Here is a 105,407-nt window from a genome sequence, read left to right on the forward strand (position 1 = left end):
CGCGGCTGTTCGACCCGGTCCTCTGACATCTTGCCGTAACGCAGTTACTGCGCTTCACTCCCGTAGGAGCGCGCTTGCGCGCGACATCTTTCGCCTCGACGTCGCAGGGCCTTTGGCGGTTTCGCGGAGAGCTATCGCGCGCAAGCGCGCTCCTACATCGACCTCAGGAGATCCCCGCGTATGCTCCGCACCCTCGCCTTCCTTACTGCCGCCGTCCTGGCCGGTACCGCCAGCGCCGCGCCCGCGCAATTCGCCGAACGCTCGGTCGATGTGCACGGCAAGACCTACCGCTACCAGGTCTTCATTCCCGCCGATATCAAGACGCACCCGGCCGTGGTGCTCTTCCTGCACGGTAGCGGCGAGCGCGGCAACGACAACCAGAAACAGATGAGCCAGGGCCTGCCGCCGTGGCTCAAGGAACACATGGATTTCCCCGCGGTCGTGGTGATTCCCCAGGCACCGGATGACACCGAGTGGACCGATCCGGCTGACGCGAACATGGCCCTGGCCGCCCTCGAGCAGAGTGTGAAGGAGTTCGCCGGCGACCGTAAGCGCCTGTACCTGACCGGCCTGTCGATGGGCGGCTATGGCTCGTGGCAGCTGGCCGTCGACCACCCGGACATGTTCGCCGCCGCGGCGATCATTTGCGGCGGCATCACCGCCCTGCCAGACCCGGAAGGCCGCAACCTGTTCGTCCACGGCGCGCCCAAGGGCAGCGATCCGTTCGAATGGGCCGCGCAAAAGATCGGCAAGACGCCTGTGTGGATCTTCCACGGCGGCGACGACGACGTCGTGCCTACCGAACAGTCGCGGAAGATGAACGCAGCGCTGGTCAAGCGCGGCGCCGAAGTGAAGTACAGCGAATTCCCCGGCGTAAACCACGGCTCATGGATGAAGGCCTACGCCACGCCCGATCTGTGGACCTGGATGTTCCAGCACCACCGGTGAGGCGAATCGCGCGCAAGCGCGCTCCTACAAAAAGCACGCAGATCCTATGTAGGAGCGCGCTTGCGCGCGATGCCCCCACGACCGCTACCCCTGTAGGAGCGCGCTTGCGCGCGATGCTCCTAAGGATTGCGCAGGTGCCCGATCAGATCCTTAAATCCACCAGAAAACACAGCCCAGCCAATGCTCGTGCCCACCAGCGCACCCAGCATTTCGAACAGCACGCGCAAACCCATCGAATCCGGGTCATGCACCGCGGCCAGTTTCACCCGCAGCAACAGCGGCGACTGGATCGGCACGAAGTTGAAGTAGAACGAATTCCAGATGTCCTCGCCACCGACGAGGACGAACGCCGCGATCACGGTGATCGTGAGTTCGATACCAAGGTTCCAGCCGTTCGCCTTCGCGGCCAGGTGCACCAGCAGGTAAAGCACGATGCCGGCCAGCAGCGCGATGCCACCGACCTGCAAGGCACCGTCGATGCCGTAACCCATCCAGCTGCGATCAAAAGGCATGGTGCCGACTCGTGGGGATCAGGCGGGCATTATGCCCGCGCGTCGGCGGTTTCGCTGCGTAGCGGACGGCCATGGCGCACATACAGCACAAAGGACAGTGCTGCGGCCGCCAACGTCGTGGCACTGGCCACCAGGAAAATCGCGGGGTAATCGTAAAGTCCCGCGACCCAGCCCCCTACCGGGCCGGTAAGGCCAAGGGCCACGTCAAGGAAGACCGAGTACGCGCCGAGCGCCGCACCGCGGTTGTGGTTGCTGACGCGGCTCACCGCCTCGACACCCAACGCCGGGAAGACCAGGGCGAAGCCTGAGCCGGTCAGCGCCGCACCAGCGAGCGCCGCGTGCGGGGTCGTGCCGTACCACATCAGCAGAAGGCCCAGGCATTCGACCACCAGCGAAATGATCGCCACCCGGTAACCACCGAACGTGTTGATCGCGTTGGCAAAGACCAGGCGAATGCCGATGAAGCAGCCACCGAACACGGAAAGCGACAACGCGGCGTCCTGCCAGCCGCGGCTGGCGTAGTACAAGGCCACGAACGTGGACAGCGCGCCGAAGCCGATGGACCCGAGGGCCAGGCCGGCGCCATAGGCATACACGCGCGATAGCACGCTCTTGAACGGCAGGCGTTCACCGTGAGTAGGAGGCACGTGGGCCTTCAGCAACGCGAGCGGCAACGCCATCGCGCCCAGCGCGAAGCCAACGACGCCAAGCGAGATCAGGCCGAACTTTTGCGACAGCGCGACGCCGAGCGGCGCACCCAGCGCAATGCCGCCGTAGGTCGCGATGCCATTCCACGAAATCACCCGTGCCGTGTGCTCGCCGCCGATACCGGCGATACCCCAGGTGATTGCCCCAGTGCCAATCCAGCTTTCAGCAAAGCCGAGGCCGAGGCGACTCATGAGGATCAGGGCCAGCGAGAGCACCGGCATGCCGGGCGCGAGACCACCGAGGGCCAGGAAGAGACCGGCGAGCGCCAGCACGATCAAGCCCGCGGTCACGGCCCGTTTCGGCCCCATCGCATCGGCCATGCGCCCCGCATAGGGCCGGCTCAACAAGGTCGCAATGTATTGCGTGCTAACCGCCAGGCCGGCAATGACCGTGGAATAGCCCAGATCGTTGTGCACGTAACCCGGCAGCACCGCCAGCGGAATGCCGATGCTCAAGTAGCAAAGGAAGGTGAAAACGACCGCGGAAAGGATCCGGGCGGTGACGGCGAAGCGCCGTCCGCGATGGGGGACAAGAGAGGGTAAGGGCATGGCGACTTCATTATAGAGGCTTATGCTGCGCTGCGACATCGCGCCGCATGAAGCCTTTTTCATCAACGCCCCAACCCCTGTAGGAGCGCGCTTGCGCGCGATCGGGCGTGCCGCGAGCACCCATCGCGCGCAAACGCGCTCCTACCGTTACGTCAGGACAACGGGTACCCCGGTTTGCTGGGACTCGCGCAGGGCGACCGCGATGCGGGTGGCTTCGACCGCATCGTCCATGGTCAGGTCGAAAGGGGTGTCGTCGAGTACCGCATCCACGAAATGCCGGGCCTGGGTCACGAAGGCGGGGGCGAAGCGTTCGTAGAACGAGGGAAGGACGGTGTTGCGCACGCCGGCGGCGTCCGCGATTTCCACGCGATCGGCGCGCGGGTTGCGGCCAATGCTTACCTTGCCGGCGGTGCCGGTAATGTCGGTGTGCGTGTCGTGGCCGTGGGCCTGCGTGCGTGAGGCATAGAACATCGCCATCTGGCCGCCTTCGAACTCGACGATGGCGATGCCGTTGTCGACATCCTTGATCGCATCGAGCGGGGGGTACATCGCAACGGTACCCGTGGCGTAGACCTTCTTTGCCTTCGGGCGGCCGAGCAACCAGCGGGCGAGGTCCACATCGTGCACGCTGCAATCGAGGAAGATGCCGCCGCTGGTCGGCGCAAACTTAAGGAACGCGCCGGTTGGATCGGCGAGGTCGGTAGTTTGCGAGTACACCAGGAACGGCCTGCCGATGCCGCCCGCCTCGATATGCATGAACGCATGCCGATAGCTTTCATCGAAGCGGCGGACGAAACCGACCATCGCCCGCTTCGACGATTGCGCCGCATGCGCGGCGGCACGGCGGCAGTCTTCGAGCTCGAGCGAGAGTGGCTTCTCGCAGAACACATGTTTACCAGCATCCAGCGCCTGCTCGATCTGCGCGGCGTGCAGCGAGGTCGGCGTGACCAACACCACCGCGTCGATACCCGGATCGGCCAGCATCTGCTCATAGGTTTCATGGAGGGTCGGCACACCCAGCGTATCGCGCGCCCACGCGCGCTCGCTTTCCACCGGGCTGCACACCGCCACGAGTTTCGCCCGCGGCACGGCCCGGGCGAGATTTTCAGCGTACCGCTGGCCTAGCCGGCCGAGGCCGGCCAGGCCGATACGAAGTTGGGTCATGACTTGCGACTCCGTCAGATGTTCACTGCCACGGCCTGCCCTTCGCGCCACGAACGTGCGGCGGCCTCAGCCAGTTCCAGCGCCTTGATGCCGTCGGCGATCGTGGTGCGCACGGGCGAACCCGACGACAACGCATCGAAGAAGTGGGCGATCTCGGCGGCGTACGCCTCGCGGTAGCGCTCCAGGAAGAAGTGCTCAGGCAGGTCGTGGGCGATGTTCGCCGCGGTATGCGATACCACCTGGGTCGGCGCGACGTTGCCCGCCTGGAGCATGCCCTTGCTGCCAAGCACTTCAAAACGCTGGTCGTAGCCATAAGCGGCGCGACGCGAGGTGTTGATCTGGCAGAGCTTGCCGCTCTTCGTGCGGATGGTGACCGCGGTCGTATCGATATCGCCGGCGCCTTCGATCGCTGGATCGGTCAGGCAGCTGCCCGCGGCATGCACGCTCACGGCTTCATCGGCGAGGATCCAGCGGAAGATGTCGAAATCGTGGATCAGCATGTCCTTGAACACACCGCCCGAGCTCTTGATGTAGTTAACCGGCGGGGCACCCGGATCACGGCTGGTGACGATGAGCACTTCCGGCGTACCCACTTCCCCCTCATCAAGGCGTTTTTTCAGCGATGAGAACGTCGGATCGAAGCGACGCTGGAACGCGATCATGCAGACCACGCCCGCCTTCTCAACGGCAGCCTGGCAGGAACGCGCGCGCTCCACGTCCAGATCCACCGGCTTCTCGCAGAAGATCGCCTTGCCTGCCGCAGCGGCACGGTGGATGAGGTCGGCATGGGTATCCGTGCTGGAACCGATGACGACGGCGCCCACCGCCGGATCATTCAGTGCCTCGTCGACGCTGGCGACCTTCGCACCGTGCTTGTCCGCCAGCTCCCGGGCCGAGGGCTCGTGCACATCGACCACGTAACGCAGGCGCGCCTGCGGATGGCGGGCGACATTGGCTGCGTGGATCTTGCCGATGCGACCGGCACCAAAGACAGCGACTTCAATCATCGTATTCTCCTCGGGGAAGCGTTTCTTCGACGGTTAGTTCAAGTTTGTAAGCGAGCGCGACAAACAGCGCCTGGCACAGACACATGGTGCTGGTGAGGCCGCGGAAGGCGAATGCACTGCCCTCCTTCACCTTCAGCAGCACATCGGAGTGCCGTGCTAGCGGCCCCAGGTCGCTTTCGGTGATCGCCAGCACCTTGGCCTGGTGTTGCTGCGCGTAACGCATGGCGTAAAGCGTTTCCTTGCCGAACGGCGGGAAACTGATCGCAATGAGCGCGTCGCCCTTGCCGATGCTGCGCAGCTGCTCGCGGAACATGCCGCCCAGACCGCTCACCAGGTGCACGCGTTTCTGCGTGTGCTGCAAGGCGTAAGCGATGTAGGTGGCGATCGCGAACGAGCGGCGCACGCCGATCACGTAGATGTTTTCGGCTCCCGCGAGCGCGTCCACTGCTTTCTGAAAGCGCGTTTCGTCAATCTCCGCGGCAAGTTCATCCAGGCCCATGCGGCTGGCATCGATGAAGCGCGAGGCGATCTCCACGGCCGGTACGACACCGGTGCGGTTCTCGATAACGGTGCGGATGCGCTGCTTATAGCTGCGCGAGGGTGAGGCCTGGGCGGTGAACGCATCGCGGAACACGGCCTGCATCTCGCTGAAGCCGGTATAGCCAAAGCGCTGGGCGAAACGGACCACCGCCGACGCATGCACGCCAGCGCCCTCGGCAATCTCACCGACGCGCTGGACCATGATCGAACTGCGATGTTCCTCAAGGTACCGGGCGACCCCCTGCAACTGGCGCGGGAGCGCCTCGAATTCCTCGGCGATGCGGTTCATCAGGGCATCGGCTTCGCTGCGTTTAGCCATCGGTGGCTCCAGGAGGGGTCCGCCGGCATTGAAGCACCCGTGGAACATATTTTCCATTTATTTCGATGTTGCAATGCAAGTTGCAACACTGGAACAGCCGGTCCATGCTCGGTCCGCTTTCGGCAAAACAGCGGCTGTAAGGCCGTTATCGCTCCGACCGTCACCCATCCCGACCGGCAAGGCCGGTCACAAGTGGAGGCAATATGCGATTCAAACCGTTCCAGGCCACGTTGGCCGCCGCCCTCGCCCTTGGCCTCGGGCTGGCCGCTCCCGCCTCCCGGGCGGCCCCCGGCGACCGCTACGTTCTCGTTACCCACGCCGCCGATTCCGACTCCTGGTGGAACACCATCAAGAACTCGATCAAGCAAGCCGGCGATGACTTCGGCGTCGCCGTCGATTACCGCGGCTCGGGCAACGGCGACCTCGCCGAAATGGCCCGCCAGCTCGAATCGGCCGCCGCCCGCAACTACAAGGGCGTCGCGTTCGACATCGCCAACTTCGATCAGTTGAAAGGCCCGGCGGCGAAAATTTCTGCGAAGGGCATCCCCATCGTCACGATCAACTCGGGTACGCCCGAGGAGAGCACGAAGATCGGCGCGATCATGCACGTCGGCCAGGGCGAGTACGACGCGGGCAAGGCAGCTGGTGACCGGGCCAAGGCCGCGGGGATCAAGAGCTTCGTCTGCGTTAATCACTACGCCACCAACAACGCCTCGTTCGAGCGCTGCCAGGGCTATGCCGACGCGATCGGCGTGAAGGACTGGCGTTCCAGCTCCATGATCGATACCGGCATGGATCCGACCGTGGTCTCGGCCAAGCTCACCGCCTACCTGCGCGCGCATCCGAAGACCCAGGCCATCCTGGCGCTCGGTCCGAACGCCGCCGAGCCAGCCATCAAAGTCGTCGAAGACCTGCACCTGAAAGGCGCGATCAACTTCGGCACCTTCGACCTGTCGCCCGCGATCATCGCTGGCATCAAGTCCGGGACCATCCAGTACGCGATCGACCAACAGCCTTATCTGCAGGGCTACATGGGCATCGCCGCGCTGGTCATCGCGCACGACAAGAACACCAAGGACCCGGCGACGATCATTGCCGCCCTGAAGGCCAACCCGAAGTTCCAGGCACGCCTGAAGGAGTACGACCTCAAGCCCATCTACACCGCCAACGGCGTGAGCTCGGGCCCGGCCTTCGTCACGAAGGATAACGTCGCCACCGTCGAGAAGTACGCCGGCCAGTACCGCTGACCGTCGGGAGCAACCATGAGCGCCATCAACGAGAGCGTCACTCACATGATCCAGCGTCAGCGCACGAATGCGCAGGAAGCAGCAAAACCCACGGATGAACGCGTACGGAAGATTTCCCCGTGGCGCGTACTGCTCGATCGGCCCGAACTGGGCTCCATCGCCGGCACCGTGCTGGTCTTTGTCTTCTTCGCCATCACCGCCGGCGACTCGGGCATGTTCGCCCTCGATGGCGTCATCAACTGGGCGAAGGTCGCGGGCTACCTGGGCATCCTTGCCGTCGGTGCCTGCCTGCTGATGATCGCCGGCGAATTCGATCTTTCCATCGGCTCCATGATCGGCTTCGCCGGCGTCGTCGTCGCTATTCCCCCCATGTACCTGGGCTGGCCCTTGTGGGCCTCGGTGATCGCGGCCTTCCTCGTCTGCATGGCGCTGGGCTGGCTTAACGGCTACCTGGTCATGCGCACGAAGCTGCCGTCCTTCATCGTCACCCTGGCCTTCATGTTCATCCTGCGCGGGCTTACCCTCGTGCTCTCCACCACGTTCGCGAACAGCACCATCGTGAGCGGCGTAGGCAGCAAGTTCGACGAGTCACCGCTGGTCTCGGGCCTGTTCTCCGGCACGACCTTCCACGGCCTGTTCAGCTTCCTCGCCTCGCACGGGATCATCGAATCGTTCCCGAACGGCGAACCCGTCGTCGGTGGTATCCCCAAGGTGCTGCTGTGGTGGATTGGGCTTGCCGTGGTCGCCGGCTTCGTCCTCGCCCGCACCCGCTTCGGCAACTGGATCTACACCGTGGGCGGCGACGCCAACGCGGCGAAGAACGTTGGCGTGCCGGTGCGCCGCGTGAAGATCTCCCTGTTCGTCTTCACCGCGTTCTGCGCCTGCCTGTTCGGCGTGCTCCAGGTCGCCGAATTCGGCTCCGCCGCTTCCGATCGCGGCTTGCAGAAGGAATTCGAAGCGATCATCGCCGTGGTCATCGGCGGCACCCTGCTCACCGGCGGCTTCGGCTCGGTGATCGGTGCGTGCTTCGGCGCCATCATCTTTGGCGTCGTGCAGATCGGCATCTCCTACACCAACATCGATTCGGATTGGTACCGCGTTTTCCTCGGCGGCATGCTGCTGATCGCGGTGCTTTTCAACCATTACATCCGCAGCCGCGCTGCGAGCACGAAGTGAGGGGCGCCCCCATGGCCGACGATTACATCCTCGAACTCGACGACGTCAGCAAGTTCTTCGGCACGGTGATCGCCCTGCAGGGGGTCACGCTGAAGCTGAAGCGCGGCGAGGTTCACTGCCTGCTCGGCGATAACGGTGCGGGCAAGTCCACCCTGATCAAGACCCTGGCCGGCGTACACCAGCCGAGCAGCGGCGATTACCGCGTCGACGGACAGTCGGTGCGCTTCAAGTCCCCGCGCGAAGCGCTCGATCGCGGCATCGCCACGGTCTACCAGGATCTCGCCCTGGTGCCACTCATGAGCGTGGCGCGCAATTTCTTCGCCGGCCGCGAGCCACGCCGCCGTGTGCTCGGCGTGTTGAACGTGCTGGACATGAAGTATGCGAACGAAACGGCACGCGACAAGCTGGCCGAAATGGGCATCCATGTTCGCGACGCCAGCCAGCCGGTCGGCACGATGTCCGGTGGCGAACGCCAGTGCCTGGCGATCGCCCGCGCCATCCATTTCGGCGCCAAGGTGCTGATCCTCGATGAGCCCACCGCGGCGCTCGGCGTGAAGCAAAGCTGCAACGTGTTGAAGCTGATACACAAGGCCCGCGAACGCGGTATCTCCGTCATCTTCATCACCCATAACGTGCACCACGCTTACCCGATCGCGGACAGCTTCACGCTGCTCAACCGCGGCCAATCCATGGGCACCTTCGCCAAGACCGATATCACGAAGGAAGAAGTGCTCGACATGATGGCCGGCGGCACCGAGATCCAGAGCCTGGTCGATGAACTGGAAGGCCGCGCGGCCTGAAGAACCTATATACCTATGCGTAGTCCTCTCCCCCGCGACACCTCCCGCCCCATCGACGTCGCCTGCCTCGGCCGGCTCGCGGTGGATCTTTATGCGCAGCAGATCGGTGCGCGGCTCGAAGACGTCACCAGCTTCGCCAAGTACCTCGGTGGCTCATCGGCCAATGTCGCCTTCGGCACGGCGCGGCTCGGCCTGCGCTCCGCCATGCTCTCGCGCGTGGGCGCCGACCAGATGGGTACCTTCCTGCTCGAAACGCTGGCCAACGAGGGCTGCGACGTCAGCCAGGTGAAGGCCGACCCGGAACGGCTCACCGCGCTCGCCATCCTCGGGATCAAGGACAGCACCCGCTTCCCGCTGCTGTTCTATCGCGAGAACTGCGCGGACATGGCGTTGCAACCAGGCGATATCGATGAGAGTTTCATCACCCGCTGCCGTGCGCTTGCGATCACTGGCACGCACCTGTCGCAGCCTGGCGTCCTCGCCGCGAGCCAGCGCGCCCTTGAACTCGCACGCAAACACGATGTGCGCACGGTGCTCGATATCGATTACCGCCCGGTGCTGTGGGGCCTGACCGGCCGCGGCGAAGGTGAACAGCGTTTTGTCGCCGCCGAGCACGTGACCAAGGATCTCCAGGCCATCCTGCCCGCCTTCGATCTCATCGTCGGCACGGAAGAAGAATTCCACATCGCGGGTGGCAGTGAAGACCTGCTCACGGCGCTGCGCGCCGTCCGCGCGGTCTCTGCGGCCACACTGATCGTGAAGCGCGGCCCCTTAGGCTGCTCGGTCGTCGAAGGACCCATCCCGGCCGCCATCGACGATGCACCGACCTACCGTGGCGCGCGTGTCGAGGTGCTCAATGTGCTCGGCGCCGGCGATGCCTTCCTTTCCGGCTTCCTCGCAGGCTGGCTAGGCGGTGAAACGGTCGAGCGGGCGTGCGCATGGGCGAATGCGAGTGGTGCCATCGTCGTCTCCCGCCACGCCTGCGCACCGGCGATGCCCAGCCGGGCGGAACTTGACACCTTCCTTTCTCGAGAAGGTGGCATCGCGCGGCCCGATCTCGATGCAGAACTCTCGCACCTGCATCGCACCACCGTGCCGCGCAAGGCATGGAACGAGCTTTACGTGTTTGCGTTCGACCACCGCACGCCGTTCTTTGAACTGGCGCGCGAAGCCGGTGCGGATGAATCACACCTGCCGAAACTGAAGACCCTGCTCGTTGAGGCTGTCGCCGCCACCGAGAAGGCCAACAACCTCAAGGGTCATATCGGCCTGCTCATCGATGATCGCTACGGCCAGGATGCGTTGAATGCGGCAACCGGTCGCGGTTGGTGGATCGGCCGCCCGGTAGAAGTGCCAGGCTCTAACCCGCTTGAGTTTGAGCGCGGCCGCTCGATCGGCAGCCAACTGGTGAGCTGGCCACGCGAACACGTGATCAAGTGCCTCGTGCAGTTCGATCCGGATGCCGAGCCGCTGCACCGCGTGGAACAGGAGACCCAGTTGCTCGCGCTATACGACGCCGCGAAACTGAGTGGCCACGAGCTGCTGCTCGAAGTGATCCCGCCCGGCTGCACCAGCCACGCGCAGCGTGATGAACGCGTGCTGCGTTCGATGAAACGCATCTACAACCTGGGTATCCGGCCTGACTGGTGGAAGCTCTGCCCCCCGCGCCACGAGGCGTGGGCGGCGATCGATGCGTTGATCGCCGAGCGCGATCCGTTCTGCCGCGGCGTGCTGCTGCTTGGCCTCAACGCGCCGGCGGAATCCCTCGCCGCCGGGTTCGCGGAAGCGGCCAGTAGCAGCACGTGCCGTGGTTTCGCGGTCGGCCGCACGTTATTTAGCGAACCGGCGAAGGCCTGGCTGGCCGGACAGATCGACGATGCCGCACTGATCGCACAGGCGCGCACCGCGTTTGAAGCCATGATCCGCGCGTGGCGGCAGGGTGCGCGCCACGATACCCCGAACCCGATCACGGAAGGCGCGACCGCATGAGCGAGACCATCCGTCTCACCACCGCCCAGGCGCTGGTGCGTTACCTTCAGGCTTTGTACGCCCGCGACGCCGATGCGGAAGAGGCCGAACCGCTTTTCGGCGGCGTGTTCGCCATCTTCGGCCATGGCAACGTGGCCGGCATCGGTGAAGCGCTGTACGAAGTGCGCGATAGCTTCCCGACCTTCCGCGCGCATAACGAGCAGGCGATGGCGCACGCCGCCATCGCTTACGCGAAAGCCAGCATGCGCCGCCGGATGATGGCCGTGACCACCTCGATCGGCCCCGGTGCCACCAACCTGGTGACCGCCGCCGCGCTCGCCCACGTCAATCGCCTGCCGGTCCTGCTCCTGCCGGGCGACATCTTCGTTTCCCGCGCGCCCGACCCGGTGCTGCAGCAGCTGGAGGACTTCAGCGATGGCACGGTCTCGGTCAACGACTGTTTCCGCCCGGTGTCGCGTTACTTCGACCGGATCATGCGCCCCGAGCAACTGCTCACCGCCCTGCCGCGGGCCGTACGCGCACTCACCGATCCCGCCCTGTGCGGCCCGGTCACGCTCGCGTTACCGCAGGATGTGCAGACCGAGGCATACGACTTCCCCTTGTCGTTCTTCGAACCGCGCGAAATCGTGTTCCGCGCGCCGCAGCCCACCGACGATGAACTGATGGTCGCTCTCGATGCGATCGAAGCGTCGGAGCGCCCGGTGATCATCGCAGGTGGCGGTGCGCTGTATGCCAAGGCGACCCCGGAACTACTGGCCTTTGCCGACAAGCACGGTGTACCCGTGTGCGAGACCCAGGCGGGCAAGGGCGCGATGCCCTGGAATCACCCGCTCCAGCTCGGTCCTGCGGGCGTGTGCGGGTCCACCGCTGCGAACGCCTTGCTTCGCGAGGCAGATCTGATCATCGCCGTGGGCACTCGCCTGCAGGATTTTACGACCGGATCAAATGCGCTGTTCCGGCACGTCCCTATCCTCTCGGTCAACGTCAACAGCTTTGACGCGCTCAAGGGCGATGGCCTGGAAGTGATCGGCGATGCCGCCCAGGTGCTCGATGACCTGAGTTTCGGCCTGGAAGACTGGGCGGCTCCGGAAAGCTGGACGCAACGCGCCAACGATGCCGCTCTCGGCTGGGTGGATATCGTGTCGCAGATCACCAGCCAGCGTGCACCGCCGCCGGGCCGCCTGCCCTACGACGGCGAAGTGATCGGTGCCGTGCAGCGTTCATCCGCCACCTCGGCCATGAGCGACATCGTCGTGTGCGCCGCGGGCACGCTGCCGGCCGAACTGGAAAAACTGTGGCGCACCGAGACACCGGGCGGCTACCACATGGAGTACGGCTACTCCTGCATGGGCTATGAGATCGCTGGCGGCCTCGGGGTAAAGATGGCCGAGCCCGACCGCGAGGTCATCGTCATGGTCGGCGACGGCAGCTACCTCATGATGAACTCGGAGATCGCCACGTCGGTGATGCTCGACGCCAAACTGATCATCGTGCTGCTCGATAACCGCGGCTATGGCTGCATCAATCGACTGCAGCAGGCCACCGGTGGCGCGCCGTTCAACAATATGTTCGACAACTGCCTGCAGGGCCCGCACGGCGCACCGCCCATCGATTTCGCCGCGCACGCCCGTTCGCTGGGAGCGATCGCCGAACACGTCGCGGATATCGCTGGCCTCGAAGCCGCACTACAACGTGCCCGCGCCGCGGATCGCACCTACCTCATCAGCATCGATACCGATCACACGCGCACCACCGACGAGGGCGGCGTATGGTGGGAAGTGGCGGTGCCGGAAGTCTCCACGCGGGATGCCGTGCGCGATGCGCGCAGCGGCTACGAAACCGCCACCGTGGGCCGCAAGGCCAGGAACACGCCAGCATGAAGAACGATCCCATTCGCATCGGCATCAACCCGATCTCGTGGAGTAACGACGACCTGCCTTCGCTAGGTGGCGAAACGCCTTTGTCCACCGCGCTCAGCGAAGGCAAAGCCATCGGCTACGAGGGCTTCGAACTCGGTAACAAGTTCCCGAAGGAGCCCACCGCACTGCGTGAACTCATGGCTGGCTACGGCCTCGATGTCGTGAGTGGCTGGTACTCGGGACGCGCCGCGGTACGGCCAGCGAAAGAAGAAATGGTTGCCGTCGGCAAGCATCTGAACCTGCTGGCCGAGAATGGCTGCAAGGTCATGGTGTACGGCGAAGTCGCCAACGCCATTCAGGGTGAGCCGCAGCCGCTGCACAAGCGCCCGCGCTTTCGCACGGCCGAGGAGTGGAAGCGCTACGGCGAAAACCTCACCGAGTTCGCGAAATTCACGCTCTCCCACGGGGTGCGCCTGGCCTACCACCATCACATGGGTGCCTATGTCGAATCGGCAGACGATGTCGACCAGCTCATGGCCCACACCGGTGACGATGTCGGCCTGCTGTTCGACAGCGGTCACACCTACTTCGGCGGCGGCGATCCGGTCGCTGTCCTTGAGAAGCACATTGGGCGCATCTGCCACGTGCATTGCAAGGATGTACGCCCCGGCGTCATCCGGCTCGCTCGCAATCGCCACTGGACCTTCCTCGAGTCGGTCCTCAACGGTGCGTTCACCGTGCCGGGCGATGGTGTCACCGACTTCGCTGGCATCGTTGACCGGCTGAAGGCGCACGGCTACCAGGGTTGGCTCGTCGTCGAGGCCGAGCAGGATCCGACCGTCGCGCCGAGCTACGCCTATGCCGAGAAGGGCTACCAGACCTTGCGCACGCTGCTCGACCGGCAGCCGGTGAAGGAGGTCGCATGAGCCTGCTCGTCAAATCGGCCGCCCAGGGCGAAACCATCGTCACGGTGACCCCGGAATCCGCGCACTGGAAACACGTGGGCTTCGACGCCCGGCGAGTGAACGCGGGCGAGACGCTGGCACTCACGTTGCCCGCCGATCGTGAAGGTTGCCTGGTCGTCCTCACCGGTAACGTCGACGTACGCATCGGCGAGCACGCGTTCGCCAACCTCGGCGGCCGCGCCAGCGTGTTCGAGGATCGCTCACCGCACGCCATTTACGCACCGCCCTCCTCCGTGTTCACTATCACCGCGAACAGCGATGCCGAGCTGGCCCTTGCCAGTGCCCCGGCCACAGGCCGCTTCGACGTGCGCCTGATCGAACCGCAGACGATGAAGCGTTCCGTGCGCGGCACCGGCGCGAACACCCGTTATGTCTGCGACATCCTCCCGGAAACCGAACAGGCCGAATCCCTGCTGGTGGTGGAAGTGCTCACCCCGGCCGGCCACTCCTCGAGCTACCCGCCGCACAAGCACGATACCGACAACCTGCCGGAAGAAAGCGTGCTCGAGGAAACCTACTACCACCGCATCGACCCGCCGCAGGGCTTCGCCTTCCAGCGCGTGTATACCGACGCGCGCGATATCGATGAATCGATGGCCGTGGGCAACCACGACGTGGTGATGGTGCCACGCGGTTACCACCCTGTCGTCATGCCGCACGGCTACCGCGGTTACTACCTCAATGTCATGGCCGGCCCACGCCGCGAATGGCATTTCCGCAATGACCCCGCCCACGAATGGATGATCGCGCGCTAAGCCGCGCGACCGGAGACGTACGAACCATGTCCGCCCAGCCTGAAAGCAGCACCCTGTATCGCATTGGCCACTTCATCGCCGGTGCAACCCATGCCGGTTCACCTGCGGGTACCGCGCCTGTCTACAACCCCGCCAGCGGTCGCGTCGCCGCCGAAGTCGATCTCGCGTCCGCGCAGGATATCGACACCGCCGTCCAGGCCGCGCACGCCGCCTTCCGCGCGTGGTCCGAGACACCGCCACTGAAGCGTGCACGCGTGATGTTTCGCTTCAAGGAGCTGATCGAACGCGACCTCGACAAGCTCGCGCGTGTCATCGTCGCCGAACACGGCAAGGTGCTTTCCGACGCGAAGGGCGAAATCATCCGCGGCCTCGAAGTCGTCGAGTACGCCTGCGGCATTCCTGAACTGCTCAAGGGTGAGTACACCGAACAGATCGCCAACGGCATCGATGCATGGACCATGCGTCAGGCCATCGGCGTGTGCGCAGGTATCACCCCATTCAACTTCCCCGCCATGGTGCCCATGTGGATGTTCCCCATGGCAATCGCCTGCGGCAATACCTTCGTGCTGAAGCCGTCCGAGCGCGATCCGTCGCTCGCCGTCGAACTCGCGATCCTTTTGAAGGAAGCCGGCCTCCCTGACGGCGTCTTCAACGTGGTGCACGGTGACAAAACCGCCGTGGATGCCTTGCTCGATCACCCGCTGGTGCAGGCCGTCAGCTTCGTCGGGTCCACACCCATCGCGGAGTACATCTATGCGCGCGGCACCGCCAAGGGCAAGCGCGTGCAAGCCTTGGGTGGGGCAAAGAATCATATGATTGTCATGCCCGATGCCGACCTCGACCGAACCACGGATGCGCTCATGGGCGCCGGCTACGGCGCCGCGGGTGAACGCTGCATGGCCATTTCCGTCGTCGTAGCGGTGGGCGATGCCACCGCCGATGCGCTCGTCGCCAGGCTCAAGCCGCGCGTGGAAGCGCTGCGTATCGGCCATGGCCTCGACGAGGGCGTGGAGATGGGCCCGGTGGTCACGGCAATCCATCGGGATCGCATCACCGGCTACATCGACGATGGTGAAGCGGCGGGTGCGGAGCTTGTCGTCGATGGCCGCGGCCACCAGGTGCCCGGCTGCGAGCAAGGCTTTTTTGTCGGTGGCACGCTGTTCGATCGAGTGACACCGACGATGCGAATCTACAAGGAGGAGATTTTTGGACCGGTGCTTTGTGTGGTGCGCGTCGCAGATTTCGCTACGGCGCTCAAACTTATCGATGAGCACGAATTTGGCAACGGCACGGCCATCTTCACGCGGGATGGACAGGTCGCACGCGAATTTGCGCACCGGGTGCAAGTCGGCATGATCGGCATCAACGTACCTATTCCCGTACCGATGGCGTTCCACAGTTTCGGTGGTTGGAAGAAAAGTCTCATGGGTGATCACCATGCGCACGGCCCGGAATCCGTGCGTTTTTACACCCGACAGAAGGCCGTTACACAGCGCTGGCTGAACCACGGTGAAAGCGCTGGCGCAGAATTCGCGATGCCCACGCATTAGTATGACAAAACGTATATATTGCGTCGGTTGTGTGCACTGAAAATGTTGTGCGCTGCAACTGAGATAAACAATAAGCAAGTACGAAAAAGCGTAATTTTTAGTTTTTGTTTTTTTAGTTTCAGGGAGAAAGGTTCATGCTTACGAATCTGATCAAACGGCCTCTCGCGGCCGTGATGCTGGCGGGCCTCGCGTTCGCCGGCGTCGCTCACGCCGACGATGTAACCACCAGCAAGTATCTCTTCGGCGACTGGGGTGGCGAGCGCACCCGTCTCGCCGACAAGGGCATCACGTTCGATCTTGGCTACGGTTTCGAAGCTGCGCACAACTACTCAGGCGGCGATCGCAACCTCACGCGCTACACCGACCAGTGGAAGCTCGGCACCGCGTTCGACCTGCAGAAGCTATGGGGTTGGGATGGCGCCAAGTTCACCATCATGGTCACCGACCGTAATGGCCGCAACCTCGGTGCCGACGCAAACATCGGCAACAACCAGCTGATCCAGGAAGTCTACGGCCGCGGCCAGACCTGGCACCTCACCATCTTTGCTCTCGAGCAAAAGTTCTTCGATGGCAGGCTCACGTGGAAGCTCGGCCGCCTTCCGGTCGGTGAAGACACCAACCAGTTCACGTGCGACTTCATGAACCTCTCGTTCTGCGGCGCACAGCCCGGCAACATCGTCGGCGATTACTGGGCGAACTGGCCGACCAGCCAGTGGGCCACCGTGGTCAAGTTCGCCACCACCAGCGATACCTGGGTGCAGTTGGCCGCGTATCAGATGAATCCCAAGTACGTCGATGATTCGTATTCACGGCGTAACGGCCTGAAACCCGGCTTCCCGAGCGGCACCACGGGTGCTCTCATCCCGCTGGAGTTCGGCTGGAAGCCCACGGTGAACGGCCTGCCGGGTTCGTACCGCGCTGGCGTCTGGTACAACACCTCGAAGGGTGATGACCTGTACCTCAACGCGGATCACCAGCCCCTCGCGGAGTTCGGCGGCACGCCGCTGCAGCACTCCTCACGCCAGGGCGCATGGATCACCTTCATGCAGCAGGTCACCGGCGAAGCCGGCGGCAAGGGCACCACGGTGTTCCTGAACATCACCGCGGCCGACCACGCCACCTCGGCGACGAACAACCAGATCGCGCTGGGCATGGAGTACAAGGGCATCTTCGATCGCCCGAACGACTTCGTCGGCGCAGCTCTCGCTGCCACGCACGCCAACGGGCTGTCGGCGCGCAACCAACGCCTGCTCAACGAACTGAACCCGGATAACCCGGGCATCGTGAACACGGGCCACGAAACGGTAGCTGAAGTGTTCTACAGCTGGTCGCCGATCCCGTCGATCGCCATTCGCCCGAACCTTCAGTACATCAAGGATCCGGGTGGCAGCAAGGATCGCGACGATGCGTTCATCCTCGGTCTGAAGACAAGCTTCGCGTTCTAAGCACTTCCTGTGGGAGCGCGCTTGCGCGCGATGGGTGCTTGCCGCAACCCCATCGCGCGCAAGCGCGCTCCTACAGTCAACCATCGTTTTCGGCGGTGGCGGTCAGGACGAAGGTGTCATCGCCTTCGTCCACGATGAGGCGCATCACGATCGGCCGGCAGCACACCTGGCAATCCTCGATGTAGGTCTGGCTGCCGCCCGAGGTATCCACGGCCACCTCGATGGTTTCCCCGCAGTACGGGCAAGCGATATCAGTGAATTCGTACATGGCGCTATGCTAGCGCGGTACGTTCCACGAGATACCCCCCATGATCGAACTGATCGGCTTTGACGGCGACGATACCCTCTGGCATAGCCAGGAGTTTTACGACAAGGCCCAGGATGCCTTCGAGGCCATCCTGGGCAAGTACATCGACCTGGATAGCGGCGGCCTGCGCGATAGCCTGCTGGCTACCGAACGCGGCAACATCGCCCTTTTCGGTTACGGCGCCAAGGGCATGACCCTGTCGATGATCGAATCCGCGATCGAGCTGACCGACGGCCGTATCGAAGCCCGGGACATCCACCGCATCGTGCGCCTGGGCAAGGAAGTACTAGCCCACCCCGTGGAGCTCCTCCCGGGCATCCGCGATGCCGTGGAGCGCGTGGCGACCAGCCACCGTGTGGTCCTGATTACCAAGGGCGACCTGTTCCACCAGGAATACAAGGTGGCTCGCTGCGGCCTGGCCGATGTCTTCCACCGGATTGAGATCGTCTCGGAGAAGGATCCGGCGGCCTATGAGCGCCTGTTCCGCGAGTTCGATATCACCCCCGCCCGCTTCGCCATGGTGGGCAACTCGCTGAAATCCGACATCGCGCCGGTCATCGAGCTGGGCGGCTGGGGCGTCTATATGCCTTATCACAGCACCTGGGCCCACGAGGTAGTGGCTGGGTTCAACATGACCGATCGGGTCATCGAAGTGCACGGGGCAGAAGGCATCCCGGCGGCGATCGAGCGGATGGACCTCGCGGCCTGAAACCGTTAGTCCACGTTTTTTTCGCGCGCCACCACCCACGCTGTTCCCGTCAACACGAAAGGAGCCACGGTGGACCACAGGATCAACCTCGGCTGGCGCGTGGTGAAGACGACCGCCAAAGGCTTCAGCGACGATGAGCTGATGACCCGCGCGGCGGCGCTCGCCTTCTATTCCGCACTGTCCTTCGCCCCGTTGCTGGTCCTGCTGCTTTGGGTGGTAGCCTCGCTCCGCCCCGAATGGCAGGCCCAGCTGATCAACAGCCTGAATGGCCTGGTCGGCCCACGCGCCTCCGGCGCCGTCGAACTGGTCATCGAAAACGCGAAACAACGGCCGAGCGTGGGCAGCATGGCCGGCCTGATTGGCCTGGGGGTAACCCTGGTAGGCGCCTCCGCCGTGTTCGCCCAGCTCCAGGGGGCATTGAACCGGGTGTGGAGCCTTCAGCCACGTCCCGGCAACACCAGCCACGCCATCCTGGGGTGGCTGCGCGCGCGCGTTCACGCGCTGGGGCTCCTGCTCTCCCTCGCCTTCCTGCTGGTCATCTCGTTCTCGGCCAGTGCGATGATCGCTGTGTTCGTCCGCGGCGGTACCGTCGGCTGGCACGTTCTGGAAATGGTGATCTCGTTCGGCGTCTTCATCCTGATCTTCGGCGCCATCTACAAGGTGCTGCCCGACGCGATCATCGCGTGGCGCGATGCGCTCATCGGCGCATCGCTGACCGCCCTGCTGTTCGCGATCGGCAAGTACGCCATTGGCATCTATCTCGAGCGCAGTAATGTCGGCGGCCCTTATGGGCCGGCGGGCGGCGTGGTGGTGCTCCTGGTCTGGGTGTATTACTCCGCGCTGATCCTGCTGCTGGGCGCCGAACTGACCGAGGCGGTGGCCGAAGAGCGCGGCACGCCGATTAAACCGCGGCCATACGCCATGTCGACCCGGCCGACGAATACGCTCCCTGTTGACCCCTCCATCACGACAGCGGCGGTATCCCTGAAATCCGTCGAATCGCCGTTACCAAAGGAGGATCCGTCATGAAGAAGCCTCTCATTGCGTTGGCCACGCTGGCTCTGGCGCTGGGCGCCGCTGCGCCCGCCATGGCCCGGCACCAGGTCTGCGAGGATGTCCAGACCAAGCACATCAATTCGAAGGATGACAATCGCCTGATCGGCACCGGTGTCGGCGCCGTCGCGGGCGGCTTGATCGGTCACCAGGTGGGCGGTGGCAAGGGTAAGACCCTGGCGACCGTGGGCGGTGCCGTGGCCGGTGGCGTCGTGGGTAACCAGGTGCAGAAGAGCCACCAGAACAAGAATGCGACCTATACGACGGAGCGGCAGTGTCGGTGGGTTGAGGACTGAGGGGATCGCGCGCAAGCGCGCTCCTACAAGTTAGGTAGGGCGCGCTGAGGGCATCCCGCGCAAGCGCGGGTCTCCGTGGAGCCGGCGGCTTGGAGGTCCGGGGTTGCCACACCCAGGGAGGTGTAAGGCCGGGGCGGGTTGGCCGGTCTGTGTGGGAAGGGTGCCGTTGGGCGCCCTTTCCTGCTTCCGGAGGTCTTATGCGCCGCACTGATCCTGATCGCCGTCGGTTCCTGGGGGTGTTCGCTGCCGCCGCGGCGGCATCGATCTCCCTTCCGTTCATCCTCAAGGGCACCCGGCCGGCCATGGCCGCCGACGCGCCCAAGCCCATCCAGCCTGGCAATGTGACCCTGGATTGCTTCGCGCCCGACAAGAAGCCGCTGGGAACCTGCGTCGAGGCAAAGGTGATTCTTACCGATGACCAGTGGAAGGCGAAGCTGGATTCGCGCTCGTACTATGTCACCCGCCACGAAGGCACCGAGCCGCCGTACACCGGGCCTGGCTGGAATCGCCACGACAACGGGCTGTACCGCTGCATCGGCTGCGACACCGCGTTGTTCGATTCGGCGACCAAGTTCGATTCAGGCACCGGCTGGCCGAGCTTCTGGCAACCGCTCTCGAAGCGGAACATCGCGCAGAAGGATGACAGGAGCCTGATGGAAGATCGTACGGAGGTGAGCTGCGCCCGTTGCGGCGCGCACCTGGGGCACGTCTTCGACGACGGCCCGGATCCGACCGGGTTGCGTTACTGCATGAATGCGGTGGCGATGCACTTCGTGCCGGTCCCCGGCGTGCACATCAACCTCTCCTAAAGCCATAGTGGTAGGAGCGCGCTTGCACGCGATGGGTGCTTGCCGCAACCCCATCGCCCGCAAGCGCGCTCCTACAAGGTTTAGTGCATGGCCTCGATCGGCGTCAGCTTGAATTCCTTCGGCGGGGTTTCACCCTTGAGGTAACGCACGAAGTAATCCCAGCGGCGGCGCGTCATGTACTGCGTAGCGGCGCCATAACCGTGGTGGGCGTTGGGGATCAGGACCAGGTCGAAATCCTTGTTGGCCTTGATCAGCGCATCGACCACCAGCAGGGTTTCATACGGCGGCACGTTATCGTCCGAGGTGCCGTGCGCCATCATCAGATGGCCCTTCAGGCCATCGACCCATTTCTGGTTCGCCTGGTCGTCGTAGTTGCTCTTGCCATCCTTGTCGGTGACCAGCAGGCCCTGCCACTTCTCCGCCCAGTCGTCTTCGTAGTTGCGGTTATCGTGGTTGCCCGATTCCGAGATACCGACCTTGAAGGTATCGGCGTAACGGAACATCGCTGTCGCCGTGGCATTGCCGCCACCGGAGTGGCCCCAGATGCCGACGCGATCGCCATCGAGCCACGCGTTCTGCTTCACCAGTTGCTTCACCGCCGCGACCTGGTCGGGCAGCGTGTTGTCGCCGATGTTCTGGAAGTAGGCATCGTGGAACGCCTTCGAGCGCAGCGGCGTGCCCATGCCATCGACCGCCACCACGACGAAGCCGAGTTCGGCCAGGGCCTGGTTATCGCCGTGCGATGGCACGAAGCTGCGCGTACGCACCGAACCCACCTGCGGGCCCGGGTAGATGTAGACGACCAGCGGGTACTTCTTTGCCGGATCGAACCTGGACGGCTTGAACATCTGGCCGTAGAGATCGGTCTTGCCATCGCGCGCCTTCACGGTGAACGAGGTCGGCGCGACCCAGCCAGCCGCCTTCAGGCGCGAGATATCGGCCTTGGCGATTTCCTTCACCACCGCGCCGGTATCGCTGCGGCGAACCACGGCCGTGGGTGGCGTATCGATCGTGCTGTACGAATCGAAGAAGTACGTGCCGTCCTTCGACATCGATACGGTGTGGTCAAGCTTCTCCGGGGTCAGCAGGGTGAGGTTCGAACCATCGAAATTCACCTTGTAGAACGACTGGTAGTAGGGATCCACGCCCTTCTCATGGCCGACGCCACGGAACCAGATCGTCTTGGTCTTCGGGTCGACATGGAGGACCTGGGTCACGTTCCAGTCACCCTTGGTGATCTGGTTGACGAGCTTGCCGGTCTTCAGGCTGTACAGGTACAGGTGGCCCCAGTTGCTGCGCTCGGAGAACCAGATGATCTGGTCGGTCTCGGGCACGTACTGCCAGTTCGCGTTCTCGAACCCACCTTCGAAATAGGTCTTGGCCTTTTCGTCGAACACGGTGCGCACATCACCGGTTTCCGGATTGGCGATGCGCACCCACTCCTGGGTGTGGTCGCGCGCGGTCGAAACGAAGGCGATGCTCTTGCCATCCGCCGACCAGCGCACGTCATCCCACACGCCCGGGCTGCACGAGACATCGTCGCAAACCGTCGAGCGGTGCTGGTCCGGTTGTATCTTGAAGCGGACCATCTTCTTGCTCGGCACGTCGATCACGACGCGCTCGATCATGGTCACGTCCTTGTCGCCCGGCAGCGGGTACTTCCACGTATCCACCTTGGGGTGGCCCACGTTGACGCTGACCAGGGTCATCTCGCCGGTCTTGCGCTGGTCCTGCTGGAACGTCGCGATCTTCGACGAATCCGGCGACCAGACGAGGATGGCTTCATCGGTGTGCTTCCAGCCCGCGTTATCGGTCGCGTAGCCGTAGTCCTTGATGCCATTCGTGGTCAGCTGCGTCTCGGCGCCGGTGGCGACATCACGCACCCACAGGTTCCAGTCGCGCACGAAGGCTGCCGACTTGCCATCCGGCGACTTCAGGCCCGGCTCTTCGCCATACGGCTTGCCATTCGGGTCCTTCTTCACCGCGGCAAGCTCGCACTTGCCCATGGCCTTGTCGCATACGTAGTGCTTGCCGCCCGAGGTGATGTCCAGGCCATCGTCCGGACGCACCACGAAATCGGTGACCGGCAGCTTGGCGGGATCGACCTTCTTGCCGGTGGATGCGGAAAGGGCCTTGGCGACCTGGTCGCGATCAAACGCGCGGGTGGCCTGACCGGTGCTGGCGTCCACGGTGATGAACTGGTCGCCATCCTTGTCGTGGTCGCGATACCAGAAATGAGTATCGTCGAGCCACTTCACGCGCTGGACGGAGTGGTCCACCAGCGGGCTGGTGTTGTTCGCCAGCATCGAGTCGGCGCGGCGGTAGTCGTCGACACTGGCGGACTGGGCGGAAGCGGCCCCGGCCAGGCCGAGGAGGATGGCACCGGCGAGCGCCGGGTAAGGCTTATACATGGGTAACCCCTTGGCGGAACGTGTCGGCGCGGAGGGCGCCGCGAACCGGACGAGGCTATCCCCCGGCATCGCGCCGGGCGTATGCCAGAGGTCATGGTCAGCCCTGGCGACCCGGTGTCACCTCCCCGTGCACCCGGAACCGGCGGCCCTGGCGCTCGGTCAGGGCCAGGCCCACCCGATCCGGCAATAGCTTGAAAAGCCCCTTGATGAAGCGGTTTACCCGCCCGTTGATGTAGACGGGCGTACCCGCGTCCACGGCGTCGACGCCCTGGCGGGCCACGGTCGCCGCATCCATCCACATGAATCCCGGCATCTTTGAGACCAGCGAGCGGGCGCCATTGACGTCATGGAATTCCGAATAGGTAAAACCGGGGCACAGGGCGGTGACATGCACACCGGTGCCCTTGGTTTCGAGCGCCAGCGACTGCGAGAACTTGATCAGATAGGCCTTGGAAGCGGCGTACAGAGTGTGTCCGGCCGAGCCGGGCACGTGGCCGGCCAGTGAAGCGACATTGATGATCCGGCCATAGCCTCGTGCCTTCATCCCGGGCAGCAACCGCCAGACCAGCTCGGTAGGCGCGGTCATGAGCACCTGGATAAAGGCTGCGTGCGCGGCCCAGGGCTGTTCGTCGAGGTAGCCGGTGAGGCCGTAGCCGGCATTGTTCACCAGCAGGTCGATGTGCAGGCCCTGCTCGTCCAGCGCGCCTACCAACGCTTCCGCCGCATCGGGCCTGGCGAGATCCAGCGGTGCGACGACCGCCTCGATGGCATGGCGCTCGCGCAATTCGGTCGCGAGGGCTTCTAGACGGTCAGCGCGTCTCGCGGTTAACACCAGGTCGAAGCCACGGCGTGCGAGCTCCCGCGCAAAAGCTTCACCGATCCCGGCGGATGCCCCGGTGACCAGGGCGCGACGATTGGATGCCATGGGTGCTATCTCCTTGCAACGAAACGTGACGACGCAGTATGCATGCCGCGAGCATGAACGAACGGTTTTTGTCATCGAGCGCCCGACGTTACGTTCACGAAATGCACTCGCCTGCAAACGCGATGCTGGCCCTCCCCACCAAGGAGCTGCGCCATGACTGCAACGACCGAACACGACATCAAGATCCTCAACAACCTGATCGAGACGACGATCGATAGCGCTGAGGGCTACGGTGAGGCCGCCAAGGATGCGAGCAGCACGCGCTATGCCGCCGCCTTCCAGCAGCGCGCGTCGGAGCGCCGCCAGGTCGCGCAGCGCCTGCAGCAGCAGGTCCGTTCGCTGGGCGGCAACCCCGAGGACGATGGCACGGTGCTCGCGAAAGCGCACCGCATGTTCGTCGAGCTGCGCGCCAAGATGAGTTCGAAGGATGACACCGCGATTGTTGACGAAGTCGAACGTGGCGAAGACCACATCAAGGCAAAGTACGAGGATGCGTTGAAGGATACCGACGTCACTGCGGGCACCCGTTCGCTGATCAACGAGTCGTATGTATCGGTGAAGAGCGGGCACGACCAGATGCGCGATCTGAAGCATGCGCTGCATGGCACGAACTGATCGTTACGTGATGAGATAAACAAAGGCCCCGGTCTCACGACCGGGGCCTTCCGCTTTTTGTAGGAGCGCGCTTGCGCGCGATCGATGATGCGGCGGGCCCCCATCGCGCGCAAGCGCGCTCCTACAGGCGGCCGGTTACTTTGCGGTGTCGTCTTCGCTCATCAGGCTGTTGATCTTGTCCTTGTGCGACTCATAGAACGCGACGTTCTTCTGGTTCACCTTGGATTGGTCGACGTATTGCGCCATCTGCGGATTGTTCTTCGCTTCCGAGGCGATCGCGGCGTTGGTCATGGCCAGGTTCGCGAGCATGAAGTCACGCGGGGTGAAGCCGTGCTTCTGGATCAGCGGCCCGATACGCGGATCGGAATCGGTGACCGTCTTGGCCAGATCATCGAGCGAGTGAATCTTCGAGAAATCGGTCTGTGCTTCCTTGGGCTTGATGCCCTGCTTCTTCGCATCCTGCGAGACGGCAACGAGGCGATTGAACACATCATCACTGAGGTTGTAGTTCTGGATCGCGGCGCGATCGGATGCCGGGATCTGCGAGGCCGGGTTGGCCGCGGGTGCTGGCTGGGCCGGTGCGGCCTGCTGGGCAAAGGCGCCAGGGGCGATCGAGGCGGTGGCCAGCAGCGCGGTAAGGATGTAACGAGACTTCACGGGCATCTCCTTGGGGTCGGTCCGTGGCTGGACGGTGCGCCAGCATAAAGGGCCAAATGTTAGCTATGTGTCTGCGTGGTCACGTTTTCTTCAGGAACCCGGGGCACGTTCCAGCCCATGAGGTTATAGAAGTGGTAACGCCACACGCCCACGTATTCGTGCAGCGCGAAATCCGCGAAGAACAGGTTTTCGGTGCCCGGAAGCCAGTCGTAACGGGCACGCACGTAATCGCCGCGCACCGCTTCGCCGCGGATGCCAAAGTGCGCGAAGTACAGCACCGCGCGCTTCAGGTGGACCGCGGATGAGACCAGCACGACCTTGTCAGCGTGGTAAGCATCGAGCAGCGGCTTGCTGTTTTGCGCATTCTGGAACGTATTCATGCTGCGCGATTCGAGGATCATGTCGCCGCGCGGCACGCCAAGGCGATCCAGCGTGATCGCGTACGTATCCGCTTCGGCGTGACCGTTATGGGCCGCATCGCCGCCACTGACTTCGAGCTTGCAATCGGCTTGCGTCGCCTTGCATGCGCGGTAGAGCTCCACGGAGCGCAGGATCCGTCCGTTGGCATACAAGCTCGGCTCTACGCCACCGTTACTGCTGCGCACCGTACCGGCGCCAAGCAGGATGATCACGTTGCGCTGTCCCCAGCCCGAGACATCCGGCGCGAAGCCCGATTGCAGGTTATCCAGCAGCAAGCCTGCCACCGGCCCACAGCCCACGCCAAACAGCCAGGCGCAAGCGAGGACGGCGAAGGTGCCGGCCGAACGCCGGCGACGGCGCCAGCCGAACAGCACGGCCAGGAGAAGGAGAATGAGGAACAGGCTTAGGATCATGGGGCCGGAGCGTATCAGACCCCGATGAAAACGACGCTACCGGATCGAAAGCGCACGCTCGAGGCAGGTCACCAGCGCATCCCCGGCAAACGGCTTGCCCAGGTAACAGAACGCGCCCGCTGCCATGACGCTATCGCGTACCGTCTCGTCCTGGAAGCCGGAGACGAAAACAATCGGGTAGGTGCGCCCGCGTGCAAGCAAACGGCGCTGCAGGTCAGTCCCATCCATGCCCGGCATGTGCACATCGGTGACAAGGCAATCCACGCCCTCATCGCTACCTGGGCGGAGAAAATCTTCGGCGGAGGCGAACCCCCGTGCGTCGTGTCCCAGCGAACGGACGAGACTCACGGTGGCCTGGCGCACCGCGTCGTCGTCGTCAACGATCGCCACAATCCTGTTCGCGGCCAAACCTGTGATCCTCGTCACGCGCCTGAGCGGTGTGGACCTACAGTGCGCTCCAACCCCCGGGTTGGGAATCATACGGAGGTTTACGGTGGGCCCGCCGTTCAGGCCTGGTCGCCCAGCGCCTCGGCATGGCGCACCAGGTCGGCCAGCGAACGCACGCCCATCTTGCGCATCACGTTACCGCGGTGGATTTTCACGGTGATCTCGGAAAGCCCGAGCAGCGCACCCACCTGCTTATTCATCAGGCCGGCCGTCACGTGGCGCATCACCTCGCGCTCGCGCGGCGTGAGCGAGGCATACGAGGTGCGCACGGCGGACAGGGCATCGGCATCGCGGCGGCTGGCCGCGTCGCGATCGATCGCCATGGATACGGCATCGAGCATGTCCTGGTCACGGAAGGGCTTCGCCAGGAAATCGAGGGCACCGGCCTTCATCGCCCGCACCGACATCGGGATATCGCCGTGGCCGGTCATGAAGACGATCGGAAGGCGGTTATCCATGCCCGAAAGCTGCGCCTGGAAATCCAGCCCGCTGACCCCAGGCAGGCGCACATCCAGCACCAGGCAGCCCGGCGCCTCGGCGTTATCGCGGGCCAGGAAATCCGCCGCGCTGCCAAAGGTGGCCACGCTCAGGCCGACCGAGCGAAACAGCGAGCCCAATGCCTCGCGCACGGCCTGGTCGTCATCGACGACACAGACGATCGGCGCCTGGACAACGGCGGGCATCGGACGATTCATGCACGGGCCTCCTCGACCACCGTGACCGGCAGCGTGAAATGGAAGGTCGCTCCCCCCTCAGGGCGATTGGTCGCCCAGAGGCGCCCGCCGTGAGATTCCACGGTCGAGCGGCAGATGGCAAGCCCCATGCCCATGCCACCGCCCCGGCTCGTCACAAACGCATCGAAGAGACTGGCGGCGATATCGTCGGGAATGCCCGTCCCCGTGTCCTCCACTTCGACCAGCAGGCTACCGCACGCCCCTTGCCGCGACCGCAGGGTCAGCTCCCTGCGTCCCGGCACGCTGCCCATCGCGCGGATCGCATTGCCCATCAGGTTCATCACCACTTGCTGCAACTGGACGCGGTCGCCGCGCGGCAGCGGCGCTTCACGTTCCATATCGATGGTCAGGCCGACCCGATGGCGAGCCATCTCGCCATCAAGCAGCCGTGCGCACTCGTCGGCGAGCGCACGCAGGTCAAAGCGCACGTGTTGACGCGGCTCCTTGCTGGCGAGGCTGCGCACGCGGTTGACGACTTCGCTCGCGCGACGTGCATCACGCACAAGGCGCTCGATGCCATCGCAGGCCTCGGCAAAATCCGGCTGGTCGCGGCGCAGCCAACGTAAGGCTGCCTCGCCCTGCGTGACGATGGCGGCGAGCGGCTGGTTCACTTCGTGCGCGATCGTCGCGCTCATTTCGCCCAGCGCGGTAACGCGCGCGGCCTGCGCCAGTTCGGCCTGCATTGCCATCAATGCGTGCTCGGCGCGCTTGCGGTCGGTGATATCGACGACGCTCACGAGTACCCGGTCGTAGCGTGATGCGCCTAGCGGCATGCTGATCGCGAAGAGGACGTTGAGCCGCTCGCCCTTCAGGTTCACCAGGTGGGTCTCGCCCTCTGCCGTGCCCGAGCCCTCGAACACGGTCAACAGCACCTGAGCGAAGGTGCGATCGCTACCGGGGAGGAAGCGATCGAGCGGTCCGAGCAGGTCTTCGCGGCGCTGCGCACCGAGCAGGCGTACCGTGGCTGCATTCACATCGGTAACCATGGTCAGCGAACACGCGTCACGGACGAAGGCAGGGTGCCTTGCCAGGTAAGCGGCCAGGTCGACCACGCCCTGCTGGCGCAGCACGGCGATGCGCTCCATGACCAGCGTGTAATCCTCTTCCCAGAATGAGAAGCGCGCGCTTTCGAAGATGGCGCGATAGCGGCGCTCGCTTTCGGCCAATGCCGCATCGGCCGCCCTGCGTGCCGTGATATCGGTGCCGGCTTCGAGGATCAGCTGCGCGCGGCCAGCGGCATCGCGCAGCAGGGCACAGCGCGCCTCGACGAGCACGATACGGCCATCCCGATGTTGCTGGATCAGTTCGCCTTCCCAGCGGCCTTCGGAAAACAACTGGGCATCCATGTCGGCACGGTAGCCAGCGAAAGCGGTTGCCAGCAACTCGCTGGCGCGGCGGCCAACCGCCTCGCGGGCGGTCCAGCCATACAGCGCCTCGGCACCACCGTTCCACTCCACGATCACGTCATCGGTGTCGCGCACGTAGATCGAATCGTGGGTGAGGTTGATCAGGCTGGCCTGGCGGATGATCGTAGCCATGCGTTCGCGGGCACGCAGCGAGAGGACCCCGGTGACGACGATCGCGGCCAGGCTGACGACACAACGCAATAGCGCGGCATCGGGTTCCGGCCAGCCGTGACCACGCAGGTACGATGCAAGGGTGAGCAGGCTGCAACCGGCGACGGCACCCAGGATGGCGGCACGGCTGCCGGTAGCGGCGACAAGCAGGACCACCACCAGGTAAACGACGGCGACCGCGCCCTGCAGGGCGGTGAAGGTATCCACGATGAATACGGCCACGGCAAGCAATGTACCTGCGGCCGACAGCCAGCCGGACGCGGCGCGGCGTGGACCGATCAAGGTCCCGGCAGGCGCGTGGCTGAAAAGTGTCGTTGCTGGCATCAGTGGCTCGCGCTGGGGCAGTCGTGTACAGATTCGGCCAGAATCGTGTCTAAACCCGTCATGGCAGTCTTGCACGCCGGTGATGGTTTTTGACCGTTACGGCACGACCGTTACAAGAAAGGTGTCAAAGGTCCAAATCATCCTTAGGTATGGGCCTCCAGAGCCCAACGTAGAATTCAGTTACCTCCGTATCGCGCATAGGCTGACACCATGGGCGCCGTGCCCATGTCCCCGCCCCCTCCGTGGAGCCAGACCATGCGCTACGAATCCAACGCCTATGCCACGCCCGGTCCCGCCGCCGATGCGTTGCACGCCCTCAACACCTTTGACGTGACCGCTCGTGCAGACGAGCCGACCGTCGCCCGCCTGCTCGAGCAGGCGCTCACGGCGGTGGAAACCGACCTGGCCACCACACGCGCCTGCGTGGCCCGCGTTGCCGCCATGCTGGAGCGGGTCGACACCCCTTCGCAGGCTGCGCCGGTCATGCCGCGCCGCCGCGTCGGTGCCGGCCTGGCCCCATGGCAAGCGCGCCGCGTCGCGGCCCATGTCGATGAGAACCTTGGCTTCGCTATCACCATCGACCACCTGTCCACCCTGGCCGGGCTATCGAGCAGCTACTTCTGCCGCGCATTCAAAGACACCTTCGGCGAGCCGCCGCATGCGTTCATCATGCGCAAGCGTGTAGAGCGGGCCCAGCAGCTCATGCTGCAGACCCGCGAACCGCTGAGCCAGATTGCCCTGGCCTGCGGCCTTTCCGACCAGGCCCACCTGTGCAATCTGTTCCGCCGGCTCGTGGGCCATAGCCCTAGCCACTGGCGTCGGTCGCAGTGGCAGGAAGCTTGAGCCGACCTCCCGGGGCGTGTCTTCCGGCACAAGCGATGAGCACGCCCGATGCCTACGCTGGCACAGGCATCAGGCGCGCCAGCCACCGTCCAGCAGAACGACCCCCGTTCGTCAGGGATGCGCTCGTCACTGAAAGGGTCAGGACAGGCGAGGTAGGCAGTTTGCTGTCTAAGCCATGTGTGGGCGCCACCCCGGGCGGCCACCACGTCGAGGTTACCCGTATGTCGTACGCCCCCGTCATCGATATCCGTTCCGCGACCCTCGCACCCGCGACCAAGGCGCATACCTGGCAAGTCCTGCGCGAGGCCTCGCGCATTGAGCCGGATGAATCCGCGCGCATCGCGTGGTACCGCGATGAGCCGATCGCCACGCTTGAGCGTTACACGGCTGAAACACTCGTCGCGATGGGTCGCTACGTCGAAGTCCTCGATTTCCTGCGCGGCGTCCGCCGGGACCTGGGTCTGGAAACGCCACACGGTTTCGGCGCGTTTTAGGTCTCGGCAGCGTGATCGCGCGCAAGCGCGCTCCTACAACCGATCTGCGCAGGCCATGTAGGAGCGCGCTTGCGCGCGATATCCCCACGGATCTGCGCAAGCCCCTGTAGGAGCGCGCTTGCGCGCGATGCACGGTGCGATATCCTGCGGGCACCTTGCGAGGCGCCATGCATCCGTGTCCATCGACGAAGCCCTGCTACCCGGTAGCGACGAACGCCTGAGCGCCGAGCGCGCTTATGAACTCTACTGGGCCGAACTGCTCGGCGAGGAGCCCCACTTCGCCTGCGTAGGCCGCGGCTGCGAGGCACGTCTTACCTGCGCCTGCCTGAAGAAGCCTGAGCAAACCCTGCTCATCCGCCCGTACTTTCGCTCGTATCGGCTTGAGGACCATGCGCCGGGTTGCGAGGTCGTACACGGCCACGCCGAGCCGAGGGCTGAAAAAAGTGCGGATGTCTTTGAATCGGAGCGCCCCGCGGATCACTTCAGCCGCAAGACCACCGCAACGGGCGTTGCGCGTCGCGCCGCCCCAGCCGGCGGTGGCGGCAACACCCGCCCTTCCCCAGCCCGCCCTAGCCACTACTACCGGCTCTCCTCGCTGGTGCAGAAGTTCCTTGAGCACCGGCGTGACCACGACCTTGGCGAGGCTCCCGTCACCATCGGCGGCGAGACCACGACATACGAAGCGCTGTTCCGCAATGTGTACCGGCAAAAGGTGGCCGATCACCTGCAGACCCGCGCGGTGTGGTGGGGCACCGCATCGTTGCGCGCCACGAAAGATGGGGGCTACTACCTGCGATTCGCGCGCGCGTTCCGCCACGGCGAGGATCTGCTGAAGCCCACGCTGACGCTCACCGCGAAAGACATCGATGCCTACCCCGTGCGCAAGCTGCTGCGCGCGCGTCTCGACAAGCTGATCGCGGAGCACGACGGCTATTGCGTCGTGTTCGTCTGGGCCCGGCCGTGGATGCCAAAAGATGCCGAAAAAGCCTTCGTAAGGTTTTACGTGGATAACCTCGACCATATCGACGTGCGCAGCCCCGAGATCCTCGAAGAGCTGAAGAACACCTCGCGGATCACCGCACCCGGCTGAGCCTTCGAAGCCCTGAAAAACAGCTAGATCGGGTCACCCGGGGAAATGTCCCGAGACAAAATGCAAGCGATTGCATCTTTCACGGCATCTCTACCTCTTTAGGGGGTAGTCGCAGATCCTTGCGTGCGCAATGCTTCGATCCTCATCCGATACCGAGAGGGGTCGGCCATGTACCGCGCCGAGACAGCCTGCTCCGTCAGATACCCGCAAACACCGACGCTGGTGATCGATCTTGCGCAGCGTTCGGCTGCGCTCGAACGGCCCTCCGAGGGCACCCATGTGCAGGCATTGCGTGATCGACTCGCGCTGACCGAAATTGTGCTGGGCCCCGACGATGGGGCGGACGATGACCTCTTGCTGGTGTACCGCACGGTTGGCGCTGCCGACCTGGGCGCTGGTGCCATCCTGTTCCGCCGGGCGCTGGATGCCGGTGACATCGTTCACCCGCCGGCGTTGCGCAGTCTGGCCCAGGTGCTGTTCGATACGCTGCGTACCGAGGAGCCCAACGCCCCGCTCATGGCCCATGTAGCCATGGCGCTCCGTGCGATCGTCCCCGGCCCGCTTCGGGATGACCCCGGCGCAGTGCGTGGTGGCCTGGCCAACTGGCAGGAGCGCCGGGCGCTCGCCTTCATGGAGCAGCGGCTGGACCAGAGCTTCCCAGTGTCCGATGTGGCCGACGTGTGCGGGCTGTCGGTCAACCATTTTTCACGCGCTTTCCGGCGCAGCCTGGGCAAGCCGCCGCATCGCTGGCTGCTGGACCGGCGGATCGACCGTGCTCGCGAACTGCTGCAGACGACCCCGCTACCGCTGGCGGACATCGCACTAGCCTGCGGTTTCGCCGAACAGAGCCACTTCACCCGGGTGTTCACCCGCCTGGTGGGCATGCCCCCGGGCGCCTGGCGCCGCGCGTCCGAGTAAAAATTACAAACGCGGCCAGTAATTTGCAAAGCCACCCGGTTTCAGTCAATTCCCTCTGCCCGCAGGCTGCGTATGATGGCCGCCATACCATCGGCAGGAAACACCACCCATGAGCATGGAAATCGCAATCCGATGAGCGGCGAGCCCGGCACACCCGCCGCCACCCTGCACCTGGGTCGGGACCTGATGCTTGCCGGTTCGCGCCTGCGCGATGCCGTGGGCCGGCGCGCCCAGCGCGAGTTCGGGATCACGGCGTTGCAGGGCGATATGCTCCTGCTGCTGGCTGCCCACGGCAGCATGATCTCCACGGAGCTGGCCACCACCTGCGGCGTCAATGCGAGCACCGTCACCCATGCGGTGGATGCAGGTATCGAGCGTGGGCTGATGAAACGCACACGCAACGATGCCGACCGCCGGCTGGTCGATATCGGGCTTACCCCGGCGGGCAAGCGCATGGCCGAGCGCGTGCGCGCGCTCATCGCCGATGTAGCCCGGAGTGCGCTTGAAGGCGTGGGCGCCCCGCACTTGATGGTCCTGGCGGAAAGCCTGGCCCAGGTCAGCAAGAACCTCGACCGCGACTAGACCGCGCGGCGGCCCAGGATCAGGTGCAGGCCGAACAGGGTGAAGATCGCCCCGGCCCCGCCATCGATCCAGCGGCTGGCGCGGACGTAGCCTCGGCGCATGGCGGGCAGCGCGAAAATGGCCGCCACGACCCCGAACCACAGGAACGTCTCCGCCGTGACCATGGCCCACAGGCCCCAGCGTGCACCGGCGGTCACGCCCTCGCCGATGAAGGCCGAGAAGATCGATGCGAAATAAATAGCGGCTTTGGGATTCGCCAGGTTGGTCAGCAGGCCGCGCACCAGGGCCCGGCCCGGGCTCGAGTCGCGGACATCGACGACGGGCACGGCCGCATCCGGCTTAGCCTTCCACGAGGCACGGAGCATCTGGATGCCCATCCAGCACAGGTAAGCGCCGCCAGCGATGGCGATACCCCGTTCCAGCCAGGCCAGCCGGTGCAGCAGCAGCTGCAGGCCCAGCAAGGCCAGGGCCGCCCAGACCGCTACGCCCAGGGCGATACCGACCACACCGGCGATGGCTTCGCGGCGCGAGCGGCTGGCCGCCAGCTGGCTGACAAAGAAGAAGTCGGGGCCGGGCGTCACAAGGGCTACCAGCTGGACGACGGCAATGGTCAGGAATACATGCGACATGGCTGGATTATGGAGCAGTGCGCCCGTGCGCGCACCCTCGGGGGAGGCCGATTCACCTACCCCACGCCGTCGTAGGAGCGCGCTTGCGCGCGATGCCCCCCGCGACAAGCCCCATCGCGCGCAAGCGCGCTCCTACAACGGTGCTGGTCACCGCCTTCACGCCTTTTTCGCGCTGCGCCTTGCCCCGGGGCGCCCCGTCCCGTAACCTCCCGTTTTTTAAGCGGTCACGGGGCTACCCCCGGGCTTCCAAGGGGTACGTCACGATGCTGGATCTGCTGGGCCACGTTCTGTTTGGCCTGTTCGGTTTGGCGATGCTCGTGGGCATCGCGTTCTGCTTCTCCAATAACAAGCGCTCGGTCGACTGGAAGCTCGTCGCCACCGGCATCACCCTGCAGATCGCGTTCGCCGCTATCGTGTTGAAGGTGCCCCTGGGCCGCGATGTGTTCGACGCGATCGCGACCGGCTTCGTGCGCCTGCTCGACTACGTCGAAGTGGGTTCGCGCTTCATCTTTGGCAGCCTGCTCGATACCAACAAGTTCGGTGTCATCTTCGCCGTGAAGGTGCTGCCCACCATCATCTTCTTTGCCTCCCTCACCGGTGTGCTGTACCACCTCGGCGTGATGCAGCAGATCGTGAAGGGCATGGCCTGGGTGATCACCAAGGTCATGCGCGTCTCGGGTGCGGAAACCACGAGCGTTTGCGCGAGTGTGTTCATCGGACAGACCGAAGCACCGCTCACCATCAAGCCGTACCTCGAGCGGATGACCCAGGCCGAGCTCATGACCGTCATGATCGGCGGCATGGCGCATATCGCCGGCTCGGTGATGGCTGCCTACGTGGCCATGCTGGGTGGCGATGACCCGGCCTCGCGCATGTTCTACGCGAAGCACCTGCTCACCGCTTCGGTCATGGCGGCTCCGGCCACCATGGTGTTGGCCAAGATCCTCGTCCCGGAAACCCAGGAGCCGCTGACCCGCGGCACGGTGCAGATCGAAGTCGAGAAGACCACCGCTAACGTCATCGATGCCGCCGCCACCGGCGCCGGCGATGGCCTGAAACTGGCCCTGAACGTCGGCGCCATGCTGCTCGCTTTCATCGCCCTCATCGCCCTCATCAACGGCCCGGTGCAGTGGATCGGCACGCTTGGCGGCGACCACAGCATCAACGCCTATCTCACCGCGAATGCCGGCCACACGGTCACCTTCAGCCTCGAGACCATTTTCGGCTGGGTACTCGCCCCGGTGGCCTGGCTGATCGGCGTGCCCTGGCACGATGCCACCATGGTCGGCAGCTTCATTGGCGAGAAGGTCGTCATCAACGAGTTCGTTGCCTATGCCGACCTCGCAAAGCACCTGCCTGACCTGATGCCGGAAAGCCGCCTGATCGCGACCTACGCGCTGTGTGGTTTCGCCAACTTCTCGTCCATCGCCATCCAGATCGGCGGCATCGGTGGCCTCGCCCCGAACCGTCGCGCGGACCTCGCCCGCCTCGGCCTGCGCGCCGTGCTCGGCGGTTCCATCGCTACCTTCATGACGGCGACCATCGCCGGCGTGCTCGAGCGATTCTGATCCACGACGAAAGGACACTGTAGGGGCGCGCTTGTGCGCGATCGGGGTTGCCGCGAGCACCCATCGCGCGCAAGCGCGCTCCTACAAGATCACGGCTTGATCTTGATCTCGTAGAGGCTGGACCAGCGTTTGCCGGTGATGAACAGGCGATCGGTCTTGGCATCGTAGGCGATGCCGTTGAGCACGGCGTCGGGGTCGTTGCCGACGTGTTGTTGCTTCACCAGTGGCGCGAGGTCGATCCAGTCGATGACGTGGCCGGTTTTCGGATCGATCCTTGCGATGCGGCTGGTCTGCCACACATTGGCATAGATCACCCCCTTCACCCATTCCAGCTCGTTGACCTGCTGCACCGGCACGCCATCGGCGGTCACGGTAATGCTCCCGGTCTGGCTGAACGTGTCGGGGTCGAGCACCCGGATCACCGGCGTGCCATCGCTCATGTACAGGTGCGTGGCATCGCGCGTCAGCGCCCAGCCCTCGCCGCTGTAACGTACGGTGCCTTTCAGTTCCCACGACGTACGGTCGTAAAGAAAGCCCACACCCTGCTGCCAGGTGAGCTGCAGCAGGTAGGGACCGGCGAAGATGATGCCCTCGCCGAAATACCCCTGCGGGACATCGCGTTGCTGGACGACCTTGCCGGTTTCCAGTTCTACCTTACGCACGCCGGCGCCTTCGTATTCGCCGGTGCTTTCGTAGAGGTAACCACCCTCGTAGAAAAGGCCTTCGGTGAAGGCCTTCGGGTCGTGCGGGTAGCGGTGCACTACCGTGTAGCCACGCACGGGCGTGGAATCCTTCGCGAAGGCGGGTAGTGCGGCAAGCGCCGCAAGGGAAAGTATCAGAGCTCTACGCATGGTTCGCCTGGCATGTAGGAGCACGCTTGCGCGCGATGGGGGGGGCGCGGCAAGACCCATCGCGCGCAAGCGCGCTCCTACAGGGGGTTGGGACCCCACCTTAGCGCATCAGCCGTTCTTCTTGATCCATGCATCCACGGCTGGCAGGCGCTGGTCGCGCACCATCATGCGGTACTGGATCGTGGTCACCGCGGTTTCGGCATCGCGACGCGAGCCTTCGGCGATGTACTTGGCCGAGAAAGCCTTCACCTTGTCGATCGTGCCGGCCTGGAGCGAGCTGCTGGCCAGGGTCGGGTAGTAACGCGCGGCGGAGGTCGAATCGACGAACGCGTCGATCTTGTCCTTGTGCGCCACGGCAAAATCGAACGCCAGCTCCGGGTGCAGGCGCGACACACCGCGGATCAGTGAGGCGCTGTTGGTCTCACCGGGCTCGCCGGTCAGCGACAGGTCCAGCGCACGCTTCGCCAGTGCTTCATCGCGAGCTGCCGAAAGCATGCCGTACAGGCGATCCTTCACCAGCGGGGTCTTCTCCGCCTTGGCCTGCTCATGCAACTTGTCCCAGGTGGCTGCATCGGCGTTCGTCGCGACCACGCCCAGGATCACCTTGCGCAGTTCGGCCGGCATGGTGTCCTTGGCGAAGCGATCGCGCGCTTCGGCCACGACCTTGGCGTCGCCAAGGAAGCCGAGCGTACCGATGAGGGTGGAACGCAGGATCGCCACGGGCGCTTCCTCGCCCTGCTTCGCTTCCCAGCCGATCTGATCGAGCTTCGGCGAGAGGCGGCCGATCGCGTACTTGCGGAAAGCCGCCTGGCGCTTGGCGTCGCCCTGGTAGTACGAATCGAGGCTGCCCAGGTCACCGGCGATCTCTTCCCACAGCTGCGGCGTGGCATCCAGCGGAGCGACCTTGATCAGGTCAAGCACATCGGAGGTCGGCTGCAAGCCCACCATGCCCTGCGCCCAGGTATCGCCCATCAGGCCGAGCTGGTCGATAGGCTCGAGCTTGGTGAATGCGCCCTGCAACTGCTTCATCTGCGCCGGTGCGTACAGCGTGCGGTAGTAGCCGGTCTGGCCCGCGTTGACCACGACCGGGCCGCAACCGGCCACGGTGAGCGTGCCCTTGCCGTCGAGCAAGATGGACGCCGCGGCACCACCGACGGTCTTCGCGATCACCGGCACATGCCAGCCCAGCGGCTTCTTGTCCGGGCGATCACGGGTGAACTCGCCCTGCGAAAGCGTCAGCGTCGTCGAGCCATTGGCGCAGGACACCGATTCCACCTTGACCAGCGGAATACCCGGCTGCAGGGTGAAGTCGTGGGCGATCTGGGTCACGGGCTTGCCGGCGGCGGTCTCGATCTCCTTCCACAGGTCATCCGATACCGTGTTGCCGTAAGCGTGTGCCTTGATATAAGCCTGCACGCCCTTGCGCCATGCATCCGGGCCCACATAGGCCTCGAGCATGCGAATCACGGATTCGCCCTTGGCATACGTGATCGCATCGAACGCCTGGCTGGCCTGCTCAACCGTCTCGACGTGCTGCACGACGGGGTGGGTGGTGGCGACCGCATCACGGCTCATCGCGCTGTCACGGATGTCTACCGCATCGAGGTTGGTGTGCCATTCCGGATGCAGGCGCTCGGTGGTCCGCGAGGCGAGCCAGGAGGCGAAGCCTTCGTTCAACCAAAGGTCATCCCACCAGCGCATGGTGACCAGGTCACCGAACCATTGGTGCGCCATTTCGTGCGCGGCGGTGTTGAACACTTCCTGCTTGTCGGCCTGCGTGGAGATGCTCGGATCGAGCAGCAGCGCGTATTCAAAGGTGTAGATCGCACCCCAGTTTTCCATGGCCGCGAAGAACTGGCTCTGGCCCGGGCTGGCGATGTTGTCGAGCTTGGGCAACGGGTACGGCACGCCGAAATACGCGTTGTATTCCTGCAGCACGGCCTTGCCGGAGTCCAGCGTGAACTGCGCCTGCGAGGTCAGCCCCTTCTGCGTGATGACGCCGATCTCGACACCTTCGCTCTTGGTGGTGATGCGATCGAACTCACCCGCACCGAAGAACACGAGATAGGTCGACATCTTCGGCGACTGGCCGAAGCTCCACTTCACCAGGCCATTGCCGAGATCCTTCTTCGATGCGGCCGGCATGTTGCTCACGGCCATGTCATCGGCGGGCACGGTGGCATCGAGCGTGAACGTCGCCTTGTAGTTCGGCTCATCCCACGACGGGATAAAACGGCGTGCGTCGGAATTCTCGAACTGCGTGTACAGCGCGCGCTTCTTGCCCGAGGCCTTGGTGTCGTAATCGATGGCGAACAGGCCGTTGGCCTGCGTACCGATCTTGCCGGTGTAGTCCATCGACAGGCGATAGGCACCCGTGGGCAGCGGCTTGGCGAAGGTGAAGGTAGCGGTCTGGTGTTCCGCATCGACGGAAACCTTCGGCGTGCCAAACGCGGACTTGCCCTTCGCGGCAGCGAGCTTCACGTTGGCGAAGGTCATGTCGATCGCGTTCAGGGTGATCGTCGCCGTGGGCTCGAGCACCTCGACGTCGATGGCAATCTTGCCATCGAAGGTGAGCTTGTCGGCGTGCGGCACGACCGAGACGTCGTAATGCGACGGGCGCACCGTGCGCGGAAGCTGGGTGGGCGCGTCGGCTGCGGCAGCGACGGTGGCGAAGCCGGCGAGCGCAAGAGCGATCGCGCTGACAAGTGTTTTACGCATGGGGAACCCCTGATGGTGGACCTGGCGATGGTCCAGCCACGCGGGGGAATTAGATAGCGCCGGAAGTCATGATCGCAGGAACCTGCGACCTGTAGGAGCGTGCTTGCGCGCGATCGGCGTGCGGCACCACCCATCGCGCGCAAGCGCGCTCCTACAGGGTTACCAGAGCCGCCACCATGCGCGTTTTTCGAGTTTTTTCAGAGCCTTGAGGTGCCCGCGGGATGCAGCTTTGCGGTACCAGGCGCGGGCGATGGCCGTGTTTTGCGGCACCCCACCCCCCTGGTCATGCAGCAGGCCCAGCTCGTACTGGGCATCGGGCAAGCCCTGCCCCGCGGCCATCCGCAGCAGGCGGAGGACTTCTTCGATGTTGCGCTGAACGCCGCGGCCGCCATCGATCATCCGGGCCAGCGCGTGCTGTGCCTGGGGGTGGCCTTTTTCCGCGGCCAGCGCCAGCCAGCGCGCGGCATCCGGATCGTTTCGGGCCACCCCGTCGCCCGTGGCCAGGCGCATGCCCAACTGGTACTGGCCCGCTGCGTCCTGTGGGCCACTGGCCGCCTGGCGAGCGGACACGGTGGCGGGCTCGTCGCCCTCCGCATCGAGTTCCGCCAGCCGCTGTTTCGCTTCGCTGTCGCCCTGATCCGCCGCCTGGCGAAACCAGTGGCGGGCCTGCTCACGATCGGCGGCCAGACCACTGGCCTCCAGGTACATCTTGCCCAGGGTGAACTGGGCGATGGTGTTGCCCAGCTCGGCGGCGCGGCGATAGTGGTACGCCCCCATCGCCGGGTCACGGGGAACCCCCACGCCATCCACATACATGTGCGCAACGCTGCACAGCGCATCGGCGTAACCCCGGCTCGTGGGATCGCCGCGCTCGATCGCCTTGCTGTAAAAAGCGAAGGCGAGCTCGGCGTCGCGGGGCACACCGCGGCCAAAGTAATGTGAGACCCCGAGGTTCACGCAGGCCTGGGCATGGCCCTGGTCGGCGGCCAATCCCCACCAGTGCAGCGCCTGCTGGCGATCGGCAGCTACCCCGTGGCCACGGGCGAAAGCGGTACCCAGCGCGCACTGTGCCTCGGCATGCCCGGCAGCGCCGGCACGGCGCAGCCATTCGGCCGCCTCGGCGGTGTCGCGAAGCACGCCATGGCCTTCGGCATACTGCATGGCCAGGCGGAACTGACCGTCGAGGTGACCTTGCTCGGCGGCACGGCGCATCCAGTGGGCGGAACGAGTACGGTCCCGTGCCACGTGCTCGCCCTCGAAATACATGACGCCGACGCGAAACTGCGCCTGCGCGTCGCCCAGCTGCGCATCTTTTTCCAGCCGGCCGAATTTCTGCAGCGCATCCATCTCGGCGACAAACCGATGGTCGCCAAGCGCGCCGCCCCGTGTACCTTCCGACATCCCGTTCCCCTGCAAAACGCCTGTCGTCGTTGTGCAAGCATCATAAGTGGTTGCGTCACTTTGGGATATCGGCAATTTCGGATAGCCCCGGGGGCTATCCGAGGATGCCGCGGACACGCTCCAGCAGGGTATCCACCTCGAACGGCTTCAACAGCAATTCCATGCCGGGGGCGAGGAAACGGGCTGGGTTCACGGCGTTTTCGGCGTAGCCCGTCATGAACAGCACGGGCAACGTCGGCCGCCATGCCCGTGCGATCTTCGCCAGCTCGCGCCCGTCCATCTCCGGCATGCCGACGTCGGTGAGCAGCAGGTCGATCGATTCGTCCCCGCGCAACAGGCGCAGGGCCTCGTCGATGCTACCCGTAGCGATGCAGTGGTAGCCTCCGTGCTGCAGGGCGGCGCAGGTGAGTTCGCGTAGCGAATCGGTGTCCTCGACGATCAGTACGCGCTCGCCGTTGCCTTTCTCGAGCCGGGCCGGGCGTGCCTTCACCGGCTCGATCTCGCCTTCGTCGACCGGGAGCCACAGCGACACATCGGTGCCTTTGCCGACTTCACTATCGATCCGTACTCCCCCACCGGACTGGCGGGCGAAGCCGTAGATCATCGAAAGGCCCAGGCCCGTCCCCTTGCCAAGCGGTTTGGTCGTAAAGAACGGCTCGAAGACCTTCTCGAGCAGACTGAGCTCGATACCGGTGCCGGTATCGGACACGGTGAGGACCACGAAGACCCCCGGCGGCAGGTCATCGCCGTCGACGATCGACTCCAGCCGGGTCGAAAGCGTGATCGTGCCACCCGATGGCATCGCATCGCGCGCGTTGATGACCAGGTTCAACACGGCATTGTCGAGCTGGTTACCATCCACGCTGGCGACCATCCGGCCGTAGGCGAGGTTGGCCTTCAGGTCCACGGCTTCGCCTAGCACACGTCGCGACATTTCTTCGACCGAGCGAACGCGCTCGTTCACATCCGTGGCCCTGGCATCCAATGGCTGCTGGCGCGCGAAGGCCAGCAAACGGTGGGTCAGCGACGCGGCGCGGCGGGCTGAACCTAGCACAGCATCGGCGAAGCGCTGCACGCCTTCTGGCTGGCCTGCTTCCACCTGGCGGTTGATCAGGTCGATGCCGGTGATGATGCTGGTGAGCAGATTATTGAAGTCGTGCGCGATACCACCGGTGAGTTTGCCAAGCGCATCCATCTTCTGCGCCTGAAGCAGCTGCGACTCGGTGCGTTCGCGCTCGGCGATCTCTACCGCGAGCTGGGACGTCGCCGTGTCGATCTGTTCGAGCTGGTCACGCTCGCGCCGACGCTGTTCGGTCACATCGTCGACAAAAACCAGGCCGGCACCATCGCGGTAGGGGGTGATACGCCACTCGGTTTCGCGCACACCACCGCCCACGCGCATACAGAGCACGCCGCGCCAGCGATGCGTGCCGCCCAGGGCCACGCGCATCGCCTCGATCACCGAGGACTGGCCCGGTTCGAACCATGCGGTGAGTGATCTCCCTTCCGCCCCCGAATCCACCAGCCGCGTGAAGGCCTCGTTGCTCTCCAGCACGCGTAGCTCGCCATCGACGACCGCCATGGGCGCACCGATCGTCGTGAAGATTTCGCGGACACGCGCTTCGGATTCGCGCAGGGCGCGCTCCGTGTCACGCACACGCAGCAAGGTGCGAATAGTCGCGAGCAGCACGCCGGGGTCGACCGGGTACGGGAGATAGGCATCCGCGCCGTTATCCAGGCCGGCGATCACGTCGGTGGTGTCGATCGTCGCGGCCGAGACATGCACCACCGGAAGCAGCTGCGTATCCGCATCCTCGCGCAGGCCGCGAACGATATCGAAGCCGCTCATGTCCGGCAGGTTCACGTCGAGCACCAGCGCATCGATGTCCTGGCTGGCCAGCAGTTGCAGACCCTCCGTGCCCGTGCCTGCTTCCAGCACCTTGAAGCCCGCGTGTTCGAGCGTATGCCGCAACGCATACCGAGCAGGTTCGTTGTCATCCACAACCAGCAGGGTTTCGCGCCGCGCCATCGGGAACCCCCTTGAAAACGCTATGATGCGGCGCACACTCATGTAATGGAATAGTGTGTATCCACGCATTTGCGTTGACGGTTCCTTCACGCCACCCACGCTATTTGCGTCGTCGATTTCCTGCGAAACCTGAGCCATGCCCACACGCCCCCTGGTCGTCCTCCTTGTCGAAGATGACGATGCCATCCGCGAAATTTCCGCCATGATCCTCGAAGGCGAGGGGCATACGGTGCACACCGCGCCCAATGGGGACGCAGCTGAACGCTGGCTGGAAGAAGGCGGTACCGCGGACATCCTGTTCACGGACGTGCGCATGCCGGGTTCGTTGTCGGGACAGGAACTCGCAACCCGCCACGCCGCCGGCATGCGTGTACTGGTCGCTTCGGGCGAGATGCGTGAGCAGCACGACTGGTTGTCGTCGCGCATGGAGTACCTGGCCAAACCGTACGATCGAAAGAGCCTGCTCGCCGCGGTTGAACGCCTGGCGAGCTGAGGTACTACGCGCGGTCGATCACCTTGCTGATCTTGCCGTCCGCGAAACCAAACTCGGTGGTGCCCTGCATCTCTATGATGGTGCCCGCACGTGGGCCTTCGGGAATGTCTTCGGCGATCTCGCCATGGAAATCGATGGTCGCGATGACGTCTTCGCCGCGCTCTTCAAGCGACACCACTTTTTGCTCGCGCGCGGCAAACAACTGGGCGCCGACCCGTGCAAGCTTCTTCAGTTCGACCTTTCCCTGGGTGGCGATGCTCAACTCACCGTCCTGGTGATGCTCGAAGCGTACTTCGTCGGTGAGCGCGGCCAGCATGGCCGGGATATCGAAATGGTTGTACGCGGCAAGGTAGATCTCGATCAGCTGCCGCCGTGCGGGGTCGATCATGGTGGTCTCCATGGGCGCTTATATGGCGTAGCACGAACGTAGGAAGTCGACGAACGGGATAGTACAGGCGGAACGCGCCCCTGGAAGGCCACTAGTCCGTTAGTACCGGTCGACCGCAGGCGGTAAACAAGTGTCCGGCCGGTGTCCGCGGCCGCCACCTGCAACCCCTGACCGGCTCATGTAGGAGCGCGCTTGCGCGCGATGGGTGCTCGTCGCAAGACCCGATCGCGCGCAAGCGCGCTCCTGCAGCGGATCAGCCAGGCGGCTGTGTTGGCTGCTGGTTTGCTGGAATGGCCCCAACGCGACTATGGTGCTGCCTTCCGTCCCATCCCGAGCCGCCGATGAACCATCCGCAGGAATCCACTCCCGACCACCTCAGGCGCAGCCTGTCCAACCGCCACCTGCAGCTCATTGCGATCGGCGGCGCCATCGGGACCGGGCTGTTCATGGGCTCGGGGAAGACGATCAGCCTGGCTGGGCCGTCGATCTTGTTCGTGTACCTGATCATCGGCGTGATGCTGTTCTTCGTGATGCGCGCGATGGGCGAACTGCTGCTGTCGAACCTGGACTACAAATCCTTCATTGATTTCTCGACCGACCTGCTCGGGCCGTGGGCAGGCTTCTTCTGTGGCTGGACGTACTGGTTCTGCTGGATCATCACCGCGATCGCGGATGTGATCGCGATCGCGAACTACGCGCAGTTCTGGCTCCCGACACTCGCACCCTGGATTCCCGCGGTGCTTTGCGTGCTGCTGTTGCTCGCGCTGAACCTGACCACGGTGCGCCTGTTTGGTGAGCTTGAGTTCTGGTTCGCACTGATCAAGATCATCGCGATCTGCGCGCTGGTCGTCACCGGTTTCGGCATGGTGGCCTGGGCATTCCGTTCCCCGGATGGGCACGTGGCCTCGCTTGCCAACCTGTGGAACGATGGCGGGATGTTCCCGATGGGGGTGGGTGGGTTCTTCGCCGGATTCCAGATCGCGGTGTTCGCCTTCGTCGGCATCGAACTGGTCGGTACCACGGCGGCGGAAACCGCCGATCCGGAACGCAACCTGCCCAAGGCGATCAATTCGATCCCGGTGCGCATCATCATTTTCTACGTGCTGGCACTGGTTGTGATCATGTCGGTGACGCCGTGGCGCCAGGTGCTGCCGGGCAAGAGCCCGTTCGTGGAACTGTTCGTGCTGGCCGGCATCCCGGCCGCAGCGAGCCTGATCAACTTCGTGGTGCTGACCTCGGCGACCTCGTCCGCGAACAGCGGCATCTTCTCGACCAGCCGCATGCTTTACGGCCTGGCCGAGGAAGACCACGCGCCATCGGCGTTCAAACGCCTGTCGAAGGCGGCCGTACCTTCACGCGGCCTGCTGTTTTCCTGCCTGTGCCTGCTGGCCGGCGCGATGCTCGTGTATGTCGTGCCGAACCTGGTGACCGCCTTCACCCTGGTCACCACGCTCTCAGCGATCCTCTTCATGTTCGTGTGGTCGCTGATCCTGTGCTCGTACATGGCCTACCGGAAGAAGCGTCCGGAGCTGCACGCGGTATCGTCGTACAAGATGCCCGGCGGCGTGATCATGTGCTGGGTGTGCCTGGCCTTCTTCGCCTTCGTGCTGGTGCTGCTCACACTCCAGCCCGACACCCGCCAGGCACTGATCGCCAGCCCGGTCTGGTTCGCGATCCTCGGCATCGCCTACGCTATCCGCCGCAAGCGCACCGCCTGAGTGTATTCCTGACCTCACCTGTAGAGCGCGCTTGCGCGCGATGGGAGCTTGCCTTACGCCCCATCGCGCGCAAGCGCGCTCCTACAGAAGCATTAGCGCCGGGTGCGGCTGGCCAGGGTGACGTTCAGCGCCTGGTGTACGGCGGGCAGGCTGGCGAGGTCATAGGTGAACTGAAAGAACGATGGCCCACGCATGTGCAGCACCGGGTGCGTCGCGAGCAGGCTTTCGAACGCGCGGCGCGTCGGTGTGCTGCGCGGCACGAAGGTAAAGGTGCCATTGATGCACTCGCGGCGGAAATTCAGACGCTGGCCTTCGATATCGAAAGTTGCGCTGCGGCCGATCGAGCCGGCGGCGCAGTTGGAACGCTGCGGTAGTTCGCGGAAGCCATACGAGACCCGGTGCGTCGGGCGATCCACATACGCGACGAGGCCGAGCAGCGCACCGTGCGCGTCGGGCAAGACGTAGACCCCACGTGACTGGTCCCAGCCCTGGGTTTCGGTGGCGAGCGACGCGCTGGCGAAGGTGCCAAGCGCGAGCGCGCCCGCGATGAGGCGGAACATCCGTGATGCACGTGCCATGGTGTCGGCTCCTGCCGGTGGGGATATTTCGTATATACCACCACCCCGCAAGTTCTTGTCACCTCGCCCCACTCAATTCGAGAGCACGGCGCCCTCACCCACCGCGGCGGCGATGAAGGCCTGCGGATCGTCGGGCGAGACCACCAGCTTGCGGCCGCCCGGCGGCTGGATGACCACGCCGTGGTCGCGATGGCGCGCCGCGACCTTGACCATGCCCAGGTGGCGCGAATAGAACAGCCCATCGAAGGCGAAGAAGCCGCCGTTGCCGAAGACGCGGATCATGCCCTTGAAGGCCTCGCTGTCCGCCCGGATGATCGCCCCGCGCAACTCCACGGTCGTCCGACCGACCTGGCGACGGATCACCAGACGGCCGCCACCCATTTCATAGCGCAACGGGGAGATCCCGTACGTCAGCGCGAGAGCCAGGGTGAGGATGCCGGCGAGCGGCACGCCCATCGTGGCCGGACCGTCGCGGTCCATCACGAAAGCGACGGCGATAACCACGATCACGACCGTAAAGATCCCGATCCAGCGCACGGAGTTCGACATGGTGGTGCTGAAGGTGTGCATGGCGCGCGTTGTCTCAGTGGCTCTCGGCTGGCGGCGCCGGGACCGGCGACGCCAGCAGCAGTTTGCCACGGTGGACGGCGAAGTACGCCGCGGCGACCGGTTCGGCCTTGCCATCCTTCAGGCGCCACGCGGCGACCATCCAGTCGTTGTTCACCCGCCAGCCGACATGGCCATGATCGATCAGGCCAAGCAGGGTCTCGCCGCGGAAAACCAGCGGGAAGACGTTCGCGTCACTACTGAATCCGGTCATCTTGCCGTTGGCTTCCAACAGCGGGAGTTCGGGTGGTTGGCCGTCCTTTTCCAACGGGCCGCCTGCTGCGTGCGCGGCTTTCAGCACGGCGGCATAAACGGCCTTGTCGTAGGTGTTAAACGCATGGTCCAGCGCACCTTTTTGTGGGCTGCGGTCATAGAGCATCGCCACGCTCATCGCTGTGGTTGCAAAGTCATCGCAAGCCGCCTTGCCGGGGGCACAGGCACTGGCTTCGGCCGTCAGCCCATGGTCGAAACGCAGGACCAGCCGCTGGCCCCTATCGAAGGCCTTGCCGTTCCACACCGAGGTATCCAGGCTCACTTCGTCCGCCGAGCCATCGCCCACCACGTAGGCCACGAAATGGGCGGCGATGCGCGCGATGCCGTGGCCGGTCATGCAATCGCCCTCGCCCCACACCGACGGTGCATCGACGGCGAGGGCTTGCTTGCCCTGGATGTGGAACGGCGCCTCGGTCCAGCAATGCGCGGTACCCCCGACCGACCACACCGAGCTGATCGGCGAGCCGGCCAGCTTGCGGTACCCCGTGGAGGCGCCCAGATCTTTCAGCGCTTCTTTAACGGCCGCATCCGGCTGCCAGGGGAAGGCAGCTGCCGTTTCAAGATTCACATCCTCGGCCAGCGCCATGTCGATACCGATCTTCGCGAGGTCCGCGGGGATCGTCGCGTCGGTCGCAGGCAGTTTCGCCAAGGCGGGGCGCAGCGCGTCGAGCGGCTGCGGCCACGGCTTCGTGTCGAGGCCTTTGAGGAAGGCGATACGTGCCATATAAAGCGCGGTGACGCTCCCTTCTGCCTCTTTCACCGATGGGTAAGCAGCGAGCGTCTCGTCGCGTGATGCCAGCCAGTGGCGCTGGTCGAGCTTCAACGCATCGCCCTGGTCGGGGTGGCTCTTGAGCGCCGCCTTGAAGGCATCACCGAGCTGCCCGTCCAGCACGGAGACCTTCGGCGAAGCGCAGATAGCCTTCTCCACCCCGGTACTTGCCCTCGCGCAGTTGAATCCCGCGCCATATGCCCACGGCGCGATCACTACCAGCGCCAACCCGAGCCCAGCCTTCCACTTCCTCACGCGTTTCTCCTTGTCGCCGGTCGGTGGCGAACGGGGGCATTGTACGAAGCCTGAGCTCGGCCGAGGCTTCATTTCACAGATTCGTCGCGCAAGCGGCCCGCGACGAGCCCTATGACCTTCAGGGCACTGGCGCGGCGCCTTCCGGCCACCTAGGATTCGCCGTGTCCGCGCCACCGTGGACTACAGGGGACAACACATGGATTTGCAGCGCGAGACAGCGCAGGACACGGATCGCCCAGCCGTCGGGCACCCGCGCGTGGGCCGCTTCCGGCGCGCCCGCACCGAACGGGCCCACGCCGAGCACAGCACGCCGCGCCGCCAGCGCCGCCTCTCCGCCAAAGTCCGTCGCTACCTCTGGTACACCGCGGCCGCCATCGGCCTATACCTGGCAAGCCTGGCCTACGCCCACCTGGACCAGGCCTCCCACGCCACCATCCAGGCCACCAACCCGACCCACTAACCGGCCCTTGTAGGAGCGCGCTTGCGCGCGATCCGAGGCCACCCCACCCTTTCATGCGAAAATCCCCCGCATGAACACCTTCTCCCAGCTCCCCCTCTCGCCCGCGCTCCTCGCGGCCATCGATACCATCGGCTACACCGAGATGACCCCGGTGCAGCACGAAAGCCTGCCGCCGATCCTGGCCGGCCGCGATGTGATGGCCGAGGCCCGCACCGGCAGCGGCAAGACCGCCGCCTTCGGCCTGGGCCTGCTGCAGCGTCTGGACCCCTCGGAGATCCGCCTGCAGGCACTGGTGCTCTGCCCCACCCGCGAGCTGGCAGATCAGGTCGCCAAGTCGATCCGCCGGCTCGCGGTGAACATTCCCAACGTGAAGCTGCTGACCCTGTGCGGCGGCATGCCGCTCGGCCCGCAGCTCGCGTCGCTGGAACATGATCCGCATATCGTGGTCGGCACGCCCGGCCGCGTGCAGGAACACCTGAAGCGCGGCAGCCTGCACGGCGGGGGCATCAACACGTTCGTGCTCGATGAAGCCGATCGCATGCTCGACATGGGCTTTGAAGAAGCCATCGACGACATCATCAAGCGCATCTCAAAGCACCACCAGACCCTGCTGTTCTCGGCCACATACCCCGATGAGATCCGCGCGGTGAGCGGCCGCGTGCAGAAGGATCCGGTCATCGTCACTATCGACGAACCGCATACGGAAAGCACGATCGAACAACGCCTGGTCGAAGTGGAGCCGGCGCTGAAGACCGACGTACTCGCGCGGATCCTCAACCACGAGAAGCCGGAATCGACCCTGGTGTTCTGCAACATGCGCAAAGACACCGACGAACTCGCCGCCGCGCTCGACCAGCTCGGCTTCAGTTCGCTAGCCCTGCACGGCGACCTCGAACAGCGCGATCGCGACGAAGCCCTCGTACGTTTCGCCAACCGTAGCTGCAACGTCCTCGTCGCCACCGACGTCGCCGCCCGCGGCCTCGACATCGCCGATCTCCCGCTGGTGGTCAGCTACGACGTCGCCCACGACCCCGACACCCACACCCACCGCAGTGGCCGTACCGGCCGCGCAGGCGCCAGCGGCCTCGCCATCACCCTGGCCAGCTCACGCGAGCTCAACAAGGTCCGCGCGATCGAAGAACGCATGGGCAAGCCCTTCCCGCGCTACCCCGCCAAACCGGGCGATGGCCGAAAGGTGCTGAACCTCGCGCCGATGAAGACCCTGGTGATCGACGCTGGCCGCAAGGACAAGCTACGTCCGGGTGACATTCTTGGTGCCCTAACGGGCGACGCTGGCCTCAATGCGAACGACATCGGCAAGATCGATGTGTATGCGACGCGGGCTTATGTCGCGATCAAGCGCGACCTTGCCAACAAGGCGCTCAATCGTCTGCGCGAGGGGAAGATCAAGGGACGGAACTTCCGCGTTCGCTCGATCTGATCACGCCACGCGTCTTCGCTTCGTTGGCTATCGCGCGCAAGCGCGCTCCTACAAAACCTGCGCAGCTCTTGTGTAGGAGCGCGCTTGCGCGCGATGCCAGGTCGCATCGTCATGCGGTGCCTCGTGAAGCTATCGCGCACAGGGTGCGCCCACGGGCGAGTCAGGCGTTAGCGAGGCGCTCGGCGGCTTCAAGCGATGCCTTGTCGCGGTTTAGGGTGGCTACGGCGAGTTCGCGGCCGTTTTTCTTGTAGCGGACTTCGGCATCCTTGTCGGCGATGGAGCCGAGGACTTCGATCTCGTCCCATTCCATCGCATGGCCGACGTAACGGATGCTGGTGTCGTAATGCATGCTCCAGAAGAACGGCGCTTCGTTGTAGATCTCGTCGAAGCCGAGCATCGCGGCGGCGGCGACCTGGCCATGGCGTTCGGCGACGACCCAATGTTCAACACGCTGACGCGAATCGTCCAGGCCGGGGAAACGGGCGATGTCGCCAGCCGCATAGATATCTTCGTTGGACGTACGCATGGTGGCGTCGACCAGTACACCCCCATCCATATCAAGGCCAGCTGCCTCCGCCAGCGAAATCCGTGGACGCACACCAAGGCCCAGGATGACCTTCGACGCCTTCACGGTGCTTCCATCATCGAGCGTCACTTCGCCATTCACGTAACCTGTCGCCTTCTTGCCAAGGTGAAAGGTGACACCGTGCGCTTCGTGCAGCTGGCGGATCATCGCGCCGAGTTCATCGCCCAGAACGCGCTTCAACGGAACCGCATCCGGCCCAATGACGTGCACCTCGACCTTCCGCTCGCGCAACGATGCAGCGACCTCCATACCGATGAAGCTGCTGCCCAGCACCGCGACGGGACCACGGGCTTCGAGCGCGGCGATGATCGACTGCGCATCCTCCATCGTACGCACGGTGAAGACGTTCGGATCATCGAAGCCGGGACCCTCAGGGCGGATAGGCTCGGCGCCCGTGCATAGCAACAGCGTGTCGTAATCGAGGCGCTCGCCGGAATCCAATGTCACCGTACAGTGCTCGGCGTTGACGTGATCCACGGTGACATCAAGCCGAAGCTCGATCCGGTTTTCCTTGTAGAACGCATCGTCCTTCAGCGGCATCCATTCAGGCTGTGCGGTACCGGCCAGGTAATCCTTGGAAACGTTCGGCCGATCGTAGGGCGCGTTGACGTCATCGCTGATCATCGTGATCGAGCCATCGAAGCCGAGGTCGCGCAGGCGCTGCGCGGCGGCGAACCCTGCCGCTCCGCCCCCGATGATGACGATTTTGCGATCAGGCGTATCGGTAGGTTCGGCGGGCTCATACGCCGGTAATTTCTCGGTGATGAACACTTTGCCGTCCCGCTCGTCCACCCGCCAGCGATCCACTGGCGCCAGCGCCGGTGCACGCAGGGCGCGACCCGTCGCCAGATCGAAACACGCGTGGTGCAGCGGACAGTGCACGGTGTCGCCGACACGCAGGCCTTCGCCCAGCGCGCCACCGTAATGGCTGCAGGTACCCGTAATCGCGGCGAAGCCTTGCGCGGTACGCGCGATGATCACCACCTCATCCCCTACGTGCCCTGCCAGCACCCCGTCGGCGGGCACCGATGCCAGCGGCACGCCCTGGCTGAAGTCAGGGCCAGAGGGCTTCTCGGAGGATTCGGACATGGCGGGCTCCAGGGGGCGTGGGGACGCTAGGGGCGGCGGGTGTCTAAAAAAGACGGCGCCGCCGAGTCTGGACGTTTCCGGGGCGCCGGGGATTGAAGGAATCCGGTATCGATCATGTCGCGAATCGCGTGTGCGAAGTGTTAGGGCACCCTTTTTGCTTACAGGACGATGCAGGTATTACGCCCAGCCCGCTTGGCCGCATAAAGGGCACGGTCCGCGCGGTCGAATGCCGTAGCGGCAAGTTCCTCGGCGCCGAAGCGGGTCAACCCGCCCGACATCGTGACCTTCACCCGCTTCTGGCTGGCATGGAACGCCAGGCCCTCCACGGTGGCGCAAAGCTCGCGGGCGATCACCAGCGCCGCATCGGTGCCAAGACCCGCGAAGACCACGGCGAACTCCTCGCCGCCATAGCGAGCCACGAAGGCCCGGCCGTCGAGCGTTGACGCCAGGGTGTGGCCGACAATCCGCAGCACTGCATCGCCTGCGGCATGACCGAAGCTATCGTTGATCGTCTTGAAGTGATCGATGTCGAACGCACCGATGCATGCCAGCGCCCTGCCCTCGCGCACATCGGTTTCCAATGCCGCCATGCGCTGCTCATAAGCGAGCCGGTTGGGCAAGCCGGTCAGTGGATCGGTGAGCGCGAGTTCGTGTTCGCGGCGCAGGGAATCCTGCAGCGAAGTGGCCTGGGTTTCGAGTTCTTCCACGCGATCGCGCATGCGCTCGGCACGCTCACGGTACGAAGCCGAACGGGCATCCTCGCGCACGCGGTAGTCACGAAAATGCTGGTCGATCACGGCCAACCGCGCGGTGACCTGTTCGCGCAATGCCGCGACATCGCCCACCTCCTGGGTGTGTTCGCTGAGCAGGCGCATCTGCTCGCTTACCTGGTCGCTGAGCACGCGTCCAGGATCGGACTCCGAGCTGGCATCTTCCAGCTCGGCGACGAGATAGCGGGTCATGTCACCCAGGCGCCCACTGACCTCCGCCAGCAGGTTTTGCAGCTTGGCGACGTCGGCCCGTAAGGTCGCGATCGCTTCGGCATCCTCGGATGCGCGCACGGGTTCCGCGGGAGCCACCTCGGCCTCGACGGGCGGAACGACCGTGGCGACCCCCGCTTCGACGCGCGGCTCCAGCGCAGCGACGGCTTCCGCCAGGCCATCAAGCAGGGGCTCGAGCTGCTCCGGCGTCCATGACTGGCGCAAGCCTTCACCCAACTGATCGAGCAGGCGATCGGCCGCATCGCTCTGGCCGCGGGCCAGCGCGGACAGGCGCAGGACGAGCCGGCGCAGGCTTTCCTCGATGGCGCGGAAGTCACGCTCGTCGCGCTCCATCCGCTCCAGCGCGAGGTTGTATTTGCGCTCCCAGATATCCAGCTCCACGCGATGCCCCAAAGATTGAACGATGTGGCGCGGGCGGGTGCCCGCTGGGCCACGATAGACGCTATGCGGTCAGTACAACAACCGCGCCAGCACCTGCACCTGATTGCCCCGCTCGCGCGGGCCCAACCCGAAATCCGAACGCCCCGCGCGGGTGGCGTCCACTCTCAGCCACTCGGCGCTCAGCCGAAGCCAGTCCAGCGGCCGCCAGTTCAATGCCGCGGTGAGTGCGTGACCATGCTCACCGTTAGCCCAGATGCGGAACGTCTCGTAGCGCAGCGTCGGCCGCCACGCCCCACGGTTCCAGCCGGCCAGCAGGAAAGCGGACTGGAAGCGATAGCGGAAACAGCGGATCGGCGGGCATGCCTCGGTATCGCCATCCATGTCCTGCGCGATCCACGTGACCGGGCCGGTTTCCAGCTCGGCACCCACGGACCAGAAATGCGTGCGCCAGGCATAGAGATGATCATCACCGTTGTACACGCGCGATGCGGTCGGCTCTCCGCGGTTGTCGTAGCGCAGGACGCGCAGCTTTAACCCCCGCTGGGAGGTCCAGCCACCATCGGCATACCAGCCCGTGCGACCGCCAACGGACTGGAACGGCGCGTAACGCTCGTGGCCACCCTGGTCGTCGGGCTCAGGCAGACGTCCTCCCACCCCCATCGTGACGTCGCTGAGCGACCAGCCGCGCGCCGCGAGCGCCTGGCCGGCCACGTCGTTGTGTCGCACCAGCCCGGCGCCGAAGGTGGCGGTACCGGTTTCGCCACGCCACTCTTCGCGTACCTCGGCACCGATGCCGCGGATCTCCTCGCCCACCCAGCTGTTCAAGGCAGAGGGCGTGATCGTCCACGGACTGGTCCAGCCGATGCCATCGTTTTCCAGCGAGATCGGCAGGAAGTACACACCGCCCTTCAGCGACAGGCGCCATGCGCTCAACGACATCGGCCGATAGCGAAGGTAAGCCTCGGGCACCTGCCAGTCGTTGCGGTCGGTACGCTGGACCTGCACGTCCGCCAGCGCGAACACCGACGGCGTCAGCTGTGCGGTGACCACCACGCCGGCGGCGCCAAAACGGAGGCCGTGCGCATCGCTGCCGTAGCGCGTGCGGCCCGGGCCACCGTTGATAAAGGTCGTGTCATCGGGCGCGTCGACCAGCCGGGCATCGGCGAACGCATGCACCTTTACCTCCTGCGCGTTGGCGAAGGAGGAAAGGCAACCGGCGATGGCTAGCGCGAACAGAAACCGCCGCGTCACGCCCCACCCGGGCCCGGCGCACCCAGGTGCGCCACGAAGGAAGCAAAATCCATCGGGCGGCCCACATGGTATCCCTGTGCGTGATCGCAGCCCACCGAAGCGAGGAAAGCCATGCTCTCGGCATCCTCCACGCCTTCGGCCGTCACCTGGTATCCCAGGCGATGGCCAAGTTCCACCAGCGAACGCACGATGGTCCGGTCGGTGGGATCCGTGGCTAGGGGCTGGACAAACATTTTGTCGATCTTCAGTTCGCGGACGGGCAGGCGGCGCAGGTAGGCGAACGAGGTCTGGCCGATGCCAAAGTCGTCGATCGCCATCTCAATACCCATATCGGCGAGCCGGCGGAGGACTTGAAGGGCGGCTTCGGGCTCGCCGATCACCGCGCTCTCGGTCACTTCCAGCGCGATCGCCGTGGGCGGCACGCCGTGCGCATGCAGGAGCTCGGCCACCCGGTCGGGCAAGCCCGGGTCGCTGATATCGCGGGCGCTAAGGTTCAGCGACACCCGTACGGGGCGACCGGCGTGGGCCAGCTCGGCGGCGTGGGCAATGCCATGGGCCAACACCCAGCGGGTCACGCGGCCGATGTTGCCGGTCTCCTCGGCCACGGTGATGAACAGTTCCGGCGGCACCATGCCGCGGCCGGGCCGGTGCCAGCGGATCAGCGCTTCGGCCGAGTCCACCCGGCCATCGTCGAGGCGCTGCTTCGGCTGGAACCAGAGTTCCAGTGCGTCGGCATCGATGGCAGCGCGCAATTCGCTCATCAGCGCAAGGCGTTCCGGCCGGTGTGGATCGGACTGGGGATCGTAGACATCGACGCCACGGGTAGAGCGCAGCGCCGCGAACTCCGCCACCTCGGCGTGCCGCAGCAAGGGGGCGGCACGCTCGCCATGGCCAGGCGCCAGCGCGATACCGACCGCCGGGCCCATGTCCATGCTGACATCGGCTTCCTGGTAAGGCTGGGCGAGCGCATCCAGCATGCGGAAGGCGGCGGCGATCGCCTCGGCGCGGTCGGCGCCACGCAACCACACGGCGAACTGGGTATCGGTGGCACGGCCGACGAACTGCTGGCCGGCCGCATGGCAGAGCCGCTGACCCGCATCACGCATGAGCCGGTCGGCCAGGGCGTGGCCCACGGTCTTCACGATATCGGGCAAGCGAGACACGCCGACGATCAACAACGCCCCCTGCCGGCCCGACGAGGCGGCAAGGTCGCTATCGATCACGTCTTCGGCCGCGGCGCGATTGGGCAGGCCCGTGACCTCGTCATGCAGCGCCTGGTGACGGATGCGCTGCTCGCGTTCGCGCACGGCATCGCCCATGGTGCGAAACGCCGTGGCGAGCTCGCCGATCTCGTCGCGACGACGCACGTCGGGCGCATCGTGATAATCGCCGCCCGCGATACGCCGTGCGGACTCGGCTAACGCTTCGACCGGGCGTGACACGCCGCGTGCGACCAGCCACGCCACGAGCAAACCGGCGACCAGTGCGAGAAGGAGCAAGGCGAGCCACGCGTTCCACACCGACTGGAACGGATGCAACGCGTTGTCGATCGAATAGCCCAGCACGGCATACACGGCACTTCCACCGCGCGGCTGGCTCAGCGGTTGCGCCAGCACGAGGTACTCGCGCCCGCTGATCCGTGCCAGGCTCGGTTCGGCGGGAAGGTGCTGGCCGGGCCCCTGATACTGCGCCGTCAGCTCCGAATGCGAGGTGCCACGTGCGATCACCGCATAGCCATCTTTCACCGGCGTCGCCAGCTCCACGTCGCGGGGCAACGCGGAGAGCTGTTGCATGTGGGCGATAAGCGCATCGTCGACCGGGATGCTCGCCGCCACGAGACCCACCGGCTGCGGGGCGTAGATCGGTACCACCACGATCCACGATGCCTTGCCATCCGCCACCGCGATCGCCGCCGTGCGCTCGTCATAGGCACGCGCAAGCAGGTCGGGCCATGCAAACGGCTTGCCTTCGTCCGTGCCGGCGGTATCCACCTGCACGCTACCGTCGAGGTGCAGCAGTTGCATGCGCGATGCGCCCACACGGCGGCCGTGGTTGCGCAGTACGGAAAGGATCGTATCGCGATCGCTGGCGGCGATCGCCGAGCGCAGGCCGTAGTCGAGCGACATGATCTGTACGCCGCCCGCGACGCTCGCCGAGAGGTCGTTCATCTGCGCCACGAACGCCCGCGCGTTGGCGGCCAGCTGGCGGCCGCCCTCCTGGACCAGTTCCCGGCGCGCCACGGTGTAGCCCAGCACGGCGGTGACGCCCTGGACGAGGATGAGGGTGGCGACGAAGAACAGCGCCAGCCGCGTGCGGAAGCCGAGCACGCGCATCAGCGGATCAGTACCCGATGTGCTCGCGATCCATCGGCCCGCGCGGATTTGGCAGCAGCGCGAGCACGAAACGCAAGGTGGTTGGCGAGCCTTCGACCACCGTCATGCCCTGCAGCGGCGGCACGATACCTGGCCGCAGTTGCGGATGCCACGCGTGCGCCTTGTACTGCCCGGCCGCCACGCCATCGATGCTTGCCCTGCCCTTCGCGTCGGTCACCGCCATCTCCTGGTCCTTCGTGACGTACAGGTACGTGAGCATGTAGTCGTGGATATTGCAGCCCACGGCCGCATTGCCAGGGTTCTTCATCAGCAATGGGGTCGAACTCTCGCCCGGCGCGAGCATGTATTCGAACTTCTCCAGTGCCGAAAAGGAGTACACGTGGTGGCGCGTGATGTCGCTGTTACGGAAGACCACGCTATCGCCCGCGCGCAACGCCGTGACGTGGGGAATGAAGGTCTCGTCTTTCTGGTCGACGTAACGTGTTTCCGCCGCCGGTGTACGCGTGGGCGTGCCAGGATTCGGGGTGAAAGTGACGACGGCATCGGGGATGGGCTTGCCCGCAGGGTCCACGACTTCGATCGCGACGCGGCCGGCGAACGCGGGAGCGGCACTGAGCATGGACAGCGTTGCGACGGTTAGCAGGCAGCGCATAGAGATTCCCCAGGTATCGGGGAGCAAGGTTAGCCCAGTTGGGCGCTCAACCTCTAACGGGCCGCAGCATCCGGCAAATGCCGGCGATCGGCCGGGATGGACCGCAGGGATCGCTATGCCAGGGATCGGGCCGGTGGCGTGCGGCGACGCTGTCGAACGAGGGCCGACCGAGGCCGCCGGCGCTGCCACCGGCCAGCGCGAGCGCCAGGCCCGCGAAGAGAATACTGATCGTACGCCTGGCTGCCATGTGGGCGGTCCCCCCGCTATCGTCGGCACCGACGTTAGGCCGGCCGGCGTGAAGGAACAATAGTCCGAATGGGAGGGATAGTCTCCACATTCGCCCGATCCCCGGTCACGCGGACGTGAACATCGGCCAGGGCCAGGACAGCGTCACGGTGCGACACCACCACGATCACGGCCGCCGGCAGGCTCGCCCGCACGCCCTGGAGCACGGTGAGTTCGGCCGCGGCATCCAGGGCGCTGGTCGCTTCATCCAGCACCGCCAGCACCGGCCGGCGCAGGATCACCTGGGCAAGCATCAACCGCTGCAGCTCACCGCCGGAGAGGCGGCTGCCCACGCCATGCACGGCGAGATCGAGACCTTCCGGCGATGCATCCACACGACGATCCAGGCCGACGCTGCGCAACGCATCATGCAGGGTCGCCTCCGACGCCTCCGGGTCGGCCCAGGCGAGCACCTCGCGCACGGTCCGCTGCCATGGACGCACACCCTGGCCGACATAGGCACCCCGGGCCACGTGGGCACGCCATGCCTCGAAAGCCAGCGGTCTGCCCTGGTGGCTGGCCTTGAACGTGTCAGGCGTGGCCATGCCCGAGAGCGCATCGACGAGACTGCTCTTGCCTATCCCGGAATCACCGCTGACGAGCACCAGCTCGCCGGGCCGCAGCACCAGGCCTTCAAGGACGATGCCCTCACGGGGTGGCTTCACGCGCATGGATTCGATGATGACTTCGCCTGCGGTGGCCGCCATCGTGGGCGGCTGTGTGCTGGTGTCCATCGCCATGTAACGCTGCCACATGACCAGCGCCGGCTCGGCGGAACGCAGTTGCTGGAAACCCTGCCGCGTTGAAATCAGGTATGGAAGCAGGCGACCGAGCAAGAGCCCGACCGCCACGAGCGCGGCGCCATCGACCCCATGCGAGCGATCGGCCAGCACGAACACCGCCGGGATGCCCACCGCGGCTCCGAGTTCGAGCACCAGCCGGCTCGATGCGACGAGTTCGAGCTGGCGCTTATAGCCCTGGCCGAGACGTTGGGACACGTCGCCATAGCTGGCACGCTCCGAGTCTTCCTTGCCGAACGAACGCACGTGGCGAAGCCGGCGCGGAAAATCCTCGCTGTGCCAGAACAGGTCGGTCATGTCGGCCACATAGCGCCGGCTAACCTCGCCGTGTTCGCGCCCCGTCACGCGTGACGTGAGCAGGATCGCGAGCAGTAACACGGGGATCGCCAGCATCAACACCGGCGAGATCCATAAGGCGAACGCGATGCTGACCAGGGATGTGAGCACGGCCACCGCGAGCTGCTGCATCGCGCCGAAACCCTGCACCAACAGCTCGCTGTTGAAGGTCAGCACGTTGGCGATTTCGGCGGAGCTGGCGCCTGCCAGCCCAGGCAAGCTCGCCTCGAGCAGGTGCGCATGGACACCTCCGCGCAGACGCATGGCGAAGCGAGCGACCTGGGCCGCACCGAGCCGCGCCGATTGCCAGCGCAACAGGGCGAACGCGATACCGCTGGCGGCGAACCCGGCCGCGTTGACCAGCACATGGCTGCTCGCGAAAGGCACCGCATGGCCCGGCTGCACGAGCGGTACCAGCAGCACCGCCGAAAGGCTGCCGCTGATCGCCGAGCCCACCGACAGCAACGCGTACGTAAGCAGCGACAGGCGCTCGGCGCGGGGCAACAACGCCAGCAGGCCACGCCATGCCGGTGACACGCGCATCCTCAGCCCACCGCTTCCTGTAGGGCGAGCCAGGGGGCCAGTGCTTCCAGTGTGGCGCGCGGACTGGCGCCGCGGCGCAGCACCCACGCGCCACGCATCAAGGCGGTATCCACGAAGCGGCGCCAGCCAGGTTGCCGTGCGGCGTAGGGCTGGTCGGCGGTAAGCCGGACGATCGCGTCATCGCGCGCCAGGGGTTCGAGTAACGGGCCATCCGTACGTTGCGCCGAAAGCAGGATCGTCGCGACGATTTCAAACGGCTCAGGTGCCGGATGCAGGCCACCGGTACGCAGGTCGATTTCAAACTTTTCCACGCCACTACGGCGACGGATGCGTGGCGAAGCCATCACGGCGCGGCGCGCCGCCGGGTCGAGCCAGACCAGGCTATCGTCGGTCACGTGCAGGTAGTTCGGCACACCGGTCGCGCGAAGGCGTTTCGGCTCGACGAACACGCCATCCTCGGCCATGACGTCATAGCCATCCAGCGCCGCCTGCAAGGTCAGCGTGGATTTGCCAGCGCCAGAGGGGCCCAACAACAACACCCCGCGCCCTTCGCCGCCAATGCACGCCGCGTGCAGCGAGACGAGATCCTGTCCACGCGCCGCCAGCAGATACACCGCGAACTCGATGAGCTCGTAGCGAACGTGGTACGGATAGGCGAGCCGATCCTCCGAGATCGTGATGACGGCACGCCGTTGTGCCGGCGCGACGATCACGTGGTTCGACGCGTCGACCATGCCCATGACCATCCCGCCGCCGGACGAGGTTTGTACGGGCGGTGGCTCACCCGTGCCGCCTGCCAAGGCCGGGACGAGGCGTAGCTCGATATGGAACACCGGGGGGACGGGCCCCAGGCGGTGGGCGGGAAGCCCTTCGTAGGCCGCGCCGGCGATGGCGAGCAGGGCCTCGCTATTGCTGGCGAAGACGAACGATGCGCCCAGCACGGGCCAGCTGCGGGCGTAGGCCAGGCGCATGCGCTCGCCAAACGGATCGGCGGCGAACTCGGGTATCTCGAAAGGTTCGGAGGTGGCCATCGTCGCAGTCGCCGGGATATCCGCCGTAGGTGCCCGGCCCTGGCGGGAAGGTTGTGCTTCCCGCGGCGGCAACCTGCTCCCGGCGCGGGGGCACTCACGCCTATCCCGCATGACGCGAAGGCGTTTCACCCATGCTGAACATCCTGGTTGGCCACTCCTACTTCCTGCGCTATGACCGCAAGCAGTGGGAGCGCGGCAAGCCCTATCCGCCGCTCGCCACCCTCCAGATCGCCGCCCTGCTGCAACGCATGGACCATGCGGTCGGCCTGTTCGACGCGATGCTGGCCGAGGGGGTCGAAGACTTCGCCCCCATCGTGCAGGCGCAGCACCCGTCCCTGGTTGTCTTCTACGAGGACAACTTCAACTTCCTCACCAAGATGTGCCTCGGCAACATGCGCGAGGCCGCCTGCCGGATGATCGCCGAGGCGAAAGCGGAGGGCGCCCGCGTCCTCGTCGCCGGGTCGGACGCCTCCGATCACCCCGAGGCCTTCCTGGCCGCAGGCGCGGATGCCGTGCTGACCGGCGAAGGCATCGGCGCGCTGATCGAACTGGCCAACCGGCTGGAGCGCGATCCCGCGATCGATCCCGAAGCGTGGACCGAAGGCGTGCCGGGCATCGCGACGCACTCACCCACGGGAACGCGTGTGACCCGCCTTGGCGTGGTACCGCCCGATCCACGCATCTCTGGCCTACCCGCCTGGGATCTCGTCGATATGCCGCGTTACCGCGCGTTCTGGATGGAACGGCACGGCTACTTCAGCCTGAACATGGCCGCATCGCGTGGCTGCCCGTTCCGTTGCAACTGGTGCGCGAAGCCGATCTGGGGCAACCACTACAACCAGCGTTCGCCGCAGGATGTGGCGGCGGAAATGACCTACCTGAAGCAGACCTTCGCACCGGACCACATCTGGATGGCCGATGATATCTTCGGCTTCCACATCGACTGGGTCAGTGCCTTCGCCGAGGCCTTGCAGGCCACCGATGGCTCGGTACCCTTCATGATCCAGACGCGCGCGGATCTTTCCAGCGAACGCATGGCCACCGCGCTTGCTGCGGCAGGTTGCGTCGAAGCATGGATCGGCGCTGAAAGCGGCAGCCAGCGCGTACTCGACCGGATGACCAAGGGCACCAAGGTGCCCGACCTGATCGCCGCACGGCGACGCCTCGGCGCCCACGACATCAAGGTCGGTTTCTTCATCCAGCTCGGTTATCTCGGCGAGGAACTCGAGGACCTGCTCGCCACGCGCACGCTGGTGCAGGCTGCGGCACCCGACGATATCGGCGTAAGCGTCTCGTACCCGCTGCCCGGTACGAAGTTCTATGACGAAGTTCGCGCGCAGCTTGGGCGCAAAACCCACTGGGACGATAGCGGCGACCTCGCCATGATGTTCCAGGGCGCTTACGACACCACCTTCTACCGCGAGGTGCGCAACCTGCTGCACCGCGAAGTAACCGACCCCGGTGCGGATCTCGATGAGGACTGGGCCGAGCTGCTTGCACGCGAACACCTGCACCGCCATGCCGAACCCACGCCTGCCGCGTGGGCGCGCCGCGCGACCAGCGCATGAGTATGTTGCCGCCCCTGCCGGTGCTGAAGCGCGGCCTCGCGCTGACCACCGAGACGCTGGCCACCGAGCTTGCACTCGGTCGACGCGGCACGGCGCAACCGGCGTGGAGCGCGCTTGAATGGCGCCTCGCGGGCGCGGCCGCCGTCGCGCACGGCATCTCGCCGCTGCTCGCCGGCTTCTCCACCTGGGCGCCTGACGGCTGGCAGGATTTCCTTGCCACCCAACGCGAACACGTGGAAATCCGCCAGCAACGCATTGCCAGCCTGCTTACCCAGATCGACGCAGGTGCCCGGCGCATGGCGTTGCCGCTGGTCGCGCTGAAGGGTTCGGCGTTGCATGGGCTCGGCATCTACGTCGCCGGCGAACGGCCGATGGCTGACATCGACCTGCTCGTGCGTCCGCGTGACCTGCCTGTCGTCCAGGCGCTGCTCGAAGAACTCGGCTACGACGAATCGTTCCGCCAGTGGAAACACAGCGTGTTCAAGCCGCGCGGCGGCATGGCTGTGCGCGGTCTGGGGGAACACCGCGATACACCGGTCAACATCGAAGTACACACGCGCATCCAGGAGCGGCTGCCGATTCGCACGGTGGATATCACCGAACGGGTGTGGCCCGAGGATGCACAACCCGGGATCAATCCCTACCCTTCGCGTGGCGCGTTGATGGCGCATCTTCTGCTGCATGCCGCCGGCAACATCTGCGGCCGCAGTTTCCGCCTGCTCCACCTGCACGACATCGCCCAACTCGCCCGGCGCATGCCGCGCGATGAGTGGGCTACCTTGTGGCAAGGCGACGAAGCGCCGTGGTGGGCGTGGCCGCCGCTGCGACTCGCTGCACGTTATTTCCCCGGCACCGTTCCGCATGACGTACTCGAGGCGGTGCGCCGCGAATGCCCACGCTTGCTCCGTATAGCCGCAAAGCGACAGACCATCACCAGCGTCTCCTGCTCGCAGCTCTGGCTCAACCTGCTCCCAGGCGCCGAATGGTCGCGCACCCCCGGCGACATCACCCGCCTGCTGCTCAACCGCATCCGCCCGACGCAAGAAAGCCGCGAAGAACGCGCCGACATGCTCCGCACGCAAGTATGGCTACAAGGCCAGACCTGGGTGCGCCGCAACCACCTCACCCGCCTCATCACCGGCCTGACCCGCCCCGTCCCACGCATGGACACGCTCTACGTCGTACGCGCCGCCCTAGGCGACCTCGCGTAACCCCTGTAGGAGCGCGCTTGCGCGCGACATCTTTCGCGGGAAAACCACAGCCCCCGGATGTGACCGAAAGATGGCGAGCAAAAGCTCAATCCCACCGCGCTCCTTCGCGCCGCTGCGAGCTCTTTCCGATTAATCTCATTCATCGACATCGCGTGCGCCCGCGATGGCGAGTACTACTTCCGCGCCTAAAATGAGAAAACCGGACAGCGATCACGTACTCCAATAACGCCAACGCAAGGATACGCCTCGTAACACCGTGAGAAAGCTCTCACTGCATCACGCAAATCTGCGCTCACACAAAATGCAGATGAAGACGAGCGGCCGCTGAATCCCTAGACTCCGCCGCCTTCGTCACAGCACATGGATTCTTCATGCCAAGGAAGTTAGCGCCCCTCGCGATCGCGTCCGCCATTGCGAGCGCCATCCCTGCCACCGCATTCGCCATCGATGTCGATCCATACTTCGAATTCGAGGTGAGGCGAAAGAACGGTCCCACAACCTATCTGACGGATGTAAACCAAGCAGCATCCGAGTTGATCGCCGTCGCTTGTGAAGAGAAGACGTCTGGCCTGCCAAACCCCGCGCGACCGAGCGATCCGTGCGGATGTGGTGACCAGCGATGAACCAGATGAAAACTGCTCAAGCTGACAAGCGAGACGTACTTTCCCCTAGCAAACTCGCAGCGATGCTGGTGGCCTTAGCCTCAGCCGCCTTTGGCACCCTGCCTGTATGGGTGATGCATATCGCTCTCCCAGAAGATGGTCTTCGTCCACGCATCGTCAGCGCCGCGTTCGCCCTCGCCTTCCTTACCGTCGCGACGCGGTCCGTCGAGTCGTTCTCGGCAAGACTGTGTAAGAGCGGTGCATCGCAGATCAAAATATCTATAAGGCGATTAGCTGTGGCGAGGCAACGCATTGGGTGGAACGAAGTCTCCAGCGCAGTCAGTGATGGCCGATACCTTTGGCTGAATTCACAAGGAGTCAGAATTCAGATCGACTCAGGCGTGTTCTGGCATACGGGCAATGTATTCGATCATGCAGAGAGGCACCTTCGCCCTTTCGGAGTAATCATCGCATTCATAGATAAGACGTGAATAAACCACCCCTTGTGGGCTGCACAGTGTTCGCAATGCCAAGGACGTTAGAGCCCCTCGCGATCGCGTCCGACATTGCGATCGCCTCTTCTTCGGAGCAACCGTCTCAGGCGCAGGGGCACTAATGGACTCTTCCGATTGCGGTTGCCAATGAGCAAAGTATCGACATACTCGATCAAACGGGAAATACGTCGACGCATAGATCCGATGCTTACGGGCATCGGATTTATCAGAACCGAGTTGCCGGCCGTCTACACGAATGATCCAAGGGCCGCCGATCTATGCACCTCGTACATGGGTGAGCGGTGGTTGAAGGTTTCGGATCACCAAACGCAGATAATTGAGATCGAGTTCGACGGTCGATCCCGCGCAACGTTCCATGTATATGGCGGCATTGTTCCCAGCGACGGTGTGATTATCCGAAGTAAACTTGTGGCAGCAAGCGAAGTCCTAGTCGTTCAGCTTGACGCTTACTACACCCTCTCCGCTCGCAGATTCACATATGAACCGTTCGGCCTGAATGGCAGAAACAGGTTCGACATCACAGATAAGCAAATCGTTGATGGCTTCCTTTCGAAATTGCATCGACTGGTCGACGCACTTACAACGGGACGAGGAGAGTCGGCATTCGTTAGATACACCGGAAGGCGATCCGGACTGATTTTTCTTGCACGAATCACGATTTCGTCGACCGCGTATTTCGCGACATTAGTGGCAGCAAGATACTGCAACGGCGACATATGCACGATTCTTCCAGCACACCTTCATGAATTTACCAATATCCTGGCTCCAGGGGCATTCGTAGTTACCTATGCAACGCTTCGCCTGCTCCACATCTAGACTCCGTGATTACAACGCGAGCGGTGATCGGCTGGCCCTGCACGCCCATGGGAGCACGGACAGCTACGCCTACCAGCCAGGCACCCACCGCCTCATCCGGGCGGATGGCAAGGCGCGGAAGTACGACGACGCGGGCGCTCCAAAGGATCCAATGCAAGACAATTGTGGCTGCGGCGACTAATTGATAAAGAACAATTCAACCATGCAGAACCCACCAAAGCCCAGCCGAGTACTTTTACTCCTTTCGATTCTTGTCCTCGCATGCCTCACTGCCACGCCCCTTTGGGCCGTGGCAACATCACCACCGGATACACCCATCATCCCCTACGCAATGGTCACGGCTCTCGCACGCACAATGTTGTGCGTTTCATTCTATGTGGTGGGTCACTTCACTGTCCGGCTCTCCTTCACATCGGCTTCGAAACTAAAAATTAAGTTGGGAGCCTACCCGCGCATTGGCGTTTGCCGTCTTCCTTGGACACGTGTCGAAGATATTTCCGTTGATGGCATTCTGATTGCTATCCGCGCAGGGGATGAGGTGATCTTCGTTAACACGGCCGTATTCGTGAATCCCGAGGAAGTCGCCAGATTCATTCATGAGCGCATGTCGGATGCGCGACTCTTATGAGAAAAGTGTGGATATACACCATACTCGCTTGCCCGTTGAGCTTCGCGAGTTACTGGCTTGAATATAAAATGGGCGCGGTCAAACTATTCGCTTTAGCGATCCCCTATCTGCTTCTTGGCCGCTGGGTTGCGGAGAAGTATGGAAAGTAGCCGATCGCGCGCAAGCGCGCTCCTACAGGAGACCTGCGTCTTGCTTTAGGGGTTCTCGTGGGGAGTGGTAGCTGGCGTATTGGTGGGTGAAGGCCGCGGCGGTGTGGTCGGCGTCTTCCATGGTTGCGCGGTGTTGGGCTTCGTGGGCGAGGCGTTGGCGTAGGGGTTCGTTGTTGGCGATCGTGGTGATCGCGTCTGCCAGGCCTTTAGCGTCGCCGGGTGGTGCGGTGAGTGCGGCGGTGGAGGACCACTCGGCGTAGTGGCCGACGACGGTGCCTACGGACGGGATGCCGAGGACGGCGGCTTCGAGGAGGACGAGGGGGCCGGCTTCGTGGCGGGAGGACATGACCAGGAGGTCGGCGTCTGCGAGTAGCGGACGTAGGGCGGCCTGGGTGCGGAAGCCGAGGAAGTGGACGTGATCGGCGATGCCGAAGTCGTGTGCCAGGGCCTGGATGGTGCCGTTGAGCGTGTCGACGCCGATGATGTTCATCTCATAAGCGGCGCCTTGTTGCGTGAGCAAGGCGAGTGCATGGAGCAAGGTGGTCTGGTCTTTGACCGGGTTGAGGCTGGCGACGTGGATGAGCTTTAGCGTTTCGCCGGTTCGTGGGCGGGGTGCTATCGCCGGCCAGCGGTCGAGGTCGACGCCGAGGGGGATGCGGGTGGCGCGAACGCCAATGGCGCACAGGGAATCGATGATGGGGGCGCTTGCGGCGGTGACGTTCGCGGCACCACGCAGGACCGCGGATTCGCTGATGCGGCTGCGTAAGCGGCGGCGGCCGCCGTAGCCGATGTCGTTGAGGGCGACGAGTTCGCCGCCGGCGATGTGGACGGCGTAGGGGATGCGCAGGAGGGTGGCGGCGATGGCGGCTACCTGGCCGCAGGAGCCGGAGAAGAGGGATTGCAGTACGTCGAAGGGGGCGATGCGGTGTTCGCGGAGGATGGCGAGGGTGGTGCGTACGCGGATCCAGCCGGTGCGGCTTCTACGCGTTGTTGGTTGATCGCGCGCAAGCGCGCTCCTACAAGGGTGCGCGTTGTTGGTATCAGAGCCGCGAGGATTCCAGTGGTCGCCTATGTTGTGGATGTGGGCGCCGCGGAGGGTCCAGCGGGCGGGGGTGGGTTCCTGGTGGAAGGCGAAGACGTGGACGTCGTGGTCACGGGCGAGGCGTTCGATGAGCGCGAGGAAGGCGGGGATGACGCGTTCTTCGCCGCTACGATCGACGCCGCCGGGGAGGATGATGCCGATTTTCATGCGCGCAGGCGCCGGGCGGTGTCGAGCTCGGCATACGCGGAGGCCCAGCGGCGACCCAGGGCGGGAAACGAGAGGCGTGCCTGGAAGTGCTCGCGCACGAGTTCGCGTGGCGTCGGGTGGCGCGAGACGGCGAATAACGCATCGGCGCAGCGTACCGCGTCGCCCACAGGGTAGAGCCGCCCTACGGCGCCGTTGCCAGTGAGTTCGCGGAAGGACGGAATGTCGGTGACTACCGGCGTCGCTCCGCACGCCATGGCTTCGAGCAAGGCGAAGCCGCAGCTTTCGGCGTGGCTTCCGCTGATGTACACATCGGCGGCACGCATCAGTGCTTCCACCTGCTCATGCGGCACCTTTCCGATCAACTGCACGCGATCGCGCAAGCGCTCATCAGCGGCGATGCGTCCGCGCACGGCCTGCAGCAGCGGCGTGCTACCAAAGACGCAGTAAAGCCTTGCCTTCGGCACGTCCACGGCAAACCGGGCAAACCCTTCCAGCACGGTCAAAGGATCCTTGTTCGCATTCAAATGCCCTACCCACACCACGGCAGGCGAGCCAGTGACACCGACCAAAGCACGCGCCGCCTCACGGCTACCCGGCGTGAAGCGACAACTGGATTCCGGGATCGAAAGCACCCGCATGGTCGAAGGAAACAACCCCGCGACCTCGTACCGATGCGCCAGGGGTGCGGCCGTAAACGCAACGGCATCCACGCTACGCATCCAGCGCCGCCAAGGTGTCCGCCGCCACCACGATGGCACACGGTCGGCATGGTCTTGCAGCACGATGGGCAGCGAAGGCAGCAGTTGGGCCATCGCGTGCGCTTCCTCTGCGCAAGCGAGGCTGTGGATATGCAGTACGTCGGGCAAGCGACCGCGTAACAGATCGGCGACGCGGCGACCACGGGCGCGCGCCGAAGCACACTCGCGCAGGTCGATGAAGTGGTAATCGATGCCGTTCCGGATGAAGCGCTTCTCGTGATCCGCCGCCTGCAGCACCGTCACCTGCGGACCGCCCGCGGCGACGGCTTCGGGAATATCGGCGAGCGACGGCCACTGGATGAATAGCTCCGCAGGCGATATGCCAGCGGGCGCGGGATGCAGGTTGAGCTGGGTCACGCGCATGGCCTGCCCCGCCTAGATGCCGGAGACCTGCGGCAGGCGCAGCTTCACCAGCCGGTTGGCAAGATTCAGCTCCCACGGCTTGTCATAACGACGACGCTGATAGCGCCATGCGGCCAGTGCACTGAGGCTGCGCTTGGCCCACGGCGGCGAGCGCGTGTCCTGCACGGTGGGGAAGCGGCAACGCAGCACCGTGACGAAGTCCTGGATATGTCGGCGCAGATCATCGGTAAGCCAGGGCGCGTCGGCGTGGCAGGCGTAATCGACCCAGCGTTTCTCGGTCCATTCTTCCGGCGACGACGGAAACACCATCGGTTCGCCGTTCAGATCAAGCAGCGGCATCGACGCGCGCTTGCCGCGATCCTTCTCGTGCTTACTGCTCTCCGGCAGCGGCGTGTAGATGTACACGATGATCTCGGAGGCCGGGTTGATCCGTTTCAGTTCGCGGATGAACTCGAAGGTGTGCTCGGTCTCTTCCTCGGTGTTTTCCGGCGGTGCGACCATGAACGAGAGCTCAGGGATCACACCATGCCGCCGGCACAACTCAGCGACCTCCAGGGTCTGGTCCGGGCGCGTACCCTTGCGGATCTCCTTCAGCATCGCGCCACTCGGCGACTCCGCGCCGATATACGCCATCTTCAGGCGGCTCTTGCGCACCAGCTTCCAGCTGCTCTCGGAAAGATTCAGCAGTGCATCCGAGCGCGCGTAGCACCACCACGGCAGTTCCATCTTCGCCATCACTTCCAGCAACGGAATCATTTCTTCCTCGCGGTCGAAGAAGTTGTGATCGAAGTACTGGATCGAGTCCGCGCCGAGATGGTGCTTCAGATAGGACAGATCGCGTTCCAGCCGCGCCGCGGCTGGTAACTGCGTCGTGCCGCCGAACATCGCAGCCACGCCACAGAACGTGCAGCGGAAGCGGCAGCCGATCGCGGCCTGGTGCGCGGCGGTACGCCGGCCGAGGAAGGTGCGCGCGAGGTAACGCCGCGGGTCGCCCAGCTTGTCGTACGGCAGGACGATGCCTGGGTCGGTCAAGTGGAACTTGCGGTTCGGGTTGTGCACCGGGTTGCCGCTGGTGTCTTTCCACGACATGCCGGCGATGCGCGATACGTCACGATCCGGCCGTGCCAGTGCGGCGATAAGGTCCGGCATGGTCTCCTCGCCCTGCCCGCGCACGGCGTAATCCACATACGGCGCGGAAAGCGTGGTGTCGGTATACAGCGTGGGGAAATACCCGCCCCAGATGATCGGAAGGTGCGGATGGTGGGCACGCACCGCCTTCGATACCTCGATCGAAGGCGCCATCTGCGGACCACCCATTACGCTGATGCCCACGGCATCCACGGGATTCGTGGCGATGGCACGCAATGTCGCGTCGACGATATCGCGGTCGACGTTGCCATCGACAATCGTCGTTTCGCCGTGGCGATCGAGCGCGGACGACAGGTTCAACAGGGCCAGGGGAAAGCGTGCGCCCTGGCGCGAGGTGATCGTCGGGTTGACCAGCAAGGTATGCGGCATGGTGTCTGTCGTTAGCTAGCAAGGCGGCGCAGGCGGAACACCAGCGCCACCGGGACCTCAAGGGCGATGGGATCGAAGTGGGCGCCGGGCGGGATATCCGCCGGGTCGAGCATCGGCTCGGCGACCGCATCGATGGCAAGACCTGCGCGAGCGCAGGCGGCGTGCCAGTGGCTGTAGTAGTGAGTAGCGTGGCGGACGGCATAACGTTGCCCTTCCGCGCGGAAATCGCGACGCCAGCCGAGCGCCGCACCCACGGGGTGGAAGTCGCTCACCACCAGGGTCGCGCCGGGCCGGGCGACCCGCGCAAATTCATGCAGGACAGCACCCAGGTCCGGCACATGACCCACGGCCAGGCCGCACAGCAGCACGTCGGCGCTGCCGTCAGGCAGGGGCAAGGCCGCCAGGTCGCCCTGGGCCAGGGCGATGCGCGCATCGGACGGGGCGTCATCGAACAATGCCGTGGCGCGGGCCAGCATCGGGCCGGAGAGGTCGACGCCGACCAGGGTCGTCGCGCCGCGTGCCATCGCATGGCGCAGGTAGCGGCCGCTGCCACAGCCTGCGTCGACGACCTGCTGGCCTTCCAGGCGGCCGGGCATCAGCGCGAGCATCGCGCGTTCTTCCGCATGCATCAGGGGGTTGTGTGCGTAGGCCGGATACGAGGCGGCCCAGAGCGCGTACGCGGGTGCGGGATCGAGGGTCGGCGTTTCCATGGCGTCCTCAGTGGGCCTTGCGTGAGACGCGTTCGAAGCCGGGCTCCAGGGCCATCAGGGCGGGGTCGGCTAACGAAGCAGCCACGAGCTTGGGCCGGCCATCCAGGGTGACCGCGACCGTGTCGACGCCGGCGGCATCGAACCAGGCGGCGAAGTCGGGATCGGCGATGCAGGGGCGGCCGTTGCGGATGACGGCACGCAAGTCGGCGCGGTGCAGGGTGTCGAGGAGGGAGGCGTGGTCGTGGGCGGTGTCGCGCGCAAGCGCGCTCCTACAGATCACGAAGTCTGCAAGGCTGCCGGGGTTGAGGGTGCCGCGGTCTTTGAGGTGGAAGATGCGGGCGGCGTCGGAGGTGACGAGGCCGAGTAGCACGGAGGCGGAAAGTTCGTCGCGTTCGCGTACGCCGCAGAGTTCGTCGAGGAGGTCGCGTGCGCCGGAGAGGCGTGAGTCGCTGCCTAGTGTCAGCCGCCCTGCTGCAGCGAGCGGTCGGGGATCCAGCGTGGTGCCGAGCAGGTTGCGATTGCTCGCCGGGCACCAGACCACGGCAGCGCCGCGTGCCACGACGCGCTGCATGCCTTCGGCACCGAGACCGACGCCGTGGACCAGGATGCTGTTCGCGCCCAGGCAACCCATCGCATCCAGTGCATCCAGCTCGTCACGCGCCGTGGCGTCGCTGCCTTCCGCCAGATGGATGATCCAGGGCGTTTCGGGTGGCGTCGCAAGATAGCTCTCGCGTACCGGGGGACCGAACGACGGTCCGCCCAACGCGTAACTCCAGCCATGGCCACGCAGCAATGCGACGGGGAAATCTTCGGTGTCGAGCACGTCGTGCCACGGATCGTGATGAACCACGCACGTCGTGCCCGCAAGCAGGTTCTTCAGCGCACCGTGACGCATCCGCAACGCCTTGGGAATGGCGAGCGAAGCCTGCACTTCAGGCGCTTCGAAATGCGCCTGGAACGCATCGATCCACGCGTAGCTGTTCGGAAACACGGCGCCGCCCGGCAAGGGCGGAACACAGTTCACCTGCAGGTGTTCATGCGCGTTGATGAGGCCGGGTAGCACCACGTGATCGCGCAGGTCGATCTCGACCGCACCGCGGGGGGGGCGCGACGCAAAGCGCGTACCGTCCACCGCCGGCGCATGGCGTGACATGCCATGCACCGTGATCGCGGCCGCACCACGCAGTACCGCACCACTGGCGCGTCGTGCGCTCAACGGCGATGCATCACGATGAGGAAGTGATCGCCCATGTCGCGCAGCAGCGGCAAGCCACCGAGACGATCATCCATGCGGCCGAGCCTTTCGTAGAAAGCCGGGCGCCGACGCACGCGATCGACCATATACGGCGGCGGCATGAACAGGCTCAGCGCGCGATAACGGCTGAGCGCGAAGTGCTCGGAGAACGCCGCGTAAAACTCGCGCGGCAGGTAATACCAGGTCCAGATGGTGTGCTTGTTCATGCCCACCGGGGTAACCCCGCGCGCACCGCGCACCATCGCGCGACGCAGGCGCCCGCGCATGGCGTAGTGGCCGACTTCCCACGGGACGATCCGCCCCATCACCGAAAACACCAGGCTGCCGCCGGGGCGGACCAGCCGCGCACATTCCGCGGCGACCTTCTCTAGATCAGGTGCACAGTTCAACGGCCCGAAATTGGAATAGATCCCATCGAACTCGCCCTCGATCTGATCGAGCTCCTGGATGCCGACATGGACCGCATCGAGGCGTGAGGCCACGCCTGCCTCCTCCGCCCGCTCGCGTGCGCGCTCCACCATCCGTGGCGACCAGTCGCTGGCCGTGACCCGAAAGCGGCTGCGCGCAAACTCGACGGCATCGATGCCGGTGCCGCAGCCCAGATCGAGCAGGCGCGAGCCTGCCGGCAGTTCTTCGCGCACGGTGGCCCACAAGGTGTGGCGCATGCGCTGGATCAGTTCGTTGTTGCCGCGCGGCCCGTCGTAATCGGCCGCTACGCTATCGAAGGCCTCCTGCGTCTCGCGCAGGCGGACATCAAGCGGCGTCGGCGTTGCCAGGTTGTGCCTCATAGTCATCACGTTCTCCGCCGTGCCGGTTAGCTGCCCAGTGAGTGCCGGGAACAGACCCGCGGGTTGAACGCCGTCGCGCATCCGCCGCAATCGCAGCGAGCACACCCACGAAGAGCCCACCCAGCACGCCCAGGCCGCCGATCAACGGGATCATGGGCGCGACCGGGTTCTCCGAGACGCGGACCGGCCAGGGCATGGAGGTCTCGAAGGTGTAATTCGCCTCAAGCCGGCTCCGGATCTCGGCGCGAGCCTGCTGCAGGTCGCGGATGCCGGCATCGGTACCGGCAAGTGAAAAACTGGCGAGTGCGCCCTCGGCGTGCGTGCCATCCGCTTCGCCGCGCAGGCGCGTGCGGTCGGTCATGGCTGCATCCAGCTCGCCATCAATCTCCAGGAGCCGCTGCCGGGCCGTCGTAAGCGGTACCGCACCGATTACCTGGTGAATCGCATGCAGGTGATCCACCGTGGCCAGGGCGAGCTGGCGGGCATCGCCGGGCGAGTACGCGCGGATCGTCACGTGCAGCAGGTTCGCGTACGGCTGCGGATCCAGCTTCATGCTGGCCCGGTACAGCCGTGCTTCGGGGCCCTTGAGCGGGATGCCGATGCCGCTGAGCACCTCGTCCTTGAAGGCGTCCGTTTTCAGGCGCTCCATCACGCGCAGCAGCGATTCCACCTTGGGATCCTGCCCCACCGGCGCCGCGCCCATCTGGCCAATCTGGATCCAGGCATCGACTTCCCATTGCCGCTTCGCGGTCGCGAGGTAGCCCCCGACCACGACGAGCACAAGGAGGAAGACGCCGAGGAACCACCAGCGCTGGCGGGCAAGAAGCCGCCACATGTCGATCAGATAGATCTCGTCCTGTTGCATGGAAGGGTGCCGTCGTCAGTAAGGGGAAGGAAGGAGCGCACGGCGGCTGGGCAGCCACGCCGCGATCAGTTGCAACACCAGGCACAGCCCGATGAAGCCGAAATTCATCCAGATGAAGGCCTGTGGCGCGAACGGTGCCATGAGGCAGACATAGGCCATGCGCAGGAAGATCAGCAGCGCGAACAGCGAGGTGGAGCCCGCGATACGCCGCACGCTCCACCGCATCAGCAGGTACAGCACCACCAACGCCGCCAACGCTCCCAGCGGTCCCCAGGCCAGCAGGAACGGCAGGAACTCGGTGCCGACGTTCACATTGGAGGCATCCAGGGGGATGCCGGTTCCGGCGGTGGCGATGGAGCCCTGCAAGGGCACGAGCTGGTTCATCAGGAAATCGCTGTTGCGATACCCCTTTGCGATCATCGAAGCGAAGTTGTAAGGGCCGGCGCTCACGTACAGCAGCAGCCACTGGACGCCCGCGGGCATCGCCTTGTAGAAATCACCGAAGGGCAAGGCGACCGTCGCCACCGAACCCGAGCGGAGCATGCCGAGCAAGGAGAACGCCGTGGCACCGACGATGCCGAGTCCCGCCACGGCACGCCACGGTAGCGGCCGCGCAGGATCACGGCGGAACACCGTGACCAGCGCAAGCGCCGTGACACCGGCGAAGATTCGGTTGCGGTCGATCACCAGTACGGGAAACAGCAGCCCCGCTGCGATCAACGCATAGCGCAATGGCCGGTTATGCGTGCACAGCACACCGATCACCGGCAGGATCCAGCAAAGATCGGCGATGCGACGAATGTGTTCGTGGCCGCCCTCCATGGCCGCGTAGGCCGAGGGGTCGTGGATGATCGCCACCGGGAACAGGGCGAGGTCGAGCCCGCAGAACAGCAGCACGCCAGCGGCGAAGGCCAGCCCGACGAAACCATCGCGGGTGTGCGCGTAGTCCCGTTCACGCAGCGCCTGCCACGCCGGCAGCCGGTCAAGGCCGATGAAATCCGCCGCGATGACCAATAGCGCACCGATCACAAGCAGGAGCAGGCCCGGGAGATAGCCCTCGGGCAGGTCGAAGATAGACGCCGTCACCGCGCAGGCCAGCAGCAGCGGCCACGCGATATACGTAGACGGCATGCGCAGCAGCGCTCTCATGCTTCCTCCGGGTGCGGATGCGCTGCCGCGGGGCGAATCGCCGCCCAGCAGCGCAGCAAGGCATAGCAGCCAAGACGAGCGGCCAGCCGGCCAGGCTTGCCCTGGAGGAACGCGACCTTGGCGCCGATGTAATGCACCTGGGCGCGCAACAGCGTTCGGCACGGCTCATCGAACAGGCACAGCCGGCGGATCGCGACGTCGCGGGATTCTTCCAGGTTCACGATGCGGGTCGCGCGGTGCCGCGTCTTGCTCAGGTTGGCGCCGTGCAGGCGATACGCACACACCGGGATATCGATGAAACCCAGCGCATCATTCGCGGCGAGGCGCAGGAACAGGTCCCAGTCGTCGATGCGCAGGCCTTCGGTCCAGCGCGCCACCGTCTCCAGCGCGCTGCGGCGCAGGAGCGCGACGGGGCCACCCACTGCCCAGCGGGTGATGACCGCCCGGCGAATGCCCTGGTCCGTTGAATACAAGCGCTTGTCCGCGCCATGCAGGTCGGCCATGCCACTGGCATGCAGACGTTCGCCGTCACGATCGACCACCACGGAGTCGCCGATGACCGCGCCCTTGCATGGGTGGCGCAGCAGGTAACCCACCTGTGCCTCCAGCCCACCCGGCAACAGGTAATCGTCGCTCGCACCAAGCCGGTAGAACTCGCCATGCGCACGCGCGGCCAGTTCATTCAGCGTGGCGGTGATGCCCTTGTTCTCGCGCTGGGCGAACTCAACCGGGACTTCGTGCCCATGCCGCGCGATCCAGGCCTGGATCCGTTCGCTGGTCTTGTCGGTCGAACCGTCATCGATGATGACGATTTCCTTGGCCGGATAGCCATCTTCGAGGACGCTATCCAGGCAGCGCTCCACGAAATCCTCATGGTTGTACGCAGGTATCAGGATGGAGACGAGCGGCAGGGTCACGTCGGTAGCCTCCCAAGGTAACGGCGCACGACGACCAGGTTGAACAACAGGTAGGCCAGGTAATTCAGCGCAAACGCGAACATGGCGCCAGGCAAGCCGAAGCGCGCGGTGAAGACATAGACCAGCACGAGGTAACTCGCGGCGAAAATACATTCCGAGACCACGAAAAGCCGGGTCATCGCCTTCGCCAGCATCAGGTACGAGCAGATGAATGCGGCGATCTTCACCACGTCGCCCGCGAGCTGGGGCGCATAGAGATCGTTGGCGGGCGCGAAATCGGTGCTGAAGAGCAGCCAGGTGACCCAGCCGCGCAAGACATAAATGATCGCCGCACTCACGGCCACCGCGGGAAGCAGTACGCGCGCCGCCGAGCGAAGCTCCGCCTCCAGCGCCGCCCGGTCGGTGATCGAGGCGAGCTTCGGCAGGTAGTAGATGTTGATCGCGGTGGTGAAGAACAACAGGTAGGCATCCGACACGCGCGTCACCGCCTGCCAGTAACCCACTTGCTCCCAACCGAACGCGCCCGCCAGGTGATCGCGCACGGCGATGTTCACCAGCGGCGGCAAGAGCGCCGAGGACAGACTCATCAGGGAGAACGCCGCCAGCCGCCGGGTCATCTCCGGATCGAAGCGCATGCTGAGCATGCCGCGCTGGAAGTACGGACTCCGCCACCACGCGGGCAAGCCAACCAGCAACCAGAACAGCTGGCCCAGAACCACCGCCAGCAAGGCACCGTACAGCGCGAACCAGCGCGCGAGGCAAAGCGCCAGGGCTACGCTGAGCAAGGAACCGAGCACCTGAACCAGCGCCAGCCGGCGTACATCCATGAAGCCGTTGATCACCGCCAGGACGTAGTTCACCAGGGCAATGCCGAGCTGTGCGATGGCCAGCACCCGGATAAGGCTGTCGTAGGAGGGATCGCCGAGCAGCCACGCCGCCAGCGGGCGTGCGAACAGCAACGCCGCGCAAGCCATGGTGCAGGACGCCGCCATGGCATAGCCGAGCGCCGAGGCAAGCAGGCGCGAGAGGCGTTCCGGGTCGTCGCGGTACTCAGCCACATATTTCACGACACCCGCGCTGATCCCACCGCCGGCGAGCACGGCGAGCAAGGACATGAGGCTCATGAACTGCCCGAGGCGGCCCACCCCGACCGGGCCGGCGAGCCACGCCACGAGTTTGACCAGCACCAGAGCGGCGCCGAGCCGCGCGGCCGTGCCCAGCGCCGACCATGCGCCCGCGCGGACGATATTCATGCAGCCTCCGCGTAGGCACGGCAGGCCGCGATGACGTGCGCGACCTGCGCGTCGGTGAGCACCGGACTCATCGGGAGGCTTAGTACCTCGTCATGCAGTTGCTCGGTCAGCGGAAGCGCCAGCCCAGCCAGTTCGGGATACGCCGCCTGCCGATGCGGAGGCACCGGGTAATGCACCTGGGTCTGCACGCCCAAGGCGCCCAGGTGCCGCTGGAGATCATCGCGCCAGGCGCAGCGCACGACGAACAGATGCCACGCGTGCGCTTCCTCGCTGGTCGCGGCCGGGAGGATGATCCCCGCGTTCGCGATACCCAGGCGATACGCCATGGCAATGTCGCGACGCCGTGCCGTATCGGCATCCAGGTAGCGCAGCTTCACCCGCAGCATGGCCGCATGGATCTCGTCCAGACGCGAATTGATCCCGCGCATCGGGTGGTCGTACTTCACTTCGGAGCCATAGTTGCGTAGCGCCGCAACGTAGGTTGCCAACTGGTCATCGTCGGTAACGACCGCACCGCCATCACCCAGCGCACCGAGGTTCTTGGTGGGGAAGAAGCTGAAGCCCGCGGCGTGGCCGAACGCGCCCGCGCGCGTCCCGGCGAGCCGGGCCCCATGCGCCTGCGCGGCATCCTCGAGCATCAGCAGACCGTGACGCCCGGCGATTTCAGCGAGCGAGGCCATGTCGGCCAGCTGGCCGTACAGGTGCACCGGCATGATGACCCGGGTACGCGGCCCGATCGCCGCTTCCACCCGCGCGGGGTCTAGCGTGAACGTGACCGGATCCGGCTCGACGGGCACGGGATGCAGGCCGTTCTCACTCACCGCCAGGAAACTGGCGATGAAGGTGTTCGCCGGTACGATAACCTCGTCACCATCGGTCAGCTCACCCATCTCTTTCCAGGCGCGCAGCACCAGCGAGAGGGCGTCGAGACCGTTACCCGTGCCGACCGCGTGGCGCACGCCGCAGTAAGCGGCGAACTCTTTCTCGAAGGCGGCCAGTTCGTCGCCCAGGATGTACCAGCCCGAATCGATGACTCGGGCGGCAGCAGCCTTCAGCTCGTCCGCATGGCGGGCGTTGACGTCGTGCAGGCTAAGGAAGGGTACGTCCATCACAGCAGCCACTCATAGTGATCGTGGACCACGGCGCGGGCGCCAAACGATTCCTTCTGTGCGACCAGCCCCGCGTTGAGCACCCTGCCCTCGTCTTCCGTGGATACACCGAAACTGAAGTGGCGACGTTGCGCGTAAACGCCGCCAACGAGGTCAGCCAGGAGCAGACTCAGCGCACCGCAGGCGCGACCCGCGGCGGATGCGGCGAGGTATTGCGTATGCACGGTATGGCCGAAGTCATAGGCCAGCACACCCGCCAGCAGCTCGTCGCCGCGGTGGGCCTCGTGCAATACGATCTCATCGGGAAAGCGCGAACGCAGCAGTTCCAGTTCGGCAAGGCTATGGGTGGGCACAGCCTCGTGGCGACGCAATACCTCGGCCAGCATGGCGTGGAACGGTGCCATGTCTACGCCCACGCGTGTGGCGACCCCGGCGGTGCGCGCTCGGGCAATGGCGCGGCGGCGCATCGTATTCGTGGCCGGCGATTCGTGCGGCGCCAGCACCGAGGAAAGGTCGCGACGCATGAGCGTCGCACCCAGACGATGCAGCGCGTAGAGATCCTCCTCGGCGGCCGTCACGTGGAATACGTGCGGTACCGGTTTGTAAACCAGCCGGCATACGCCCTCACGGCGGTAGTACGCGCCGATCTGTTCGAACGCCGCCAGCGTGCCTTCGGCGCGCAAACCACGCAGGGCGACAAGCCCCCCGTACGTGAGCCCGGCGTGGCTCGCCACCGTCTCGCCATCACGGTTCGCGGGAAGCACCGCGACGACATCGCCCTCGTCTTCTACAAGCAACGACGCATCGGTAAAGCGGTCGGCGTGGTAATCCATGTACGCGCGTCGGTGCAGGAAGTTGCCGTTGCGCGACTGCGCCACGACGGCATCCCAACGTGATTCGTCGGCGGCGACGTACGGCCTAACGGTGAGCATGCCGAGCCTCCGCCATGCCGAAGCCATCCACGCCCATATCGTTGCCGTTGTAGAACATCAGCGTCCTGTCGCCCTGCTCGAAGAGGGCCGGGTAACAGATCGTGCGCGAGTCCCAGCCCTGCTCCGACAGCGCAAGACCGAACAGCTCGTCGTGGCGCTCCCAGTGGATGCCATCGGCACTGGTCGCGCAGCCGGGGAAGTAACCCCCCTTCGTATCGCCGCGGGTGAAGTACATGATGTACCCCGTATCCGCCCGATACACCCGCGGCCTGCCGATCCGGTATTCGTGACCCTGCGGAAGCAGGCAGACCGCGTCTCGCGTCGGCGCGCGCTGCAGGTCATCCGTCTCCATGTAGCGGATGTGATAGCGCGGGTAAGGCTGCCCGCCGATCGTTTCCCAGCCATCGCCTGCCGCGTACCAGAGGCGCCAGCGCCCGTCTTCGTACAAGGCCGAGTGGATCGCTGCGATGCTGCTCCGGCCCGGCGCGCGATCGAGCACCGGGGTTTCCTGCAGCCGCGCGAAGGCCTGCCCACCGTCGGTGGAAAGGGCCACGCCGGAGAAGGCCAGGAACTTCGCTCGCGCTACGCGCTGGAAGCCGACGTAGAACAGGTGCAAGCCACCCGGCCCCTCGGCCAGATCGCCCAGGATCATGCCGTTATCGTCGAAACATCCACCGCGCCCCACGTCCAGTACCGGCGCCTGGCTGACACCTACGACGTGCTCAGGTTCGTTTGCCTGCAGGTCCACGTAGCCGATCCGACCCACGCCCTCGTCATCGCGAAAGCTCGCGTAGACGCGGATCGTCTCGCTATCGAGGCGCCACGGCGTCGGCGTCAGCGCGGAATGGCGCATCCAGCCGCCCACGCCCTGGCGCAAGGTATCGAACACGAGGCCACGCTTGGTCCAGGCGGTCATGCATGCGCCCTCAAAGCGGGATATCCAGGCTGCGCTTGCCCGGCAGCGGCTTCGCCGGCGAGCCGACGTAGACCAGGCCGGGCTCGGTATCGCGCACCACCAGCGCCCCCGAACCGATGATGTTGTCGGCAGCCACGCGCACCTTGTCGTTGAAGGTGCTGTTGACGCCGATGAAGCTGTTCTCGCCGATCTCGCAATAACCCGACACCACGGCGTGCGAGGCCATGAACACGTTGTCGCGGATTAATGTGCGGTGGCCGATGTGGTTGCCGCTCCACAGGATGCAGTTATCACCGATGGTGACGAACGGCTGTATGACGTTGTCTTCGAAAATAAAGCAGTTCTCACCAATGCTGGCGTTACGCCACACGAACGCGCGCGAACTGATGTAGCGGGCGAAGCGGTAGCCGCGCGCCTTGAGGTCACGGTAGAAGCGCGTGCGCAGGCGATTGAGGCCGCTGGCAGGAATAGCGACGAAGACATCGACCTCGTCCGGCGGGTAGATCGTTTCGATGTCTTCATAGGCGACGACGGGGGTGCCGTCGATCAGTTCATCCTTGAGCCACGCACGCTCCACGGCAAAGGCCGCGATGTCGCGGCCGGCATCGTGGGTGAAGTACTCGCGGGCGATGAGCGCAAACTCGCCCGCACCGACAAGGACTAGCGGCCGGGCCATGCGGTAGCGACCTCGGGGAACACAGCGGCGCTGGCTTCGCGCAGGAACTGGTCGTAGTCCGCGATGTAATCCGTGGGGTCGTAGACCTGATCGGCCAGCACCATGACGACGCAGTCGTCACTGAAATGGTGCAGTTCCCGCCAGACCATGGGCCCGATCAACACCCCGCTGGCAGGGTCGTCCAGGGTCACCTCGGCAGGCCCGGTGCCATCGTCCAGCAGGAACGTCACCGAGCCACGTACCGCGACCGCCATCTGGGTCAGGGTACGGTGCGCATGTTGGCCCCGGCGGACCGAGTCCTGGGTGGCGAAAATGTAGTAGACGCGGCGGATATCGAACGGCACATCGCGCATGCCCTCGAGCGCCACGAGCATGCCGCGGCTATCGCCGTGGATCTGGAAAGGTATGCGAGTTATGTCCATGGCGAATCCCGGCGTGCCGCGGTGGTCTCGAATGAGTGCAGGGCACGTGAGGAAAGGTTGCGCGAAGGACCAGCGCAACCTTTCCCCAGGTATGCAGGCACTCATGCCCATATGTCGCCCGGCGTTCGGGCGCCCTGGGGAATGCCCTGCATGGCCTGGAACACCCAAGACGATCGCCCGGTACCGTGGCCGCGCCCCCTGCGCGTGCTGCACTGGCTTACCGTGCTGTGCGTCGTATGCGCTGCAAGCCTGATCCTGCTCCGTGACGAGGTCTCCGGCCGTGCGCTACGCATGTGGCTACTGGAAGGCCATCGCCATTTCGGCTTGCTGGTGCTCGTGCTGTTCGCGGTGCGGGTGGTGCTGCGGATAAGGACGGCGCGCCTGCCGCCGATCCCGATGCCACGGGTGATGCACCTCGCCGCCGGTGCCACGCACATCGCGCTTTACCTGCTGTTGCTCGGCATGCCGCTGGTGGGCTGGGCGATGAGCAGCGCGGGCGACCACGACGTGCATTTCTTCGGCCTGACCCTGCCGCGCCTTGTCGCCCCCGACGACGACCTCGCCGATCGCCTTCAAGCCCTGCATATCGACGCAGCCTGGGTCTTGCTTGCCCTGGTCTGCCTGCATATCGGTGCCGCCCTTTTCCACCATTTCGGCCGCCGCGACGGCCTGCTGCACCGGATGTGGCCGCGCAAGGGCGCCTGAGCGCCCGCCCCCACCCGTCACCACAAGGAGTTCCACCCATGCCACCGTTACCGTTCCGACGTCGACCGCGCGCCTCCGGCCACGCTGGGTGGTGGGCGGCGCTTGCCCTCGTCCTCTCGCTGGTGAGCCATACGGCCCAGGCCATCCCCGCCTATGCGCGGCAGACCGGCGCCTCCTGCGCGGATTGCCACGCGGGTGCGTACGGCCCCGCGCTCACGCCGTTCGGCATGCGCTTCAAGCTCAACGGCTACACCGATACCGACGGCCAGGGCACCAAGATCCCCGTGGCCGCGCAGCTCACTGAAAGCTACGTCAACCCGAAGACGGGCCCGAGCGATACCACGCTTTCCCAGGGTGATCTCTACCTCGCCGGCCGCCTCACCGAAAACGTCGGTGGCTACATCAAGGTGGAAGCCGACCGTACGGGGCATGACACCTACAACACGCGGCTGAGCAACATCGATATCCGCTACGTGGCGAAGGAACTGAAGATCGGCGGGAAGGACACGACGATCGGCGTGACCGTGAACAACAGCCCAGGTTTCCAGGATCCGATCGGCGCGCTGCCGAATGCCTCGTTCCTTGCCCCGGGCGGCGTCACCGGCACGCTGTTGAACCCGGGCGCCCCGAATACCCTGAACAATCGCGTGATCGGCGCCAGCGTGTATGCGTTGTACGACAAGGATTGGTACGCCGAAGCCGGTACCTACCGCTCGCTGCAGCGGAATACGCAGGACGACCTCGGTTACAACCTGGGTGGCGATCCCGGCAAGCTAAGCGGGACCGGCTACTTCCGCTTCGCGTACATGAAAGACCTGCGCAGCCAGTTCTTCTCGGCCGGCGTGGTCGCGCTCACCACGAAGCGCGAACTGCCGCGTGGCGCGGCCAAGGACAACATCAACGATTTCGGCTACGACCTCACGTACCAGTACCTCGGTAACCGCGAGCACATCGTGCAAGCCAGCTACGTGAATATCTACGAGCGACGCAAATACGGCGAGGCGCTGATCAATCCGCTCGTGCCGGGATCGCTGCAATCGAACCGCGGCTCCGCGCGCGATCAGGTCGGTTCGGTGACCTACACCTTCAAGCAGACCTACAGCATCCAGGTCTCGCAGCTGAAGAGCACCGGCAGCGGCAACGATGTGCGCTACCCACCGTTTGGTGATCCGGATAGCACCATCAACCTGTTCACCCTCGCCTGGGCACCGTTCGGCAAGGACGATAGCTGGATCACCAAGGGCAACCTGAAGCTGGCGGCCTCGTGGTTCCGGGTCACCCGCTTCAATGGCCGCGGCTCCAACGTGTTTGCCGCGCCGCCGGGTGTCCGCGGTGTCGACGCCTCCGACCTCAACGCTTTCACGCTCTCCGCGAGCATCGCCTTCTAGCCGTATAGGAACGACAACGCGTGACTCCCCCAAACCTCCCCACCCTGCCCGCCCGCCTCGTCGCGGCGGGCCTCATCGCAGGCTGGCTGCTAGCACCGCTGCCAGCCGCCGCCGGTGACGCCAAGGCAGGCCAGGACGTCTTCAAGTCCGAATGTGCCGAATGCCACGCCGTGGCCCAGGGCCGCAACAAGAAAGGCCCCAGCCTGTTCGGTATCGTCGGACGCAAGTCCGGCAGCCTGCCGGACTACAACTATTCCGATGCCCTGAAGACCATCGGCTGGACCTGGACCCCGGACCAGTTGCACACGTACCTCTCGCAACCCGCGAAGCAGGCGAACCCAGGCACCAAGATGAAATACGATGGCCTCGACAACGCGAAGGATATCGACGACCTGTTGTCCTACCTGGCCACGCTGCACTAAGGAAGGCACAGACGCGGCGCCTGTCCGAAGGCCTGCGATACGCATGACGATGTGATGTCCGACAACCTGACCCCTCGCGAGCCAGGCATAGCCCCGGATCGCCGCGACGCCTCTGCGCCGCGGCGGCGGTTGTTTGCGGCCGTGTCGCTCCTGGCCGCCGGCGCCCTGCCCGCGCATGCCGGTGACTGGGGCGGTACCGTGGCGGTGAGTTCACAGCTGGTCGATCGTGGCGTGGCAGTGACCCGACCCGGGCCCATCGTGCAGGGCGCGGTCAACTGGGTGTCGCGTGATGGCTGGTCGCTGGGCGCATCCGCCAGCTACGAGACCCGCGACCCCGGCCGCGTTGTCGAGACGCTCGTCCAGGTAGCGAAATCGTGGTCCCTGTCCGATGACTGGCAAATGCAGGCGGGGCTGCTCGAATACCGCTATCCCGGCGGCGGTGCCTGGCGCCCATATGACCGTACCGAAGTGAGCACCAGCGCGATCTGGCGCGACGTCCTGACGGCCAGCATCTCTGCTATCAAGCTCGCCCACGGCAGCGGCGGCCCGCGAGGTGCGGCCGATGTAGCGTTCCGCTGGCCCGTCGCCTGGCACGTCTCAGTCACGGGTGGGATCGGCCTCGCCCAATACCTGGCGCCGTTGCCCCAGTACTATCCTTACCGCCCGGACCGCTACAGCTACGGCCATGGTGGCCTGGTCTGGCAGGAAGGCGGCTGGCGGGTCGAACTGGTCCACGTCTTCACGAACCGGGAGCGGAACCGTGGCGAACAGCGCGTTTCCCCGTGGACGGCAACCGTGGCCCGGACCTTCTGATGCCATGGCAACCATCCGGCCCCTCTAGCGCACTTACGGTCCAGGCACCCAACGTAACCGAACGCCATGACCCAGGCCGATACCGACGCTACTGACCGCCTGCTCCTGCAGCGGATGTCCGCGGGCGACCGCGCCGCGCTGACGGTGATGTACCGCGGCTACCACGGCCGGCTGACCCGGTTCCTGGCCCGCCTGACCCGCCGCTCCGACATCATCGAGGAAGTCATCAACGACACGTTCTGGATCGTCTGGCAGAAGGCAGCCAGCTTCCAGGGCGAATCGCGGGTCTCCACCTGGATCATGGGTATCGCCTACCGTTGTGGCCTGAAATCCCTGCGCCAGCACGGCAGCGAGCCGGTGGACGAGGACAGCATCCCGGAAGATCGTGTTCCCTCGCACGATCCGGGCGATGACCGCGAACTGCGCGACTGGCTGGGCCGGGGCATGGAACGCCTTTCGGCCGACCAGCGCGTGGTCGTGGAACTCGTCTACGGCATCGGCCACTCGCTCGACGACGTGGCGGCGATCATGCAATGCCCCGTCGGGACCGTGAAGGCGCGACTTTTCCATGCGCGCGTCAAGCTGCGCAACGTACTACCGGGCCTGGCCGGCGAAACGGCCCTGTCCAAGGAGAAACTGCCATGACCCGCCCCACCCCAGCCGGCAGGGACTGTGCCCGCGCCTGGGAAGCGATGCCCTGGATCCTCCAGGCCACTGCCAGCCGCGAACAGGAAACCTGGCTCGATAGCCATATGGCCACCTGCGACAACTGCCGCGCCGAATTCGAGCAGCAGCGGAAACTCGCGCGCGCCGTACAGCTGCCTTCCGATGTGAATCTCGATCCCGAACTGGGCCTGCAGCGCCTGTTCGCCCGCCTTGATGTGGATGACCCACAGCAGGCCGAGCCCGTGGTGCGCCAGGCCAGCCATGGCTGGCTGCTGCGCAGCCTTGCCGCCGCGGTGGTGTTGCAGGCCGTGGGCCTGGGCGCCCTGGGCCTGAAGCTGTGGTCGACCTCCGATGCCACGGCGCCCACGGCGTACCGCACGCTCAGCAACGACGCGCCGGCCGCACCGCAAGGTGCGATCCACGTGGTGCCGGACAAGACCCTGAGCATGTCGGACTGGAATGACCTGCTCCAGGCCCAGCACCTGCGCATCGTGGATGGTCCGAACAGTGTGGGCGCCTTTACGGTGCAGTCCGCCGATGCGGCGGTCACCGCGAAACAGGCCGCCGCTCGCCTGCGCGGCACGCACGGCATCCGTTTCGCGGAACCGGTCACCGGGACGCCATGAACAAAGCGTTGCTCCTGCTCGCCCTGGCCGTGGCCACGCTTTCGGGCTGCGCCAGCACGCGCCCGGCAGGCGCGGTTCTGACCACGCCCACGCCCGAACGTAGCGACGCGAGCGTGGCGGCAGGCATGGATAGTTCCCGCGACATCGTGCTTGCCGTTTCCAACCCGCTGGAACCCGCCGCGACCCACGCGGGTTCGAGCCTGCTCGGTTACGCGCCGGCACCCAATTACGGTGCGGGCCAACGCGCGCGTTCGCTGCTTTCCGACCTGCGCCGCCAGTACGGCTGGAATGAAGTCGGCGGCTGGCCAATCCGGGCGTTGGGCGTTTACTGCATCGTGCTTCGCCCGCCCTCCGGCATGGATCGCGATGCGCTGATCGCCGCGCTCGTGAAGGACCAACGTGTGGAACTGGCCCAGCCGCTGCAGGAATACGCGGTGTATTCGAGCCAGGACGAAGAACGCTACAACGACCCGTATACCGACCTTCAACGCGGCTTCGTCGAGACACACGCCGCGGAAGCACACACCGTGAGCCAGGGCGAAGGCGTGCAGGTCGCCGTCGTCGATACCGGCGTGGACACCGCGCATCCGGACCTGAAAGGCCACCTCGCCGGCGTCCGCGACGAGGTCGCCGACAACGACAAGGCCTTCGCCAGCGATCGCCACGGTACCGAAGTAGCAGGCATCATCGCCGCGGTCGGCAACAACCACCAGGGCATGGTGGGCATGGCACCGAAGGCGAAGGTCAGCGTGTACAAGGCCTGCTGGTACGTCGACGAAAAGAGCGGTGCGCGCTGCAATTCGTTCACCCTGGCCAAGGCACTCGCGGCGGTGAACGACACCGATGCACGCGTCATCAACCTGAGCCTCGGTGGGCCGGCGGATCCGCTGCTCGGCAGGCTGCTCGACCAGTTGCTCGCCCAGGGCCGTATCGTTATCGCCGCCTTGCCGCCAAATGGCGATGCACGCGGCTTCCCCGATAGTGCGCCCGGTGTGATTGTCGTTCGCAGCAGCACAAACGGTCCCGCACCAGCGGGCGTGGTGAGCGCCCCGGGCAATGACATCCTCACCACCCAGCCCGGTGGCGGTTACGACTTCACCTCCGGCTCGTCGATGGCTACCGCGCACGTCAGCGGCATCGTCGCCCTGCTGCTCTCGGTCGCGCCCGGCCTGGACGCCCAAAGCGTCCGCGACATCCTCCTGCGGACCAGCGCCCCGACCCACGGCCTGGTCCAGGTCGACGCGGCAGCCGCCGTCGACGCCATCCCCAAAAAAGCCCTCGCCAAGCGCTAAAGCCTGTGTAGGAGCGCGCTTGCGCGCGATGCGTGCTCGCCGCAACCCCCATCGCGCGCAAGCGCGCTCCTACAGGTAAAATGGCGGGATCATGCGCATCGGCCCCCACACCATCGCACCTGCCGTAGTCCTCGCGCCCATGGCCGGCGTCACCGACAAACCGTTCCGGCTCCTGTGCAAGCGCATGGGCGCCGGTCTCGCCGTGTCTGAGATGACTACGGCCGATCCGCGCCTGTGGAACACCCGCAAGTCGCTCCACCGCATGGACCATGACGGCGAACCCGAACCGGTCAGCGTGCAGATCGCCGGGTACGACCCGGGCATGCTGGCTGAGGCTGCCCGCTACAACGCGGACAACGGCGCGCAGATCGTCGACATCAACATGGGTTGCCCGGCCAAGAAGGTCTGCAACGTGTGGTCAGGTTCTGCGTTGCTGCAGGACGAACCGCTGGTCGGCCGCATTCTCGAGGCCGTGGTGAAGTCCGTCGACATCCCGGTCACGCTGAAAATCCGCACCGGCTGGAATCGCGATAATCGCAACGCCCTGACCATCGCGCGCATCGCCCAGGATGCCGGCATTGCCGCACTGGCTGTACACGGCCGCACGCGCGCCGACAAGTACGAAGGCGATGCCGAGTACGCAACGATCGCCGCGGTGAAAGCGAGTGTATCGATACCCGTGCTTGCCAACGGCGACATCACCACGCCCGACAAGGCGCGCGAAGTACTCGCCGCCACCGGTGCCGATGCGATCATGGTGGGCCGCGGCGCGCAGGGCCGCCCGTGGATCTTCCGCGAGATCGCCCACCACCTCGCCACCGGCGAGTACCTGGCCGAGCCCACGCCGCATGAAGTGCGCGACATCCTCGTCGGCCACCTCGAACATCTGTACGCGTTCTACGGCGAACTGATGGGCGTACGCATCGCCCGCAAGCACCTCGGCTGGTACGCAAAAGATCGCCCGGAAAACGCGGCGTTCCGTCACGTGGTGAACCGCGCCGAAGATGCCACCACCCAGCTCCGCCTCACCCGCGATTACTTCGACGCACTGGCCGCCGGCACCTCGCTGGCCGCCTGACAGCACCTTGTAGGAGCGCGCTTGCGCGCGATGGGTCTTTCCGCGAGCACTAATCGCGCGCAAGCGCGCTCCTACAAGGGATAGCCGGAGAGCCAGAGGGCGATGTTTTTTGCGTAGAGGCGGATGGAGCGTTGTGCTTCGGGGGAGCCGGCGAGGGCATGGCCGGGGGCTTCGCTGACGAAGCTCGGCGCGCCGAAGGCAGGATCCCAGTTGTAGTCGGCGAAATGGTGGAAGGTGGACGCAGCGATGGCCGGACCGATGTCGTCATGCGGCTCGAAGGCAACGGCGATATTGAAGTCGCGCCCGCTGAGCTTGCTCCGGCCGGTCGCGATCACGCGCGCGCTGTTGTCGTTCTCCGGCTGGCCTACCGCGCCCTCGTGCGGGTGTGATGGAAGAAACCGAAGCGCTCCATCCGCGGATGTCGCATCGCGCAGCACAGGATGCAGCGGCAGCGACGGCTCGATCTGCTGGAAATCGCCGTTAGCACCGGAGTGATAGTTTGGCCACGAGATGTCGCTGGTGATGGTGTCGTCTATCCGGCACCGGGTCGGATCAGGGTCCGGGTTCTTTGAGTGGAAGAAGTGCGCGGCACCGACGCCACCCAGCGTGCAGACCGAACTGCCCAGATCCATGTGGTCGCGGGCGACCATCAGGCCGCCACCCTGCCACCGAAAACGGCTGATCGCGCCGCAGTCGTCCGGCGTGAGACCGCTTCCGACATCGACGGCAAACAGCCAGAGCTCGTCATAATCGGAGGTGTCCAGCGTCGACAACACGCTATCCGGCGCACCAAGTGGGTCGCGGTCGCGCATGGTGACCTCGAACAGCGGGGCGCCGTCGCCGCCGCGCATGTCGGCAAGCGTGTCGCGTAACAAGCTGAAGCGCCCGATATGCCAGTCATCCGCATCGTAGGGAATCGTGGTCTGCATGAGGATTCGTTTCATCGCCTGTTCTCTTTACCAATTCGCTTTCGCGTATTCAGACCCTTGAAGCCACGTCGCAAACCCTACGGGACAGCGATGCGCGGCGTCACATGGCACGAGCGAGTGTTCCTCGAGCACCGCGCCGAAATAAGGTGCATGTTCATCAATCAGCACGTCGACAGGCGACTCCAGGTCATTGAGGAACCGCTTCACGATGTCCGACATACGCTCACGTTCCGGACCGGCCATCTCTAGCGTCGTGTTGCGTGGCGGATCCAGGGCGATCTGCACCATCGCTTCGGCCACGTCGGTGGAAGCGACGGGCTGGATGTATGCGGGCGACAGGCGCAAGGCCTGGCCCGAGACACCGCCCGCCTCAACAATCGCAAGAAGGAACTCATAGAACTGCGTCGCGTGCAGGATCGTGTAGGGAATCCCCGATGCACGAATCATGTCTTCTGCGGCGCCTTTGCCACGGAAATATGGGCTGTTGCGCAGCCGGTCGGTGCCGACCACGGAGATGGCGACGTGATGACGCACACCTGCGCGTGCTTCCGCGGCAAGTAGGTGGCGAGCGCCCTGCGAAAAGAAGTCGTAAGAGGGTTCACCGTAGGGCGCAGCGGAGTTGCTCGCATCCACGACCACGTCGGCACCTGCCAGGGCGGCGTCCAGGCCGGTACCCGACACGATATCCACGCCCGTCGCACGGGATGCCGCGACAGCCTCGTGCCCACGCTCGTTCAGCAGGGCCACGATCTGCCGCCCGACCAGCCCGTTCCCACCGATGACGACGATCTTCATGGGGCACCTCCACCTGGAGCATGGATTCCAGGCCTAAGCCTAGGCCGGCCACCCCAGGCGAGCTAGCCACGGGACGGTACATAGCGCGTTGCCTGCAGGGCGACAATGCCGGGCTACCGGGCCTGCGTTGCCCAACCTACCATGAGCCCACGCCGCCCGACTTGTAGGAGCGCGCTTGCGCGCGATGGGGCTTGTCGCGAGCACCCATCGCGCGCAAGCGCGCTCCTACAAGGGATATCAGCTCTTTTGTAAGGCGGCGGCCAGCTTGCTGCGGTCGAGTTCTTTTTCCCAGGCGCAGACGACGATGGCAGCGACGCCATTGCCGACGAGGTTGGTCATGGCCAGGCCGGTGCCGAGGAAGCGGTGAATGCCGAGGATGAGGACCATGCCAGCGACTGGAACGACCGGCACCACGCTGAGCGTCGAGGCGAGCATCACCAACGCCGCGCCGGCGACACCGGAGGCGCCTTTCGAGGTCAGCATGCCGACGATCGCCACGGTGATCTGCTGCTCCAGCGTCAGGTCGACATTCAGCGCCTGGGCGATGAACAGGATTGCCATCGTCAGGTAGATATTGGTGCCATCCAGGTTGAACGAGTAGCCCGTCGGCACGACGAGGCCGACGGTTTCCTTCGGGCAACCTGCCTCTTCCATCTTGCGCATCAGCGGCGCCAGCACCACTTCGGACGAGGAGGTGCCGAGCACGATCAACAGCTCATCCTTGATGTACCCGCAGAAGCGCAGGATGCTGAAGCCGCATAGCCGCCCGACGATACCAAGGATAAGCACCACGAAGATCACGCAGACCAGGTAGAAGCTGCCGATCAGCTCCATGAGCGGCACCAGCGCCACCACGCCGTACTTGCCGATGGTGAAGGCGATGGCGCCAAACGCGCCGATCGACGACACCGCCGTGATGTAGTGCACGATCTTGAAGAACACCTGGGCGCCGGCTTCGATCACGTCGTATACCGGCTTGCCCCGCTCGCCCGTGGCGGCCAGCGCGCAACCGAACAGCACCGAAATGAGCAAGATCGACAGCACGTCGCCCTTCGCGAACGCATTCACGAACGTCGTGGGGATGATGCCGAGCAGGAACTCGATCGACTCGATGTTGTGGCCCTGGGCGACGAACGAAGCGACCTCGTTGGACTTCAGAGTCGTCGGATCGACATTGAAGCCCGTGCCCGGGTGAAAGATGTGCCCAGCCACGAGGCCAAAGAACAACGCCACGGTCGAGATGACTTCGAAGTACAACAGCGCCTTTCCACCGACCCGGCCCACCTTGCGCATATCGCGCATGCCGGCAATGCCCGTCACCACCGTGCAGAAGATGATCGGCCCGATCACCATGCGGATCAGTGCGATGAAGGCGTCGCCGAGCGGCTTCATCGCCACGGCGTACTTCGGCGAGAGGTAGCCGAGAATGACGCCGAGGACTACCGCCACCAACACCTGCACGTAGAGCTGGCGATAGAACGGCTTGCGCGGACGCGCTGGCGGGAGGGTGGCGGTGTTGGGCATGGTCACGCTCTTCAGGCGAAGTCGTAAAGGCGCGCGGGATTATCCACGAGCAGGCGATGGCGCGAGGTCTCGTCGGGGCAGAAGCGGACCATCAGGTCCACGAGGCCGCCATCGTTCGGCATATCCTTCGAGATGTTCGGGTGCGGGAAGTCCGTACCCCAGAGCACGCGATCCGGCGCGCTCTCGATCAGGGCCTGGGCAAACGGGATCGCATCGTCGAACGGGCGCTTGCCCACCGAGACGCGTTCGGCGCCACAGACCTTCACCCAGGCCAGGGGATTGTCGCGCATCAGCGCCAGCAGCAGGCGGAATGGTTCCTGTTCCACGCCCTTCGCCGCCTGCACGCGGCCCATGTGATCGATGACGAAGGGAACGCGGATCTTCGCAAGGACGTCCTGCAGTTCGACGATATCCTGCGCATCCAGGTGCAGCACGACATGCCAGCCCATCTCGGCGACGCGATCGAGCACGCGCCAGAACACCTGCATGTCCGGACGGCCGCCCAGGTGCTGCACAAAGTTGAAGCGCACGGCACGCACGCCGCCGTCGTCCAGCGTGGCTAGGCCCTTCTCGTCGATACCGTCGTCCACGATCGCCACGCCGCGGTAGCGGCCGTTGCTGCGGGCGATAGCGTCTAGCATGGCCGTGTTATCGGTGCCATGGCAGCTCGCCTGCACGATCACGCCACGGTCCAAGCCGAGGAAGTCATGCAGCGCCACGAGGTGCTCGTACGGCGCGTCGGGTGGGGTATAGCTGCGGTCCGGCGCGTAAGGGAAGCGATCCGCCGGACCGAACACATGGCAATGCGCATCGCATGACCGAGGTGGCATGACCTGCAACGGCTTCGTCGGATTCGGATCGGGCGGCAGGCAGCTTTTGAGCGGGTTATTCATTCGGCAGGTCGTCCACATAACGCAGGCCGGCTTCTGCCAGGCGCGGGCGCATATCGTAAATATCCAGGCCAAGCTCACCCGCCGCGAGGCGTTCGCGCTTGGCTTCTTCATTCAGCACACGCTTGCGCGATGCCGCGATGGCGCTGTCGACCGCGGCATGCGGCACGACCACGACGCCATCGTCGTCCGCGACGATCGCGTCGCCTGCTTTCACGAGCTGGCCACCTATCACGACCGGCACGTTGACCGACCCGAGCGTCGCCTTGACCGTACCGCGCGCATGCACGGCCTTCGCCCACACGGGAAAGCCCATGCGGCGCAGCTCGGCGCTATCACGCACGCCGGCGTCGATGACCAGACCGACGACGCCGCGCGCCACCAGCGACGTGGCCAGCAGGTCGCCAAACATGCCATCGGTGTTCTCGGTGGTGCAGGCCACGACCAGCACATCGCCCGGACGGCACTGCTCCACCGCCACGTGCAGCATCCAGTTATCCCCCGGCTGGGCTAACACGGTGACCGCGGAGCCGGCGATGGCGCGATCCTGCTGGATCGGCTGGATCGGCGGCAGGAACAGGCCCACGCGCCCCTGGGCCTCGTGCAAGGTCGCGACGCCCATGGCGGCGAGCGTGTCGGCCTGGTCATGCGTGATGGAGGGACGGTTGCGGACCACGACGCCCATCATGCCAGCGTGCCCTGGGTCACGTGCGGGAAGACCCGCTGGAAAGCCTCGGCGTACTTGATCTTGAAATCGGAGTTACGCGTCGCCTGGGCACCGCGCTGCAGGCCGACGCGGGTGTAGTACTCCCACAGGTGTTCCTGCGCCCGCATGGTTTCGAACGCGGCCTGCTTCTTGTCCCACACCGAGGAAATGTCGAGGAACAGTTCCGGCTTCCATTCGCACTGCTCCGGCTGGTGCGGTTCGAATAGGAACACCGGCGGGGCGCCGATCACCGGCACCTCCGGATCATGTCCGTGCGCCTGGGCGACGACGCGCGCCTCCTGGGCCACGTGAGTCGCGAGCGGATGGTCGAAGTTATACGGATCCTTCAGCGAATGGCTGAGCACGAACGACGGGCGCCATTCGCGATAGACCTTGGCCAGGTGGAAGACCACGTTGAGGTCGGCGCGCATCGGGTAGTCGCCGATGTCGAGGAATTCGACGCTGGCACCGAGGATGCCTGCGGCCTCTTCGGCCTCGGCGCGACGGTCCGTCTTTACCTTGTCCATGGTCATGCCGGCCTGGCGCCACAGCTTCGCGGATTCACCGCGCTCGCCGAACGAGAGGCAGACGATGTGGACCTTCCAGCCCTGCGCGGCATGCAGGGCAATGGCGCCGCCGGCGCGCCAGACGAAATCGGCGGAATGGGCACTGACGATGAGTGCCGTCTTGTTCTCGGACATGGGGATCTCCGTGGGAGGGGGTTAGTCGGCGGGGCCCGACCAGATCGAAGGGGAAACCGGCACCGTGCCGCGCATCAGCAAGCGCGCGGTGCGCAGCAAGGCGGCGCGGACCACGCGGCCGTTCTCCAGGCCGAGCTCCACGCTGAATTCGCCGGTGGGGTGTTCGATCGACAGCCTGCGGGCATCGCCCTGCCCCGCCTCGGCGACGGCGGCGGCGACGGTTCCGGGCATCACCGCCGCGGTGGCGACGGTGACCGCGCCGAGCACGCCGATCGAGGTGTGGCAATCGTGCGGAATAAACGTGCGGGTACCGAGGGCACCGCCGTGGCGTGGCTTCGATACCAAGGTGATCTTCGGTACCGGCTTTGACGTCACATCGCCGAGGTTCATCAGCGGACCCGCTTTCAGGCGCAAGGCTTCGATGCGGGCTTTCAACGTGGTGTCTGCATCGAGCGCATCGGGGCGCTCCTCACCGGTGATGCCGAGGTCGGCGGCGGCGATCAGCATCACCGGCATGCCGTTATCGATCAGGGTGACTTCGATACCGTCGATCGTGTCGCGCAGGCGCCCGGTCGGCAGCAGCGAGCCTGCAAGCGAGCCTTCGGTATCGAGGAAGCCACAGGTCACCGGCGCGGAGGGGCGCGGCACGCCATCGATGCGTGCTTCGCCGTCGTACAGCGGGCGGCGGCCGGGGGTCTGGATGGTGATCTCGGCGATGACGCCGGTATTCACCGTGCGTACGCGCCGGGTCGTCGTGCCTTCGTCGGCCTCGATGAGGCCGGCTTCGATAGCAGCGGGCAGCGCGGCCGCGAGCATGTTGCCGCAGTTGGGCGTGGTATCGACCCAGGCGTCGGCGATGCCGACCTGGCCGAACAGGAAATCCAGGTCGGCGACCCCACCGATCGGCACCGAAAGGATGCCGGTCTTGCTGGTCAGCGGTTTCGCCCCACCGAGACCATCGATCTGGCGCTCATCGGGCGAGCCCATCGCCGCCAGGATCACCGCGTCGCGGGTAGCGACGTCGTCGGGGAGATCACTCGCGCGGAAAAACGGCCCCTTCGAGGTGCCGCCGCGCATGTACCAGCAGGGAATTTCGTGCGACATCGGGTTAGCGTCACGCTATGCGGGGAACCATGGCGATGGTCCCCACCCCCGCCGGTCCGAACAACGCAATCCGCCGCTTTTCTGCTATGCATGAATTGCATGTCTTTGCAGATGGCATGCAAATGCCGCATTGCACAATCTAGCGATCGGTATCCAGGCGGCCTTCGGCAATCAACTGGTCGACAATCTCCAGCGCCTTCTCGGTGATCGCGCTGGTCGGCCGCTGCGTGGGCGTGGCCACCACGAGCCGCGTGGTGATCTGCGGCATCACGATCGGCACGGCATGCAGGTCGTGCTCGCCGCGCCGGCTCAGCAGCGCATTGCGCGAGAGCACGCCATAGCCCACGCCGCGTTCGACCAGATCGAGCAGCGAGCGCACCGAATCGATCTCCAGGCGGATATCGAGTGCGACGCCATAGCGCGCGGCATCGGCTTCGATCAGCTGGCGCACCGAGTGCAGCGGCGACGGGATGATCAGCGGGTACTGGCCCAGCGTGGCCAGTGGCACCGTGTCTGGCAAGGTGCGCCCATCGCGCGTCGTGCCGATGAGGTTGAGTTCTTCGGAATGCACATGGCGGAAACGCATGTTCGCGTTCACCGCCGGGTTGTACAGCAACGCGCAGTCGAGCCGCCCCAGTTGCAACCATTCGAGCAGGCTCGCGCTCAACGCTTCCACCACGCTGATCTGCGCCTGCGGGTAGCGCTCGCGGAAGCGCATCACCAGTTCAACAGTGAGCGCGGAACCGACGCTCGGCGGCAAGCCGATCGCGAGCTTGCCGGCGTAGACACCGCGGCTCTGGCCGAGCGAAAGCCTTGCTACTTCCACCTGGCGGAGGATGCCGCGGCCGTGTTCAACCAGCTCCCGCCCCGCTTCAGTCGGCACGACGCCACGACCGTTACGCTCCAGCAGGTGCGTGCCCAGCTCGATTTCGAGCTGGCGGACCTGGCGGCTGAGCAGGGATTGCGAGACATCGAGCGTCGCCGCGGCACGCGTGAGGCTGCCGAACTCGACGATACGAATAAAGCTCTGCAGGTGTTTCAGGTCCAAGGTCACGGCGCGCGGCAGCCTGGGTGCGGTGATTATGGGGCTTTTACTGGCTGCCGGGGCCACCCATGTTCACCATGACACGCAGGCCGATCACGATGGCGTTGGCCGGTACCTTGCGCACGCCCACCGTGTTGCCCAGCACATCCGGGTGCACGATGTACTGCAGGTTCGGCACCAGGCTAACCACCGGGAACAGCTTGTAGCTGTAGTTGAGCTCGGTCATCAGCTCGTCGCGCTTGAAGTGGCCATCACCCTTGTTCTTGGTGATGAGATCATCCTCGAAGCCCACGGCCTTGCGGCTGAAGCGGAACCAGGTGGCCTGGAAGCCAAGCGAGTCGGTGGGCCGTGAGCGCGAAAGTCCCGTCCACAGCAGGCCCGCCGTGGACTGCAGCGTGTAGTTTTCCGCGTTATCCATGGGCCCGGTGGCAGAAGCGAAGACCGCGAGATTGCGCGTATCGCTGTTCGGATCGGGCTTCCACACCACCTTGTCGGCCAGCACGTAAAGGCCGTAGCGGCCACCCTGGTAATTGCGTGCCGTGCCGCCCAGCAGGGCGCGATGTTGGCCCTTGCTATTGAGTTCGGGGTCGGTGAACGGTGCGGAGTTATACCAGCCGCCGATCTTCAGGTGCCGCGGGTAAGGGTCGGTCGCGAAGCTTGTTTCGTAGCCGACTTCGACCGGAATCATCACGCCCGTGGCGTTGTTCAGGCCCCAGTTGATGCCGTTGTTATTGCGCCGGTCCGGGTTGATCTCGAACGCGCCGATCGAGAGGTAGCGCGCATCGGGCTGGTACTTCACCCGCGCACCCCAGTTCACGTACGGGAAACCGCTGAAACCGCCGGAGGTGTTAGTGAGCTGGTACGGGCAATCCGGTGCGCTGACAAAGCGGCAACCATACGTCGAACGGGCGAATTGCCAGGTGGCGTTCATGCGTCCGGCCAGCACGTTGATGTGACTGTCCTTGAACTGCTGTTCCCAGGTCAGCTGGGCCAGCTCCCACTGGCGCTTCGGATACCAGTAACCCTGGATCTTCTGCAGGACGCCGATGTCGTCCGCCGCCACGCTGTGGCCGTAGTAGCGCGCGAAAGTGATGTGCATCTTGCCACCTTCGATACCGGCGAGCTTGCCCATATCGAGATCGGCACCGCCGACCGCGCCGCCACCGTTGGTCGCGCCAAGACGCTCACCGCCACGCACGCTCGCTGCCCAGTCGTTGGCCCAGACGAAGCGCAGCGAAATGCCCTCGGCGCGCAGCTTGTCGACCGGGCCGCCCTTGTCTTTCGGCGTGGCGGGTGCCGTCTGGCGCGGCGCCTGGGCATCGGACGTGGCCTGTGCATCGGGCGTGGTCTGCGCGACGGCGCCCATGGCGACGAGCGCGGCAAGAAAGGCGAGCGTGGTACGGCGAAGCATCATCGGTTCAGATCCCCAGGGCCGATGTATCGGCGAAAGCGGAGGCGATGCTGGCCGCCCCAGCGCCTGGGAACAACGCGATGCTCAACGTATCAGGTATGCAATTCCTGCATGTTTGCGCTTACGCCATGCATTTTGTGCATTGCAGCACGGGATCTTGCGCCTCGGCAGCGCGGCGTAAATCGTCGGAAAGACCCAACGTGCCGTAGCGCACCACGTAGGCATCCAGCGTGCGAAGGAAGGCTTCGTCGAACGACCAGCGGCCATGCGAAGCACCTTCACGACCCTCGTCATAGACCTGGGCGAGCAACGCAGCGCATTCACCACGGTAGCCGAGCGCCAGGAAGGCAGCTGCGGCCCGGGCCACCTCGCCGAGCGGCGCGCGCGCGAACCCGGTGACACCCGGGGCATCGGCGTGGAAGCCCGCCTCACTGCAAGACAATTTCAGCGCAAGGGCCTCACGCAGCCGGGTATCGAAGTCGTCGCCCTTGTAGCGGCAACGGTCGCTCCACCAGGTCCAGTAATGGATGGTGTCGCCGAGTGCGTGCAGCGCCCCCGCCGCAAGGGCCGGGCCGCCCGTGATAGGCGCGTCACCGATCATGAAGGCGACGCTTTCTCCGGCGGCAAGGTGCACATCGACGGTAGCCTGATCGGCGCCCCAGGCGAGGGGTCGCGAGCAGGCGAGGTACCAGCCATCGGCTGCTTCCGCTTCGGTGTTCGCGGCCATCGCAAGGCGGGCTGCACAGACCAGCTGAAACGATCCTTCGCCCTCGGTGCAGGTCACGATGCGAATAAAGCGGCCCGCAGGCACGGCTTCCGTCTGGCCCGGGCGCCCCTCGGCGACGGCAAGGAAATCGACCACGCGCAGTTCGGCATCGGCAGCGCGGCCGACCGTCTCCAACACGTTGGTGCCGGGCACGTACGCGCTGAGCCAGTGCACCTCATCGTCCGTCTGCAGGCTAAGCAACGGATGTCCGGGGCGCGACGGATACAACGAACCGACCGTGCGATCCAACGCCAGCGACACCAGCGCAGCATCCGCGCTGATACGGGCATGCCCGCGCATGTCGCCGATGGCGAGGCCGAGCGGAGCCAGGCCATCCTCGTGGACGGCCGTGAGCCGGGAGTGTGGCAAAGACATAAAAAGATTCCGGGGGCGCCTGGGGAGGGACGCCGAGCGGCGCGGAGGTTGGGGGTTGCGGCGAAAAATCGACGTGAAACTTTTGTTCTTTGCTTACGCGTCTGTTTAATTCGCGGGCAAGGCCCGGCGTAGAATGGCGGCACGACAGAACTTCTTGCGAATCAGGCCCATGAGCGACAAACGCGTCCCCGGCATCGACGACTACGACAGCCCCGCCGGCGGCTGGGGCGCCCTGGGCGCCGTGGCCCGCGCCTTGAGCGGCCAGATGGCCATCGCGCGCGAATCGATCGCGCTGCACAAGGTGAACCAGCCGCACGGTTTCGACTGCCCCGGCTGTGCCTGGCCGGATCCGAAAGAAACCTCGTCGTTCGAATTCTGCGAGAACGGGGCCAAGGCCGTGTCCTGGGAGGCGACCGCCAAGCGGGTGCGCCCGGAGTTCTTCGCAAAGAACCCCGTGGCCGAGCTGTGGAAACTCAGCGACTACACCCTGGAGGGGCTGGGCCGCCTGACTCACCCCCTGGCCTACGATGCCGGCTCCGATACGTTCCAGCCTATCGCGTGGGACGAAGCCTTCCAGCGCATCGGCACCGCCCTGCGCGCCCTGCCCGATCCGAACATGGCCGAGTTCTACACCTCGGGCCGCGCCTCGAACGAAGCCGCCTTCCTTTACCAGCTGTTCGTCCGCGAGTTCGGCACCAACAATTTCCCCGACTGCTCGAACATGTGCCACGAAGCCACCAGCGTGGGCCTGCCGAAGTCGCTGGGCTCGGGCAAGGGCACGGTCCTGCTCGAGGACTTCGACCACTGCGACGCGATCTTCTGTATCGGCCACAACCCCGGCACCAACCACCCGCGTATGCTCTCGACGCTGCGAGAAGCCTCGCTACGCGGCGTGCCGATCGTGGTGATCAACCCCATGCCCGAGCGCGGCCTCGAGCGCTTCACGTCCCCACAGCATCCCGTTGAAATGATCACCGGTAAATCGGTGCGCATCGCTTCCACCTATTACAAGGTGAAGATCGGCGGCGATGTCGCCGTGCTCAAGGGGATGATGAAGTACCTGGTGGAAGAAGACGTCATCGCGCGCGAGGCCGGCCTTCCGCCGGTGATCGATCATGCGTTTATCGCGGAGAACACCGAGGGTTTCGAGGCGCTGGTCGACGACGTCAAGGCCACGCGCTGGGCCGATATCGAACGCAAGAGTGGACTCTCGCGCGGCGAGATCGAGTATGCCGCAGCGATCTATGCGAAAGCGAAAGCGGTGATCGTCTGCTATGGCATGGGTATCACCCAGCACCAGCACGGCACCGAGAACGTCCAGCAGATCGCCAACCTGCTACTCATGCGTGGCAACATCGGCCGCCAGGGCGCGGGCATCTGCCCCCTGCGCGGACACAGCAACGTGCAGGGCGATCGCACCGTCGGCATCACCGAGAAGCCGAACGCGGAGCTCAACGAGGGCATCCGCCGCACCTACGGCTTCGAGCCGCCGGTCGAGCATGGCCACGATGCCGTCGCGTCCATCATCGCGATCCGCCAAGGCCGCTCAAAAGCGATGATCGCGCTGGGTGGCAACCTCGCCGTGGCCATGCCCGATACCGAGGAAACCTTCCAGGCCATGCGCAAGCTCGACCTCGCCGTGCATGTGGCGACCAAGCTCAACCGCTCGCACCTGTTGCTGGCGAAGGAAACGCTGATCCTGCCTTGCCTGGGCCGCACTGAACTGGATGTGCAGGCCACGGGTCCACAAGCGGTGACCGTGGAAGATTCGATGTCGATGGTGCATGCCTCCGCCGGTACGCTCACGCCAGCCTCGGAGCACCTTCGGTCCGAGCCGTGGATCGTCGCCGGCATCGCCAAGGCCGCACTACCCGCGACACGGGTGAACTGGGATGCGCTGGTCGGTGACTACAACCTGATCCGCGACGACATCGAGAAGGTGTTCCCGATCTTCTTCGACTTCAACAGGCGGGTGAACGTGCCGGGCGGTTTCCGCCTGCGTGTCGCCGCCAGCGAGCGCGACTGGGCGACGCCCAGCAAGCGCGCGCAATTCCTGCTCGCCCGCGGCCTCGATGAAGACGACCAGCTGGAGGAAGGTGGGTTGATGCTGACCACCATCCGTTCGCATGATCAGTACAACACCACGATTTATGGCTTGAACGACCGCTACCGTGGTGTCACCGGCCGTCGCGATGTCGTGTTCATGCATGCCGGTGACCTGGCCGCGCGTGGCCTGAAACACGGTGACCGCATCGATATCTTCGCGACGGGGCGCAATGTCGCCGACGGCCGCCAGCGTGCGGTGCGCGGTTTTACCGCCGTGGCTTATGACATCGCCGAGGGCTCGGTGGCCATGTACTACCCGGAGGGCAATGCGCTCATTTCGCTGGAGAACCACGACAGCCAGTCGGGCACACCGACTTACAAGTCGGTGCCGGTACGTATCGTTGCCACGACCGAGCCTGCGCCGACGCGAAAGAAGGCAACGACCCATGCGGCATGAACATGCACCGCCCGCCGGTAGCGCGCGACGTACGGTCACGCGCTATGAGCGTGGCCGTGCCGTGGAAGACAACGACCGGCTCGCCGAGGAGGTACCGGTCGCGCTGCATTTCGACAGCAAGCCCTTTGCGGTGATGATGGCCTCACCCGTTGACCTCGAGGACTTCGCCCGCGGCTTCGCACTCACCGAGAACCGGGTCGAGGATGCACGCGATATCGAATCCATCGAAGTCCATGAGGTGCTCGAAGGCATCACGATCGATGTGCGTACGCGTGCCGCCGTGACTCAGGAGGCGCCAGATAGGTCACTGGCCTCCGTGCCATCGACGGCCTCCCTAACGGGGCACGACGAGAGCGACGAGCCTTCCTCCGCCTTCGGCACACGAGAAATGACCGGCCGTAGCGGCTGCGGTATCTGCGGCACGCGCGAGCTGGAAGATGTGATCCGCCGCCCGCGACCCGTCGCCGCCGGCACCAACGTCACGCCGGACGCGATCGAACGCGCGCTCGAAGCGTTGCGTGCCGAACAACCGATCAACGCCTTCACCGGTTCAGTGCATGCGGCCGCGTGGGCGCGCACCGATGGCTCACTCATGGTCGTGCGCGAAGATGTAGGCCGACATAACGCGCTGGATAAGCTGATCGGTGCGATGACCCGCCGTGGCATCGATCCACGCGAAGGATTCGCGGTGATCACCAGCCGCGCCAGCTACGAAATGGTAACAAAAGCCGCCGTCGCCGGTATCACCGTGCTGGTCGCCATCTCCGCTCCCACCGCGCTGGCGGTCTCGCTAGCGGCCGACTGCGGCCTGACCCTGGTCGGCTTCGCCCGCCCCGGCCGCTTCAACGTCTACAGCCGCCCCGAGCGCATCCAGAACGCGAGCCCGACCCTGTAGGAGCGCGCTTGCGCGCGATGGGTGCTCGCGGTGACCTCGATCGCGCGCAAGCGCGCTCCTACAAGAGCGGCGTTATCACGGGCGGCGGCGTTTAATGCTGTCTTTGACGTCGATGTCGAAAAGCACCGTCGTGGCAACCGTGTCCTGGCCGGGAATATCGAAGACCAGGCCATCCTTGCTCGGAAGGCGCGCTTTCAACGCCACCAGTTGCGTGCGCGGCACGGCGAGGCGCCATTCGTGCGCATTGCCTTCTAACGCACAGTGCGCCGCGTTCGTGGCATCTACGGCGTAGCGCATCGTGAAGGCCCGCCCAAACGCCGTGGAGCCGAGCAGAGCGACATCGTCGAGCAGCTCGGCCAGTTCATCCTCATCGATGCGGACACGGATCGTGTCGTTCTCCAGCTGCACTCTCATGCGTTCGCCTCGCGCCAGTCATCGGGGGTGTTGCAGTTCGCCAGGGCCTGGCTATCGACCCGGTCCAGCGATAGTGTCGCCACGCCGATGCGCGCCTGCAAGGCGGACACCGAGCACTCGCGGCCTTCCAAACCGATCAGCTCGGCAAGCGTCGCGCGGCTCGTCGTATCGAGGGTCAGTCGCATCGGCAACGGATGCCCCGCCCAGCGCGTGGCGCGCATGCGTCGCTCATCTCGCAGGGGCGCGAGCGTGACCGCGTCGAGCCTGGGCATGTCGACCGGCACCACGAGCAGTTCGCCATCGGCAAGCTCGCCCGCCACACTGGCGATGCCGCCGATCGGCCCTTTCATCGGCCAGCGGTCGGCGATGCCACCGTGGGCTTCGCCGCTGATCACCACGCGCTCCATGCCTGCTTCAAGCAGTATCGCGTGGGTACGTTCAAGCAACGTGCGGCCGTCGATACGCAACAGCGCCTTGTCTTCGCCCATGCGCGACGAACGGCCGCCGGCGAGGATGACACCGATCACGGCGCGCCCGCCGGATCTATCGGCCACGCATCCACCACCTCGCCGAACTCGCTCTCCGCGGTGAGCCATGTGTTCGCCAGGCTGAAGGGGACGATGCGGTAAGCCGCCTGGTTTCGCTGTGGTCGGGCCACCTGGCGCCCTTCGTTATCAGCCTCGAGCCGACCCAGCGCAAAGTGGTACAGGCCGGGACGCACGGCACTGCCTTCGACGAGGCGCACTCGTGAAGGCCGCTCGGGCGGTAACGCCGCCATCGCGCGCAGGACCGGCGCGACAAAGAAACGGTGGCCCACTGCCACGGCGATAGGGTTGCCAGGCAGGCCCAGGACCAGCGGGCCGCCATCGAAATGCGCAGCGAGGATCGGTTTCCCGGGGCGAATCGCCACCTTATGGAACAACTCGCGCGCACCCATGGCGGCCAGCGCAGACGGGACGAAATCGAAGCGTCCGGCGGACACGGCACCGGTAGTCACGATCAGGTCGGTGCCGGTCGCGCGCGCTTCTTCCACCGCCTGGTGGAAGGCATCTCCGGTATCGGGTACGCGACGACGCGTCAGCTGCTCGACGCCCCACGACGCCAACATCGCCTCGAGGAAGGGTCCGTTCGAATCGTGGATGCCGCCTTCAGGCAAGGGACCGCTGGCGTGCAGTTCGCTGCCGGTGTTGATGATGGCGATGCGTGGACGCCGCGCGACGCTCAGCGAATCGATGCCCAGCGCGGCGAGCAGCATGATCGCCGTGGCGTCGATACGCCGGCCCGCGGGCAAGGCTGCGGCATCGCGAGCGATGTCACCCCCCGCGTAACGGATGTTCTGTCCGCGCTTCTCGTCCTGGGTGATGCGCACGCGCTCACCCTCACGCTCGCAGCGTTCCACCGGCACGACCGTATCGAAGCCATCGGGGACGCGTGCGCCCGTGGCGATCTCGCAGGCTTCCCCACCGGGGTACGCGATGGTCCCATCGCCTGCGGCCTGCATGCCAGCGACCGTGTACCGGGTGCCGGCGGGTATGTCGCCAGCGCCCTGGCGAATGGCGTAACCATCCATGGCGGCGTTGTCGAACGAGGGAAGCGACAGCGGGCTGCTGACCGCTTCGGCCAGGACGCGCCCCATGGCAAGGGAAAGGCCCACCCGCTCGGTATCGAGCGGGCGGGCCTCTTTCAACAGGACGGCCAGGGCATCGGCATAAGTAAGCATGCGCCAAGCCTAACCCGTAGGAGCGCGCTTGCGCGCGATGGGGTCTATCGCGAGCACTCATCGCGCGCAAGCGCACTCCTACAACAGCAGCCTGTCAGGCTTGCTTCCTTGCTTCCTGCACCGTGGCCGGGCGGTAGGCGTGGAAGGCCACCGTGGCCGAGGCGCGGCCCTGGCTCAGGCTGCGTAGCGTGGTGCTGTACCCGTCGAGCTGGGCCAGTGGCACGTCGGCTTCGATCTCCGTGCGCTCCTGCTTGTCAGTCAGGTTCACGATCTGGCCGCCACGGCGCTGCAGGTCGCCCAGCACATCACCCACCGCCACGCCTGGCGCGGACACCGAGACCCGCATCACCGGCTCAAGCAACACCGTGCCGGTGGCCTCCAGGGCTGCCTTCACCGCGATCTGCGCGGCACGGTGGAACGCGGCCTCGTTCGAGTCCACGGCGTGCGCCTGACCATCGAGCACCACGATTTCCGTGCCGACCACCGGGAAGCCCCGCGGGCCATCCAGCAGCGCCTGCTCCGCACCCTTCTGCACGGCCGACTGGAACTGCTTGGGGATGACGCCACCGGTCGTACGGTCTTCGTAACGGTTCGCATCGCCTTCGATCGGCGACACGGACAACACCACGCGGGCGTACTGGCCGCTGCCACCGGTCTGCTTGGCGAGCTTGCCTTCGATCGGACCGGACGGCCGGGCCGGCGTTTCCTGGTAAGCCACTCGCGGCGAGCCGGTACGGACCTGCACGCCCCACTCGCGGCGCAGGCGTTCCACCATCACTTCCAGGTGGAGTTCACCCATGCCCCAGACCAGGGTTTCACCGGTTTCCGGATCGGTACTGACACGGAAGGACGGATCCTCCTGGGCCAGCCGAGCCAGGCCGTTGCCGAGCTTGAGCAGGTCAGCCGAACGTTCCGGCGAGAGCCGCCACGACAACACCGCCGGCTGCGCCTGGATGGTTTCCAGGCGCATTTCGTGGTGCGGATCGGACAGCGTTTCGCCAGTACCCACGTCCTTCCAGCCCATGATCGCCACGATGTCACCGGCCTCGGCGGCTTCCACCGCTTCGGTGTCATCGGCGCGGACCACGGCGAGGCGCCCGACGCGCTGCACGCGATCGGTACCGCTACGCCATACCGCGTCGCCGACGTTCAGGCGGCCCGAGTACACGCGCACGAATGCCAGCGGACCATGCGACTGGTTCACCACCTTGAAGACCAGGGCAGCGAGCGGTGCGTTCGCATCCGGCGCCACCTGCACGTCACCCTTGTCGGTATGCGCGACCACGGAGGGGCGATCCACCGGTGAAGGCAGATACGCGACCATGGCGTCGAGCAACGGCTCGATACCGACGTTGCGGAACGCCGAACCCGGCAATACCGGCTGGCCGATACCCGCGAGGGTGCCGCGGCGCAACGCCGCCGTAAGCGCAGCCGCGTCCACGGGCCGTTCCGCCAGCCACAGTTCGGCTAGCGCGTCGTCCTTGTCCGCCACGGCGGCGACGAGTTCCGCGCGCGCATTCGCATGCAACGCACGTTCGGCGTCGGTCCACGGCGTGATGCTGGGCGTGCCTTTGTCGTCGAACAACCAGGTGCGTTCACCGACGAGGTCATAGAGACCCACGATGTGTTCGCCCTCGATCACCGGCTGCGCCACGACCCACGGGTTCGCGCCGAGCTTCTCGCGCATCTGCACGAGGGTCGCGTCGAAGTCGGCGCCGGGGCGGTCCATCTTGTTGACGAACGCCATCAGCGGCACGCCATGCCGGCGCGCCTGGTGCCAGACGGTTTCAGACTGCGGCTGCACGCCGGCCACACCCGAGAACACCACCACGGCGCCATCGAGCACGCGCAGCGAACGTTCCACTTCGATCGCGAAATCGATGTGTCCCGGGGTATCGATCAGGGTAAGGCGATGCGGCTGGCCGCCTTCCGGCGTCCAGTTCGCGCGCACGGCCGCGGCGCCGATCGTGATGCCACGCTCGCGCTCGAGTTCCATGTGATCGGTGGTGGTCGCGCCATCGTGCACCTCACCGGTGCGATGGATCGTGCCGGTCTTATAGAGAAGGCGCTCGGTGAGCGTGGTTTTGCCCGCGTCGACGTGCGCGATGATGCCGAGGTTGCGCCAACGGCCGACGGGGATGGTGGTATCGCGGGTACTCATGGTTGAACAGTTCCAATCAGGGCGCCAGGGGCTCGACTTAGCGTCTTCGAGCGAGGCATTCCCCGAGGCTTAACCGTCGCCCCTGGCGTGGGTGGGACGGATCAGGATCGGGGATCGCGGCAGTTCTTCATGGCACGGTGCTCCGGCAATGGGCTTGGAAAATCAGGGTTAAGAAGATTTCGGGACAAAAAAAAGCACCCTTGCGGGTGCTTTTGGTATTCGTTCGAGGCCCGGCGCCTTACGGCGTGTGGCCTGCCATGGCGCGCGCGCACCCGCGACGCGCCCATGGGGCGTTCGTAGTCAGGTGGATCAATGCGTGCTTGCAGGCAGACATGACGAATCTCGGTGAATGAGCGGCGGATCGTACGCCTGCCCACGAAGGTGAGCAAGCGGCTGCCACCCAAAGTAAGGGCGCCCCCGAGCCTTTCAAGGGCCCCTGTAGGAGCGCGCTTGCGCGCGATGGGTCTGCCGCGAGCACCCATCGCGCG

The 105,407-nt window shown here is 65.2% G+C and carries 98 protein-coding genes (1 of these 98 cut by a window edge); 40 read left to right on the forward strand and 58 right to left on the reverse strand.

What is annotated here, in order from left to right:
* Both cls and VGN46_RS15520 read left to right on the forward strand, forming a co-directional pair.
* Positions 1–26 carry the end of a cardiolipin synthase gene (gene cls, locus VGN46_RS15515; protein ID WP_331644784.1) on the forward strand. It extends 1,396 nt beyond the left edge of the window, so 26 of the gene's 1,422 nt are visible here — the last part of the coding sequence; its start codon lies beyond the left edge, outside the window; its stop codon occupies positions 24–26.
* Positions 27–180: 154 nt separating this feature from the next.
* A complete protein-coding gene (locus VGN46_RS15520; protein ID WP_331644786.1) occupies positions 181–948 on the forward strand; it encodes a prolyl oligopeptidase family serine peptidase in 768 nt (255 codons plus the stop codon).
* A 119-nt stretch (positions 949–1,067) separates the two neighbouring features.
* On the opposite strand, the gene VGN46_RS15525 is transcribed toward VGN46_RS15520, so the two are convergent.
* The 5 genes from VGN46_RS15525 to VGN46_RS15545 form a co-directional block, all read right to left on the reverse strand.
* On the reverse strand, positions 1,068–1,460 hold the full coding sequence (locus tag VGN46_RS15525; RefSeq protein WP_331644788.1) for a hypothetical protein: 393 nt from the start codon (positions 1,458–1,460) through the stop codon (positions 1,068–1,070).
* A gap of 29 nt (positions 1,461–1,489) precedes the next feature.
* The gene (locus tag VGN46_RS15530) at positions 1,490–2,716 is read right to left on the reverse strand and encodes an MFS transporter (RefSeq protein ID WP_331644790.1); all 1,227 of its coding nucleotides are present in this window, start codon (positions 2,714–2,716) and stop codon (positions 1,490–1,492) included.
* A gap of 147 nt (positions 2,717–2,863) precedes the next feature.
* Positions 2,864–3,880 (reverse strand): Gfo/Idh/MocA family oxidoreductase, encoded by a 1,017-nt coding sequence (locus VGN46_RS15535; protein ID WP_331644792.1) that lies wholly within the window; start codon positions 3,878–3,880, stop codon positions 2,864–2,866.
* Positions 3,881–3,894: 14 nt separating this feature from the next.
* Positions 3,895–4,887, reverse strand: a complete 993-nt coding sequence (gene iolG, locus VGN46_RS15540; RefSeq protein WP_331644794.1) for an inositol 2-dehydrogenase — start codon at positions 4,885–4,887, stop codon at positions 3,895–3,897.
* Positions 4,880–5,746, reverse strand: coding sequence for a MurR/RpiR family transcriptional regulator (locus VGN46_RS15545; RefSeq protein WP_331644796.1), 867 nt, complete (start codon positions 5,744–5,746; stop codon positions 4,880–4,882). The genes iolG and VGN46_RS15545 overlap by 8 nt, the downstream gene beginning before the upstream one ends.
* Positions 5,747–5,949: 203 nt before the next feature.
* Here VGN46_RS15545 and VGN46_RS15550 point away from each other — a divergent pair, with 203 nt between their 5' ends.
* The 9 genes from VGN46_RS15550 to VGN46_RS15590 all read left to right on the forward strand — a co-directional run bounded on the left by VGN46_RS15550 (position 5,950) and on the right by VGN46_RS15590 (position 17,532).
* Positions 5,950–6,993, forward strand: a complete 1,044-nt coding sequence (locus VGN46_RS15550; protein WP_331644798.1) for a sugar ABC transporter substrate-binding protein — start codon at positions 5,950–5,952, stop codon at positions 6,991–6,993.
* Positions 6,994–7,008: 15 nt separating this feature from the next.
* Positions 7,009–8,169, forward strand: coding sequence for an ABC transporter permease (locus VGN46_RS15555; protein ID WP_331644800.1), 1,161 nt, complete (start codon positions 7,009–7,011; stop codon positions 8,167–8,169).
* A gap of 11 nt (positions 8,170–8,180) precedes the next feature.
* Positions 8,181–8,969, forward strand: coding sequence for an ATP-binding cassette domain-containing protein (locus VGN46_RS15560; protein WP_331644802.1), 789 nt, complete (start codon positions 8,181–8,183; stop codon positions 8,967–8,969).
* Positions 8,970–8,984: 15 nt separating this feature from the next.
* Entirely contained in the window at positions 8,985–10,958 is a 1,974-nt protein-coding gene (locus tag VGN46_RS15565; RefSeq protein ID WP_331644804.1) for a bifunctional 5-dehydro-2-deoxygluconokinase/5-dehydro-2-deoxyphosphogluconate aldolase, read from the forward strand.
* On the forward strand, positions 10,955–12,838 hold the full coding sequence (iolD, locus tag VGN46_RS15570) for a 3D-(3,5/4)-trihydroxycyclohexane-1,2-dione acylhydrolase (decyclizing) (protein WP_331644806.1): 1,884 nt from the start codon (positions 10,955–10,957) through the stop codon (positions 12,836–12,838). Before VGN46_RS15565 ends, iolD begins: the two co-directional genes overlap by 4 nt.
* Positions 12,835–13,743, forward strand: coding sequence for a myo-inosose-2 dehydratase (iolE, locus tag VGN46_RS15575; RefSeq protein WP_331644808.1), 909 nt, complete (start codon positions 12,835–12,837; stop codon positions 13,741–13,743). Before iolD ends, iolE begins: the two co-directional genes overlap by 4 nt.
* The gene (iolB, locus tag VGN46_RS15580) at positions 13,740–14,537 is read left to right on the forward strand and encodes a 5-deoxy-glucuronate isomerase (protein ID WP_331644810.1); all 798 of its coding nucleotides are present in this window, start codon (positions 13,740–13,742) and stop codon (positions 14,535–14,537) included. The genes iolE and iolB overlap by 4 nt, the downstream gene beginning before the upstream one ends.
* A 26-nt stretch (positions 14,538–14,563) precedes the next feature.
* Positions 14,564–16,087, forward strand: coding sequence for a CoA-acylating methylmalonate-semialdehyde dehydrogenase (locus VGN46_RS15585; RefSeq protein WP_331644812.1), 1,524 nt, complete (start codon positions 14,564–14,566; stop codon positions 16,085–16,087).
* A gap of 134 nt (positions 16,088–16,221) precedes the next feature.
* Positions 16,222–17,532 carry a carbohydrate porin gene (locus tag VGN46_RS15590; protein WP_331644814.1) on the forward strand — a complete coding sequence of 437 codons (1,311 nt, stop codon included), beginning with the start codon at positions 16,222–16,224 and terminating at the stop codon, positions 17,530–17,532.
* A 76-nt stretch (positions 17,533–17,608) separates the two neighbouring features.
* Here the strand turns inward: VGN46_RS15590 and VGN46_RS15595 are convergent, their stop codons facing one another.
* Positions 17,609–17,800, reverse strand: a complete 192-nt coding sequence (locus VGN46_RS15595; RefSeq protein ID WP_331644816.1) for a CPXCG motif-containing cysteine-rich protein — start codon at positions 17,798–17,800, stop codon at positions 17,609–17,611.
* 40 nt (positions 17,801–17,840) lie between these two features.
* Between VGN46_RS15595 and VGN46_RS15600 the strand changes: the two genes are divergently transcribed.
* The 4 genes from VGN46_RS15600 (at position 17,841) to msrB (ending at position 20,706) form a co-directional block, all read left to right on the forward strand.
* Entirely contained in the window at positions 17,841–18,548 is a 708-nt protein-coding gene (locus tag VGN46_RS15600; RefSeq protein ID WP_331644818.1) for an HAD family hydrolase, read from the forward strand.
* Positions 18,549–18,617: 69 nt separating this feature from the next.
* A complete protein-coding gene (locus VGN46_RS15605; RefSeq protein ID WP_331644820.1) occupies positions 18,618–19,577 on the forward strand; it encodes a YihY/virulence factor BrkB family protein in 960 nt (319 codons plus the stop codon).
* Positions 19,574–19,897, forward strand: coding sequence for a glycine zipper 2TM domain-containing protein (locus VGN46_RS20375; RefSeq protein ID WP_414675264.1), 324 nt, complete (start codon positions 19,574–19,576; stop codon positions 19,895–19,897). The genes VGN46_RS15605 and VGN46_RS20375 overlap by 4 nt, the downstream gene beginning before the upstream one ends.
* 197 nt (positions 19,898–20,094) lie before the next feature.
* Complete coding sequence (gene msrB / locus VGN46_RS15615) at positions 20,095–20,706, forward strand: peptide-methionine (R)-S-oxide reductase MsrB (protein ID WP_331644822.1); 612 nt, start codon at positions 20,095–20,097, stop codon at positions 20,704–20,706.
* An 80-nt stretch (positions 20,707–20,786) separates the two neighbouring features.
* On the opposite strand, the gene VGN46_RS15620 is transcribed toward msrB, so the two are convergent.
* Together VGN46_RS15620 and VGN46_RS15625 are read right to left on the reverse strand one after the other, a co-directional pair.
* Positions 20,787–23,117, reverse strand: a complete 2,331-nt coding sequence (locus VGN46_RS15620) for a S9 family peptidase (protein ID WP_331644824.1) — start codon at positions 23,115–23,117, stop codon at positions 20,787–20,789.
* Positions 23,118–23,214: 97 nt separating this feature from the next.
* Entirely contained in the window at positions 23,215–24,042 is an 828-nt protein-coding gene (locus VGN46_RS15625) for an SDR family oxidoreductase (protein ID WP_331644826.1), read from the reverse strand.
* Between the two features lie 153 nt (positions 24,043–24,195).
* Here VGN46_RS15625 and VGN46_RS15630 point away from each other — a divergent pair, with 153 nt between their 5' ends.
* The gene (locus tag VGN46_RS15630) at positions 24,196–24,657 is read left to right on the forward strand and encodes a PA2169 family four-helix-bundle protein (RefSeq protein ID WP_331644828.1); all 462 of its coding nucleotides are present in this window, start codon (positions 24,196–24,198) and stop codon (positions 24,655–24,657) included.
* A gap of 135 nt (positions 24,658–24,792) precedes the next feature.
* Here VGN46_RS15630 and VGN46_RS15635 read toward each other — a convergent pair whose 3' ends face one another.
* The 5 genes from VGN46_RS15635 to VGN46_RS15655 form a co-directional block, all read right to left on the reverse strand.
* Positions 24,793–25,314: a hypothetical protein gene (locus tag VGN46_RS15635; RefSeq protein ID WP_331644830.1), complete on the reverse strand. Its 522-nt coding sequence runs from the start codon at positions 25,312–25,314 to the stop codon at positions 24,793–24,795.
* Positions 25,315–25,373: 59 nt separating this feature from the next.
* Positions 25,374–26,147, reverse strand: a complete 774-nt coding sequence (locus VGN46_RS15640) for a YdcF family protein (protein ID WP_331644832.1) — start codon at positions 26,145–26,147, stop codon at positions 25,374–25,376.
* A 36-nt stretch (positions 26,148–26,183) separates the two neighbouring features.
* On the reverse strand, positions 26,184–26,537 hold the full coding sequence (locus tag VGN46_RS15645; protein WP_331644834.1) for a response regulator transcription factor: 354 nt from the start codon (positions 26,535–26,537) through the stop codon (positions 26,184–26,186).
* Between the two features lie 116 nt (positions 26,538–26,653).
* A complete protein-coding gene (locus VGN46_RS15650) occupies positions 26,654–27,289 on the reverse strand; it encodes a response regulator transcription factor (RefSeq protein WP_331644836.1) in 636 nt (211 codons plus the stop codon).
* The gene (locus tag VGN46_RS15655; protein ID WP_331644838.1) at positions 27,286–29,229 is read right to left on the reverse strand and encodes a PAS domain-containing sensor histidine kinase; all 1,944 of its coding nucleotides are present in this window, start codon (positions 29,227–29,229) and stop codon (positions 27,286–27,288) included. The genes VGN46_RS15650 and VGN46_RS15655 overlap by 4 nt, the downstream gene beginning before the upstream one ends.
* A 255-nt stretch (positions 29,230–29,484) precedes the next feature.
* On the opposite strand from VGN46_RS15655, the gene VGN46_RS15660 reads away from it, so the two are divergent.
* The 5 genes from VGN46_RS15660 to VGN46_RS15680 all read left to right on the forward strand — a co-directional run bounded on the left by VGN46_RS15660 (position 29,485) and on the right by VGN46_RS15680 (position 33,156).
* The gene (locus tag VGN46_RS15660) at positions 29,485–30,072 is read left to right on the forward strand and encodes an AraC family transcriptional regulator (RefSeq protein WP_331644840.1); all 588 of its coding nucleotides are present in this window, start codon (positions 29,485–29,487) and stop codon (positions 30,070–30,072) included.
* Between the two features lie 221 nt (positions 30,073–30,293).
* A complete protein-coding gene (locus VGN46_RS15665) occupies positions 30,294–30,566 on the forward strand; it encodes a hypothetical protein (protein WP_331644842.1) in 273 nt (90 codons plus the stop codon).
* Positions 30,567–30,741: 175 nt separating this feature from the next.
* Positions 30,742–31,656: a hypothetical protein gene (locus VGN46_RS15670; protein ID WP_331644844.1), complete on the forward strand. Its 915-nt coding sequence runs from the start codon at positions 30,742–30,744 to the stop codon at positions 31,654–31,656.
* Positions 31,657–31,824: 168 nt separating this feature from the next.
* Positions 31,825–32,574, forward strand: a complete 750-nt coding sequence (locus tag VGN46_RS15675; RefSeq protein ID WP_331644846.1) for an AraC family transcriptional regulator — start codon at positions 31,825–31,827, stop codon at positions 32,572–32,574.
* A gap of 132 nt (positions 32,575–32,706) precedes the next feature.
* A complete protein-coding gene (locus VGN46_RS15680; RefSeq protein WP_331644848.1) occupies positions 32,707–33,156 on the forward strand; it encodes a MarR family winged helix-turn-helix transcriptional regulator in 450 nt (149 codons plus the stop codon).
* Here VGN46_RS15680 and rhtC read toward each other — a convergent pair.
* Positions 33,153–33,785 carry a threonine export protein RhtC gene (rhtC, locus tag VGN46_RS15685; RefSeq protein WP_331644852.1) on the reverse strand — a complete coding sequence of 211 codons (633 nt, stop codon included), beginning with the start codon at positions 33,783–33,785 and terminating at the stop codon, positions 33,153–33,155. The two genes, VGN46_RS15680 and rhtC, sit on opposite strands and share 4 nt — an antisense overlap.
* A gap of 263 nt (positions 33,786–34,048) precedes the next feature.
* Here rhtC and VGN46_RS15690 point away from each other — a divergent pair, with 263 nt between their 5' ends.
* Positions 34,049–35,353 carry a NupC/NupG family nucleoside CNT transporter gene (locus tag VGN46_RS15690; protein WP_331644854.1) on the forward strand — a complete coding sequence of 435 codons (1,305 nt, stop codon included), beginning with the start codon at positions 34,049–34,051 and terminating at the stop codon, positions 35,351–35,353.
* A gap of 89 nt (positions 35,354–35,442) precedes the next feature.
* Here VGN46_RS15690 and VGN46_RS15695 read toward each other — a convergent pair whose 3' ends face one another.
* From VGN46_RS15695 to VGN46_RS15710, 4 genes are all read right to left on the reverse strand, one after another.
* Positions 35,443–36,204: a glutaminyl-peptide cyclotransferase gene (locus VGN46_RS15695; protein WP_331644856.1), complete on the reverse strand. Its 762-nt coding sequence runs from the start codon at positions 36,202–36,204 to the stop codon at positions 35,443–35,445.
* A 108-nt stretch (positions 36,205–36,312) separates the two neighbouring features.
* Positions 36,313–38,922 carry a M1 family metallopeptidase gene (locus tag VGN46_RS15700; protein WP_331644858.1) on the reverse strand — a complete coding sequence of 870 codons (2,610 nt, stop codon included), beginning with the start codon at positions 38,920–38,922 and terminating at the stop codon, positions 36,313–36,315.
* 159 nt (positions 38,923–39,081) lie between these two features.
* Positions 39,082–40,323 carry a hypothetical protein gene (locus VGN46_RS15705; protein ID WP_331644860.1) on the reverse strand — a complete coding sequence of 414 codons (1,242 nt, stop codon included), beginning with the start codon at positions 40,321–40,323 and terminating at the stop codon, positions 39,082–39,084.
* A gap of 94 nt (positions 40,324–40,417) precedes the next feature.
* Positions 40,418–42,352, reverse strand: coding sequence for a response regulator (locus tag VGN46_RS15710; RefSeq protein WP_331644862.1), 1,935 nt, complete (start codon positions 42,350–42,352; stop codon positions 40,418–40,420).
* A gap of 136 nt (positions 42,353–42,488) precedes the next feature.
* Here VGN46_RS15710 and VGN46_RS15715 point away from each other — a divergent pair, with 136 nt between their 5' ends.
* On the forward strand, positions 42,489–42,845 hold the full coding sequence (locus VGN46_RS15715; protein ID WP_331644864.1) for a response regulator: 357 nt from the start codon (positions 42,489–42,491) through the stop codon (positions 42,843–42,845).
* 4 nt (positions 42,846–42,849) lie between these two features.
* On the opposite strand, the gene VGN46_RS15720 is transcribed toward VGN46_RS15715, so the two are convergent.
* Positions 42,850–43,233 carry a nuclear transport factor 2 family protein gene (locus tag VGN46_RS15720; protein WP_331644866.1) on the reverse strand — a complete coding sequence of 128 codons (384 nt, stop codon included), beginning with the start codon at positions 43,231–43,233 and terminating at the stop codon, positions 42,850–42,852.
* 341 nt (positions 43,234–43,574) lie between these two features.
* On the opposite strand from VGN46_RS15720, the gene cycA reads away from it, so the two are divergent.
* The gene (gene cycA / locus VGN46_RS15725; RefSeq protein ID WP_331644868.1) at positions 43,575–44,951 is read left to right on the forward strand and encodes a D-serine/D-alanine/glycine transporter; all 1,377 of its coding nucleotides are present in this window, start codon (positions 43,575–43,577) and stop codon (positions 44,949–44,951) included.
* 92 nt (positions 44,952–45,043) lie between these two features.
* Here the strand turns inward: cycA and VGN46_RS15730 are convergent, their stop codons facing one another.
* From VGN46_RS15730 to VGN46_RS15740, 3 genes are all read right to left on the reverse strand, one after another.
* Positions 45,044–45,529, reverse strand: a complete 486-nt coding sequence (locus VGN46_RS15730; RefSeq protein WP_331644870.1) for a hypothetical protein — start codon at positions 45,527–45,529, stop codon at positions 45,044–45,046.
* A 72-nt stretch (positions 45,530–45,601) separates the two neighbouring features.
* The gene (locus VGN46_RS15735; protein ID WP_331644872.1) at positions 45,602–46,099 is read right to left on the reverse strand and encodes a PH domain-containing protein; all 498 of its coding nucleotides are present in this window, start codon (positions 46,097–46,099) and stop codon (positions 45,602–45,604) included.
* A gap of 13 nt (positions 46,100–46,112) precedes the next feature.
* Complete coding sequence (locus VGN46_RS15740) at positions 46,113–47,432, reverse strand: lysozyme inhibitor LprI family protein (protein WP_331644874.1); 1,320 nt, start codon at positions 47,430–47,432, stop codon at positions 46,113–46,115.
* 196 nt (positions 47,433–47,628) lie between these two features.
* On the opposite strand from VGN46_RS15740, the gene VGN46_RS15745 reads away from it, so the two are divergent.
* Both VGN46_RS15745 and dbpA read left to right on the forward strand, forming a co-directional pair.
* Positions 47,629–47,892: a hypothetical protein gene (locus VGN46_RS15745; protein ID WP_331644876.1), complete on the forward strand. Its 264-nt coding sequence runs from the start codon at positions 47,629–47,631 to the stop codon at positions 47,890–47,892.
* A gap of 70 nt (positions 47,893–47,962) precedes the next feature.
* A complete protein-coding gene (gene dbpA / locus VGN46_RS15750) occupies positions 47,963–49,333 on the forward strand; it encodes an ATP-dependent RNA helicase DbpA (RefSeq protein ID WP_331644878.1) in 1,371 nt (456 codons plus the stop codon).
* A 160-nt stretch (positions 49,334–49,493) separates the two neighbouring features.
* Here dbpA and VGN46_RS15755 read toward each other — a convergent pair whose 3' ends face one another.
* From VGN46_RS15755 to VGN46_RS15785, 7 genes are all read right to left on the reverse strand, one after another.
* Complete coding sequence (locus VGN46_RS15755) at positions 49,494–51,008, reverse strand: FAD-dependent oxidoreductase (protein ID WP_331644880.1); 1,515 nt, start codon at positions 51,006–51,008, stop codon at positions 49,494–49,496.
* Positions 51,009–51,166: 158 nt separating this feature from the next.
* Positions 51,167–52,390: a diguanylate cyclase gene (locus VGN46_RS15760; RefSeq protein ID WP_331644882.1), complete on the reverse strand. Its 1,224-nt coding sequence runs from the start codon at positions 52,388–52,390 to the stop codon at positions 51,167–51,169.
* A 69-nt stretch (positions 52,391–52,459) separates the two neighbouring features.
* A complete protein-coding gene (locus VGN46_RS15765) occupies positions 52,460–53,641 on the reverse strand; it encodes a hypothetical protein (RefSeq protein WP_331644884.1) in 1,182 nt (393 codons plus the stop codon).
* Positions 53,638–55,974 carry a putative bifunctional diguanylate cyclase/phosphodiesterase gene (locus tag VGN46_RS15770; protein ID WP_331644886.1) on the reverse strand — a complete coding sequence of 779 codons (2,337 nt, stop codon included), beginning with the start codon at positions 55,972–55,974 and terminating at the stop codon, positions 53,638–53,640. The genes VGN46_RS15765 and VGN46_RS15770 overlap by 4 nt, the downstream gene beginning before the upstream one ends.
* A gap of 7 nt (positions 55,975–55,981) precedes the next feature.
* On the reverse strand, positions 55,982–56,626 hold the full coding sequence (locus VGN46_RS15775; RefSeq protein WP_331644888.1) for a carboxypeptidase regulatory-like domain-containing protein: 645 nt from the start codon (positions 56,624–56,626) through the stop codon (positions 55,982–55,984).
* A 281-nt stretch (positions 56,627–56,907) separates the two neighbouring features.
* Positions 56,908–58,590, reverse strand: a complete 1,683-nt coding sequence (locus VGN46_RS15780; RefSeq protein ID WP_331644890.1) for an ABC transporter ATP-binding protein — start codon at positions 58,588–58,590, stop codon at positions 56,908–56,910.
* 2 nt (positions 58,591–58,592) lie between these two features.
* Entirely contained in the window at positions 58,593–59,621 is a 1,029-nt protein-coding gene (locus VGN46_RS15785; RefSeq protein WP_331644892.1) for a serine kinase, read from the reverse strand.
* Between the two features lie 131 nt (positions 59,622–59,752).
* On the opposite strand from VGN46_RS15785, the gene VGN46_RS15790 reads away from it, so the two are divergent.
* The 4 genes from VGN46_RS15790 to VGN46_RS15805 all read left to right on the forward strand — a co-directional run bounded on the left by VGN46_RS15790 (position 59,753) and on the right by VGN46_RS15805 (position 64,333).
* Positions 59,753–61,189, forward strand: coding sequence for a radical SAM protein (locus VGN46_RS15790; protein ID WP_331644894.1), 1,437 nt, complete (start codon positions 59,753–59,755; stop codon positions 61,187–61,189).
* Positions 61,190–61,191: 2 nt separating this feature from the next.
* Positions 61,192–62,400, forward strand: coding sequence for a nucleotidyltransferase family protein (locus tag VGN46_RS15795; protein WP_331644979.1), 1,209 nt, complete (start codon positions 61,192–61,194; stop codon positions 62,398–62,400).
* 619 nt (positions 62,401–63,019) lie between these two features.
* Positions 63,020–63,493 (forward strand): hypothetical protein, encoded by a 474-nt coding sequence (locus VGN46_RS15800; protein WP_331644896.1) that lies wholly within the window; start codon positions 63,020–63,022, stop codon positions 63,491–63,493.
* Between the two features lie 207 nt (positions 63,494–63,700).
* Positions 63,701–64,333, forward strand: a complete 633-nt coding sequence (locus VGN46_RS15805) for a hypothetical protein (RefSeq protein ID WP_331644898.1) — start codon at positions 63,701–63,703, stop codon at positions 64,331–64,333.
* 799 nt (positions 64,334–65,132) lie between these two features.
* On the opposite strand, the gene VGN46_RS15810 is transcribed toward VGN46_RS15805, so the two are convergent.
* From VGN46_RS15810 to VGN46_RS15880, 15 genes are read right to left on the reverse strand one after another with little or no spacing between them, the layout of a single operon-like run.
* Positions 65,133–66,359 carry a glycosyltransferase family 4 protein gene (locus VGN46_RS15810; protein WP_331644900.1) on the reverse strand — a complete coding sequence of 409 codons (1,227 nt, stop codon included), beginning with the start codon at positions 66,357–66,359 and terminating at the stop codon, positions 65,133–65,135.
* Positions 66,356–67,480, reverse strand: a complete 1,125-nt coding sequence (locus tag VGN46_RS15815; RefSeq protein WP_331644902.1) for a glycosyltransferase family 4 protein — start codon at positions 67,478–67,480, stop codon at positions 66,356–66,358. The genes VGN46_RS15810 and VGN46_RS15815 overlap by 4 nt, the downstream gene beginning before the upstream one ends.
* Before the next feature lie 12 nt (positions 67,481–67,492).
* Positions 67,493–68,998, reverse strand: a complete 1,506-nt coding sequence (locus VGN46_RS15820; RefSeq protein WP_331644904.1) for a B12-binding domain-containing radical SAM protein — start codon at positions 68,996–68,998, stop codon at positions 67,493–67,495.
* 11 nt (positions 68,999–69,009) lie between these two features.
* Positions 69,010–69,708, reverse strand: coding sequence for a class I SAM-dependent methyltransferase (locus VGN46_RS15825; protein WP_331644905.1), 699 nt, complete (start codon positions 69,706–69,708; stop codon positions 69,010–69,012).
* Between the two features lie 7 nt (positions 69,709–69,715).
* On the reverse strand, positions 69,716–70,861 hold the full coding sequence (locus tag VGN46_RS15830) for an amidohydrolase family protein (RefSeq protein ID WP_331644981.1): 1,146 nt from the start codon (positions 70,859–70,861) through the stop codon (positions 69,716–69,718).
* Between the two features lie 59 nt (positions 70,862–70,920).
* Positions 70,921–71,757 carry a class I SAM-dependent methyltransferase gene (locus tag VGN46_RS15835; protein WP_331644907.1) on the reverse strand — a complete coding sequence of 279 codons (837 nt, stop codon included), beginning with the start codon at positions 71,755–71,757 and terminating at the stop codon, positions 70,921–70,923.
* Entirely contained in the window at positions 71,717–72,616 is a 900-nt protein-coding gene (locus VGN46_RS15840) for a Wzz/FepE/Etk N-terminal domain-containing protein (protein WP_331644909.1), read from the reverse strand. Before VGN46_RS15840 ends, VGN46_RS15835 begins: the two co-directional genes overlap by 41 nt.
* 15 nt (positions 72,617–72,631) lie before the next feature.
* The gene (locus tag VGN46_RS15845; RefSeq protein ID WP_331644911.1) at positions 72,632–73,765 is read right to left on the reverse strand and encodes a hypothetical protein; all 1,134 of its coding nucleotides are present in this window, start codon (positions 73,763–73,765) and stop codon (positions 72,632–72,634) included.
* A complete protein-coding gene (locus tag VGN46_RS15850; protein WP_331644983.1) occupies positions 73,762–74,676 on the reverse strand; it encodes a glycosyltransferase in 915 nt (304 codons plus the stop codon). The genes VGN46_RS15845 and VGN46_RS15850 overlap by 4 nt, the downstream gene beginning before the upstream one ends.
* A gap of 2 nt (positions 74,677–74,678) precedes the next feature.
* Entirely contained in the window at positions 74,679–75,935 is a 1,257-nt protein-coding gene (locus VGN46_RS15855) for an O-antigen translocase (RefSeq protein WP_331644913.1), read from the reverse strand.
* Positions 75,932–77,056: a DegT/DnrJ/EryC1/StrS family aminotransferase gene (locus VGN46_RS15860; RefSeq protein ID WP_331644915.1), complete on the reverse strand. Its 1,125-nt coding sequence runs from the start codon at positions 77,054–77,056 to the stop codon at positions 75,932–75,934. Before VGN46_RS15860 ends, VGN46_RS15855 begins: the two co-directional genes overlap by 4 nt.
* Positions 77,044–77,976, reverse strand: a complete 933-nt coding sequence (locus VGN46_RS15865) for a GNAT family N-acetyltransferase (protein WP_331644917.1) — start codon at positions 77,974–77,976, stop codon at positions 77,044–77,046. The genes VGN46_RS15860 and VGN46_RS15865 overlap by 13 nt, the downstream gene beginning before the upstream one ends.
* Positions 77,963–78,892, reverse strand: a complete 930-nt coding sequence (locus VGN46_RS15870) for a hypothetical protein (RefSeq protein ID WP_331644919.1) — start codon at positions 78,890–78,892, stop codon at positions 77,963–77,965. The genes VGN46_RS15865 and VGN46_RS15870 overlap by 14 nt, the downstream gene beginning before the upstream one ends.
* 10 nt (positions 78,893–78,902) lie before the next feature.
* Complete coding sequence (locus VGN46_RS15875; protein WP_331644921.1) at positions 78,903–79,568, reverse strand: acetyltransferase; 666 nt, start codon at positions 79,566–79,568, stop codon at positions 78,903–78,905.
* Positions 79,553–79,990: an FdtA/QdtA family cupin domain-containing protein gene (locus VGN46_RS15880; RefSeq protein WP_331644923.1), complete on the reverse strand. Its 438-nt coding sequence runs from the start codon at positions 79,988–79,990 to the stop codon at positions 79,553–79,555. The genes VGN46_RS15875 and VGN46_RS15880 overlap by 16 nt, the downstream gene beginning before the upstream one ends.
* 141 nt (positions 79,991–80,131) lie before the next feature.
* Between VGN46_RS15880 and VGN46_RS15885 the strand changes: the two genes are divergently transcribed.
* From VGN46_RS15885 to dusB, 8 genes are all read left to right on the forward strand, one after another.
* The gene (locus tag VGN46_RS15885) at positions 80,132–80,695 is read left to right on the forward strand and encodes a cytochrome b (RefSeq protein WP_414675265.1); all 564 of its coding nucleotides are present in this window, start codon (positions 80,132–80,134) and stop codon (positions 80,693–80,695) included.
* A 38-nt stretch (positions 80,696–80,733) separates the two neighbouring features.
* On the forward strand, positions 80,734–82,083 hold the full coding sequence (locus VGN46_RS15890) for a cytochrome C (RefSeq protein ID WP_331644927.1): 1,350 nt from the start codon (positions 80,734–80,736) through the stop codon (positions 82,081–82,083).
* 20 nt (positions 82,084–82,103) lie between these two features.
* Entirely contained in the window at positions 82,104–82,505 is a 402-nt protein-coding gene (locus VGN46_RS15895; protein WP_414675266.1) for a c-type cytochrome, read from the forward strand.
* A 54-nt stretch (positions 82,506–82,559) separates the two neighbouring features.
* Positions 82,560–83,318: a hypothetical protein gene (locus VGN46_RS15900; protein WP_331644929.1), complete on the forward strand. Its 759-nt coding sequence runs from the start codon at positions 82,560–82,562 to the stop codon at positions 83,316–83,318.
* Positions 83,319–83,384: 66 nt separating this feature from the next.
* Positions 83,385–83,963 (forward strand): RNA polymerase sigma factor, encoded by a 579-nt coding sequence (locus tag VGN46_RS15905; RefSeq protein ID WP_331644931.1) that lies wholly within the window; start codon positions 83,385–83,387, stop codon positions 83,961–83,963.
* A complete protein-coding gene (locus VGN46_RS15910) occupies positions 83,960–84,610 on the forward strand; it encodes a zf-HC2 domain-containing protein (RefSeq protein ID WP_331644933.1) in 651 nt (216 codons plus the stop codon). The genes VGN46_RS15905 and VGN46_RS15910 overlap by 4 nt, the downstream gene beginning before the upstream one ends.
* Complete coding sequence (locus tag VGN46_RS15915; RefSeq protein WP_331644935.1) at positions 84,607–85,902, forward strand: S8 family serine peptidase; 1,296 nt, start codon at positions 84,607–84,609, stop codon at positions 85,900–85,902. Before VGN46_RS15910 ends, VGN46_RS15915 begins: the two co-directional genes overlap by 4 nt.
* Before the next feature lie 91 nt (positions 85,903–85,993).
* The gene (gene dusB, locus VGN46_RS15920; RefSeq protein ID WP_331644937.1) at positions 85,994–86,980 is read left to right on the forward strand and encodes a tRNA dihydrouridine synthase DusB; all 987 of its coding nucleotides are present in this window, start codon (positions 85,994–85,996) and stop codon (positions 86,978–86,980) included.
* 71 nt (positions 86,981–87,051) lie between these two features.
* Here dusB and VGN46_RS15925 read toward each other — a convergent pair whose 3' ends face one another.
* The 10 genes from VGN46_RS15925 to VGN46_RS15970 all read right to left on the reverse strand — a co-directional run bounded on the left by VGN46_RS15925 (position 87,052) and on the right by VGN46_RS15970 (position 97,226).
* Complete coding sequence (locus VGN46_RS15925) at positions 87,052–87,924, reverse strand: hypothetical protein (protein ID WP_331644939.1); 873 nt, start codon at positions 87,922–87,924, stop codon at positions 87,052–87,054.
* A gap of 12 nt (positions 87,925–87,936) precedes the next feature.
* Positions 87,937–88,704 carry an SDR family oxidoreductase gene (locus VGN46_RS15930; protein WP_331644941.1) on the reverse strand — a complete coding sequence of 256 codons (768 nt, stop codon included), beginning with the start codon at positions 88,702–88,704 and terminating at the stop codon, positions 87,937–87,939.
* Between the two features lie 237 nt (positions 88,705–88,941).
* Positions 88,942–90,228: a dicarboxylate/amino acid:cation symporter gene (locus VGN46_RS15935; protein ID WP_331644943.1), complete on the reverse strand. Its 1,287-nt coding sequence runs from the start codon at positions 90,226–90,228 to the stop codon at positions 88,942–88,944.
* A gap of 11 nt (positions 90,229–90,239) precedes the next feature.
* Positions 90,240–91,121: an amidohydrolase family protein gene (locus tag VGN46_RS15940; protein ID WP_331644945.1), complete on the reverse strand. Its 882-nt coding sequence runs from the start codon at positions 91,119–91,121 to the stop codon at positions 90,240–90,242.
* Positions 91,114–91,803 (reverse strand): 4-carboxy-4-hydroxy-2-oxoadipate aldolase/oxaloacetate decarboxylase, encoded by a 690-nt coding sequence (locus VGN46_RS15945; RefSeq protein WP_331644987.1) that lies wholly within the window; start codon positions 91,801–91,803, stop codon positions 91,114–91,116. The genes VGN46_RS15940 and VGN46_RS15945 overlap by 8 nt, the downstream gene beginning before the upstream one ends.
* Positions 91,803–92,525 carry a PIG-L deacetylase family protein gene (locus tag VGN46_RS15950; protein WP_331644947.1) on the reverse strand — a complete coding sequence of 241 codons (723 nt, stop codon included), beginning with the start codon at positions 92,523–92,525 and terminating at the stop codon, positions 91,803–91,805. The genes VGN46_RS15945 and VGN46_RS15950 overlap by 1 nt, the downstream gene beginning before the upstream one ends.
* 21 nt (positions 92,526–92,546) lie before the next feature.
* Positions 92,547–93,629: a 4-oxalomesaconate tautomerase gene (locus VGN46_RS15955; RefSeq protein WP_331644949.1), complete on the reverse strand. Its 1,083-nt coding sequence runs from the start codon at positions 93,627–93,629 to the stop codon at positions 92,547–92,549.
* A 139-nt stretch (positions 93,630–93,768) separates the two neighbouring features.
* Positions 93,769–94,683 carry a LysR substrate-binding domain-containing protein gene (locus VGN46_RS15960; protein ID WP_331644951.1) on the reverse strand — a complete coding sequence of 305 codons (915 nt, stop codon included), beginning with the start codon at positions 94,681–94,683 and terminating at the stop codon, positions 93,769–93,771.
* Between the two features lie 37 nt (positions 94,684–94,720).
* On the reverse strand, positions 94,721–96,088 hold the full coding sequence (locus VGN46_RS15965) for a carbohydrate porin (protein WP_331644953.1): 1,368 nt from the start codon (positions 96,086–96,088) through the stop codon (positions 94,721–94,723).
* Positions 96,089–96,206: 118 nt separating this feature from the next.
* A complete protein-coding gene (locus VGN46_RS15970; protein WP_331644955.1) occupies positions 96,207–97,226 on the reverse strand; it encodes a hypothetical protein in 1,020 nt (339 codons plus the stop codon).
* A gap of 169 nt (positions 97,227–97,395) precedes the next feature.
* Between VGN46_RS15970 and VGN46_RS15975 the strand changes: the two genes are divergently transcribed.
* Both VGN46_RS15975 and fdhD read left to right on the forward strand, forming a co-directional pair.
* A complete protein-coding gene (locus VGN46_RS15975) occupies positions 97,396–99,729 on the forward strand; it encodes an FdhF/YdeP family oxidoreductase (RefSeq protein ID WP_331644957.1) in 2,334 nt (777 codons plus the stop codon).
* Complete coding sequence (fdhD, locus tag VGN46_RS15980; RefSeq protein WP_331644959.1) at positions 99,719–100,624, forward strand: formate dehydrogenase accessory sulfurtransferase FdhD; 906 nt, start codon at positions 99,719–99,721, stop codon at positions 100,622–100,624. Before VGN46_RS15975 ends, fdhD begins: the two co-directional genes overlap by 11 nt.
* A gap of 75 nt (positions 100,625–100,699) precedes the next feature.
* Here the strand turns inward: fdhD and VGN46_RS15985 are convergent, their stop codons facing one another.
* The 4 genes from VGN46_RS15985 to fusA form a co-directional block, all read right to left on the reverse strand.
* Positions 100,700–101,038 carry a DUF7009 family protein gene (locus VGN46_RS15985; RefSeq protein ID WP_331644961.1) on the reverse strand — a complete coding sequence of 113 codons (339 nt, stop codon included), beginning with the start codon at positions 101,036–101,038 and terminating at the stop codon, positions 100,700–100,702.
* A complete protein-coding gene (gene mobA, locus VGN46_RS15990) occupies positions 101,035–101,592 on the reverse strand; it encodes a molybdenum cofactor guanylyltransferase (RefSeq protein WP_331644963.1) in 558 nt (185 codons plus the stop codon). Before mobA ends, VGN46_RS15985 begins: the two co-directional genes overlap by 4 nt.
* The gene (locus VGN46_RS15995; RefSeq protein ID WP_331644965.1) at positions 101,562–102,758 is read right to left on the reverse strand and encodes a molybdopterin molybdotransferase MoeA; all 1,197 of its coding nucleotides are present in this window, start codon (positions 102,756–102,758) and stop codon (positions 101,562–101,564) included. Before VGN46_RS15995 ends, mobA begins: the two co-directional genes overlap by 31 nt.
* A 94-nt stretch (positions 102,759–102,852) precedes the next feature.
* On the reverse strand, positions 102,853–104,919 hold the full coding sequence (fusA, locus tag VGN46_RS16000) for an elongation factor G (RefSeq protein WP_331644967.1): 2,067 nt from the start codon (positions 104,917–104,919) through the stop codon (positions 102,853–102,855).
* Between the last annotated feature and the right edge of the window lie 488 nt (positions 104,920–105,407).

The organism is Luteibacter sp. (genome assembly GCF_036500425.1).
Lineage (GTDB): Bacteria > Pseudomonadota > Gammaproteobacteria > Xanthomonadales > Rhodanobacteraceae > Luteibacter.

Bases quoted from the DNA above. Each gene is read 5' to 3' on its own strand.
- VGN46_RS15565 (WP_331644804.1), top strand. From the start codon at position 8,985: ATGCGTAGTCCTCTCCCCCGCGACACCTCCCGCCCCATCGACGTCGCC.
- VGN46_RS15905 (WP_331644931.1), top strand. From the start codon at position 83,385: ATGACCCAGGCCGATACCGACGCTACTGACCGCCTGCTCCTGCAGCGG.
- VGN46_RS15630 (WP_331644828.1), top strand. From the start codon at position 24,196: ATGACTGCAACGACCGAACACGACATCAAGATCCTCAACAACCTGATC.
- VGN46_RS20375 (WP_414675264.1), top strand. From the start codon at position 19,574: ATGAAGAAGCCTCTCATTGCGTTGGCCACGCTGGCTCTGGCGCTGGGC.
- VGN46_RS15805 (WP_331644898.1), top strand. From the start codon at position 63,701: ATGCTTACGGGCATCGGATTTATCAGAACCGAGTTGCCGGCCGTCTAC.
- VGN46_RS15925 (WP_331644939.1), bottom strand. From the start codon at position 87,924: ATGAAACGAATCCTCATGCAGACCACGATTCCCTACGATGCGGATGAC.
- VGN46_RS15700 (WP_331644858.1), bottom strand. From the start codon at position 38,922: ATGCGTAAAACACTTGTCAGCGCGATCGCTCTTGCGCTCGCCGGCTTC.
- VGN46_RS15705 (WP_331644860.1), bottom strand. From the start codon at position 40,323: ATGTCGGAAGGTACACGGGGCGGCGCGCTTGGCGACCATCGGTTTGTC.
- VGN46_RS15970 (WP_331644955.1), bottom strand. From the start codon at position 97,226: ATGTCTTTGCCACACTCCCGGCTCACGGCCGTCCACGAGGATGGCCTG.
- VGN46_RS15690 (WP_331644854.1), top strand. From the start codon at position 34,049: ATGCTGGATCTGCTGGGCCACGTTCTGTTTGGCCTGTTCGGTTTGGCG.
- VGN46_RS15865 (WP_331644917.1), bottom strand. From the start codon at position 77,976: ATGCTCACCGTTAGGCCGTACGTCGCCGCCGACGAATCACGTTGGGAT.
- VGN46_RS15965 (WP_331644953.1), bottom strand. From the start codon at position 96,088: ATGATGCTTCGCCGTACCACGCTCGCCTTTCTTGCCGCGCTCGTCGCC.
- VGN46_RS15935 (WP_331644943.1), bottom strand. From the start codon at position 90,228: ATGCCCAACACCGCCACCCTCCCGCCAGCGCGTCCGCGCAAGCCGTTC.
- rhtC (WP_331644852.1), bottom strand. From the start codon at position 33,785: ATGTCGCATGTATTCCTGACCATTGCCGTCGTCCAGCTGGTAGCCCTT.
- VGN46_RS15825 (WP_331644905.1), bottom strand. From the start codon at position 69,708: ATGGAAACGCCGACCCTCGATCCCGCACCCGCGTACGCGCTCTGGGCC.
- dusB (WP_331644937.1), top strand. From the start codon at position 85,994: ATGCGCATCGGCCCCCACACCATCGCACCTGCCGTAGTCCTCGCGCCC.
- VGN46_RS15730 (WP_331644870.1), bottom strand. From the start codon at position 45,529: ATGGCACGTGCATCACGGATGTTCCGCCTCATCGCGGGCGCGCTCGCG.
- iolE (WP_331644808.1), top strand. From the start codon at position 12,835: ATGAAGAACGATCCCATTCGCATCGGCATCAACCCGATCTCGTGGAGT.
- VGN46_RS15680 (WP_331644848.1), top strand. From the start codon at position 32,707: ATGAGCGGCGAGCCCGGCACACCCGCCGCCACCCTGCACCTGGGTCGG.
- VGN46_RS15660 (WP_331644840.1), top strand. From the start codon at position 29,485: ATGCGCTACGAATCCAACGCCTATGCCACGCCCGGTCCCGCCGCCGAT.
- fusA (WP_331644967.1), bottom strand. From the start codon at position 104,919: ATGAGTACCCGCGATACCACCATCCCCGTCGGCCGTTGGCGCAACCTC.
- VGN46_RS15640 (WP_331644832.1), bottom strand. From the start codon at position 26,147: ATGATCCTAAGCCTGTTCCTCATTCTCCTTCTCCTGGCCGTGCTGTTC.
- VGN46_RS15875 (WP_331644921.1), bottom strand. From the start codon at position 79,568: ATGGCCCGGCCGCTAGTCCTTGTCGGTGCGGGCGAGTTTGCGCTCATC.
- VGN46_RS15520 (WP_331644786.1), top strand. From the start codon at position 181: ATGCTCCGCACCCTCGCCTTCCTTACTGCCGCCGTCCTGGCCGGTACC.
- VGN46_RS15885 (WP_414675265.1), top strand. From the start codon at position 80,132: ATGCCCTGCATGGCCTGGAACACCCAAGACGATCGCCCGGTACCGTGG.
- VGN46_RS15975 (WP_331644957.1), top strand. From the start codon at position 97,396: ATGAGCGACAAACGCGTCCCCGGCATCGACGACTACGACAGCCCCGCC.
- fdhD (WP_331644959.1), top strand. From the start codon at position 99,719: ATGCGGCATGAACATGCACCGCCCGCCGGTAGCGCGCGACGTACGGTC.
- VGN46_RS15780 (WP_331644890.1), bottom strand. From the start codon at position 58,590: ATGCGCGTGTCACCGGCATGGCGTGGCCTGCTGGCGTTGTTGCCCCGC.
- VGN46_RS15785 (WP_331644892.1), bottom strand. From the start codon at position 59,621: ATGGCCACCTCCGAACCTTTCGAGATACCCGAGTTCGCCGCCGATCCG.
- VGN46_RS15930 (WP_331644941.1), bottom strand. From the start codon at position 88,704: ATGAAGATCGTCGTCATCGGTGGGAACGGGCTGGTCGGGCGGCAGATC.
- iolD (WP_331644806.1), top strand. From the start codon at position 10,955: ATGAGCGAGACCATCCGTCTCACCACCGCCCAGGCGCTGGTGCGTTAC.
- VGN46_RS15845 (WP_331644911.1), bottom strand. From the start codon at position 73,765: ATGAGAGCGCTGCTGCGCATGCCGTCTACGTATATCGCGTGGCCGCTG.
- VGN46_RS15620 (WP_331644824.1), bottom strand. From the start codon at position 23,117: ATGTATAAGCCTTACCCGGCGCTCGCCGGTGCCATCCTCCTCGGCCTG.
- msrB (WP_331644822.1), top strand. From the start codon at position 20,095: ATGCGCCGCACTGATCCTGATCGCCGTCGGTTCCTGGGGGTGTTCGCT.
- VGN46_RS15790 (WP_331644894.1), top strand. From the start codon at position 59,753: ATGCTGAACATCCTGGTTGGCCACTCCTACTTCCTGCGCTATGACCGC.
- VGN46_RS15800 (WP_331644896.1), top strand. From the start codon at position 63,020: ATGAACCAGATGAAAACTGCTCAAGCTGACAAGCGAGACGTACTTTCC.
- VGN46_RS15675 (WP_331644846.1), top strand. From the start codon at position 31,825: ATGTACCGCGCCGAGACAGCCTGCTCCGTCAGATACCCGCAAACACCG.
- VGN46_RS15795 (WP_331644979.1), top strand. From the start codon at position 61,192: ATGTTGCCGCCCCTGCCGGTGCTGAAGCGCGGCCTCGCGCTGACCACC.
- VGN46_RS15900 (WP_331644929.1), top strand. From the start codon at position 82,560: ATGTCCGACAACCTGACCCCTCGCGAGCCAGGCATAGCCCCGGATCGC.
- VGN46_RS15950 (WP_331644947.1), bottom strand. From the start codon at position 92,525: ATGTCCGAGAACAAGACGGCACTCATCGTCAGTGCCCATTCCGCCGAT.
- VGN46_RS15880 (WP_331644923.1), bottom strand. From the start codon at position 79,990: ATGGACATAACTCGCATACCTTTCCAGATCCACGGCGATAGCCGCGGC.
- VGN46_RS15855 (WP_331644913.1), bottom strand. From the start codon at position 75,935: ATGAATATCGTCCGCGCGGGCGCATGGTCGGCGCTGGGCACGGCCGCG.
- VGN46_RS15835 (WP_331644907.1), bottom strand. From the start codon at position 71,757: ATGACTATGAGGCACAACCTGGCAACGCCGACGCCGCTTGATGTCCGC.
- VGN46_RS15770 (WP_331644886.1), bottom strand. From the start codon at position 55,974: ATGCGCGTGCTCGGCTTCCGCACGCGGCTGGCGCTGTTCTTCGTCGCC.
- VGN46_RS15665 (WP_331644842.1), top strand. From the start codon at position 30,294: ATGTCGTACGCCCCCGTCATCGATATCCGTTCCGCGACCCTCGCACCC.
- VGN46_RS15945 (WP_331644987.1), bottom strand. From the start codon at position 91,803: ATGGGCGTCGTGGTCCGCAACCGTCCCTCCATCACGCATGACCAGGCC.
- VGN46_RS15995 (WP_331644965.1), bottom strand. From the start codon at position 102,758: ATGCTTACTTATGCCGATGCCCTGGCCGTCCTGTTGAAAGAGGCCCGC.
- VGN46_RS15810 (WP_331644900.1), bottom strand. From the start codon at position 66,359: ATGAAAATCGGCATCATCCTCCCCGGCGGCGTCGATCGTAGCGGCGAA.
- VGN46_RS15830 (WP_331644981.1), bottom strand. From the start codon at position 70,861: ATGTCACGCCATGCGCCGGCGGTGGACGGTACGCGCTTTGCGTCGCGC.
- VGN46_RS15525 (WP_331644788.1), bottom strand. From the start codon at position 1,460: ATGCCTTTTGATCGCAGCTGGATGGGTTACGGCATCGACGGTGCCTTG.
- VGN46_RS15545 (WP_331644796.1), bottom strand. From the start codon at position 5,746: ATGGCTAAACGCAGCGAAGCCGATGCCCTGATGAACCGCATCGCCGAG.
- VGN46_RS15910 (WP_331644933.1), top strand. From the start codon at position 83,960: ATGACCCGCCCCACCCCAGCCGGCAGGGACTGTGCCCGCGCCTGGGAA.
- VGN46_RS15695 (WP_331644856.1), bottom strand. From the start codon at position 36,204: ATGCGTAGAGCTCTGATACTTTCCCTTGCGGCGCTTGCCGCACTACCC.
- VGN46_RS15720 (WP_331644866.1), bottom strand. From the start codon at position 43,233: ATGATCGACCCCGCACGGCGGCAGCTGATCGAGATCTACCTTGCCGCG.
- dbpA (WP_331644878.1), top strand. From the start codon at position 47,963: ATGAACACCTTCTCCCAGCTCCCCCTCTCGCCCGCGCTCCTCGCGGCC.
- VGN46_RS15625 (WP_331644826.1), bottom strand. From the start codon at position 24,042: ATGGCATCCAATCGTCGCGCCCTGGTCACCGGGGCATCCGCCGGGATC.
- VGN46_RS15650 (WP_331644836.1), bottom strand. From the start codon at position 27,289: ATGAATCGTCCGATGCCCGCCGTTGTCCAGGCGCCGATCGTCTGTGTC.
- VGN46_RS15820 (WP_331644904.1), bottom strand. From the start codon at position 68,998: ATGCCGCATACCTTGCTGGTCAACCCGACGATCACCTCGCGCCAGGGC.
- VGN46_RS15555 (WP_331644800.1), top strand. From the start codon at position 7,009: ATGAGCGCCATCAACGAGAGCGTCACTCACATGATCCAGCGTCAGCGC.
- VGN46_RS15840 (WP_331644909.1), bottom strand. From the start codon at position 72,616: ATGCAACAGGACGAGATCTATCTGATCGACATGTGGCGGCTTCTTGCC.
- VGN46_RS15915 (WP_331644935.1), top strand. From the start codon at position 84,607: ATGAACAAAGCGTTGCTCCTGCTCGCCCTGGCCGTGGCCACGCTTTCG.
- VGN46_RS15890 (WP_331644927.1), top strand. From the start codon at position 80,734: ATGCCACCGTTACCGTTCCGACGTCGACCGCGCGCCTCCGGCCACGCT.
- VGN46_RS15745 (WP_331644876.1), top strand. From the start codon at position 47,629: ATGGATTTGCAGCGCGAGACAGCGCAGGACACGGATCGCCCAGCCGTC.
- VGN46_RS15755 (WP_331644880.1), bottom strand. From the start codon at position 51,008: ATGTCCGAATCCTCCGAGAAGCCCTCTGGCCCTGACTTCAGCCAGGGC.
- VGN46_RS15530 (WP_331644790.1), bottom strand. From the start codon at position 2,716: ATGCCCTTACCCTCTCTTGTCCCCCATCGCGGACGGCGCTTCGCCGTC.
- VGN46_RS15735 (WP_331644872.1), bottom strand. From the start codon at position 46,099: ATGCACACCTTCAGCACCACCATGTCGAACTCCGTGCGCTGGATCGGG.
- VGN46_RS15940 (WP_331644945.1), bottom strand. From the start codon at position 91,121: ATGAATAACCCGCTCAAAAGCTGCCTGCCGCCCGATCCGAATCCGACG.
- VGN46_RS15595 (WP_331644816.1), bottom strand. From the start codon at position 17,800: ATGTACGAATTCACTGATATCGCTTGCCCGTACTGCGGGGAAACCATC.
- VGN46_RS15955 (WP_331644949.1), bottom strand. From the start codon at position 93,629: ATGTCGCACGAAATTCCCTGCTGGTACATGCGCGGCGGCACCTCGAAG.
- VGN46_RS15560 (WP_331644802.1), top strand. From the start codon at position 8,181: ATGGCCGACGATTACATCCTCGAACTCGACGACGTCAGCAAGTTCTTC.
- VGN46_RS15655 (WP_331644838.1), bottom strand. From the start codon at position 29,229: ATGCCAGCAACGACACTTTTCAGCCACGCGCCTGCCGGGACCTTGATC.
- iolB (WP_331644810.1), top strand. From the start codon at position 13,740: ATGAGCCTGCTCGTCAAATCGGCCGCCCAGGGCGAAACCATCGTCACG.
- VGN46_RS15715 (WP_331644864.1), top strand. From the start codon at position 42,489: ATGCCCACACGCCCCCTGGTCGTCCTCCTTGTCGAAGATGACGATGCC.
- cycA (WP_331644868.1), top strand. From the start codon at position 43,575: ATGAACCATCCGCAGGAATCCACTCCCGACCACCTCAGGCGCAGCCTG.
- VGN46_RS15600 (WP_331644818.1), top strand. From the start codon at position 17,841: ATGATCGAACTGATCGGCTTTGACGGCGACGATACCCTCTGGCATAGC.
- VGN46_RS15590 (WP_331644814.1), top strand. From the start codon at position 16,222: ATGCTTACGAATCTGATCAAACGGCCTCTCGCGGCCGTGATGCTGGCG.
- VGN46_RS15985 (WP_331644961.1), bottom strand. From the start codon at position 101,038: ATGAGAGTGCAGCTGGAGAACGACACGATCCGTGTCCGCATCGATGAG.
- VGN46_RS15815 (WP_331644902.1), bottom strand. From the start codon at position 67,480: ATGCGCGTGACCCAGCTCAACCTGCATCCCGCGCCCGCTGGCATATCG.
- VGN46_RS15775 (WP_331644888.1), bottom strand. From the start codon at position 56,626: ATGCGCTGCCTGCTAACCGTCGCAACGCTGTCCATGCTCAGTGCCGCT.
- iolG (WP_331644794.1), bottom strand. From the start codon at position 4,887: ATGATTGAAGTCGCTGTCTTTGGTGCCGGTCGCATCGGCAAGATCCAC.
- VGN46_RS15585 (WP_331644812.1), top strand. From the start codon at position 14,564: ATGTCCGCCCAGCCTGAAAGCAGCACCCTGTATCGCATTGGCCACTTC.
- VGN46_RS15550 (WP_331644798.1), top strand. From the start codon at position 5,950: ATGCGATTCAAACCGTTCCAGGCCACGTTGGCCGCCGCCCTCGCCCTT.
- VGN46_RS15870 (WP_331644919.1), bottom strand. From the start codon at position 78,892: ATGACCGCCTGGACCAAGCGTGGCCTCGTGTTCGATACCTTGCGCCAG.
- VGN46_RS15710 (WP_331644862.1), bottom strand. From the start codon at position 42,352: ATGGCGCGGCGCGAAACCCTGCTGGTTGTGGATGACAACGAACCTGCT.
- VGN46_RS15535 (WP_331644792.1), bottom strand. From the start codon at position 3,880: ATGACCCAACTTCGTATCGGCCTGGCCGGCCTCGGCCGGCTAGGCCAG.